Below are 85,787 nucleotides of genomic sequence, written 5' to 3'. Positions count from 1 at the left end.
GCGAAACCGTTATTCCCGATTGGGAGTGCAAAAGTGCAGGCTTTATTTTTAACATGCAAGCACCTTCCTCAAATATTTTTGCAACTTCTTTCACACCTTCACCTAACATCCTGAAAACCACGCAGCGTAACACCGCAAAATAATTTAAGAATTTTTGAAATACTCTATCACATGCATTTTTAGAAGGGCTTCTTGCTTCAAAACATCGCCTGGCGGCAGCGCCCGATTCAATTTGTAATGCGGCCACCCTTCCTTGTCCTTGTATTCAAATAGGTAATAGGACGACAGGCTTAATACCTTACATATTCCTATATGCATTAAATCCTGCTTTTGCTCTTTAGTAAACCTTTTGGCCCCTTGTCCCAATTCCTGGACACCTATAAGGAACAGGACTCCATTGAGATCGCCCGGCTTTTTACCAATAAGGGTTTCCAGATTGTTTAATAAATGTTCCCACTGAATTTCCAGTGGCTGATCTTCTATATTCATGGTAAGTAGTATTGATATTGTAGTTAAACCTATAAGCCCGTAGCGACGTTCTGATTTGCAATATTATTTTAATAAATGGTGTGAACTTTAAATAGCCCTACATTATATATTGAAAGGAGGCTTTTAATGGTTTTTCCTAACTTTGGCTTTTGCTATATAAGAATGAGTAAATTGGATAAACATACAATTTTGAATCGTAACGATTATTTGTCAACCCTGAATGAGCCTCAGCGCGCAGCAGTACTGCATGGCGAAGGCCCGTTGATGATCATTGCAGGTGCGGGTTCGGGGAAAACAAGGGTTTTGACATTCCGCATTGCTAACCTGATTGAGAATGGTGTGGACCCGTTCCGGATTTTGTCCCTAACTTTTACTAATAAAGCGTCGGGTGAAATGCGTCAACGGATCGAGGGTGCGGTAGGAACAGAGGCGCGGAATATCTGGATGGGGACTTTTCACTCGGTATTTGCAAAAATATTACGGATTGAAGCGAGGTACCTGGGCTACACCAGTGATTTTTCTATTTATGATACCGACGATTCTAAGTCTTTATTGAGAAGCATCATTAAGGAATATAACCTCGATGATAAGGTATATAAAGCCAATGTAGTTTTTAACCGCATATCCGGGGCTAAAAACAGGCTTATTTCGGCGGAAGACTATGCGAACAATGCAGTAATCCAGGCTGATGATGAAGCGGCGAAAATGAAAGAGATCGGAAGGCTATATAAAACGTATGCCGCCAGGTGCTTTCAAGCCAATGCCATGGACTTTGATGACCTGCTGTTTAATACCAATATCCTTTTCCGCGATTTTCCGGATGTACTATATAAGTACCAGCACAAGTTTCAACATGTGATGGTCGATGAGTTTCAGGATACCAACGTTTCGCAATACCTGATTACCCGCAAACTTTCAGCGGTTCACCGTAATATAGTTGTGGTAGGTGATGATGCCCAAAGTATTTATGCTTTCCGTGGTGCTAACATTGAGAATATCCTGAATTTCGAAAAGGACTTCCCGGATGTGGTCACGATCAAACTGGAACAAAACTACCGTTCGACCAGCAACATTGTTAATGCTGCCAACTCTGTCATTGCCCGCAACAAATCTCAGCTTAAAAAGGAAACCTTTACAGTTAATGAAGAAGGTTCCTTAATAGATGTCATCAAAGCAGGGTCTGACAACGAAGAAGGACGGCTGGTAGCGACGGCAATTTTTGAGGAAAAAATGCAGAAAGCACTGCGGAATGAGAATTTTGCCATTCTGTACCGTACCAATGCGCAGTCTAGGTCTTTCGAAGAAGCCTTGCGCAAGCTGGGGATTAAGTACCGGATCATCGGTGGCCAGTCATTTTACCAAAGAAAAGAAATCAAGGACCTGCTTGCTTATTTACGTTTTACGGTCAACCAACGCGACGAAGAAGCATTCAAACGGATCATTAACCTGCCCAAAAGAGGGATTGGTGATGCCACCGTAGCCAAAATAGCAGTTACCGCTTCCGAAAATAATATTGCGATCTGGGATGTGGTGGCCAACATTGGTAACTACGCAAGCGGCAGGACGATCTCTCCTATCGAACAATTTGGGACGCTGATCAAAAGCTTCAAGATTTTGGTAAGTGAAGGAAAAGACGCTTATGAGATCTCTGCACACATTGCAAAGGCCTCCGGTATCCTGCGAGAATTGTATGAGGACAAAACTGTGGAAGGATTATCGCGCTACGAAAACGTACAGGAGTTGCTGAACGGGATTAAGGAATTTGTCGACAATGAAGAAACCGAAGACAAAACCCTGAGCGCTTTTCTCCAGTCGGTGTCATTGTTGACCAATGCAGACGAGCCGGATGATAATAATGACAATGACCGCGTGACCATGATGACCATTCACTCTGCAAAAGGTCTTGAATTCAGAAACGTGTTTATTGTAGGGCTTGAAGAAGACCTTTTTCCAAGCCAGATGATGCTGGAAAGCCGGCAGGATCTGGAAGAAGAGAGACGCTTGTTTTATGTAGCGATCACTCGTGCTGAAAAGAAGCTGTCCTTTTCGTATGCTGAAAGCCGATATCAATGGGGCCGGTTGAAAATGTGTGAGCCAAGTCGGTTCCTGCTGGAAGTAGATCAGCGTTACCTTAATGTCTCTAAAATGATTTCGGTTGCGGCGGAACGTGAAAACGCTCCTTCGGCAAGCCCTTTTTCTGCAAGAAACCTGATCCAACGTAAACCAACGGAGCCAAAACCCAGCCCGGCCGCAGCTTCGTATGTACCTTCTGCCGACTTCGTGCCGAGCGATACTTCTGATTTGATAGAAGGAAATAAGGTGGAGCACCTGAAATTTGGGCTTGGGGTAGTGACCAAAATGGATATAAACGGAACCGACCGCAAGGCAACAGTCAAATTTGACCTGGTTGGGGAAAAAACATTATTGCTGAGTTTTGCGAAACTGAGGATACTTTAAATAAATCTTTTCAAATAGTTATAGTAACTTCTTTACCAGCTTTACTATACTTGAATAATGCCTAAAACTTCACTGATTAAACAATAGATTTATGTTCATTGAAAAAGATATCGTGCAAATAAATGACCGCGGCAGCGACATTCAAGTTGTTGAAGAGCAAGTCCGTTATTTTGAAAACGGGTTTCCGTTTCTGCAGCTTTCCAAAGCCGCGACGGTAGGGGACGGAATTATCCGCCTCACGGACGAGCAAATTGCACAGGTTATTACTGATTTCGACAAAAGCGCATCGGACGGAGAGATCGCATTATTAAAATTTGTACCCGCGTCAGGAGCTGCTACGCGTATGTTCAAGTCTCTTTTTGGCTTTCTAGAGCAAGGTAAAAAAGATAAATCGGTCGAAGAGTTTTTTGCAAAATTGTCAGAATTTGCCTTTTACGAAGACCTGAAAACTTCTTTGGCCGCCGATGGAAGCAACATTGAAACTGCGGACGAAAAAACCATCGTATCCTATTTCCTTACTAACAAAGGCCTGGGATATGGTGAGCTGCCAAAAGGATTGTTGAAATTCCACAACTATGATAGCCGTTCCCGTACACCTCTGGAAGAACATTTGGTGGAAGGTGCGAAGTATGCCAATGCAGGAGGCAATGTTCAGATCCATTTTACGGTATCACCCGAGCACCGTGACAAGTTCGAAAAACTGGTGGTAGAAGTTTTGCCTAGTTATCAGAGTGAATTTGGAGTGAGATACATTGTCTCTTTTTCTGAGCAGAAAAGTTCAACGGATACCATTGCGGTTAATTTGGACAACACGCCTTTCCGTGAAAAGGACGATTCTTTATTATTTCGTCCTGCGGGCCACGGAGCGCTGCTTGAAAACCTGGGACAGTTGGATGCCGACATTATTTTTATCAAAAACATTGATAATGTAGTTCCTGACAGAATTAAAGAAGAAACTATAACCTATAAAAAGGCTCTTGCAGGAATCGTTTTGCAGTATCAAAAACGAATTTTTGCCTATCTGGAAAAACTGGGTGGACAAGTTGACGCTTCTCTTTTGGCAGAACTGGACAATTTTTTCCAAAAAGAATTGTGTGTTATTCCTCCGGCAGAATTTGGTACCTGGTCTGATGATCAGAAGAAAGCATATTTTGTTCAAAAGCTGGACAGACCTTTGAGAGCTTGCGGAATGGTTAAAAATCAGGGAGAACCAGGTGGTGGGCCATTCTGGGCTGAAAATGCAGACGGTTCTTCGTCTCTTCAAATCGTTGAATCTGCTCAGGTTGACGTCGATAATGACGACCAAAATAATATTTTCAAGAACTCTACCCACTTTAATCCGGTGGATTTGGTGTGTGGTGTGAAAAACGGAAAAGGAGAACTATATGATCTTAAAAAGTTCAGAGATCCATTGACCGGTTTCATCACAGCGAAGTCAAAAGATGGTAAAGATCTGAAAGCTCAGGAGTTACCGGGCTTGTGGAATGGTGCTATGGCGGATTGGAATACGTTGTTTGTAGAAGTTCCGTTGATCACTTTTAACCCTGTAAAAACGGTTAATGATTTATTGAGAGAGCAACATCAATAATATTTCAAGTAATTCAGACACAAAATAAAAAAACCGCCGGAGTCAATTCCGGCGGTTTTTTTATTGCAATTTCTACAAGATTATCATGGTATCGGTAAAACCTTACTTTCTTTAAAAGTAGACAGGATAACCATTGTCTGGGTACTTGCTACTTCTTCGATTTCATTGATTTTTTCAAGCATCAGCTTCTGATATGTACTGATGTCCTTTGAGATAACTCTTAAAAGAAAGTCACCTGTACCTGTAATGTGATGACATTCAATCACTTCGGGGATGGCGTGAATCTTCTCCACAAATGATTCAGTTACCGCTTTCCGGTGCCCAACCAATGAAATCTGAACAAAAGTGCTAACACCTAGTCCAACCTTTTCAGGTTCAAGCTGAGCGTGGTAGCTTTTAATGATTCCGGATTGTTCCAGTTTTTTAACGCGTTCCAATGTTGGCGCAGGAGACAGCCCTATTTCTTTGGATAGTTGTGCGTTAGTTATTTTTGCGTTCGTTTGTAAGATCTCCAGTACTTTACGGTCTATCTGGTCTAACTTAATAATGGCCGACATTTCTCTATGACTATGGTTTATATAACGTCCTTTTTTCAGGACGCTGCAAAACTAATTAGTTTCCCGAAGAATCTTATAATTATATACTGGAAATTTGTCAAAAAAAAGAATTATCGTAGGCGAAACGTGATTTTAGTATGGAAATATTAGGTTGCAAGCAATGTAACCCATTAATCTAAATATGGTTACACTGCGTAAGTTTCAATTTTTTGCAGAAAATCCTGGTAAGTCAGCTTAATACCGTCCGCCAGCTCAATACGGTGTTTCCAGCCCAGTTCATGTAGTTTACCTACGTCCATTAATTTGCGGGGAGTACCGTCTGGTTTGTCCGTATTCCAATGGATCTGCCCTTCATATCCTGTTACGTCCCGGATCATTTCAGCCAAATATTTGATGGTAACATCGGCACCTACCCCAATATTCAGGAACCCAGGCTCATTATAATTTTGCATTAAAAAGTAACAGGCATCCGCCAGGTCGTCCGCATGCAAGAACTCCCTGAGAGGCGACCCAGTGCCCCATAACTCAACAAAAGGCTTGTTTTCCTCCTTTGCTTCATGAAATTTTCTGATCATGGCCGGAAGTACATGCGAATTATTCAGGTCGTAATTGTCATTGGGACCGTACAAATTGGTAGGCATCACCGAAATGAAATTACAGCCGTATTGCGCCCGATACGCTTCACACATTTTGATCCCCGCTATCTTGGCAATGGCATATGGCTCATTGGTAGGTTCCAAGAGCCCGGTCAGCAGCGAGCTTTCCTGTAAAGGTTGAGGCGCTAGTTTTGGATATATGCAGCTCGAACCGAGGAACATGAGCTTTTTAGCCTCAGTCCGGTATGCGCTGTCAATGATATTATTTTGGATCAACAGGTTATCGTTCAGAAATTCGGCCCGATAAATGTTGTTAGCCATAATACCGCCTACCTTGGCTGCGGCAAGGAATATATATTCAGGACGTTCTGTTTCAAAAAAAGCCCCGACATCGGCTTGGTTACGCAGATCGAGCTCTGAGGATGTTTTAAGTATAAAGTTATTGAAACCTTCCTTTACTAATTTTCTGTGAATGGCGGAACCGACCATGCCGCGATGTCCGGCAATATAAATTTTAGCACTTTTTTCCACTGTGTTTTTTTAAATTTGTCCGTTGAAAATCAATATAGAAAAAATCAATTCGTTACAAAAGTAACAATCTTGCTCTGAAGAAAAATCCAATACACATGCAAAGAGTAATTCTGGTCTGCGGCTTTTTATCATTAGGTCTTACTGCTGCCACTTTGGCTCAGTCAGTACAGAAGGATAGCACACCCCCTGCCTGGTTGCCGAAAGAAACTGTAAAAAAGGATACAGCTAGCGGATCCAAAGACCTGAAATCATTTATTTCGGGACTTGATCCTGTTGTCGGCGCGTCCGTACCTGGTGCAAAAGGTAAGTCCACGAGCCTTTCCACCCTCTTTGGAGAAACAATTCCAGACCTTGGACTAAGGGTAAAAGAATATAAAAGCCAGAAGAAAGACCGGAAACGCAAGAAGGAAAAAGCCAAACTCGCGAGGGTTCAATATGAAGGTATTCCCATGCAAAGTATGTCCGTAAAATACGGTAGTGGCGACCGGGCAACGGTTGAATCTTTTCATGTTTTGAAAGAATACAAACCAATGGATCCCTATGTAAGGGCCACAGAAACAAGGTGGTATGATAAAAAAGGCAAGAAACTCAGCTCGGCATTGGTAAAGGAAAAAGAGCAAGCACTTCCACTGCACGGTTCCTACAAGAAGTACAATGGTGAAAACCTGATCGAGGAAGGGTACTATTATATGGGTGTAAAAGATGGCCGCTGGGTCAAGTATGACACCAAGTACAACCTCATCGACAAGGCGATATGGAACCGCGGTTTCCCGGCAGAGTCCCGCATTAGCTACTATGACTCAGCCCACACGCAGGTGAAAGAAGTAATACCGGTTGCATTTGGAGAGGTTGAAGGCGAGTACATGCAGTTTTATAAGGAGGGGCAGCTGATGACAAGCGGGAAATTCGATGGCGGCAGGAAAATAGGCCGCTGGGTTGAGTATTACCAGTTTCGCCGTCAACGCAAAAAAGAAATCCAGTATCCAAAGTCCGGCTGGGACGAAGAGTTTGAGCCTTTTGTGCTGCGAGAATGGGATGACAAAGGCAAGCTTCTGTACGATTACACCAAGGATCCCCGCGCTTCCGCTGAAGAAGAAACCGAAAATTAACGGTTTGAATGGTTGAAAATCATCATTCACCTGCTTAATTAGCATGCCCGGATTAGGGCATGAATTCATTACATATGTATTTATCTTTCCTCGGTTTCGTCAGAAATAAAAGCTGGCTGGCTTTATTATTTTGTGTCATTCCTGTGCTGATCTACGTTTGGTTTTTTAGTGCAATTGCATTGAATGTCAACTATGTAGCTTTTGACGATATCATGATCCTGGGCATAATCCCGGGCTTTGAAAATGCCACCCTGGCAGAAAAATGGAAGCAGCTCACTACGCTTTTTCCTGAGCACAGGCTGGTTTTTTCGCGTTCCATCATCCTTCTTTTACACAGTTTTTTTGGGAAAGTGAACCTGGTCTGGCCTATGATCATTGCCAATATTTGTTGGGGATTATGTGCGTTTGTATTCTACCGGGCATTCACGAGAGTGAAAGTAAATATCTGGTATTTCGTGCCGGTAATGTGGCTTTGGTTCAATATTCAATCTTTTGAAAATATTTTCTGGGGCGTAAGCTCACTTTGCAATTTTGGCGTGCTGCTATTTGTGCTCAGCGCACTCTATTTCGCGGTTTATTGTCCCGATCGTATCATTTACAGTCTTTTCTTTGCAGTGGCGGCTACATTTACCTACGGCAATGGCCTGATGGTTTTTCCAGTCATAGGTCTTCTTTTTTTGCTTACCGGTCGGCGCAAAGAGTTTGTAATCACATTGTTAACAACGATTGTAATCGCGGTAATTTACTTTATTGATTTTACGCCTATCACGCAAAACCTCGACTTTTCGAATGCCAAACAAGTAAAGGAAGGTTTCTTCGGTTTCTTCGGCTTTTTAGGATCCATTGCGACACTTACTGCCTATGGCGTGTCGCCGATTATGCTCTCTCTCGCTGTTGGTACCGGCATGTTAATGATCGCAATGCTACTTTTTTTGTATCGGAAACAGTACCTGATACTTTGGAATTCGGGGTGGCTAAAATCCCGTTACACCAATCAGACAGCACTTTTTGCATTGTCGATTGCCATTTTTGTCGGTATCACAGCGTTGGCATTGACCTATAAACGTATCCCAACTGATACTTTCGAAGGTATGTTCAAAGGGCGCTACCGCATGTATTCGACGTTGTGGTGCATTTCACTTTACTTCGCTTTTTTGGCTGTTTCAAAAGATAGGTTAAAAACATTGCTTTCTCCCGTGATTATGCTTTTGGCGGTAGGCTTAAACCTGGTTATTCTGCAAAGTAATTTTGCAGAGGCGGTGAATAACCGCCGGGCTGCCATAGTCCAGGAATTCAATGCGAGATATAATGCTGACTGGCTGGGAATCAGGATGTTTTCAATGGATCAGCAGCATTTTGAAAAGATAAGGGGCTATTACCAATCAGCCGACCCACTTGCAGAAGGTTGGAATCCTAAAATCGGTACGGATAGTGTTGTTTGTGACAGTATGTATAAAGCAGACGCGATCGCGAAAACAGCCGACCACATTGTAGTCAGTTTTCAGAATGACTTTTTCAAACCCGTTAAGGACTATTCAGACGGTGCCTACGTGTTATTGAAGTCTTCCGGACACGTTTATGCCTCGCCGCCCAATCAGTTTGCCGTACCTTTAAAAACTACAATCAGGAGACAAATGTATTTCTCAAAAGGCGCATATGGCAGTTTCCATGTAGCTACCGTTGAGCCAGGGGTTTACAGCATTTATTTGCTGGTTCGCCAAAATGGTAAGAACAGGATATACTGTACCGGCCAGACCTGGGAGGAAAAAGAATAGCTTAAAATTTGTCGTGTACACCGGTCAAAATCCTTTCAACCTCCTTGCGAATTTCACTGGTTGGGCGTGTATAGTTGTTATTCATAAAGCTGAATACCAATGTTTTGCCCTTCTTTGTTACTAAAAATCCACTCAGGTTATAGTTATTACTCAGGCTTCCTGTTTTGGCAAAAATAAAAGGGGTGTCTTGCTTGAACAGGTTGCTGAGCGTTCCGGTTTTCCCTCCGTTAGGCAGTATTTTGAATAGCCTTTCGCGCGGGACTTTCTTGTAAATCTTCTGTAACAAAGCTACAATGGTTCTGGGGGTGAAGAGATTATAGCGGCTCAATCCTGATCCGTCTTTCCAAACTGGCCGGTCGGGCAGATCACTCATATGATGCTCAATGGCGTGTGCAATGGCTTTTTCAGTATTCAAAGGTAATTTGTTGGCAGTAGCGTAAAGGAGCATGAGCTGCTCGGCCAGCATATTATCACTAACCTGCATCATTCTGGTGTACAGCGAGTCGGTAGGAATGCTGTAAACGGTCTGTAAGTCAATTTCCAGTGGAATATGGATGAGTTTGATCTCTTTTTTCAATGTATCACTCAAAAGCTGCACCGTTAAAAGATCGCTCATATGTACAGGTACATCCTGAGTGAGTCCCTGCGGGACAGCCAGGCGGGAGTGATGAAATAGGTTCTGAGATTCTTCCCTTTCAATGCCCGAAGCTGTTGTATCAAAAACCATTGATTTTTTCCAGAAGTGCGGACTTACCTGATAAGCCTGGGACGCCTCGCCTTTAAACCTTGCAATGTTGCCGTAAACAGGCAATGCAGAGATTTCAGCCTGGTAGTAATCATTATAATCGCTCCAAGCCCAGCCAGATCCAAACCGCTTGTTTTCAAAATGAAAGGGTGTGTAAAAGATCTGGTCTTTCCGGTTTTTTAGAAAATCAAAAACTTTGCTGTGTGGGAGATCAGGGTGTAATAATGATGGATCGCCGGTGCCACGGATAATGAGCAGCTCGCCCCATTCCAAGTATTCGAGACCTGGAATGGAGTCGCCCAAGGCACATAACCCGGCGTAAAAACTAAATAATTTGGTATTTGAAGCAGGTGTAAAATATTTATCGTCCTGGTAAGAAGCCAGTGTTTTAGGGTCGTTCAGGTTTGAAATTGAAACACCTGTATGTTGCTGACTAAAAACAGAGGATTTTTTTATTTCCCGGTTCAGATAATGCGAAACGGAGCAGCCGGACAATGTAAGGACACTAATAAAGAAAAGTAGCGTGCGCATGTAAATCAGTTAGAATGAGCGAAAACAAAGATAATATTTTCACTGATTCAATAACGAGCCGTTTGTGCATTCCTGATTACCAGATAAAAATTTCCGTGTAGTGTAATGATCGAATCTTTTTTGGCATCAAACTGAGGCAGACAGTCAGCATTCGCCAATATGTACCTGGATGTGTCAGGCCCGATGGCAATGTCGGTGAGCGAGAGCAGGTGATACCGTTGGAAATACGAATGGATGTCTGCATTCTGGTATAAATCATGGCATACGCCAATGGTTGAGGCGCGTGCCGCATATTTTTTTACATCTTTTGCATTCTCTGCCATCACATCAGGCTGAATAGAAGTCACTTTTTTCAATGTAATTCCCCAGCAACCGACGATTGCCACAGCAAAAAACAAGACTGAAAGTTTTGGGGCGAGCTTCGCTAATGCATCCGTTTTTTCAACAAACAATGTGGCAAAAAACAACGCGACAAATGGTAATGCGGGTAAAAGATAATGTGGGTACTGTTTGACGCTGACCAACATGGGCGCTATTCCTGAAAAAGCTACCAGGAAGGCAAACTGACTGACATTCAACACAATCGGGCTGATCGATCGCTTTAATTTTAGTAAAAATGCAAGAATATTTAATCCAATGAGCGCCAATAAATGGGGATATATGTTGCTCAGTAAGTCGGGAATGAGGAGGAAATGTGCCTGCCATCCAACCCCTGTTTTTTCTCTTTTTTGTAGTAATGCCTGAACCACCTGTCCTTGAAAATAAGTGTTCAGAAACTCAAATGCGGGCTGGTAAGTCAGTATCAAACCACCAGCCACTATTGCAGTTCCTAACATTACGCCAGTACTTTTCAGGGCTTTTTGAAAAGAAATGTCTTCATCTAGAAATGAATAAAGCATTGTAAAGGCCAATGGATAAAGTCCAACCGGGCCTTTGGTAAGAAAAGCAAGAAATATGCCGAAACCAGCCAGTAAAGGCCATATATAGTGCTTTTTTGAAATGATACTCTTCTTCAAAAAGATAAGCTGGAAGTAACAGGACAGCAGGCAAAAAACACCCATTGTGCTGTCCAGAAAGTTATTGGGAATGCTGTACCAGACTGTAACCATACCATACCAGCACAAAACAGGCAGCCAGGCATACCGTTGCAAAACGTGCTGACCGTCGAAAAGCTTTTGCCAGATTTTCGCGATCAGAACGATGTGGCATACTAGAATGAGCAGATCGTAAATGTTCTCGACGGCAATGGTATCGCCCATAATCCGGAAAAGTATCGACTGTATTCCGAATTGCAGTGGCGGATGACCCGAGAAAAAGGTACCATTGTCGTATGGAAGCCAAAAAGAGTCCGCAAAATAGGGCTTCCAGAATGATCCGATGCCTACGGACATATTTCTGGCGATCGCAGCATACGTCACTCCATCCATAAACATGGTTTCGTCCAGAGACCGGGGAAGAAATGTGATGAGGATAAAGCTTATGGTAAATATCCAGGGAAGAAATCGTAGATATTTATCATTTCCGGCAACATCAAATAACATATCGTGGAGTGAAGTTTGTCCAAATTAAGACATTTTTAGGCGGACTAATATACTTACCATAGCACCTTTTTTATTAAGCGTAACCGTCGATCCTTTTCATAACAAACATTATCACATTACTTTGCACGGGTTTTCCCAGGCATTGCAAACACAACTCTGATGATTGATCTTCACGCCGTCCTGAGGCGATATTGGGGTTATGATACTTTTCGGCCTTTTCAGGAAGATGCCATCAAAACGGTACTTAATGGAATAGATACGCTGGTTTTACTTCCAACAGGTGGCGGAAAATCCGTGTGTTTTCAGGTGCCCGTTATGGCGATGGAAGGAGTTTGCATTGTGGTAACCCCCCTGATCGCCTTGATGAAAGACCAGGTGGAGCAGCTCAAAAAAAGAGAAATTCCGGCTGCCGCCATTCACTCGGGAATGAGCCGGACCGAGATAGATATTACTCTTGATAATTGTATTCACGGAACCACCAAATTCCTGTATGTGTCACCTGAACGGCTGCGGACGGACATTATGATTGCGCGCGCGAAGCAAATGAATGTGTGTTTGCTGGCGGTGGATGAGGCGCATTGTATTTCTGCCTGGGGTTACGATTTCAGACCCTCCTACCTGCTCATTGCCGAATTCAGAAAGCTGATACCGGGCGTTGCCGTGATGGCGCTCACGGCCACGGCTACCGAGGAAGTGCGGGCTGATATTTTGGATAAGCTGGAAATGAAGAACGCCAGGGTATTTAAGCAATCATTCGCCAGGGCTAACCTCTCCTACTCTGCTTTTGCCGAGGAAAGTAAGGAACGAAAGCTGCTGCAAGTCCTCAAAAATGTTGCAGGATCTGCCATTATCTACGTCAGGACGAGGAAAAGAACCAAGGAGTTGGCCGACTGGCTGAGCCGTCAGGGAATATCGGCGCAGAGCTATCACGCCGGGTTACCTTTTCGCGAACGGTCTGACAGGCAGTCGGCTTGGATCAAAAATCACATCCGAGTGGTAGTAGCCACCAATGCTTTCGGTATGGGGATTGATAAGCCTGATGTGCGTGCGGTGATCCATTTCGACCTGCCGGACAACCTGGAAGCATACTACCAGGAGGCGGGCCGTGCGGGAAGGGATGAAAAGAAGGCTTATGCCGTGGCGCTTTTCAATAAAATTGATCTGGAAGAGCTTTCTGACAGCATTGAAAGAAAATATCCTTCCGTCGAAGTCCTGAAAAGGGTGTATCAGGCTTTGGCAAATTATTACAAAATAGCGATCGGAGGCGGCGAGTTTGCGGCTTTCGATTTTGATATACAAGAATTTACAGGAATCTTCGGACTACCCGTCAATGAAACACATTACGCACTCAAATTGCTTGAAGAAGAGGGATTTATACAGCTGAGTGAAAACTTTGCCGATCCTGCTAAAATCCATTTCCTGGTGGACAACCGCCAATTGTACGACTTTCAGATACGCTACCAGGAATTCGATTCGTTTATCAAAGTGATTCTGAGGATGTATGGCGGGGAGGTTTTTACCGAGTATGTCCGCATATCAGAAAGTGAGCTGGCCCAGGTCTATTTCGCCCCGGAACCGGAAGTGATCAGAAAGCTTAGATTTCTCATGGAACGCGATATTCTGATATATGAGCCGAGAAAGGACAAGCCACAGCTCAGTTTCCTGACCCCGCGATACGATGCCACATTGTTACCGTTGAATGTATTTGAAATAGGCAAGAAAAAAGACCGGGACCTGAGTAAGGCGCGCGCTGTGGCACGATACGCATCTCACGAGCATCTGTGCAGGACGCTACTTTTATTGGAATATTTCAATGAGTTTGACGCTAAGGAGTGCGGTGTTTGTGACAACTGTATCAAGAACAGAAGAATTGACAATCAACGGAATGAGACGCTGGAAGAAGCATTGGTCCATTATATCGGGCAAAAAGGACCGGTTACCCCGCAGGATTTAAGTCAGGCATTCGAGAGCATTTCTGAAACAGATTTTTTAAAGGCATTACAGGAATTAATTGTAGAGGAAGTGATTCGCTATGATCCGGTCGGAAAGCTGTTCTTAACTAACAAAACTCAACATTGAAAAATTTAACACTCACGTTCGCGCTATTATTTCTTTCATTTCAAATCAGCGAGGCGCAGCAGATTCCGGGTCTGGAATTCAGCAATTACGGAGGTCTGTACCGGGCGACTTATAATCCTTCGGTGATCGGAGGGCCCAAACATAAGTTTCAGATCAATATCATTTCACTCGGAGGGAGCATTAAGTATCGTTATTTCAGGTTTTTGGGTGAAAATTCCTTCCTGACGCCAATACTTGCCTCACATTCGACCAAAGAATTGTATGGCCGCTCCCGTACGATGGGGTCGCTTACCTACAAAGACCCGATTTATGTGGTGAGCGAAATTCGCTGGCCGTCAGCCATGATTTCGCTGGGCAAGTATCAGGGACTTGCATTGCAGCTGCGCACCAGAGGTTATGTACAGGGAAATAATATTCCGGACCCTATTCAGCATATTTATTTCAAAAGAATGGATACGGGTAGTACCGGTGCCTATGAGGATCAGGCCTGGGGTAATTTCGATTTGGTACAACAAACTTTTTCGGATCTCAGCCTCACTTACGGGGTACAGCTACTGGATCTGGAATCTCATAAATTGCGCATTGGAGCGACTGTAAAGCGTGTTTTTGGTGCGCGAGTGGGTTATTTGACGGGCTCGGCGGATAGTTACAGCATTCGTCCGCTACCAGGAAATGCAGAAACTACTGAACTTGTTATTTCTGATCTGTCCTACGAAACCGGGTATAGTGCCCCCACCCGGAAAGCAAGCATTGGCAAACTGATGAACTCCGATCAATATGGCGCAGGCTGGGGATATGACCTGGGTGTTTCATACGAATTGGGCTCCTATTGGCATAAATCCAAAGAAGTTTTCGACGAAAGTCCCGAGTACCTGATCCGGTTTGGTGCATCGCTCACCGACGTCGGGTCCATTCGCTACCGGACTTCCAACACGCGTGTGGAAAGAGGCAGCCAAAGCGAGACGATCATTGGGCAAAAGGAATTGGAAACCATTAGTGACCGTGGTCCGGAAGGTTTTATGAGTCTGTTTCCGGCTGATACCACCACTTTTTTCAGAAAAGACGTGCGTCTGCCGCAGGCTGTACACCTGGAAGCAGATATTCAGCTCGTCAAAGGATTTTTTCTGAACCTTTCGCAAACAAAACGTTTCAAAAGTCGATCGGGACAACCATTAGATATCTATCAGCCTAATTCTTTTACCATTACTCCGCGTTTTGAAGACGAAGATTCGGATTTTGCTTTTCCAATTACATTCATTCGTGGAAATAACCGTCCTTCTATCGGAGCAGTGGGGCATTTTGGCCCAATATTCCTGGGATTCAGCAGCGTAAATGGGATACTCAAAAGTGGCGGGGCAAGGGGGTGCATGATGTACATCGGGTTTACCGCCTGGAAATTGAACCGAAACAAAGACAAGGACTAATATGAGAAAAACATGTACACGCATTCTCGCCATTGTATTTACTCCCCTACTCCTGCTGGCCCAGCAACACGATCATCACCCGACACCTTCCGTAACAACAGGCGTTGAGGCGCAGCCGCTCCTGGCACAGGCAATGCGTTTGCAGGAAGCACTCTCGTTTTCGGGAAATTCTCTTTCCACAGCCGACGCGCAGCGACTGAAAGCATTAAGTAACAATCCTTTAACCAGTGAGACAGTAACCGGCATTCAGAAAATTCTGGATCCTTATTGCCTCAATATTGTCACTATTAACCCTGAGGGACGCGTAAAAGTGGATCGTGGCGCTGCCAGAGCTGTTTTGACTCAGGGCGGCTGGACGAGTTTCCTGGTCAAGATCCATAACGAAGCAGGCATTACTGCTAAGCTGGAAGCCGAGAGCCCCAATGGAGCGAAACCATACCATTCTCCGTCATTTGAATCGAAAGTAAAAAAAGAACACGAGCTGACTGCTGGCCAGGTTGCTAACCGGTTTCTGGAAGTACAGATTTACGCAAACAGACCTTTGCAGCCTAATTTGTCTGGTTTGAAACTGGAATACGCTGTGGTTCAGATCTATTCCAAAGAGGCTGGCAAGCGGGAAGCAGAGATTGGCTATCACGTAGGCCAGGGTTCGCAGGACATTGGTTTCAGAAATGCGACACACATTCTTTTTGATGTAAAACCAGCGGTGAAAGTCAAATTTCAAGTAAAAGATCATGACGGAACCCCTACTATGGCATCATTTCTGATCACTGACTCGCAAGAACATGCCTCCGGGAAGTTCAAAGGCATTTATCCGCTTCCTTCCCGCCGTGTTGCAGCCTACGACGAATACCCCGATTTCTTTTTTCAACCGCAGATTTACCGCAAAGACGGCGAGCATGTTCAGTTGCCAGCCGGCAAATATAAGGTAACTTTTACCCGTGGTCCGGAGTACATTAGTCAGACGAAGGAAATAACGGTACCAACCAACGTTGACTCCATAAATGTGTCATTTGAGTTAAAAAGATGGATACAGATGTCCAAATTGGGTTGGTATAGTGCTGATCATCACATTCACGCAGCCGGTTGCAGCCATTACGACAGCCCTACCGAGGGGGTGGATCCGAAAGATATGTTTCGGCAAACCATGGGTGAAGACCTGAATATGGCTGCGAATCTGGCCTGGGGGCCAAGCTGGTACCATCAGAAAACATTCTTTACAGCCAAGGATCATCCGTTGTCCAATAAGAAAAATATCATGCGCAATGATGTTGAGGTTTCGGGTTTTCCATCGTCACATTCTGGCCATATCGTGCTTTTGAGGATAAAAGAGGACGACTATCCAGGCACTACTACCATTGAGCAATGGCCCAGCTGGACAGCTCCCGTGCTTTCCTGGGCCAAATCGCAGGGCGGAATTGTGGGTTACGCGCATTCAGGCTGGGGATTGGAGCCAATGCAGCGAACCGGTAAGATATTCAATGATATAGTACCGAAAATGGATGGGATCGGTGCGAACGAATACATTGTTACCGTGACGCAAAATCTGGTTGACTTTTTCAGTGCCGGTGACACGCCAGCGCCCTGGGAGCTTAATATGTACTATCACACGCTGAACTGCGGATTTAAGCCCAGGCTCAGTGGAGAAACGGATTTCCCATGCATTACGGACGCGCGCGTAGGACAAGCAAGAAGTTATTTTAAAACGAATGAGCCGCTGAATTACGACAATTACGTGGCGGCTATCCAAAGTGGTCGGAGCTATGTTTCGGACGGAAAATCGCATATCATGGATTTTGCAGTAAACGGAAGCGAGGCGGGTGTAGGTAATAGTGAGGTTTCGTTAAAAAATACGCAATCAGTCTTTGTTACGGCGAAGGTGGCGGCATATTTGCCGGTAACGCAGGACAGTATCGGGGCGAAAATCGCTAATAGCTCCATCCTTATAACCCCTTATTGGGAGATTGAAAGAGCGAGAATCGCTAAATCCAGGAAGGTAAGAGTAGAATTGATCGTGAACGGGGAGGCTGTGGATACTACGGAAGTAATGGCGAATGGCGAAATGACGGAGGTAAAATTTAATTACAAGATCAATAAATCATGCTGGGTAGCGCTTCGGGTTTTCCCGAGTTCACATTCCAATCCGATTTTTGTAACAGTGGACGGTAAACCAATTGTAGAGAAAAAGAGCGCGGAATGGTGCCTTGCTACATTGAATCAATGCTGGAAAATGAAGGAGCCGAACATTCGGGTAGAGGAGAAGAAAGCAGCGGAAGATGCGTATGAAAAAGCGAGAATTGTATACCGCAAAATCATCGACAGCCAGTGACGTTGTGTAGATTGTTACATGCCTACCGCATTTAAATGGGTTATGCAATGTTATTTTTCTACCAATATTGCATGTCTACCAAGATTACATGCCTGACGGCATTTTAAAGTTGTGCTGAAAGGATGAACGGGTCATAGGGACAGTAGGCCAAGTCGCATAGCGACGAAACCTCGGTAGCAACATGATTGGGTTGAAAAATAAAATCCCGTCAGGGATGTAACAATCACATTTCCGCGCTTTTCTTGCGAAACAACCCTCCTATTCTGCTGAACATTCGTTTTTCAAATTCCCAGAAGAAAGTAAACTTGCCCCAGATCCAGCCCCAGGCTAACAAAATCACCTGGTACAATGGTAAAATAATCAGAATATTAACCGCCCAACGAAGCCAGGAAGGCGACTCATCGGTCAAACCGACCAGCTCGAAAAGCCAGCGTTTTACGTACAAGACAGAAAAACCGGTACAGGCGAAGACGACGAGAATGATGAGGACATCCCACCCATTCCTGACGTTCCAGCGCTGTTTTAGTTTTTCGATCATGCTATTTATTCATAGAAGTTGTCCAGATTTTCAGGTTTGATGACTTCTGTATCCAAAGATAAAAATTCTTCCCAGAAGGGATCATTTGGGAGACCAGCTTTGCATATAATCGGCTCTTTTTTAACGGGATGCTCGAAATACAGCCTGCGTGCATGCAGATTGATGTTATTATCCCGGTTTCCAACCGGGTAGCCATATTTCACGTCACCTCGGATCGGGCAGTTCATCGATGCCAGCTGCACGCGGATTTGATGTGGCCTGCCAGTTACAGGCATTACTTCGAGCAAATGGAACTTGTTGATCTCTCCCATCCAACGATAAGATAACTCAGCACGTTGTGTGCCGGGTGCTTCATAGTCGTAAGCGGTGGTAACATTGCGCTTCTCGTCTTTGGAAAGCCAATGTACGAGTTTCCCTTTTTTCTCTGCTGGACGGTGTTTTACCACTGCCCAGTACGTCTTCTGCACGTCGCGCTTACGAAAAATCTCATTCATACGTTCCAAAGCCTTAGAGGTACGGGCAAATACGACCAGCCCGCTCACAGGACGGTCCAGTCGATGGACTGTTCCCAAAAAAACAGCTCCTGGTTTGTCATAGACTTCCTTGATATAGTCTTTGACCATATCCAAGAGGCATTTATCCCCCGTAGCATCCCCCTGAACCAGAATACCCGGCTCTTTATTGACGATGATCAGGTGATTATCCTCGTATATAACTTGAAATGGTCTTTTAGCCATATTAATAGTTCTTTACTTTTTAAAAGGTCAATATGATTCCTTGTCATTCGGAAACGATTTGCCTTTTACATCTTTGATATAATTGGAAATTGCGTCGGTCATTACACCATTCAAATCCGCATAGCGACGCAAGAATCGTGGTTTGAATGCCTTATTGATGCCCAGTAAGTCGTGTAGTACCAATATCTGGCCGTCGGCATGTGGTCCGGCACCTATACCCACGGTTGGAATGGACACACTTTCAGAAACTTGTTTGGTCAGTGTGGAAGGTATTTTTTCCAAAACCATTGAAAAACAGCCTACTTCTTCCAGCATTTTCGCGTCTTCCAGCAGCTTTTGTGCTTCTTCTTCCTGTTTAGCTCGGACAGTGTAAGTCCCGAACTTGTAAATGGATTGCGGCGTAAGGCCCAAATGACCCATTACAGGCACTCCGGCGCTTAATATGCGGGTAATGGAATCCTTGATTTCCAGTCCCCCTTCCAGCTTCACCGCATGCGCACCCGATTCTTTCATTATCCGAATGGCGGAGTTCAATGCTTCCCGCGAATTGCCCTGATAGGATCCAAAAGGTAGGTCGACTACTACTAACGCCCTTTTTACAGCCCGTACCACCGACGTAGCATGGTAAATCATCTGATCGATCGTAATAGGAAGCGTCGTTTCGTGTCCCGCCATTACATTCGAAGCGGAGTCCCCTACCAGGATAAGCTCTATTCCTGCGGCATCTACAATGCCGGCCATAGAATAATCGTAGGCAGTAAGGCAGGATATTTTTTCGCCCCGCGTTTTCATTTCCTGAATGATGTGGGTCGTAACGCGTTTAATATCAGGGGTATGGATTGACATTTCTCTGTTTCGGATTAAAATTTAATAGGTCATTGGTCGTCACTTGTAGCCATATATTGTCATTTCTAGTTCCATGCGCTCTATGACCATAAATGACTTCCATGACTATTCATGTCCGGATACTAAAACACCTGACTACCTGTGTATCAACCAGTTTTCAGGGTTGAGGCGGGATGTGTTTTTCCAGATCTGGAATTGCAGTTCAGATGTTCCGTCGCTGTCGGTAGCTACCCGGCCGATGTTTTCCCTTGCTTTCACTTTCTGGCCGGCCCGAACAGTAACTCCATTCATTTTGGCATAGATCGTCATATAATTACCATGTTGAATGGCCACTACATTGCCCATTCCCGGCATTTCCGTCACATCCAGCACGACACCGTCGTATACCGACCGCACCGGCTCACCCGCGGTAGTTTGAATGTCAACACCCAGGTTATCAACCATTACGCCTTTCAAAACAGCATGTGGGCGTTGGCCGAAGTGTCCCGAAACAAAGCCTTTTACAGGCCATGGTAGTCGCGATTGGGAAGCTGTAAATGACGAAGCGAGCGTTGTTTCTTCCTCACTCATACCACTCGAAACGACCGGCTCTTCTTCTTCTTTGGGTTCTTCTACCACTGCCGCCTCACCCTTTTTCTCTCTTTCAGCGTTTTCGCGGGCTATTCTCTCCCGTTCTGCTTTTCTGCGCGCTTCCCGCTCCTCGCGTTCTTTGCGTTCCCGCTCCAAACGTTCACGTCTCTCCCGCTCAGCGATCCTGCGGATATTGGCTTCCAGTAAATCGGTTGCCCTTTTGTTTTCCGCAATTTGTTTTCTTAATTCTACCTCTTTTTGGGAGAGCTCCTGAATCACTTCATTCTGCTTCACTTTGAGCCCTTCCAGCTTGGTGTTTTCGGTTACCCGGGTATCCAGAACTGTTTTTTGCTGATTCTTTTTGCTTGTAATGCGCTGACGCTCAGCTCGCACTTGTGCCTGCAAAATTTCAATTTCTTTAACCTGTCCTTGTCTCGCCTCGGTATATTGTTTCAAATATTTATACCTCAATACAAACTGATTGAATGTACCGGAGGAAAAAAGAAAAACCAATTGATTGAAATAAACATTTCTTTTGGAAGCCTCATAAATCATATGCCCATACTCCTCTTTCAGCTTGTTAAGGCGGCTATCCAGCTCCTGACGCTTTTTTTCGAGGACTTTTAATTCTTTGTCAAGCAGTTCAAGATCGTCAGAAAGAAGGTCAATCTGCCTTTTATAGGTATTGATTTGCTGATTCAGGGCTTTTAATTGACCTAAATTGACATTTTTTTGAGAAGACGTTTGTTTCAGGATGCTTTGAATTTCCCTGATCTTGTTCTGGTTTTCGGTCTTTTCGCGTTCAAGCTGCTCACGGGTTTTCTGTGCGTAGGCGCTTATCCCCGCGCAAAAAATGAACGTCAATAGTAGAAATAAACGGCGTAAATAAGGGTTATGAAGGGGCATACTGTTAATTCTTGCGACCAGATTCCTTAAAAGGCAGGCAAAGTTAAGCAGACTTGGGGTTTTTGCCCCATGATCGTCATGACATTCTGTATTTTACCTTTTTCGTTTATACGACGAAGGTATATTAAAGGGAAAACCAGGATTTTCATTTATAAAGTCCACTTTGTTATGTTTGATCCGCATATTGGTTTCGTTGATCTGTTGATCTTTTTGCGACCTGACGTTTAGATTGATCAGACTGGTAAATGGAAAAAGGAAAGTTTTGACTACCTTATAATCCTGGTAGTCAAGGGTAAAAGTATTTTGCGTGGGGATCTCCGTGGCTTTTATTCGTGACAGTTTAAAGTTTTCTTCGGAAAGATAATTGTCTATTTGGAGACTGTCTTTCACCTGTTTGAGCACATAAGAATCATTTTCCTTCACAAACCGTCCGCCATCCCCTTTGGGAAAAGGAAGGTTCCCAATGATAACGGACTGCAAAAGCGGGAAATTAAGGTCAAAATTGTACTGTTTGCTCAGTTGCTGGTATGAAAACACAAAATAATCTTTGTGAATTTTGTCCATAAAAACGATAGAATCCGGCGTGATAATGCCACGCGCCACCTCAAATCCTACACCCGTGACCGATAGCCAGATAATGCTGTCCTTTTTCATGCGGATGTTGACGTTGGTATTATCGAAGTCCTGCGTTTTGCTTTTGAATGAAACCTTGGATTTGGCCACGAGATAATCAAAATCAATTTCTTTGATCTCAATGGAGCCAATTGGTTCAGGTTCAGTTGCTTTCACCGTGTCAGCGGCAGGAGGGATCGTATTGATCAGTGTTGTGTCTGCCGCGGGATTTTTGTTGATACTCTTGGAGGTACGTTGTTTATGACAAGCCGAAAACCATAATAAACTCATGGCTACCAACCCGATCGTAATGCTATTGCTCATGTAGTGCGCCTGTTGCTATTTTTTTATCAAGAAGTTCAGTGGTTTCGCCCATTCTTTTGGCTTTTTTCCATTGTGCCACTGCATTGTCGCGTTCACCTAGTTTGAACAGGACATCACCATAATGCTCAACAATCGTGCCACTGACACCGCTGCTGTCCATCATCGCTTTTTCGAGAAACTCCTTGGCTTTTTTGTAGTCTTTGCGGATGTATAATACCCAGGCGTAGGTATCGAGGTAAGTAGGGTTGTTCTGATGCTGCAAAACCAGTTTTTCCGACATTTTCAGCGCCAGATCGAGCTTTTCTTTACGTAGTGAAAGGAAGTAACTGTAATTATTGAGCACATGATCATTGTCCGGATTTCCTTTTAATGCCAGCTCATAGGCCGCATCTGATTTTTGATGCTCGCCCAAACCATTGTAAGCGTCCCCAAGCTGCGCATTGATATAAGGTACCAGGTCAGGCTTGTCACTGATCAATTTCAGGCTTTCTTCCAGAGAGGAAATGGCTTCTTTGTAATTCTTTTTCATCAAATGCGCTGTCCCATTCGAATACCAGAACATGCCCTGATTAGGGAATACTTCCAGCGCTTTTTCGGAATGTACCAGCATGCTATCCACCTGATTAAGGTCGCCGTCCAGCTGCAAAATGGCGCCCCACACCTGGAATACAGAACCGTCGATCCGGGCAGCTTTGGAATACATATCCCTGGCTTCCGCCTTTTTGTCCAGACGCATCAGTAAATCAGCGTAAATGACATTGGTACGCGACTCATTGGGATGTGTTTCAGATAGTTGCTTCGCCAGACTAATCGCTTCACTGAATTCCGCTTCCGTTTTGAGCATCGTCAGATAGCCGGTAAGTACCCTTATTTTGGGATCAGCGTCAAGATTGGGATTAGCAAATACAAGCCTTAATTCCTGATTGCATTTCTGAACGTCACCATTGCGGCGGTAAATGTCGGCCAGCAATACGTGCGCCTGTGCTTCGTCGGGGTTAATTTTCAGGGCTTCTTCCAATGGGACAACCGCTTCCACGATCCGGTCGTTTGCGATCAGCATTTCCGCCAGTTCTACGCGATAACTTACCTCGCCAGGTTCAGCAGCGATCAGCTTTTTACCCTCATTAAGCGCCTTGTCAAGGTTATTCTGTCTTAAATAAAGCTGTTGCTTCTGATGCGTGATTTCTTCGGTTACACCAAGGGATTTTTCAAGAATGTTGTAGGTATCAATGGCCTTATCGAACTGATCATTAAACACATACACGGCTGCCAGCTCGATTCCGTACTGGATATTTTCGGGACTTTTGGCAAGAAGCGATTCGTAGATCTGCGCAGCTTCTGAATATTTTCTGCGTTTCGCATAAAGCTCTGCAAGCTGCTGCGCGTAGAATATGTTCTCTTTATTGAGGTCGTAGGCTTTTTTGGAAGAGGCAATGGCATCGTCGTACCGCTCCATTTTGATGAGTGCAGAAGCGAGCATAAAGTGGCTTGCACCTTCCTGCGCATTAAGCTGAACCAGTTTTTCAAAGACGGGGATCGCACGTTCGGGCTCGTCCTTCATCATAAATTTCATCCCTTCCGCAGCCAGCGACTCTTCGCCCAGCTGAAAACCGGCATTTTCAGACTTAACTGACTCTTTCTCACGGTCTTTGTTACGACGCTGCGCATTTGCTGTCGGGGCCGTTACCGCGCCAGCCAGCAGACAAATAAGAAGGGTCAGTTTTAAATATTCGGTCCTCATATTTTAATCTTATGCCATGAGATCGCGGGACATAACCGGCCATTTCAGTGTAAACAACAAAGTTACCAAATTTTGTCTGGATGATTTGTCCAATTGGCTATGCAAATAAGAATACTAACGTGGAAAATGCAGTATTCTTATTTGAAAATCATTAACAATCATCAATTTACAGAATAGCTTGATTTGCCATAACCCGGAACACCGGAAGGACTAAAAACTTCTACCTGAATGTCCACAGTGGTGGTTGCGTCAGAATTGAAATATTGAATTTTTGCTTTTCCGTTTTTATCTGTTTTTAACATCGGAGCCCAGAAAATAGTTGACCTGTAATCGGGAATTGTGCCTTGTGATCCGTCGGCTACGTATGCCGGTGCATAAAAGTCCCGGGGCACATTAAAACCGGCAATCTTCGAAACCAGCACACCGGGCACGATTTCCTGAGAATAGTCGTAGTTTTCATTACCTCTTTTCGTCAAAACTGAAATGACCCCATTGCCACCCCGACTGCCATAAATAGCCGCAGAAGCGCCTTTTAGAACGTCGATGGATTCTACATCAAACACATTCAACGACGTGATCATAGCCTTATCCACGGGCATGCCGTCCAATACGAAGAGCGGCTCGCCCCGGTTACCGCGAATGTAAACGGACGCATTCATACCTGATCCGCTGACCTGAACGCCGGCTACCCGGCCTGCCAGCATATCCAGGACACTCATATTTCCTGATGCCATTTGCGGCGTTATTTTTAAAGAAGCGTCTGCCGAATTATAGAGTTTCCGGGAATCCCTTGGTACCTCTTTTTTCGCTTTAATGGTTACTTCCTGCAACAACCGCTCGCGGCTTTCCCTGATCTTACGCGCTATTTCCTGGTCTTGTTCAGCTCTTTTCAGATAATCGGCCAGTTTTTGTGAATCAACGGTGACGGGATTGTACGGTACCCTCACCAATGTGGCTTTGGGCGCATCAAATGGAGGTATTATAAATGATAAATTTTGATTACCCTTCTTGTTCATGCCTTGCAGCCGTATTTTTAGTGAGTCGGGGAATACCAGATTGTAAATGGCAAACTGCCCAGCATCATTGGTTTCGGAAGTCATGAATGTGCTGAGGCTGTCGTTGCTCAGGTACACCGAAAGCATAACTTTCTCAGTAACCTTCCGGTTATTGCGCTTCACTTCCCCCGCCAGCGTGACGCCCTGTTCAATGTAGCGTTTGGGAGCCGGAATAGAGTCTTGCATAACGTCCTGCCAGCGAAAACGGGACCATCCCTGTGTCATCATAAGATAGTCCAGATGAATTTTTCGTTCCGATTTGCTTTCATCGAAATAATAGGCTGGTTTTTCTACAAAGCCTTTTAAATCAGAAGATAATAACAAATATGAAACAATGTTCTGGTCATAAGTCTGCTGCACGATCTGGCCGGCATCCGTCACCGACATGGAAAGGCTGGCTTCCACAGGCCTGCCGGACGAGTCGGTCACGGTAACTTCCACTTCGGATTTCTCGCGGGGCTTGAATGCGGTTTTAGAGGCACTCACTTTGACGCGCAGCTTGTGTGAATGGTCAATGAAAACCAACCTTTCGCAAACGGGTTTATTCTCACTGTCGAAAAGTGTAAGATGGGTGATCCCGTCGGGGAGATCGGTGGTCGGGAGGTTCATCATGAGTCCTCTCGTGGAAATCTTACCTTTTGCTACAAATGCCACAATCCCTCTGGACTGGCCCACAATATGTACCGGAATTTCCGTTTTACCGGGAATACGAGCGTAAGCGATCACCCGCATTTTGGATTTGTTGGAAAGATTATCGACGATCATCGTGAAACCCGCGTCCTGCAAAGCCGGAAATTTAACAGGAGTGACCTTACCATCCTTTTCTTTGATAAAAGCGGAATAACTCTGTCCGGTTTTAGGTTCAAACTGAAACCTGCCCATTCCCAGGTGCTCACTTTTGAAAGAAGCAACAGTATCCTTATCCTGATTGAGGACAAAACCGCCCACATCATGCCCCATACCGGCCGGGTTCAGAGCTTTGAATGCGACCCGGGTGTTGATACCGGCGACGAGCTGGCCGCCTTCTGGGAAGAACTGAACATCAATACCTTCGGGAACGGTAACTGCCTTGTTTTCTTCGTGGTCAAAAATGTAGATGTCTTTCTGAAAAAAGAAATCTTCCGAAAAATTGCGCATCCAGTTGGTATAACCTCTGATGGTGTAGGAACCAGCAGGAATGGAATCAGCAAGGACAATGTCGCCGTGGCCGGTGCCGCCATCCATCCTGACACGCCGTAAAGCAACATTCCGCCCGGTACGTTGCTCAATGAGATCGACGTACATCAGATTGCTGGCGCTGTCGGCCAGATGCAGCGAGCCTTCTGCCAGGTATCCTTTAAACCAGATGGTGTCTCCCTTCACATAATATGGCTTGTCGAGATGGAGATAGGCTTTTTCATTAGGTAGTACATGCCTGTAAAGTTGTAATTTGTTTGAAATAAATTGGGTGAAGTCTTCCTCTGTCCATTTAAAACCGGCAATGCAAAGCAAAATGACGGGGATGCATAAGGATTTCAAAGTGAGCTTATTCCATGGCATAGATGTATAATTTAAGTTAATTATATATGCAGTTTATTTTAAAGCCATTGCAGATATTTTTTTACTTGTTTAAACGACTCATCAGCAAATACGCGGGATAACTAATGATCAGAAAAAGCAATGCATATTGGCTGCTCGGCAAATCCTGAACAATTGCGCTCACCAGAAATGCAATGGATAAGAGCAGCATAACGATTGGCAAAACCGGGTATGCCGGAACTTTCCAGGGACGGGGCAGGAGGGGTTCGTTCCGGCGCAGCGCTAGTAATGAAGCAAAACCGGAGGCATAGCCCAAAACGAAAAAGAATGTGGCAATATCGGAGAGCTTTTCGGTCGCATCTTTTCCGATGAGGATCAATGTAACGGCCACTCCGGAGGTAATGAGCATGGCTACCGCCGGAGTACCACCCTTATTAACGGTAGTGCCTGCTTTCAGAAACAGCCCGTCACGGCTCATGGAATACAACACCCGTGGATTGAAAAGCAACTGCGCATTCACAATACCTAAAATTGAAATCATCAGAAACAATGTCACGATCTTGCCTGAGCCTTCGCCAAAGATCAATGTGATCGCGTCGGCCGCAGCCAGTTTCGACTGTGACAAGTCATTCATTGGCAATATGTACAAGATAGCCAGGTTACAAAGCAGGTAAATCGCAATGATGAGTACGACGCCTCCAATCATGGATTTTGGAAGATTTTTGGAAGGGTCGCGATCTTCCTCCGAGAAGTAAGCCGCTGTGTGCCAGCCATCATAGGTGTAAAATATGGCCTGTAAAGAAAAAATAACCGGTGCGATCCAGCTGCCGGTTTCGATGATCCGGCTGGTGGTTAGCTGCGCGTCTGCTGTTGATACTTCGTCACCATATATGTAGCATACCGCCACAAAAATAAACAAACCGACTCCTTTCAAAACGCTCATGATGTTCTGAAAGCTACTGGCGAGGGCGAGCCCAATCCAGTGAATACCAGTGAGTATCACAAGAATTGCAGCAGCCACGTAAGGTTCGTAACCGGTGAATGCAGGAATAAGCAATGCGATGTACTCGCTCATCGTGTAAACACCAAACCCGAGCGCAGAGCATGTACCAAGCCAGCTGTTGATCCCCACCACAAACCCCGCATAGTTACCAAATGCCCGTTGTGCGTAAACGTACCAGGCACCGGCCTTGGGTACCGAAGTGCCCAGCTCGATGGTACACAATGTTCCCAGAAAAGCGTACAGGCTTACCGCTACCCAAAGTGTCATAATAAGCCATGGTTCACCCAGTTGCGCCGCTATGGGACCTGGTTTGCGGAGAATTCCCGTTCCAATGGTACCGCCAACTGTGACGGCGACACCAAAGCCTACGCCCAGGATTTTGAACAGTTCGTTTCGCGTAGCGGGTTGCTGCATAAAAAGGAGTGACAATGTGCTTTTCGAAAATAGGAAAATTTTTCTTTTAGTAACTCCTATATTCGTAATCATTTACATATGTGGGCCTAAACAATGCAAATGGTCATGATCAGGACAAAAAACCTCTGGATAATTCCCCTGCTGGGATGGATTCTGTTCATTTCCCTGCCATTGACTATTATGTCCAGAGAGCCCCGGCCGGACATTCAGCTCGTACTGCTCACATCGGTTTCATTCTGGCTGTTTTTCCTGCTGTACTTCCTGTTATTTTATTTCAATGTGTTGGTACTGATCCCGAAACTGTTTTTGAAGCAGAAGTATGTTTGGTTTGCGGGAATTTTTATGGGAGGGTGTTTAGCTATTTATTATTTGCAACCATTTGAAAATCTGATTTTTAAAAAATTTCATACGCAGGAAGAGCCGCGGGGACACGAGGAAAGATTTCCAGGCCCACCGCCACGTCCATTCGGAGAGAATCCACCACCGCCTCCGCGGCCAGCATCCAACAATGGCACCACTGTTGACTTTGTCAGCCTGGTTTTGTTTGTAGTAATTTGGGTGGTCGCAATGGCGGTTAAAATTTCGGAACAATGGCGGCTTTCGGAAAAAAGGGTCATTCTGTCGGAGGCGGACAAAGCGCAGGCGGAACTATCGTTTTTCAAAGCTCAGATCAATCCGCATTTTTTGTTCAATACCCTCAATAATATTTATGCATTGGCAGTGAGTAACAGTGAAAATACGGCGGAGAGTATTTTGAAATTGTCCCAAATGATGCGGTACATTACCGAAGAGGCAATGGAAGATTTTGTTCCGCTGGATGACGAAATTGCCTGCCTGAGGAATTACATTGATCTACAGAAACTCAGGCTGAATGCAAAAACCTCGGTTTCGTTTGAAATTACAGGGTCGGCGAGGGGAGTTCGTATCGCACCATTGATACTGATGACATTTGTAGAAAACGCATTTAAGTATGGGGTCAGTAATCGCAATGAGTCGGGGATTGTTATTCGGGTTGATATTTTAAGTGAAGAAGTTAGTTTCTTTTGCCAAAACCGGGTATTTGAAACGAACATTGACCTGGATCGAAAAGGTGTAGGCATTGCAAATACCAAAAAACGTCTGGACTTTTTGTACTCGGGCCAGCATACATTGGCCATTGAAAAGAGCGACGAAATGTTCACTGTCCATTTAAAGTTGAGCGCCGTATGAAATGCATTGCCATTGATGATGAGCCACTAGCATTGCAGGTTTTGCAAAAATATGTATCGGCATTTCCAGCCATTGAACTTGTGGGGATTTTTGATGATGCCATTGAAGGCGCCGCTTTCTTGAAGGATAACAGTGTCGATCTGCTGTTTATCGACATTAATATGCCAGACTTGTCGGGCCTGGACCTGGTATCGCAGCTGGAAGTGCGGCCAATGGTCATTTTCACGACAGCGCATAAAAAATTCGCACACGAGGGTTTTGAACTGGAAGCATTGGATTATTTACTGAAACCAATTACGACGGAACGTTTTGAAAGGGCGGTTAACAAAGCATTGGAACAATATCAGTTTCGAAAATCACAGCTGAATGAGTCCGCAGAGTCGGTTATTGTCCGTTCGGAATACAAAATGATTAAAATTCTGCTCAGCGACATTGAATTTATAGAAGGAATGGAGGATTACATTAAAATCCATTTATTGAGTTCAAAACATCCGGTTTTAACATTGATGTCATTGAAGGGAATACTGGAAAATTTGCCTGGAAACAGGTTTAGCCGCATCCACAGAAGCTACATTGTCCCTGATTCACTCGTCAAATCTATTCAAAACAAAAAAGTGAAATTATTGACCGACAGAGAATTGCCGGTAAGTGATAGTCATCTGGATTTTATAGAGCGCTGGAGAACGCGGTAGGATGTCCCCGTAGCATGCGATTCACCGAGAAAATGGGGGTGTTGACCGATACATGGGATAAACTCTGCAACAAATGATGGCACAAATACGATAATGTATTTAAAATCACAGAACTGTTGCACCTTATGGAACGTAAAGAATTTTTAAAAAGAGGGTTTTCTGCACTTGGTTTCGCCACTATTGTGCCGTTGATCAGCTGCTCAAATAGCAGCGTAGACCCGGAAACTACGGATACTACGACGGGCTCCACCAGTGGGTCCTGTACGTCAACGGCCTCGGAAACAGCGGGTCCGTTTCCAACCAAGTCGCCGGCGAGCTATGTGTTAACCGATATCACGTCGGACAGGCCAGGGACGAAGCTTACCGTCAAGATTACGATCCAGAATAAGAGTAATAGCTGTGAAGGCTTGTCTGGTGCGCTAGTCGACATCTGGCATTGCGACGCTGCCGGGAATTATTCGGAATATGGCGGGAGCGGAATGCAATCGATCAACTATACCAATGTTCACTTTCTGCGCGGGAGACAAACGACCGATAGCAATGGTGTTGTAAATTTTGCGAGCATTTACCCGGGCTGGTACTCAGGCCGTGCGCCGCACATTCACGTACACGTGTACGATTCGAGCGGGAAATCACTTTTGGTTACCCAGATCGCATTTCCGGAAGACATTAGTAAAGTGGTGTACGCCCAAGGTGTGTATGCAAGCCACGGCCAGGCGGATACTACCAATGCGCGGGATAATGTTTTTGGCGACGGTGTTTCTACGGAAATGGCAACTGTAACCGGAAGTGTGTCAGCTGGATATGAATTGACGCATGCCATTGTGGTAACTGCATAAGATATGATGATGACTCAATCAGCAGCGCAAATCTACCTCGAAAGTGTACGAGGGCATTTTCAAACGGAGCATTTCCGCAGTTTCCGGACATTCAATTTTGAAGACTATCGGGCGGAAGGTCGCGAGGCTTTTGGAAGATTGCTTGTGGTGAATGACGAGACGTTGCTTGCTGAACGGAGTCATCAAATCGTGGTAGTGAGGGAATGCAGGGTAATATTACTTCCGCTGGTGGGAGGGTTCGAATTTTCGGACAGTATAGAAAACCTGCGTTTTATTGATTCCGGTGAAGCGGTGATCTTCACGGCGCAACCGGGGCAAACTTATACATTGACAAATCCATACGAGCAAGAAGCGATCAATTATCTTCAGATCAGGATGGAGTGCGACCCGGATGCGGTTGGCGACCCGTTTATCACACGATTTGATCTGGCCCACAGAAACACACTTCTTCCAATATACCGCAGCGCCAGGAACGACGGGAACATTTACATTGGTAAATATCAGGGTAGGGAGGAAGGTGTCTTTTTGAAAGACACATTGAATCGAGGCATTTTTGCATTCATCATCGAAGGAGCTTTTGAAGTTCAAAACCGCTTATTGGAAAAGCGCGACGGTCTATCGGTCTCATTCGTAGACGAAATCGAGTTCGAGGCGCTTTCCAATGATGCGGTGATTTTGATTTTGGAGGTTTGAGAATCACAAGACTTACCAAGTCTGGGCGACCCCGTCTCGAAGACTTGGCAAGTCTCGCCAAACACAAAAAAGCAGATACCGTTTACACAGCATCTGCTTTTTTGGCAATAAATATTAATTCTACAAAACAGCCTCGGCCAAAACCAATACCTTGTTATTGAGCACTTCCACAACGCCACCGTCAATGACGAAGTTTTGTTTGGCTGCTCCGGTATCTACTACCACATCTCCTTTGCCCAGCGTGCTGACCAATGGTGCGTGGCGGTTCAAAACCTGAAATTGTCCTTCGGTACCCGGTAATGTAACAGCAGTCGCCTCGCCGGCAAATACCTTTTTATCTGGGGTAATGATTTCTAAATGCATTGAATCAAAAGTTTATGAGCGGTCCGCCGCTGCGGTCTATGAGTTAAAGAGTTTATGAGCTAAGAGTAAGAGTTTACATACTAATAAAACTCATGGACTCCTGAACTGTTTTTTAACTCATTAACTTACCTTGTTGCTTCTGCAAGCATCTTCTCTCCTTTGGCCTGAGCGTCTTCGATGGTTCCAACCAGGTTGAATGCCATTTCAGGAAGATGGTCATAACTACCATCCATGATCAGGTTGAAGCCTTTAATGGTATCATTGATATCAACCAATGTTCCTTTCAAACCTGTGAACTGCTCTGCAACGAAGAAAGGCTGAGACAAGAAACGTTCTACACGACGTGCGCGGGATACAACCAGCTTGTCTTCGTCAGAAAGTTCTTCCATACCAAGGATCGCGATGATATCCTGCAATTCTTTGTAGCGTTGCAAAATATTTTTCACACGCTGTGCGCAATCGTAATGCTCAGCACCCAATGTTTCAGCATTCAAAATCCGTGAAGCTGAATCCAATGGATCCACAGCCGGGTAAATTCCTTTTTCAGAAACTTTACGGCTCAATACCGTAGTCGCATCCAAGTGGGCAAATGTTGTCGCAGGAGCAGGGTCAGTCAAGTCATCCGCAGGTACGTATACCGCCTGTACGGAAGTGATAGAACCACGTTTTGTTGATGTAATACGTTCCTGCATCTGTCCCATTTCAGTTGCCAGCGTAGGCTGGTAACCCACAGCAGAAGGCATACGTCCCAAAAGGGCCGATACTTCTGAACCTGCTTGTGTAAAACGGAAGATATTGTCGATAAAGAATAGAATGTCGCGACCTTGTCCTTCGCCGTCACCATCACGGAAATATTCCGCCATAGTCAGACCTGAAAGCGCCACACGGGCACGTGCGCCAGGAGGCTCATTCATTTGTCCGAAGACGAAAGTTGCTTGTGAATCTTTCAAAGTATTATAATCCACTTTGGAGATATCCCAGCCGCCTTCTTCCATGCTGTGCTTGAACTCGTCGCCGTATTTAATGATACCGGCTTCGATCATTTCACGCATCAGGTCGTTTCCTTCACGGGTACGTTCTCCAACTCCCGCGAATACTGAAAGACCAGCATAAGCTTTTGCGATATTGTTGATCAGCTCCTGGATCAATACGGTTTTACCAACACCGGCACCACCAAACAATCCGATTTTACCTCCTTTTACGTAAGGCGCAAGCAAGTCGATCACCTTGATACCTGTGAAAAGTACTTCGGTAGCCGTTGCAAGATCTTCAAATTTAGGAGCAGAACGGTGGATAGAAATACCATTGGTATTGTCAATAGGGGTAAGTCCGTCGATCGCTTCACCGATCACATTGAACAAACGACCTTTGATGCCTTCACCGATCGGCATTTTGATAGGCGCTCCTAGTGGAGTGACTGCCATACCGCGCTGCATACCTTCGGTACTGTCCATCGCGATGGTACGGATACGGTCTTCGCCCAAATGCTGCTGACATTCAAGAACTACTCTCTGACCGTTTGATTTGATGACTTCTAACGCATCCAGGATCGACGGGATGTTACCGCTGTCCTCAAATGATACGTCTACAACCGGACCAATTACCTGCGTAATTTTTCCTATGTTTGTCGCGTTTGCCATTATATAATTTTGATTATCTCCGATGAGGTTTTTTTCAGACCGCAAAAGTAGGAGATAATTTGGTCAGTACCAATAGTAGAATGGGTGATTTATTGGATATTTTTTAGAAAATCTGCCTGTTTTTGTGAAATATGTAGTTTCTATTTTTAAAAATTCTCATAATTCAGGCAGTTCCGGAACTTTTCGACAGGGTTGCAACAACAGCAAGTTTGATGAAATTTTAAAAAGAAGTAAATTTGATCTTTGTCCTTTATATTCAGATTAATGAACACGCAACTTTTAGAACGCATCACATTTAATCCCAATCAATGCGGAGGTAAGCCCTGCATACGGAATATGCGTATCCGGGTGACGGACGTGATCGAATTATTGGCAAATGGATTGTCTCCTGAGCAAATTATAACAGATGAGTTGCCAGATCTTGAGCGGGAGGATATTACAGCGTGCCTGTTATATGCGGCTGTAAAACTCAATCACCCGGTTTTACAAGCCGCCTAATGATCATACTGGATGCGCATTTACCTCCTGGTCTCGCTGCCTGGATCAATACCAACTTTCAGATTGAATGTTACTCCGCCCATTTTCTAAATCTTCGTAATGCCGAGGATGCAGAGATTTTTTCTATTGCAAGAGCCCACAATGCTATTGTTATTACAAAAGATGATGATTTTGTTTCTCTTTTGAACAGAAATGGGAGTCCCCCGAAAGTAATTTGGCTGACTTGCGGCAACACCTCTAAAAGCAGGCTGAAAGAAATTTTAAGTGTCAATCTTGTTCCAGCCCTGGAACTACTTCAAAATACAGATTTGGTGGAAATCACCGGTTATTAATAATTTTTCGTTACTATTTGTAACGGCTTAAACGAAATTTATGAAGGAGTTTTTTTTCTGGAAAGTGTGGTCGGCTTCCGAACGACGGATGACGATCGCGGCTTTGACAGTAATAGTATTGGCAATTGTTTTTTTTGTTGTCAAAAGCTTTGACCCTCTTGGTAATGTCATTCGCTGGAATGTGGTCAGCGAGCTTTCCGAAATCACTGCCGTCGTAGATATTTTGCAGCTGGGGCAATGGCAGTACGGCATTTCGACACCCTCTCATTTGGTTACTGAAAGCTTCATGGCCTCCGTGATGGAGGTCGACGCATGGGCAGTAAACCTGTTTTGGGTTTTTGCATTAATCGGTCTTTCGTTGATCCTGGCCGCATTGACTACGATGTCGAGATTCTGGTACCTGGGCGGAATGATCGCTTTCATTCTGTTCCTAGCCTTTTCAAGACTGGAAACACTCGGCGTTTTTGGAGAAGGAAATCGTACTTTTTTTCTGATCGCGGTAGTGCTATATGGGGGAGTAACCTACTATTTCCAGGCATTCAGACCTGATTCAGGAATTAGTATGCGAATTTTGGGCATATCAGCTGCGTCGGGTCTGCTGGTTTTATTGATCGCATTGGCATCAACTACTCCATTTCCGGCTTTGGCGTCTGCGGTATATTCATTTCCGTTGTGGCTATTCATTACCGTCATGTTTTTGCTCGTCAGCTCCACCGAGATCATGGCAGGGCTCGTTTGGCTGAGTACCAGCGGCTCCCTGGTGAAAGGGCGATCGGGCCTGACGAATTTTATAGTCATCAGTGTATTATACCTGGTGGTGCTATTATTAATGTACCTGAGAAACACCAAACAGATCGATTGGGACATTACTTTGATAAGCCCTGTTTACCTGGCCATGGCCGCCGGCGTACTCGGGTTATGGGGTTTCAGAAGGCGTGCTGATTCTACTGAGGGGCTGATTCCATTTAGAAGTACTGGCTTTTGGCTGTATCTGGGCTTGTTTATCATCGCGATAGCATTCGCAGGTTTGATGGCGGGTACGGCTAATGATCCCGTGCTCGAAACATTGGAAGATGTGGTGGTTCAGGGGCAGCTGGCCATGAATGTCTTGTTTCTATTTTACGTACTGATCAATTTTTACCAGTTGTTTCAGCAAAAGCTCGCCGTTTATAAGGTACTATATAAACCTTTGACTTTTGGACTTACGCAAACGAGGTTATTTGGTTTCGCAGGACTCGTTATATTATTTTCAATTCAAAAACTCTTGCCGGTTAATCAGGCGATTGCAGGATATTTTAATGGATTGGGAGATTTGCACGCTAAGACGGAGGAGTTTCCATTGGCTGAGCAATACTACAAACTCGCATTACAACAGGAATTTCAAAATCATAAATCAAACTACGCACTGGCATCATTGGCGCTCAGGCAAGGGGACCGTAATGCAGCAGCGTATTATTTCAGACAATCGCTGCTCAAAAACCCTTCTCCCCAGGCTTATGTGGGATTGAGCGGGATACTGGTGGAAGAAAATCTCTTTTTTGATGCCGTTTATAGTTTGCAGGAAGGAATACGTCATTTTCCTAAAAGCGGAGAGTTACTGAACAACCTCGGAATGCTTTATTCAAAAACCAATGTTGCGGACTCGGCATACTACTATATCGATAAGGCAAAAAATAGCACGCATCGCCCCGAAATTCCTGCAACCAACTTGCTGGCGATCATGGCGAAAAGTACAGACTCAGGTTTGCTGGACTCGCTTGCAGCGGGAAGTGAGCAGCAAGATTATCTTTCCTGGCAGGCCAACTGGCTTGCAGTACAGAATTTACGGCAAAAATTTTCCAAAGAAAATTTTAATAAAGAGTCCGTACCAGCAGACTCGCTCCTCAGCGTTTCTGGATTCGCATACCTATTGAACTATGCGACCAATCAGGCGAGACAGGATAGTACATTATCGACATTGTTACCAAAATTGGCTGTCAAAAATCCATTGCTTTCGCAGGACCTGAGCTTTGCGGCGCTTTATCCCGGATTTTATAGCGGGGACAAAATCAAAGCATTGGAAACGCTTTCCTCTTGGTCGGGTGAAGATGGGGAAAAAGGGAACATGTATAATAAGGTACTGGGACATTGGTTATTGCAATTGGGACTATATGACAAGGCAATCGAATCATTATCGGTCGTGGAGGGGGTTGAGGGGACAATAGGCATGGCAGTGGCCAATGCCTTGTCTGACAAGAAAGAGATCGCAGTTATCTTATTGGATAAAATTCAGGGAAAGGAAAAGAACACAGCGGTAGAACAATTGAAACAGACATTATTTTCGGGAGCGAAGCCCATATCCATCGGCGATTCGCTGATCCAGGTAGTCCGCACCTCACCGTCGGATCAAAACTTTGCGAATGCAGTGAGGTCGAATCCTTTTGACGAGGACATTGTATCTGCCGCATCGGAATATTTCAGAAGGAAAAAGCAGACGGCAAAAGCATATAAATTGGTGCTGGACGCATTGCGATTTAATGAATATGCGCCACAACTTTGGGAGCAATATGCGTATTTGAGTCTGGAACAGGGATTAGTAAGTCAGGGAAATGAGGGGGAAGCGAAAGTACAGCAATACGCGGCACCTGCCGATTATCAGCGATTTTTGAATCGCTATCAACCCATGCGGGCTCTTATCGAAAAACAAAGGGCGGAATTTCAGTGATTTAATATTTTAGCTATTATTTCTTGATTACACTTCATCAACTATGAATTTATCCTGGAAATCAAATTTCAGCGGAACTGAATGCCGAATTTTCCGGGATAAATTAATAGTCGGGCTATTGAAAACAACCCTTTGGAAGGAAGAAGGATACGGAGAACTGCACGGTAATCTGCTCCGGTTTAAAACCAAAGGATTCTGGAAACGTACGACCGAGATCAGGGACATTGAAGGAAGCACGGTACTGGGAAGCATTCATTACAATCACTTGAAAAGTACAGCCACGATTACCTACCAGGATCTTAACTATCATTGGCAGTTTAATTCCTGGACCAGAAAGAAATGGGTAGTGAGCAGTGAAACTGATACCGCCAGTTTCGAACTGAAAAGCTTCTGGAAAAATGAAGGAGCAATAGAAAACGAGGACATTCCGGCTGCTATTATCCTGACCGCCTTATATGTCCACGGCCATTATCGCAGGATTTCATCTTCGTCCTGAATAAATTTAAGACACAATCCGTTAAAAGTTTTCCCCCATTCTGAAAATTTCTTTACATGAAAATCATAGATACCAGTGAAATTTCGAAGCGTTATGTGATGGGCAGCGAAGTAATCGACGCGCTCAAATCCGTGACTATTTCTGTGAATAGGGGAGAATACGTGGCTTTTATGGGCCCGTCCGGTTCTGGGAAATCTACATTGATGAATATTATCGGGTGTCTGGATACGCCTTCTACGGGTAGATATGTGCTGAATAATAAGGATGTGAGTGACATGACCGAGAGCGAGCTGGCGGAGATACGGAATAAAGAAATTGGCTTTGTTTTTCAGACATTTAATCTTTTGCCCAGAATGTCTTCGCTGGATAATGTGGCCTTGCCGCTCATATATGCGGGTTTGAGCAAGTCGGACAGGACTGAAAAGGCTATGTTGTCATTGAAAAACGTTGGTTTGGAAAATCGTGCGGGTCATAAGCCCAATGAGCTTTCAGGAGGGCAGCGCCAGCGTGTGGCCATTGCGAGGGCGCTTGTGAATGATCCCAGTATTCTGTTAGCCGATGAGCCGACTGGTAACCTTGATAGCAAAACCTCTCATGAAATTATGGACCTGTTTGATCAGCTGCACAGCAAAGGAAATACAATCGTAATGGTTACGCACGAAGAGGACATTGCCCACTACGCCCACCGGATTGTACGTTTACGTGACGGCCTCGTCGAATCCGACACGATCAATCCTAATCCGACGAAAGTGAGTGCGTTGGTCTAGGGAGGACGGAATATTTGCAAACATTACTATTGACATTCAGATTAATTACCTTTGTAAAAGAAAACGCTCAGAGACAGATATAACAGCAGAGTGGATCCGGATGAATTACTAAAAGGTAGTTCATTCGGATTATTTTTATTAGAACATTTTATGAAAATTAATTTCAAAGACCTCATATTATTTGAAAACGAGGATTTTTTATTGGTAAATAAGCCGCCACATCTTGCAACATTGGATGAAAGGACGGCGGATAGGGGAGGCAGTGTGTTGCGGCTCGCGAAAGAATACAATCCCGAACTCCAGGCAGCACACCGGCTCGACAAAGAGACTTCCGGCGTACTGGCTTTTGCTAAGAATGCAGCAGCATACCGGCACCTGGCCATGCAGTTTGAGCACAGAGAGGTGACAAAGCGGTACCACGCGGTAGCGAACGGTATTCATAATCTGGAAGGAATTTCAGTATATCTGCCTATTCTTGCTTTGAAAAACGGTACTGCCGTAAAAATTGACAGAGTAGAAGGTAAGGTGGCCGAAACCATATTCAACACTTTGCAGGTGTACCGGGGATATACTTTAGTGGAATGTATACCCATTACCGGTCGTATGCACCAAATCAGGATACACCTTTCCTGCCTCAAAGCACCGATTGTTTGTGACCCCCAATATGGTGGAGAACCGATATTTCTTTCGACGTTGAAACGCAAGTTTAACTTGAAGAAAGAGACAGAGGAACAGCCTCTTATTCAGCGCGTTGCGCTTCATGCTCATTCGCTGTCATTTGCTTTGATGAATGGTGATCCGGTGCGCATTGAGGCACCGTATCCCAAAGATTTTGAGGTACTTGTGAAACAATTAAACAAGTTTGGAATGTAGTAGCATAATTTTTTAGGACATCTTAGGAAAGTTTATGTACGTTTAACCAATCCTATCGATCATCCTAACTTTATGATTATGCTTTTACACACATTTAAAAGACTGCTGCCCATAGCATGCGTCGTGGTATCCCTATCAGCCAGCTTCTCACAAGCGCAGACAGGCCGAAAAAATGACGTGATCGTCAAGCGCGACAGTTCAAGAATTCAGGCCATTATAACCCAAATGAGCTATGAGAAGATCAACTACCGCGACCTGGGTACGGCCGACAGTGCAAAGGCATACATCTATTTAGACAAAGTGGCCAAAGTATTGCTCAAAAATGGTAAAACCATTCATGTAAGGGATTCAGTATTGATCGGTCATGTACCTCCTGACAGCGTCGGGCAATGGGCTGACAAGAATAACCTGCCTACTGACGCATTTGAACGGAGTGTAGTAATGGCGAATTCGGATCAGCTGAGGGATAAATACCAGTACCACAAAGACCGGTCCATTGATGGAAAAACGGGTGCTATTGTATTTACTTCGGTTGCCGTGGCTACATTGATTTCCGGTATTATCATTTCAAGTACAGGTGACAGTCCCGATAATAAGACCATCGGTACGTCGCTTGCAATTACAGGGCCTGTTGTGGGCGGCGTTTTAGGTTTGGTGGGTTTCCGCAATTACAAACGTCACCGCGCCAAAGCAGAAAAAGTCAAAACAGAACTGGAAAGAAGAGACCAGCCGCTCAGCCAGTTGCACATCAGCCCGGGTTTTGATCCGTTTAATAAATCCGGACGCCTTACCTTACGATTGTCGTTTTGATAAAAGTAAATTTATTACTTCATTCAGGAACAAAACAATCATATTACTCCCGCCATGAAGTTAATTTTACTATTGAAGAGCTGGTTTCTTATCGTATTGATGCTGGCCGGTTTCGTGCATTTTTCCATTGCACAAACGACGAGGAAGCCGGACATTATTACACTAAGAAATGATAGTAAGCTGGAAGTCATCATTCAGGAAGTGGATGAGAATAATGTCAAATACAAAAAGTTGACGGATCAGGAAGGACCGGTTTTTACATTAAAAAAGAGTGAGATCGTTTCGATCCAATACGGGAACGGAGAGGTAGAAACGTTTGAAGCAGTGCTGGAAGTACCAAGCTATTATTCTCCGTCACAGTCTACCAGACCAGCCTCCGCAAACCCGCCTACACCCCAGAGACCGCCTGTTCCCAGGAATAAATTTGCAGAAAGTGTACAAAACTCTACTCCGGATCACCTGCGGTCGATTTACAAATATTACAAAACCAGGTCGAAAACCGGGATGATCATGGGAATTGCAGGAACCTCCTTAGGCGTTATCGTAGCGGGAATAGGTACTGGAATAGTAGCCAGCGCGACAGATGCGAATGGCAATTTTGCAACTTACCAGGATGAGCAACGAGCGATCAAAGGCGCCTGGATGATGATCGGAGGTTTTGCCGGAGCGGCTACTTTTGGTACCGTAGGGTTTATAAAAGCCGGAAAAAATGGGTCAAAAGCCAGCAGGATCCGAAGAGAACTAATCCATAGAGGCGAGCCACTGACCATTCGCGTTGCACCGGGTTACAATCCGCTAAGCCAGGCCGGTTACCTGACGCTGAGTATGAAGTTCTGATTTGTAAATACACAAAAAAGGCCCTGAAAATCATTTCAGGGCCTTTTTTGTGTCAATGTCTGATTTGTCAGAATTTGAAAGCGATACCAGCTTTTACAGGAGCAGCGTTGTAACCAACCTCTGCAAATACACCCATGTTAGGCTTGAAGTAATAACGCGCTCCGGCAAATACACCGAAGAAAACGCCGCTTCCGTATCCGTCATCATAAACGCCTGAATAACCATCAGGATCGCTGAAAGATGAAACGCGATATCCGATCGCAGGACCTGCGTATAGATCGAGGTTATCCATTTTAAGGAAATGCTTGCCGTAGTGGTAAGAACCTCTCGCAGCAATAGTGAAGAAGTTGTATCTCCATTTATAGCCAAAATAGCCATAATTCCAGGTTGTAAAGTCAGCCTGACCACCAACGGAAACGAAATCGTGTACGCCGCCTTCAAATGAAGCGCCGACTCCAATGCCACCACCACCGTAAGTGCCGCCTAAGTTGATACCTGCATTCAATAATTTATCTCCTTTTTCAAATTGGGCAAATGCCTTTTCTGAGGATACACTCAATACCGAGGCAACGAAAAACATGAATAGAATCTTTTTCATCGTAATAGATTAGTTATTGTTAAAATAATTATGGCACAAATTAAAGCCTTTATTTCAATGCTTCAAAACTTGTGCCATTTATACTTATTATACGGGTACTCTGACTTTATATGTGGTTTTTAGTGGCGCTTTGCCCTTCTAAATCAAATGTGTTTCCGCAATTTTTCCTTGAAAACCTTCTTGAACTTATCCAGTTTCGGAGCGATCACAAAGGCGCAATATCCTTGATCCGGGTTGTTTGCGAAGTAGTTTTGGTGGTAGTCCTCAGCAGGATAAAACTTCTGCGCACCAGTGATCTCGGTTACAATCGGATTGGAGTACGCGCCGGATTTGTCCAGCTCTGCTTTGGCCTGTTCTGCCAGGTTTTTTTGCTCTGCATTGTGATAAAAAATTACCGAACGGTATTGCGTACCCACATCATTACCCTGACGGTTCAGCGTAGTAGGGTCGTGACTGCGGAAAAATGCTTCAAGTAAGTCCGCATAACTAATCACTTTGGGGTCATAAGTAACTTCCACGCATTCGGCGTGACCAGTGGTGCCGGTACATACATCCTTATAGTTGGGGTTGGGATCATGGCCGCCTGAGTAACCCGAGACCACTTTTTTAACACCATCGAGAGATTCGAGCACCGCTTCGGTACACCAGAAACATCCGGTCCCGAAAGTAGCGATCTCAGTATTCGCGGTGTCCACGTTATTTTCGTCCAATGCAGTTGCAGCCGTTTCCTTGTCCATTTTTTTCTTATGTTTTTTGTCCGATTGTGCGCAGGAGATAACAACCATGCAACACATGAAGAAGAATGTGAAAATCGGGATCGTGGTTCTTGTCATTTTGTTTTCGCTAATTTTATTAATCAGTAAACGAATAGCCGGCAAAGAAAGTTTTATCTCAGTTATTCATGCAATATTTACGAAATTTGAAGTCAAAAAGATCGGTATTCTACATGAAATATCGGATCGCCAAAGTGACTAATTTCCCGTTATGACGTATCTCCATTTTAAAGCCCTTCATATCATTTTTGTCGTCAGCTGGTTTGCAGGACTTTTCTATATGCCCCGCCTGTTTGTGTACCATACCGAAGCCAAAGACAAGCCAAGTCCGGAACGGGAAATCCTTTTTGCACAGTTTACCAAAATGGAAAAACTGCTCTGGAATGCGATCATGACACCGGCTTCCTGGCTCGCCTTACTATGCGGCGGAGCAATGCTTTACATTACACCTGCCTGGCTTGATCAGGACTGGATGCGTTTAAAGTTACTTTTTGTTTTGGGATTAATAGCATACCATTCTTTCACACACAAAATCCTGCTCGAACTACGGGACGAAAAATTCAGGTTTACATCCTTCCAGCTGAGGCTTTTTAACGAAGTCGCCACGATATTTCTGTTCTCCATTGTATTTCTGGTGGTCTTGAAGAACACTGTAGACTGGCTTTACGGCGTGCTCGGGCTGATTGCGTTTGCGGTAGTGATCATGACAGCCGTGAGGATCGTGAAACGTGTGCGAGAGAAAAAACGTACGGAATAGCTACTTTCCGGTAATATCGATAGGCCCCCATTCTTTGCTTTCGGTCCAGCCTTTTACAAATGGTATCCCTGCCTCGGAAATTTCGGTGATACGGTATCGTAGCGGTGCATCAACGCGCACCGCGTAGTCAAATCGTACATTTTTGACATAAATGTCCGGCGAGCGTCGGTAAAATGTTGCATGAACCACAATGGGCTTATTTTCAATGGACAACGCTTCTATTTCGATCTTTTTGGCATACAGATCAGTCCGCAAGTCATTATTAAAATCATAACACCGGACGTCAATCATGGCATATTCCGGCGGGAGCTGCTCATTCACATCTATTTTGCTGAGGAATTTCTGATAATCTGTCGGTAGGGTAATGCCCTGCGAACCGGCGCCTGCCAGCACTACTTTTTTTACGGGTTTCAGATTCAAACTATCGCGGAAATCTTGCAGAAAATCGGCAAATTCCGGATTTATAGTTTTACCGGAATGAACAATAACAGACTCATTTTCAGAGGAAACTCCTTCTGCAAAAAACGCGTAACCGACACTGATCAGCGCCTGCTGCTTTTGGAATGCTTTTTCAAGGATCTGCGCATCTTCATTGGAAACCTGAACGGTGAATGTACGTTCGTCACCGGAGTTATTGGAAGCTTCTTCCGTGTTTCCGCTGACGATAAAGCCTTTTTCACTAGGTACCGCCGGTGTGTAGATCAGGAAGGATTCGATGCTGTTTAAAGGCATGCGTTTCAATGTGACGTTTCCCAGTTCCGCCCGGATCGCGGCTAGCCTCTCTTTGGCAGGCATTTGAATGGCGACTTTGAATTGGCATATATTCCTGAAAACCTTCTTTTGCCTGTCCTGGCTTAGTTTTCTCCCTGTGTAACGCATCATAACCATTCGAAAATCAGGATCGCCGTCCCGGTTCTTCACCAATGTCATGCCCGCTGGCGGGTAGTAGTAAACGTGTTTGTCTTGCACATCAGGATACACTCGCAACCCGTTGCTTAGCAACGCCTGATCCCAGCTGATCTGCGCCTGGCAATATGTACAGGTCAGTTCAAGAATGACTAGTAGTATGAAAAATCTTGTGCGCATGCCTTCATTATTTGATTGGTCTGCCCATTATTCTTTCAAGATTCGCTTTGTTGAGATAAACCTGCGGGCTTGTTTCGCTGATCCAGCTGGTTTCAATTTGCGCCTGGCTATTCACAACAATGATTTTATATTGGTACGAAAGGCGTTTATCCTGACCCGGATAAAGTGGCCCGATCCTCATATCCTCCCCGTCTTTGGTAATGTTGGCCGAAATCTCCGCTTCACGATTATGGGCCGGATCGGCCTGTGTTGACTTCACCCTGACCTGTACCAGTTTAGCGTCCAGACTGCTTACCAAATCCATGGATTGAAATACAATATTGCTTTCCGAACTGCCTGACAGGCCTGTGGTTAGCGATTGCAACAGCGTTTGTGTACATGCCGGACAAGGCATAATATCGTATTCCAGCCAAATCTGAATGACCTTGTTACTATTATCAAACCATTGCGGGATCTTGGCACCATTGAAATTGACACGTGACGAAGGCGGTGCCACTGGGCCATTGCAATTCCACGAATAAATATAGTTGCTGCCGTCGTTCCGAACGCCATTGTCCAGCAAAGCATGCATGTACCGGATCTTAACAGGGTAGGGGAAAGGGTTCTGCCATCCGCTTTGCCGCCAGGTTCCTTTTTCCAGAATGATTTTTCCGTAATTTCGTTTGTCATTGAAAGCAATGGAAACGGGGATTTTTCGGATAATGGAATCGGTCCCAAAAGTGAGGGTACCATTCAATCCCACACCGTTTTGCAAAGCCAGTACGATCATATCCCGGGTCTTGTTGTCGGTAGACCACGATACCTGCAGTGGGCTGGTAAAATCCGTCGGAGCCGTCACATCCAATTTGGAAGGATCGATCTGGAAAACACCCTGAAAATCACTTTTCAACGACATCGCAGGTGCGGTATTCGCGCCGAATAACTGAATTTTGGGCGATAACATTTCTACATTCTGGGCCTTCATCAGCTTGCGGATCAGGTACCTCGTCGTTTCCAGCTGCTTACTTGTGATCCCCGCGTCCAGGCCCGCATGAAACATCACCTCATTGTTGGTCCCATACAACACTTTGAAATTCTGATAGCCCTCCTCCTTGTTCCAGCGCAAATTATAGGCAACCGGCGAAATATAGAAGGTTTCAGAAGCAGGATTGATGTCCGGATATATTTCAGTACGGATATTATTGATGTCGCTTAGTTCAAAATCAATGTCTGTTTTTATGTTGTCCCAAAGCGAAAAAGGCTGCCTGGATGGGCCGCGAGGGGTTTTATCGCCCGTCGACCCAGGCGCAGGTATGCCTGTGCGGGTGGCGAGCGAGGGTGTTGTACCAGCCGCAGCCTTCGACGGATTAGGCAGCGGATCGGCGGCTGCGAGCTGCCACAGTGATGCGGCCGATCCGATTGGTTCAAGATTAATGACCTGTACTAGGTTTTCGCCTTTGATCTGACTCGTCCAGCGTTTTCCCAGTGAGAAAATGTAGTCTTTCTGCTGGGCAATGCGTTCCGGATCTTTCATTTCTACGGACAAAAATTTGGACTGGACTTCCATATTTTCGGGCATAATGGCCTTTAATGTAATTTCAGCAGGGCTTTGTCCTTCCATCACGGTTACCATTTGAGAAGCAATATAAGACTTGGCCTGCGCCTTATCCGTCGCTACTGAAACCTGGATATTAGCCTTTGAAACACCGGAGAAGTAAATCATTACCGTCAGCTGCAAAGGCGCATCGTCCAGTACAATAGCCGAATCAATGCCCGACTTCGATCGTGTACTTTTACCTCCGGAAGGCCAGTCAGGGAGCTTTTCCTCGGAGGGCAGCCCGCCCTGTACCTGGTCAAATGTCTGGTGATTGTCAACGTTTGCCAGTCGTAATTTTTTGTTTTTCAGCCCACTGTGGTTCTGATATTGACCCATTACCGAGAAACTGACCACCAACAGGCTCAGCAGTATAGCAGGATTCGGTTTCATGTCAGTTGGTTTTTGGTAAAACGTCCACGAACAGCAGATCCGAAGTGGAAGTGGTTTTGCCGGATTTAATGTTGGTATTATCATTCAATACCCATTCCGTTTCAAAAGAATAAGTGAGGTCTTCTTTCGGATGGATGATCTCAACCTGCTGCTGCAAAATGTCGCTTGCCGGGCTGATCGTGGCTCTTTTCACATATTCAGTATCACCGAGTTTGTAATAAATCTTGACAAAAACTGCCCGTACCGAAGCCGCTTTCAGCATTTCCTTGTCTGCCATGAGCCGTATTTCCGACCGGTTGAAAGGAGGAGAAACGCCGATCACATTCTCATTCGAAGGTTTCCAATCCTGGTAAATGGTGTACCCGCCGAAAAAATTCCAGGTAGTCTGGTAATCATAATCCAGCCAGTTACGGCGGTCATTATCGCCATTTCCCCAGCCGTACATCATTTTGAATGCATTCCCTTTCGTATTGAAATTCTTTCTGTCAATCCGCACCTCATCATAAGTCAGTTCGCCAGCCTGATGTTTTTTGCGCATTTTGACAGTCACGTAATTAATGTATTTGTCAAAATCCGCCAGCGCGCCGCCGTCCAGGTAGGTAACCAGCTCGCGCTGTGTGTACAAGCTGCTGGCCGTATTGACTTCCAGCAGGCACCCACGGCAATTAATCCTGCCGATATTTCCTCCAAATGGTTCGTCAATTGTAACAGGGTCGTAATGGTTAAGGTCCAGTACAAACTGCCCTGAACGCTTCACTTTGGCGCGGTGATATACTGCTTCCACCGAAAAATCAGCCAGCGAGATGCCGTTCAGGTCTTTCTTGTCCTCTTCCAGTCCTGCTATTTTCTTAGCTGCCTTGTCAACCTCCTTGCCGGTTGCATCAGCGTCCTTTTTTGTTTTAGTCAAAGACTCAGCCTGCGTTTTGTCTTCAAAATTGCTACTGGCTTTTTCAGCATTATCTTTGGTTTTCTGTGCTTTTTCAAGTCCTGCATTGGCTTCTGCAAGCTCCTTTTTCGCAGCCGCTTTTTCGGTACTATCCTTTGCGGCGGCCTGTTTCGTGACTGCGGCGGCGTGTTTTTCTTTGGCTGTAGCCAATGCTTTTGTTGCAGTTTCAACCTCTTTGTTCAGCTTTTCCTTTTGCAGTTTAATGTTAGCTGTTTGCGTGGCATCGGCCTTTTCACTTGCGGTTTTGTCAGCGGCTTTGGCTGCTGTTTGTTCAGTTTTCGCAGTGGTCAGGTCCTCTCCCAGCCGCGTTCTTTCCTTGCCGTCCTCTATGCTTTCCCTGGCCAGTTCGCGGTCCCTTCTCGACTGGCCGTCCTTACCCGGACTGATCAGATAGTTGCTCGAAGACCTTCCTAACCTGCTTGAATCCAATGATTTGGAAAAACAAAGGTCGACGACCATATTTTCAATTTTTGTGATCAGTGCAGCATCCAGCGGCTTATTGCCGACAGTAGTGACCTTGATCGTGCCATTTTGCCGCAAATCCGTGACCATATCACTGATCTCGGCCTTCACAACTGGCATGTCGAGGGCCAGGTTCATGATCCGGTGTTGGTTGACAATGTCCCAGTTTACCTCCATTTTAGCACCTATCGGTGAATTCAAGCCCGCAATGGTCATGTTAAAATTCAATGACACATCCGGGTTAGGACCTTTCATAGTTTCCCACAAAATGGTCGCATCCGTCGCATTCAATGGAAAACCTACCGCAATGAAGTCTCCGTCCAGTACCGGTGCTTTTTCAGTACCTAATATCCTGATCTTGTCGTTGGTAGCAGCGCTTTTTGTAATAAGACTGACCGTTCCCGACCTGTAAATCACAGGCCCTACCAACTTTGCGCCCGGTACTTTTCCTGCTAATTCAGACGCCGCGGCCGAAATGTCTTCATCACTGACCGACAGCCCCATCAGCACATGTACCCAGCCTCCGCCCTCGCCCTCCTTAATCTCGGCGCTTTCGGCGTCGGATCGTTTATTGGTAACATATTTGATAAAAGAAAATTTAGGCTGACCGGTCGTTTCGTCCGTGGCAATGCGAAGCTTGTTGGGCAGGTAATAGTATTGTAGAGGATTGTCTTTGGCGGGACACGCTTTGAGGGTGCCAATGGTGATGATCTTGTCCAGCAGTATGCCCATAAAAAACTGGGCGTCGGCTTTGGCAGGAGCGGTTTGCTGCGCGGCCAGCGGGCCGCACAGCAGTATAGAAGCAATGTAAATGAAAGTTTTCATGGCTGGCTACTTATTAAGATTTGGCAAAAAACTAACCGAGAAAAATGTCCTGTCCTTATTCACTTTCAGGTTGGCGGGTTGTATCAGATTGGAATATGCATATCCTGCGCTGATGAATATTTCATTGGATATGAACAAATTAGCCTCAAAATTTCCGGTAATGATCTGATTCGGAGGCACATTGCCTCTCGGTGTTTTGAATGCTACTTCAAACTGTTTTCTGTTCAGGATCTGTTGAAAAGTCCCGAAAATCCGGAAAGACAAATTCCCGGCAATGTTGTCGCGGAGTGCAGTACCCGTCGCTGCGGCCTTCGATTTGACTAGCGGAATCAAGTACCGGAAATCCAGGCTGCCCTGCAAAGACGGGATTAGGTAAGACGAAATGGCCTGCTTATCATTCTTGTATTGCTTGTCCATTACCTTCGAGCCAAACCTGAAATCGAGCTGCGCGCCTTTGATATCCTTGTTCATGACATCCCCGCCATTGGCAAAATAGGCCACTTTCGCCAACGATACATTCAGCAGCCCACCCAGCTGGTTCAGCAGGTCGTTGGCAAATGCACGCGTGGAATCCTCCCGGTTGGAAACATAAAGCGGTACCGTGTTGTAGAAATAGAAATTCCACGGACTCTCGCCTATATACGCAGTCAGTTTATAAGTTTTAATGCTTGCTGATGGCGCAGTTCCGGCAAATGCAAACGACGCAGTGCTGAGGAAACTGGACCCTGGTTGCACCTCTGAGGTCTTGGTATTGACCTTATTGGTTTCCACGAGCTGCCCGAAAGCTGAAAAAGACATAAATTTCAGCATAAGAAGTATGTACAGCAGACCTTTCCAGATCGCCGGTACGCAGAGAAATTTTCTCATGATATGACCAGTTTATTTTTTGAAATGAATGTTAATCGGGTGTGATCACACGGATCGCGCCATTGCCGGAGTCGTATACATATATGCGTCCTCCCTTACCGATACCCAAAAATGTAGGTTTATTGAACCGTGCTTTTTTGCCAATGCCATCCACTTTCCCGGACAGATTCAGATCGCCGGCAATAGTCGAAACGAGCGGCTGAGCCGAAGAAAGCTTACTGATTTTTCTAATGATACTATTCTCCGAATCGCAGATAAACATATTACCAGCCATGTCAAAAGCGAGGTCGGTGGGAGCGCGATACCCCGCGCTGGCTATGGGCGTATCATCTGCAGTGGATGTGCCTCCGCCTGAGATGGTTGAAAACATCCAAAGTTTGCCTTTGCCTTGCTGATAAGCATAAATTTTATAGTTCTTGGCATCACATAAATACAGTTGTCCATTGTAATACTCAATGTCATCAAAGGAATAGATGGTACTGTTGTAGATGGACGAATAGGCAAACCGGGCGCCGGCGGTATTACTTCTGGTGAGCGAATAAATGCTGGAACCATTGTCCGGCCCGTTCGATGATATATATCGGGTTGCATAGAGTTGATTCGCGTTGGCTGCGGTGGCATTGCTAAATTCAATTCCACTGTTCGACCGCTCTACGAACCTGGGCGATGGGGTCGACGGACTTTTCGTTATTTCCGTAATCCTGAATTCTTCTGAGCCAAAGGAAGTGAAATAGTGACAGAGAATCTTGTCGCCGAGCGGCACGAGCCAGCGGAAAGTCGGGATAATGTATTTCCCCTGCGCGTTTTTCGTTAGGAGCAATTGCGGAAGATTAAATGGAACTGCTACCGGCACTGCCGGGCTTTGGGGATTGTTTTCAATTCTGACGATGTAAGTATTTTCCAGCAGTTGCTGGTAACCCAGATAAATAACATCGCTTCCAGAGGCAGTATCGATTTTGAAATCCTTTACTGAGCCGTAATCTGTGCCAGCTATGCCTGTCGTGTAAGTAAAGGTGCCGACCGTATAAGTTGTGACATACTGAAAATCGGGCTTTTCAAGTGCCTCAAAATCAGAAATATTCAATGTTATTTTGCCAGATCCGGTCCTTCTAGGGATCTTGAATTTGATCTCGGTGTCGGACGAAGACTCAATGTTGGCCGGAGCGATTTCTACTGAGCCAATGAATAGTTTTATTTCTGTTTTTACCGGGGTAAAATTGGTGCCCTGAATGGTAATAATTTCATCCTTAGCACCTTTTAAAAGAGTACTGGTTATTTTGGGAACGTCGTAGGTGAATTCCAGCACACCGCCGACAGCGAAATTGCTGACCAGTACTATCACAGTGTCCTTGGCCGGAACACCTTTCGGGATTTTGAATTTGATTTCAGTATCGCTGACAGCCAGAATGTTCTCCTGCGGAATGTTCACCGTCCCGATTTTGATCACAATGTCCTCCTTCCTTGTCCCGAAATTGATCCCTTTAATGACTACTTCGTCGCCAGCCTGCCCGGAAAGCGTTGCAATGGTGAACTGCCCTTTCCCACTGAAAGCAAATAGGACGTCGGCAGGCTTATCGGTGATACCAGCATCGTCTGAGGCCAGAACTTCGGTTCCTACGTCTACTTTCACTACAATTTTGCCCATTCCCTGCCGCCCGGCGGGAACTTTGAATTTGATCTCCGTGTCGGTAACACTCAGAATATCGGCGGGTGCAATGACCGTTTTTTGTGGCTCTGTGATGATTTCCAGGCTCACTTTGCTCTTGTCGTTGCCAAATCGCTGGCCGGTAACCGTTACTTCGCTTCCTTCCTGCGCCACAGCCGGATCAACTTTGGACACCACGGGACAGCTGGGGCAGGCGCTATCTCCGACAATCTGCTTTTCCTCGCATGCCCAAAGTGTGAGCAGCGGAATAATGTATAGAAATCTGACAAACGTTTTCATGATTTTGTGAGAAATTATTTAGTAATGACTTTGTAGATGTCCTTGAATTTTTCGAGCACTTCCGTGCCTTTCTGGACCACTTTTTCAGATCCTGTACCTGCCGCGATGATCTTTCCAGCCTCGGCCGCTTTTTGAAAAATAGCCGAAGTCTTGTCATTGAACTGTTCAGGAATGCTCGCATAGACGTAGCCATCGTTGATTTTTGCACTCCAGTCCAGCGCCAGCTTGCCTTCTGTTTTGTGGGTAAAAACCATCCGGTAGGCGTATCCCTGCGTGTCCCGGTCCACGAGGATCATTTTTTGGACAATGGGCTGTCCACCTGCCGCGCTGAGCGGTATCTCCGATTCGGTTTCCATTCCGAATTTCTTGTAGCGAACCTGCAACACCGCCCGGCTGATCTGCATCAGTTTGAGTTGTTCCAGATCACCTTCGAATTCAATGGTACGCGGCGTCACCGGTGCGCCCAATGTCACGCCCTGCCATTCTCCGCGCAGCCAGGGCGGATTTTCGGGGTACCTGATATTTCCCTTCAAGCTCCATTGCATTCTGTATTCGTAAGTATCATTGCTGTTGTCACCATTGCGGGCATACGTGACGCTCGCCTGCGTGCCGGTTTTTTTCAGATAATCCCTGTCAATGGTGATATCTTCTGTGAATGGGTCGCCGCTGCTTCGCGTTTTACGGACATACACCGTTACATAATTCACTTCCTGCTGAAAAATCTGTTCAGCTTCCAGATCCAGTATAAAACGGATGTCACGATGCTGAAAAAACGGATCAGCCAGGTTGACGGACGCCACACAAGCCTGGTTATGTCTCACGCCATTGTACCAGTCCGATAAGTTGCCAACAATGGTGACCGGGTAGGAAATGGTAGTCCTGAGCGCGAGGTCAAATGTTTCGATCTTCTTGGAGATCTTGCTTTCCAGCTTGGACTTATTAATGCTCCAGCTATGTCGTATATCAGCATCTTTGACTGGCTCATCGGCACTTTCGGTAGGGGTAGTTGCGGGTAATCCCTCTGAGCTTCGATCGGCAATGGAGTTGATGAACATTTCTGTAAAATGCTCGATCAGCTTGTCCGCAATGGCGCTGTTTTCCTGATATTTCTCAATTTCAACCTTCACGACCTTGGTTTCTAGTAATAGCTTTTTGAGGCTATCAACCTGGGTTCTGGTGATTTTCTGGATCTGATTGGAAGACCATAACCCTAAAAATCCACTACTTACCCGTTTCTTTTCCACATCGATCTCATCTTTCACCGACCGCGTCATTTGTTCCAGTTTCGACCAGTCGAATGTGATTCTTCCCTGTACCGACGGGGTCAGGAGTTTGTATTTCAAATCCAGTTTGAGGCTCAGGTCGGAGATCGAACGTGTTTTTTCCAAAGTCGTCGACATGAGCTGTGCCGCATACTTATCCATTTTGACACTCGCCGCAAGTGTAGCGCCAGGGAATGCAGGTGCGCGTCCTGTGTGCATGATCTTGGCAGATTTTTCGTCGGACAGCGAGGCAGAAATAATGCTGAATGAATTCTCGCCCGATTCCAGTTCCACCGGGCCTTTTACTACCGGCCTCACACCACCCGCCGAGCTTTGTAGTTTCTGTTCCAGTTTGGATTGGAGCTCTTGTTCTTGCTGTGCAGTCAGCCCCCATTCCATCATAAAATGCATTAATGCACCCTGTACGCCGCCATTGGTTTCCTTCGCGTCGGTCGTGTATTTGATGAATAGAAACTTAGGTACACCGTCTTCCCGTTTGGACAACCGGATGTTCGTAGGCAGGTAATAATATTCACCCGACATGGCGGTACTGCCCATCGCCGGCGCCTTTCCGAACAAAACAATATTCAATCCGTCATTCAGGGCGATCTCAACTTTGTTGTTGTAATCCAAAGTCTGAGCCCGGGATATTTGAGGGGCTATCGCTGCTGCAATCAGCAGGTACAGACCAATAGTATGTATTTTCATAGGTCAAAAATTTAGTTAACAGGCACATTATCAATGAATACCAATCCATGTTTGTCTTTCCCTTCGCGGGTAAGCCGACTACCGTCCTTCCTGATCCAGGTAATGCTGTAATCGATCTCCTGCTGGTCGTTCGGTACCGTGATTTCCAGGTTTCTGCTTTCCAGGTTTTCGGGAGGCTTGATCGTGATGCGTTCAGGTTTTTGCAGCCCCGCAAACGGATAGCTTGCTTGCACTGAAATGGCCACTATGCCCATTTCTTCGAGCTTTTTCATGTCCCCGCTGAAATCCATCTTCCATCTTTTGTAAGGCAGATAAATATTGACGACCGGAGAATTTGCCTTTGTCCATTCCGAAGCCAGCCGACCGCCGCCGGGGAATTGCCACGTTACCTGGTATTCGTAGTTGAGCCACCGCATCCGGTCGTGGTCGCCCTGGTTGAGGTAGGACAGGGAGGGGCTCGTGCTTTTTTTGAAAAATTCTTTATTGATCAAAATTTCTTTGACGGTCACCGAACTGTCCTGGTGGATTTTCCGAAGCGTGACCACGACATTGTTGACCATATTGTTAAAATCCCTTTCAACGGCGCCATCAATGTTAATGCTGACTTCACGTTGCTGGAATGTTTCGTCGGACAATGGAACATCCCGAAAAACAGCCGGATCGGCCCCATACCTGCTGTAAATGTCACCGATATTGAATGTGAGGAAATGGTGCCGTTCTATCGTAGACCTCCCTTTGAAGTCGTAAACCGTGCTACCCTCGGTTCGGGTCGATCGCCTTTTGTAAGAAGCATTGAGAGCAAAAGGAATGGCTTTCTGCACTTCTTTAAGCGAATTGGCAATGGTTTTCGGGATCAGATCTGTGATGTCGTCGGTCGGTTTGGTTTCTGTTTCGGGCCGTACCGGTTCGTACAGAAGCTCTATCATTTTGTTATAAACCCTGTCCACCAATGCTTCCATGGTACGGTTCTCACCGCTGGTAGTGAGCCGGATCGCCTCCTTCCGCATCAGCTTATCGATCTCGATCTGAACGTCCGTGCCGAAGTAGTAGATTTTGGCGGTGACCCCGCCTGAGTTTTCGAGATGCGTTTTGGCCCAATCCACTTCCAGCTTGGCGTCGTATGAATCGGTCAGGCCTTCGAATGTGAAATCAAAGATCACTGAAACATCAGAAGTACCGGTTTTGAAGCTTTCCAGCAGGATTTTGGAATCTACGGGAGTTAACTCAAATGAAAACGCCAGGCTGCTGTTTTCAAGGACGGGCGCCTCGCCAGTCCGCAACACGTGACTCTGATCGCGATCCAATGTGGAGGAAATCAGCGAGTACCGGGCCTTTTTAAAAACAACAGGGCCTTTGATCGTAGCCTTTGGAGCGCCTTTTTTCTGTAAGATACTTTCTGCTTTGCGGACCTGCTCGTCAGTAGTATTGTAGGTCACCAGAAAATGTAGTACCGCCCCACCACCAGCGTCAGAAATGGATTTTCCGGACGTATTTTCCTGCAAAGTCACATACCTCAGAAACGAAAACCCAGGCAGCCCTTTTTCCGTTGTCGCTAGGCTGGCCGACGCAGGCAGGTAGTAGTAAGTCAGCGAATCCGAGGCCAGCGGAAAGCACCACAGACCACCCGCTTTGATCCCGCGATCAATGGAAATTTGTTGCGCGGCTGCGTAATGTATGCCCGTAAGTACGAGAATGAATGATAGGATGAGCGTTTTCATCATTTCTGTAATTGACTGGTGGCCGGTGTCTGCAGGTAGAGGTAGTTTTCTCCTCTTGCTAATTCTTTCAAGTCTTCCTCCACCTTTCCCGTATTGCCATACCATGTGATTTGATAGGCAACCGCCTCATTATCATCGTGAAAAAGGGAGAATTTCAATGAGGCGCTTGCGTCGCTTTGTTTCAGGGAAAAACTTTTCTGCGTCTGTGGCTGCCTGTTGAGCACGACGAAAAAGCGGATATTGGCTGAAATGTAGCCCCTTTCTTTCATCATATTTTTATCAAATTCCAGTTCTACAACCCGCTTTTTGAAAGGCGGCACCAGAATAACCGACGACCCGTTTGCCTTGATCCAGCCGTTGCTATCAGCCGGTTCCCTGATCGAAATGTTGTTTCCTTTCAGGCTCCAATCGATCTTGTACTGGTAGTCCAGCCAGTTTTCACCTTTCAAACCTAGACGGGGATACTTCACAATTTTGAGGTCAGAACCTTTTTCAACGTCGGTCTTGCGGATCACAATGTCCTCGGAAACATCGTTTTCACCAGTAGCATAGGCCTTTCTGAATGTGACCGATACAAAGTTGAGCAGATCCGAGAATGTCTCCGCGAAAGAACCGTCGAGCTGAAATGCTACCTCCCGTTTCTGAAAATCCGGATCGTCCAGAAACACAGTGCGGAAGTATTTATCTGGGCTTTGAGTAGTAAGCTCATTGTACAGCCCACTCAGGTTCCCGGAAGCGAATACGGGTACTTTTATGGACGTGGCTTTGCTCAGGTTCAGATAAAACTGACGCGTCCTGATGTCTTTGATGTCCTTTAAAACAAACTGATGGTCAGTGTAATACGCATTGTTTTCAACACCCCGAAAAAGTCGGTTCAGCCAACCTGCCTGCTGCCTTCCGGCCAGTTGTCCTTTTTCAACGGCCTTCTCTTTTTCGGGTAATACTGCCCACCCATTTTGGCTGTCGAAGAGTAGGGTAGTTAGCTTTTCCGTGACCAGATCAAGGATTTTCTGCATGTTATCGGCCTTAATACCCAGCCCTTCCGAGCGGTCAAAAACCTCGACTTTCATCACCTGGCTTTGCTGCAGATCATCTACGACCTTCCGGATCTGCGACTTATCAAACCCTTCCTGATTGGACATGATCTTGCTGAAATGCGCATACAATGTCGATACTTCCACAGAAACGGAAGCATTGTAACCCTGTACATAAGCCTCGTAATATCCTTGTAATGAAACCGATACGTCGGAAGTGTTCCCTTTAAACGACTCCCATAACAATGTAGCGCCTTCCTGATTCAGGTTTACAGCAATGGCTGCACGGGACTTAGGCAGGAAAGGAGCAAATGCAGAGGTCAGTACCTTTCCTTTCAGAAATTTATTGTTCTCGCCCTCATTCATGATCGCCGAAACGACCTTGATGTTCGCCATACCGTCCTCCCCGTCCACCATCGCCTGCTGCATGGGTACCGGGCCCGCAATTTTGGCTCCCGGTACCTGCTTTTTAAGCTCAGTTTCAATGGCGCCGATCATGTCGTCGGGCAAACTGAATTCAATGAGCGCATGAAAAATCCCTCCATTATTCTCATTACTAGCCTTGCTCACGTATTTAATGCACAGAAATTCGAAGCTGTTGTCGTCTTTTCTGGCGATTCGGGGAAATTGCGGAAGGTAGTAATAAGCGGTAGGGTCTTTCAGGTCCTGAAGAAGCTGTACCCCGTTGATCATCAGCCGGCCTTCGTCGTATTTTACAATGCAATAGCCATCCAGGCTGAGGAGCATCAGCAAGATTAATTTTTTCATGACTTTGAATTTAGAATGTCCGGGAAAGATGGAACTGATTCTTTTTCAGCTATTTGTGGACTTTGACATCTTCATAGAATATCTCGTCAAATGCGAGATTCTTGGCGGGGCGTATACGGTCGATGATAGCATTCGTTAATGGTTTGAGCTTACTGTATTGATCCAAAGCCATCAGGAATATGCCGTAGCTACTGCAGTCCCTCCAGCCCACCTTGCTACCGATGTACATTTTTCCACCTTTTCGGGTGACGGGTATCATGATCGAGCAGTCCCTGTCACAGTCGGGAGGGTGAATTTTCATGTGAAAATCCACGTCAAGATCGGGCAGGTAGAGCCTGGATTGCATGTCAGGCATTATTCTGAATGGAATGAGTACTGCGTTGGCAGCGGCTGTAAATTGCGACGCCAGGTCGCCTGTAAATGTGAATTTGGCTTTCTCGATAATGGGGCAGGCGGATGTAGGAGTAGTGTAGGATGATTCCCATCCGCCCCGGTCGCAGCCTGTCACCCATACCTCGCACATCATGAATTCCTTGTTTTTGTAGGATTTGGCGACACCATTGATAAGCTCTTCAAGGATTTTGAACTCGAAAAGTAGCGTCTGAATTTTAACGCCGCCCTGTGTTTTTTGTAATGCAGCTTCCATCTGATCCAGTCCGCTGGCCGCATTATTGAGATAAGTACGTCCGTCTGCTTTGAATTTGGCCAGTAGAATAGCTTCAATACCTGTACGGTCAAGGCTAAACGTTGTCGTTCTGCGCTCGGCTATCTGGGCCAGAATTTCTTTCATTCGGTTAGTTGCCAATGCATTTTCGATCCGTATTTCCTTCTCTTGCCGGGCCTGATCCAGCGCGTAAACGTCTTTCAACAGATCCACACCGAACGAAGCCCCAGGAATGTGATCGATGACGGTATTTTGCAAAACTTTCTCCAAAACCTTTGTAAAACTGAATGTCCAGACACTTTCAAAATCCGAGGATTCAACCTTGACGCCGTCCAGTCTGCTGAAAACTGCATCAAATGCGGAGGCAGAATTGTTGAGCATATCCTGATTAATTTGGAGTACACGGGTCGAAATCTCACGTATTTTAAGTGCATCGTCCTTTTCGAGTTCAAACTCGATGGCCGGGTCCGTCGCCTGCGCCAATGTGCGAAAGGAAACAAAGCAGGTGATGATCGATAGAAATAACACTGTTTTCATGTTTCGATTTGTTTAAATTATAATGACCGGTTTTTGACTTGATGCATCAAAGTTGGCGACTATTGAAGCGTCTGTAAATCGCATAAATTGATGATATTAGAAAGCGGTAAATCAAGGTGTTACATTGATGGACCGGGCATAGGAAAGTACGTCGTCCGCGTTTTTGATTCCCCTTTCCAGCGGCCATTTTCCTTTTCTGTTAATACCAGCCTGGATCTCGTCTTTGTTCTCTTCACAAAAAGCTTTGAAAGCATCCCAGCTGTCCGGGGCAAACTCTTTCTTTTTCATGACTTCAACGATATTTTCAACTCCGTAAGGAAGCCAGTGCATGAGTTTGGTAAGACCCAGATAAACCTCTCCTGAGGCGTCTATACCCAGTATTTTTGCATATCTGGCTGCCGAAGCGCCCCGAAGGTCCACCAGTTTTACACCTGCATAAATAGAATAATCCCGGTCGGTACTTAGTTTTTCATGATCTACTTTTAATGCTTTGGATTCGTCGGGATGCAGCTGAAAATAACCGCGCTCGTCGAGCGAGGTATGGCTCGCAATGCTTCCGTCAGACTCTTTTTTGATCCAGGCGATAAGGAATTCCAGCGGCCACTCGCCTCTGTATTTTTCAAGAGCGGGAATGAGTACGCGGAATCGCTGCGGAATGGCGGAGGTGTCGGCCGTAATGAGCGAGGGATTTACAGGCACATTGGCAGAGGCCATGTGTGAGGCGCAGGCAAAAAAGCAGAGAGACAGAAATGATGTCAACGTTTTCATGGTAGGATCGTTTAAAATGATTTGATTGATTTTTGAATCTACATTTCAAAGTTCCCCACTATATAGCCGCCTGTAAATCACATAAATTCATGATTTTACTTTGGTGAAAAGACTGTAAAAAGAAAACGACCTCATTGATAATGAGTTCGTTGGCATTGCGGCAGCTACTGCCAGTGTATAATTTTTAGAATTGTGAAGGATAGTTTTCAGTTGCTCTGTCATCGCATTGTTGTTTAGTGATGAGCAAAACTATCCCGAAGCAATTTTATTCATTTGAGGAAAATTGCTGTTTTAACGAACGACCGGTTCTGGGCGCCTGGCCGAACTGATTTTTGTAAGCCGTCGAGAAGTTTTCCAGACTATTGAAGCCGCACGAAAAAGCAATGGGCGTGATCGGAAGATCAGTATTGGCTATTTGAAGATTGGCCTGTTGCAGCCTGACACGCAGAAGATAATTGTACGGACTGGCATTGGTGATTTGTTTAAATACCCTGTTGAAATGATAGGGGCTCATATTTCCAATGTCAGCCAGCTGCGACAAGGAGAGATTTTCAGCAAACGATTCATTAATGAAGGCCATCACCGGTTCTATTACCGGCAGGTAGTTTCGTTTTTGCTTGTAGCTCAGCTGAAACCTGGAAGTATCATTTTGAGAAGACGAAAGTATCTTCAGGAAAAGGCCTGTGATTAATTTTTCGGCAAGCAAGCGATGAAACCGTGGCTGGCCCATCATCCGGAATATGTGATGGTGAAGATATTCCGTCTCAGGAGTAGCTTTGATCAGAATGGATTGCAGGTCAGGATTTTTGAAGAACCACGAAAACCCGTGATTTTGACTTCCCAAATGTTCCAAACTATCCGCGCTGAGTGAAAATATAGTACATTGATCAGGCATGTCATGCACATGTCCGACCCGGTACTCGTATCCTGAAACGTATGGCAAAATAAAGGATTGTCTGTAACAACTGTATGTCAGTAGGGGATTAAAAAACATGGCTGTCAGTCGGCCACTTTACAAACCGGTTCATGATGTACCTTAAAATTGACTGAATTGGCGATGAAGCACATTTGGTCCATGGTAACCAGTGAATCGGGGTTGTTTTTCAGTCTTATTTCTAAATCTTTCATTCGGGTCGCGTTTGTCGTTAATGGGAAAAGCAGTAAGCAACGAAAGACGGTTTAACCGTGTCGATACTGAAAACTAGATGCAAATGAAAGCAGACTGTATCCGACCCATTATATTGCACTTCTTTGCAGCATTTAGCCTAGCTTTTCTAGCTTGTGATAATTGCTCAGACACGGTCGATGCTCCGGTGTCTACACCTATCAGGTTCTCAATTGTTGACGCTGCGGGAAAGAACCTCGTGGATTCGACCCGGTCGTACTATTCGGTTGATTCCGTAAAGCTTTTCGATCTTGAAGAGAAGCAGTGGTTATATATGACCTCCCAATATATTCCCGCTGAGAGGGGATACGTTTTTTTGGCGGATTGTCGAAAAAATAACAAAGGGAAATCATCATTAATACTTCAATTGAACAGCCTGGATTCCGACACATTGGATGTTTGGTATCAGCAAAGGAATACCAAATGCTTTACGCTATATGAGTTCACCCATTTTCAGCATAACGGGAAAGACTTACAAAAATCACCTCTGACATCGGCCTTGCTAATCACCAAAGCAAACTAGCTTGTAAATGTAACTCCCAGCATAATTACTAATTCCTTTCGACCGTTAAAGGACAAAGCCTGTTGCGTGTTCCTACGATATTTTTTATTCGTTTTCTTCTGTTCCCAGTATGCATCCGCACAGCCGAATTATACGCGTATGCGAGGTGCAATTGGCGCTGACTTATATGGTATCACACCGAGAGGTGCTGTTACTGCCGAAGCGGCATTTGGTTATTTAAGAAGGTCATTCTGGAATGTTCAGGCAGGACTTGGGGCTGTCAATAGGGGGGATTTTCGTAGTCCAACCCTTTCTGCTGCATTAACGCATTGCTTCATTTTAAACCCCTACAAACGCAAATCCTGTGTTCCCCGGCCAGGGAATTATCTGATTGAAAGTTACTTTGAAATGGGATTAGGCGGTTTTGCGGTGGATCGTTACGACAACGGCATTTATCCCGGAACCAATAAACAACGACTGCTGACGCCATCAGGCCTAGCCGGTTTTCGCTTCAACGTCTTAACGAAGAGATGGATTTATATTCTAAAACTGCGCTACACTCCCCCGTTACTGCCTAATATTCTCGCTTCGCATGCGGGAGTGGGAGTTGCTTTGGGCTGGCGATGATTTCGAGATTGAGGATACGCATCAAACAAATAAGCATTGGGAAATATCCCTTTTTCGATTCCAAATATATAATTAATTTATATATTTGGAACTCAACGAAAGCAATGTCAACGATGGGAGATTTGAAAGCGAGATTTGCAATTTTACTGGTAATAATCTGCACTGGCGTGCAGGTTTTGGCCCAAACACCTAATCGCTTAGGTCCCGGATCCGATGAGGAAATTAAAAAAGCCCTAATTGTTGTAGAAGCTAATTTAGACGACTTGAAAGCCCACCGAAAATACATGTATGAGATGGGCTATAGTAATCCGGCTCTTTTGGCGCAATACGAAGTCTGGATGAAAAAATTTCCGAGAAATGTAAATATTCCGCTAGCAATTGGCACAAATTATCATAATGCTGAGATGCCACAAGCAAAAGATTTTTTGCTAAAAGCTGCTGCAATGGATCCTAATAATGCCAAAGTATGGGCTATGCTTTCGGCAGATGCTGCTAGGTGGGGACAAGATGATTTGTCAATTGATTATATCAGAAAGGCAGGGTTAGTGGATCCTTCAAATGCCAAATATGAGTACGGCTACGTTAGGTCTTTTATGAATGGCGATCCGGACACTTACAAGAAGAAAGTCTTTGATTTTGTACAGCGTTTTCCGGCAGATGAACTTGGCGCAACCGCTATATATTGGTTGGGAGAGCGCAGTACCAATCTGAATGACAAGATTCACTATCTTGAACTGCTCCGTGAATTGTATCCCCCACAAAAATTTAAGTGGTCAGCATCCGGAATGGTAGGATTAGCTGATGCCTATCTGCAAACAGATCCTGAAAAAGCCTTAGTATTGATTAATGAGCTGGATTGGGAGGGTGATTGGAAGATCAGAAAACAAGTGGCTGAATCATTAATTAATATTGATCAGTTGGAACAGAATCAAAACTATAAAGATGCCATTGGTAAACTTAATCAGATTCAACTGCCCAGGTTTAATTACATAAATGACTTTATAGCATTGAAAAAAGCGTCCTTGCAAGAAAAAACAGGTGATGTGAAAGGTGCTTATGACAGCCTTTCTGTAAAATTCGCAAAGTTACCGACTGATGCGCTTTATGGCGCACTTGAAACCTTCGGGAAGAAAATAGGTAAGAATAAAGAGCAGGTTGTAAGGGACATTGAAGTTATCAGGAATACCAAAGCTGTTGCTGCATATCCATTTGAGCTGGGCCTTTATACCAGTGATGGCAAGTTAAAGTTGGATGCGCTAAAGGGCAAAGTAATTCTGCTCACGTTCTGGTTTCCGGGCTGCGCTCCTTGTAAAGAGGAATTTCCGCATTTTCAGACGGTAGTTGATTCATTCAAAGGTGACAGTTTGGTATATCTTGGAATTAATGTATTTCCATCGCAAGATGGTTATGTACTTCCTTTTATAAAAAATAACAAATATTCGTTTATTCCATTACGCGGCAACTCATCGTTTGCTGAAAAAAACTATGGTGTATATGGTGAACCTGAAAATTTTCTGATCGACAAGGATGGAAAGATTATTTTCAAAGATTTTCGGATTGATAACTCCAATCACCGCACATTGGAATTGATGATATCGTCGCTATTGGAAAAAGGCCCACCAAAACAATGAGCCTTTACATGAGACGATTCAATGGGTAACTATTTGTGTTTCAAAATAAAACGATTGCAGGTCGCTGCAAAAAGTTCCGGATCGCTCATCCAAGGGTCGTGACAGGCTCCCTTAATGGTATACAATTCAGCCTTGGAAAAAACATTCATGTATTCATCAGCACAATCTATCTGACAGGTCCTGCTGCCATTGAAAAGCAAAATGGGAAGATTGACCCTCCGAAGACTATCTATTGTCGGCGCCGATACAAAACTATCTCGGGTCTCAAAGGCAGGAGCATCCGTGTACATTTCAATTTCCTTGAATATCGAAAGTGGCTCCTCGCTAATTGATTGGTCAACGTTTTGCCGAAGTAAGATCCCGGATTCTCGCACGATTTGCTTGTGAGATCGGACAGGTTGGCGGTAAGTTTTTTTGTGATAGACCTGATTCATTCCTTCCCAGTGGTATGTACCGGAGAGGATAATACCTTTCACATCTTCCGGATGTTTGTAAGCATAAATCATAGCCAATGTACTTCCCCATGATGAGCCAGCCAGGAACACCTTGTTTTTTGCAGAGAGAGTTTTTATTACCCGTTTCAAATCCTTCACATGTTCCTCCCAAATGTAGGTTGTGTCTTGTTGGCTACGGCCACAGCCACGCTGGTCGTAATATATAACAGAACAATGTTTATTTAGTAGGTCAAACTCAGGACGCAGATATTCGTGCTGCACGGCTGGGCCACCATGTAAGACAATAATTACTTGTGGTTTGTCACCCAGCTTCCAATATGCTAGCCGAGGAAAACCCTTCACAAAGCCATCCTGGCAACGCACCTGGGGAATAAAGCCTAAAAACATCAGTGCAATTAATATGACACGCATAGTAATAGGGTATGTTCTGGGAGAAAGCTATCAAATTGGCAATGAAAGGGAATGTCAGGCGTTAGGCCGTCCAAAAAAGAGACGGTAACCGCTGGGATCCGTGACTGCAAATCCGCGGAGGTTATCTGTATTGTCTTCGAGGGGCTGGTTAAAATTTACACCTTTGGAGCTAAACTCTGCAAATAACGCCTCTGGGTCGGCAGCACTGATATGCGCATCCCAGACCGCCCATTCATATCGGGTATGATTAGGTATGGGTTGCCCGCTCGCTTTGAGCATGATGGAGACTTGGCCACGGCCCAGCATCGCGAAATAAGGATCCTCGTCATCGGTAATATACAGCACCTCGAAGCCCAATTTATCGACATAAAAATCCACCGATTCCCGAAGGTCGGCCACAATAAAAAAAGGCGCGATAAATCCCAGATCGGACATGATGATGATTTTTAGGAGAAATTTAAATAGATGACCGCTGAAAATCAAGCTATTTTGCGCCATGAAATCAGCCTTACTTTTACTCATCGTCGTACTGTTATCGGTCTCTTGTTCCAAAAAAGATAATACGGAGCCGGAATTAACGATCGACCCAACGAATGAACTCGTGGGCACAACCTGGCAAAGGACCATTAATCCGGATCTGTTCAATTATTTGAAATTCAAAAACGGAAAGGAAGTAGAATTTTCTTCAAAATTTAAGAGCGAGGTGTCAATCCCCGCGGCACTTCCCTACACTTTTAAAGAAAAAACCGTCGTATATGCCGGCAATGGCTTCAATTACACGGGTACTATCTCTGCCGATACTATGTCCGTAATGGGGACTGCGGGAATGATGACTTATGTAAAATTGAATAAATAATTTCAATAAAGATATGAGCTATCCCTAGCTCATTAAGGTCTTAGAGTATCCTTTTGCAAATGCTGTTGGGCTCTGATCAGTCCGCGGATCAAATCCTCGATCACCTCACTGTTTTCTAACACTTCGGCAATTCTGTAAGGACTTAGGTTCCAGTCGTTGTTGGGATGCACATAGTGCTTTACCATATCGGTAAAGAGTCTTTCAATTTCGAGCAGGTCGTATTCTGTGCCGAGGAAGTTTTCGACAACTTGTTCTTTGGTGCGAATGTACTTTTGGGGATCCTGAAAGAATGCCATCGTGCATGTAGAGGTTAGCATGATGCGCAACTATAAACGGTGCCGCGCTTGCCGTTGCTCAACCCAGTCAAACGGGCAATGGTACTATGTCCATTACGGTAGCCACGACACCGTTAATCGGTAGACGTAGAAAGTAATAGTACCTCCTGACCTCCAAAGAGAAGATCCAGGCCATTCGTTCGACTGTATTTGAGCGTGGTAAACCTAGGATATTTGGTTGAGGATGCCAAAAAGAATTTTCCTTCGGTAGGGATTTTTGCGAGACAGTCGGTAGAAAGTAGTTGGACATCTGTAGCTACTAGGAAATATTTTTATAGGCATAATTGGCTATAAACCAACTAATAATAAATATTTTCGTGTTTTGATAAAAAATATAAGGTAGAGTAATTGTTTTTATCGTTATTAGAATATTGAATCGTAATCCCGTACCTTTGCGGTCAGTTTTAAAAACGTTGCAAGTATTTTCGCTGGCATGCATTTTACAACATTTGGTAACTAGTGCAAAGTTGTCGATAGCTTAATGACACGATTACCTTATTTCCTCATAAACATGAAACAATCCGCTGAAATATTCGACATCGTAGACCACGACGAATGGGAGGCCACACCAGAAAACGAAAAATTCTTTTCAAGTGATCATGTTATTGATGCTTACATGAAAGGAAGAAAAGATGGCGTAAAGGACGAGAGAGCGCTAATTATAGATAAAATAAAATCTAATGTTACTTCTTCATCTGCTGTCACTCATGCTGCATTTAATGAAATAAGACGACTTGGATTTTCCCCTATTTCAGCTTACCTTAAAATTTCCGATTGGGCTATCTATAATATTCTTATCACAATACCTGAATCTGAATTCCTTGATGATCGCATTTTAGAGGTTTATTCAGTTCTTTCAAAAATTGAAGATAATTTCAAGAATGATTATTATTCAGTACATATATCACTATGTGACATAGGGGACGACTTCAGTGAGAAGTGCGTGACGATAGATGGTTATGGTTTGAGATTAAAACACGCGCAAGAGAAGTAATGACAAAAGAACATGCTGAACACAATGAAAGTGCGTGTGACTTTTTACTAGAATCAGAAAAATACAATGATTGGGTAGTTACTACTGCTTTTTATTCTGCTCTTCATTTCGTCCAGCATGAGATATTCCCCTTAACTATTGGTGATGATACATGGGAAAACTTTGATGATTATTTTGCTTACAGATTAAAAAACGAATCTAGGACAATAAATAAGCACTCAGTTACCGATGAATTAGTTAAAGTTCATTTTAACGTTGCACTCACGAATTACAGATTTCTATCCGATAGCTGCTGGAATGCAAGATACAAGAGATACAAAGTGTCTATTGACCTAGCTAAAGCTGCTCGTCGGAGGTTGGCTCAACTTAAAGAGTTTTTAACAAACTAATAGTTTTTATTCCCAAATCCTAGTACCGACTGTGCTTAGGATTCCTGTGCAAGCCCTAAAACTGTTAGGACGTCTTGATTTAAAGATTCCAGTTCCTGACATGAGAAGTTCTAAGCATATTGACACCGAGGGACTTTTACCTTAATCCAAAAACTTACCTTAGGGCACTCGCCATTGTTGCCATCTTGTTTCAACTTCTAGACGCAGAAAGTGCTAACGAGACTCATTATACAGGCTAACCAAAAATCCTATCCCTCCACAAGTTTTTTGAATTGATCCACAACTCCCCCGTTTTCTTCCCCACTAATGCACAAAAAAAACCTCAACTTGCTGCTTCCAGCTTATTGAGGTCTTAGAGTAGTGCGGAAGATGGGACTCGAACCCACACAGGGCAACCCCCACACGCCTCTGAAACGTGCGTGTCTACCAATTTCACCACTTCCGCCTAAAAATCGGTGCGCAAAAATAGTGATAATGTTCTGGACTTTCCAAGCCTTTCCAGGTTTCAAAATGCGGAAAAGCTAATTTTCTCAGATTTCTACACTTTCGTACAATGCCGGAATGTGCACGTTTTGAAATCCTGCTTTTTCCAGTTTGAGTTTGAACGCAACCTGCGTTTCGTATTCTCCGTGAACTAAAAACACCTTTTTGACTCTCGAAGCGGTCTGGCAGGAGAGGAATGCCAGCATTTCATTATAGTCGCCGTGCCCTGAAAATGAGTCCATTGTGGCTACCTGGCACCTTACTTCAAACTGCTCCCCGAAAATATTCACATGCTGATCGCCTCGTTTCAATGCGCCGGCCAGTGTGTTAGCGGATGCGTAGCCTACCAGTAAAATTGTGGATTTTTCATCACCAATGTTGTTTTTGATATGGTGCTTAATCCGTCCTGCTTCGGCCATTCCTGACGCGGAAATAATAATGCAGGGTTCCGTTTTTGCATTCAGTGCAATGGATTGTTCTACGTCTGATACATAATGTAGGTACGGAAATGCAAACGCATCCCCGTCTTTTTCAATGTATTCCAATATTTCAGGATTGAAACATTCGTCGTGCTCCTTCATAATACTCGTAGCGCGGATTGCAAGAGGACTATCGATGTAAACCGGTATCTGCGGCAGTTTTCCTGAGCTTGATAATTGATCCAAAGCATAAATTAGCTCCTGCGTACGGTCAATGGCGAATGCGGGAATAATGAGTTTGCCACGGCGCTCCACACAGGTTTCCTGCACGATTTTCAGCAAATGAGCGTGCATATCTATTTCCTTTTCGTGCAGCCTGTCGCCATATGTGGACTCGCAAATGATGATGTCCGCTTGCGGAAAAACGTCAGGTTTGCGCAAAATGCGATCCTCCGGCCGACCGATATCACCGGTAAATGTGAGCTGCGTGAATGTACCTTTATCGGGAATACTCAAATGTACCGCGGCGCTCCCCAGCAAATGTGCGGCGTCAGTCAAGACAACGGCTACCTCATTCTCGGCACCCAGGTAAAAAGTCTGACCGTACTTTACTGTTTTGAGCAAACTCAATGCATGTACCGCATCTTCGGAACTGTATAGCTCTTCCAACAACGGTCGCCCCTGTTTCTGACGACGTTTATTGATTCTTTCAAGGTCTTTTTCCTGAATGTGCGCACTGTCGAGCAACATGACCCGGCACAGATCTGCCGTCGCTGAGGTACAATAAATGGGGCCATTAAATCCTTTTTTGACCAACCTTGGAATGAGGCCTGAATGGTCAATATGGGCGTGAGAAAGAACCAGATAATCAACTTCGGAGGGTTTGAAACCAAAAGTCTGATTAAATTCATCTGTCTGAATGCCCTGAAATAACCCGCAATCCAAAAGTATTTTAGTACCCTTTTCGGTCGTAATCAAATGCTTGCTTCCGGTAACAGTTCTTGCGGCACCAAAAAATTGTATGTACATATCAATGTTGAGTTATTGTAATGTTGTCAGGCGAGGACATATAATGAATCGAGGTTACGTCCGATACCATCATAATCGAGCCCGTACCCGACCACAAATTTATTTTCAATCTCAAAACCCACGTACCGCATCTCTAATGGTGTTTTGAGAGCTTCCGGTTTGTGAAGTAATGTGGCTATTTCAATGGATTTGGGAGCTAATACTTCAATTTGTTTGAGCAGCTGCGTCATCGTCAGGCCGGTATCGACAATGTCTTCAATAATGATCACGTCGCGGCCCGTCATGGTTTCTTCCATGCCAATAATTTGCCTTACCGTGCCGGTGGATTCAGTTTGTACGTAGGATGAAAGGCGGATAAATGTAATTTCGCACGAAAGAGGGATTTTTTTAACCAGCTCACTGGCGAAAAGAAAAGCTCCGTTCAAAACCACAACAAAAAGCGGGCAGCTGTTTTCATAGTCTTTGCTGATCAGAGCGGCCATTTCTGCGATCCGGTTTTCTATCGTATCCCGTGAAATAAAAGGGACGAACGTTTTATCCAGAATGTTGATCATATTTGAGGTGTCATGTCTTTATCAATGATCGTGTGGAACACAAGATTTGATAAAATATTAATAGCTATCAGAATTAACGAATACTCTGAGGATCAATATTAACTCTTTTTTCAAAAACCCGGCTGATGACAAACGTAAAATATAAATCCGGCGTTAAATAGGACAGATTTTACCCCTAATATGAAAAGTCTAGTAATTAACACCATAACATTCTGCTGCTTAACTGTATTAACCATTCATTCTGCCTCGGCTCAATTGTATTCTTCTTCCGATCTGGACAAGAATTACGATATGATCCTCAAAAATCCGAGCGTACAAATCGAGTCGACAGAGGCGATTAATATGCTTTACAATTACAAGTTTGCAGAAGCTGATGCCGAATTCCGGTGGCTCAAATACCGGTATCCCAAGCATCCCATGCCTCATTTTCTGATGGGACTGGCCGAATGGTGGAAGATCGTGCCGAATACGGAAAACGAATCCCATGACAGGGCTTTCCTGGCGCAAATGGATTCTACGATCAATCTGGCTGAGGAATTGTACGACAATGAAAAGAATAAAGTAGAACCTGCCTTTTTCCTGGCTGCTGCGTATGCATTCAAAGGGCGACTGTACGCAGAGCGTGAGAGCTGGGCGAAAGCGGCATTTGCAGGGAAAAAGTCTCTGAAATATTTCGAGCAATGCAAAGGGAATGGCGACCTAACACCGGAGCTGCTTTTCGGCGACGGGCTTTATAATTACTATGCTGAATGGGTTCCCAAAGAGTATCCGATCCTGAAACCGGTACTCGCGCTTTTTCCGAAGGGAAATAAAAAACTCGGTGAGCAGCAGTTGGAAAAAGTTGGGAACAATGCTTTTTACACGCGGGTAGAGGCGAGGTACTTTCTGTTGCAGATTTACAGTATGGAAAATGAATACAGCAAAGCCTACGAAATGGCCAAGTACATGTGGCAGACATACCCTAATAATCCTTATTTCGAAAGATACTTTTGCAGGACCGCTTTTGTGACCGGCAAAATGGGCGAAGCTGAAAAAGCTGCGCAGAACATTATCGATAAAATCAGCCAGGGGTTACCGGGCTACGAAGGGGTCAGCGGACGTAATGCAGCTTATGTGCTCGCTTACTATAATATGAACTATCACCGCAATTACGAGCTGGCGAGCCAGTACTATCAAAAAGCGATAGACTTTTCAACACAGACCAACTCGATGAATGCGGGATATTACATTTCGTCGCTCATTGGATTGGGCAAGATCGCGGAAGTCAGGAAGGACTTTGATGAAGCGTTGCGTTACTATAAGTTGGCAGATGATAAGGCTGATAAGAAGTCTAGTCAGGATAAGGAGGCGAAAGCTGCTATTGCTAATTTGAAGAAAATGAAAAGGGAGCAGCGGAGGAAGAGGTAGAAAAGACTTACCAAGTCTGGGCGACCCCGTCTACAAGACTTGGCAAGTCTCTTTACAATCCCTATTTCTTCAATTCCGCATAATGCTTGAAAAACAACGGAATGGTTTCAATGCCTTTGTAATAATTAAAAAGACCGTAGCTTTCGTTCGGAGAATGCAAAGCGTCAATGTCTAAGCCGAAGCCCATCAAAATACTTTTGCAACCCAATTCCTGTTCAAAAAGTGCAACAATGGGAATACTTCCTCCACCACGTGTCGGGATGGGTTTTTTGCCAAACGATTCTTCCATCGCCATTTCAGCAGCTTTGTATTCCAATGAATCGGTAGGCGTCACGTAAGGCAGCCCGCCATGATGCGGAACCACTTTTACTTTCACCGAAGCGGGGGCGATAGATTCGAAATGCTTCGTGAACAATTCACAAATTTCATCGTCCGTCTGGTTAGGTACCAGCCGCATTGAAATTTTGGCATTGGCTTTGGATGGTAGTACCGTTTTCGCGCCTTCGCCGATATAGCCACCCCAAATTCCATTTACATCGAGCGTCGGCCTTACCGAAGTCCGTTCAATGGTCGTGTAGCCATCCTCGCCGAGAATGTCGTCTATACCCAAATCTTTTTTATATTCTTCCAGATCGAAAGGAGCGGCGTTCAGTGCGTCGCGTTGTTCGGTCGTCAGCTCCTCTACTTTGTCATAAAATCCGGGAATGGTAATGTGGCCTTTATCATCTTTCAATGAAGCGATCATTTCACACAATACATTGATCGGGTTGGCTACTCCGCCGCCATACACACCGGAATGCAGGTCACGGTTGGCGCCTACGACCTCTACTTCCACGTAAGTCAATCCACGCAAACCTGTTTCAATGGAGGGGACATCGTTGGCAATGATGCTGGTATCGGAAATCAGGATGGTATCACATTTCAGCATTTCGCGGTGTGCCTGCACGAATGTTCCCAAATGTGATGAGCCGATTTCTTCCTCACCCTCAATCATGATTTTCACATTGCAGGTAAGCGAATCGGTAGCGAGCATTGTTTCCAATGCTTTGATATGCATATAAAACTGGCCTTTGTCGTCGCAGGAGCCTCTTGCATAAATGCGCTCGTTTTTAATGACCGGCTCAAATGGGGGCGAATTCCAAAGCTCATAGGGATCGGCCGGCTGCACATCATAATGTCCGTAAATGAGTACGGTAGGAAGCGCGGCGTCAATGATCTTTTCACCATAAACGACGGGATGCCCCGCTGTTTCGTAAATTTCAGCCCGATCTGCACCAGCTTCTGAAATCCGGTCGCGGACATATTCAGCTGCTTTAAGCATATCATTTTTGAACTTGGAGTCGGCGCTCACGGACGGTATCCTGAGCAGGTCCAGCAATTCATTGAGAAACCTGTCGCGGTTTTTTTCTATATAATTAAGCATCTGTTGATCGGAATTACTTGTTTAAATGGCGGCCAATATAAAAAAATAACCCCTAAGGTCTTGCCTCAGGGGTTGGTATTTCGTGAATATTCTTTTCAGGAATGACGGTTGCGGGCTTTTTGTTTTGCAAAAATATTGACCCGGTTTTCGTTTCCATTCCAGAGGCGGACAATGTTCTTCTGATGCGTAAAAACAACCAGAACAAACATCGTAAATCCAAAAACGATCAATAGTGGCTCGGGATGCCCGAAAACACCCACCCATGAAAGTACCGGAAATGCCAATGTGGAAAGAATAGAACTCAATGAAACGTATTGAGAAGCAATTAGTGTCAGAATAAAAATGGTAATGCAAACCGACGCAAGCTCGGGGTGAATTGCTAGCACCATACCCAGTAAAGTTGCAATTCCTTTTCCGCCTTTGAAATTAACAAACACCGGAAAAATGTGACCGACGATAGCGATAATCCCGAAGATGATCTTGTACATCAACAGTTCGGTTTCGCCGATTGTATTCATATAAAATAACATGGAAGCAAGGCAAGTCGCTGTCCATCCTTTAAGCACATCAATCAGCATTACGACCGTACCGGCGCGTTTTCCTAAAACCCTGAACGTGTTGGTAGCACCTGCATTTCCGCTACCATGCTGTCTCACATCAATTCCAAAATAACCGATACCATACCAAACAGAACTTGGTATAGATCCTAGCAAATAGGCAGCAACAATCGTAACTATTAATAAGGCAACACTCATTTTGTACTATTCAAAGATAAAATAAAATTACAATAAGCTTTTCTCAAAAATACGATAGTTGAAGGATTTTACAAGCAAATGCGATGCAAAAGTACGATTTTGCATGCGATTTTTCAAAAAATGGTATAAAGTATTGCCAATAGAGCGTTCGGCTTTAGAATCCCTCGGTAGGTTCCGCTTTTTTCTTTTTTTCTTCTGTAGGAGTAGCAACAGTTTTTTTCTTGGCAGCTTTAACCAGTTTCGCTTTTTTAAGAGCGGGCTGATAAAAATCATCAAAACGGTTAACAAATAAATCCTTCTCTTCTGTTCCAATGCCCACCAAAGTCATGTCTTTCGATTTCACATTTTTGGACTTGGCGGTAATCTGATCATTGAAATCAACCTGCGAAGAAACCACTCCCAGCTCGCCGGCTTTGTAGTCTATATAATACCAGATGTCGGGAGACGCCTGCAAATAGAGACTGAACTCGTCGCCTTCCACGCCCCGGCGAATTTCGAGTACACCATCCATTTGCGCATTCACATTATTACGGCCGAAATGGGCAACTCCAATCGGTCCCTGTGAGTAATAAGCGTTATGCGCGGCCGACCAGCGGAGATTTACATTGGATAAAACCATCGGAACGTCCAAAATTGGTGAAGCTTCAAAAAGTGGTTTGTAACCGGCAGCCGTCAGTTTAATGTAAGCATCCGTCGCTTTTGATCCGATCAATGCTGACAATTTCTGATTCAGCTGATCCGCATCGTCGTCGGCAGCAGTACTATTCTGTTCTTCCAGATTTGTTTCCACGATTTTGGCAACCATGGGTTGTGCGATCGGTTCAAGCGCGGGCATTTTCATCAATAACATTGTATTGAACCCGAATTTGGCACTATCTACCTGCACTTCCGCAGTACCCACGGTTTGTAGCCAGTCGGCAGCCGTCAGTTTAAATGGTCCTGAGAAAGTCGCAAGTCCCGTTTTATCATCGAATTGCAGGGCATTAGCCTCATCTATCAAGCCGTCGGCGCCTGGCGGCGGGTTAACTTTGAATGCTTTGGCATCTTCATCGTAGTTCAATGCGCCTTGTGCCTGGTAAATATCTTCATCCCCATCCGATTCCTTTGGCGACAAGAAACTCATGTACATGCCACGCGTTTCATTATAATGCAAGCCCACAGAAAGCGGTATTTCATGCTCGTTTTTGAGATCTTTATTGATCTTGATAGCGATTGTCTCGCCGGGAGATTCTTTATAAACGATCCATGAACTTTGGAAATTCTTCCTGAACTTGATGATGGGTTTTACAAAACCATCGAGTTGCAAGGACGGTTCGTAGGCGATGAGGTTAATGCCGCCTTTGTATTGAATACGTGGGGAAAGGATCAGGTTTTCTGTTTCCTTGATGTCAGCCCGGGCGGTTGTATAATACTTTGCGGTAGCAGGTGCTTTGTTATCATTGCGAGACCGTTTTCCTTCTCCGGTCGCACCCATTTCAACCAGTTCAAAATTCTGCATTTTGATATTGAAAGTGTCTTTTCTTGCTGTAATGTATTGATATGTAGCTGAGCCTTCAAAATGGTTACGCGAGGTAATGCGAATGTCGGCATCACGCATCCGGTGCGATGTTTTTAATGTATCAATTTCAATGCGCGCCTTTTTCAAAGGGCTGATCTTGCCTTTGCTATCGACACTGACCATACCACTGTCGGGAATGATTTTAACGTCGGCGGTTTGAATAAAAGGCACACCTTTGATGTTCAACGTCACTTTTTCAATGTCATAAATGGCCTCGGAGCCATTGAAAGTCAGTCCTTCCTGATCCGGGTCCATCGACGTATACGAGGAAGTTTCACCAAAACCTTTCATCAGGATTGTCTTTTTGGTCATGTCCCATTTCGCGCTTCCTATCAATGTCTGGTACGAAGCCGTCGGAATCTGCATACCGGATGAATCACTACCAAAACCAGTTTCGTCAGTCAAAAAGTTGGCGATTCCAGTTTTGAAATTGAAATCAATGTTGACATTATTACCGGTGAGCAGCTTCTTGGTAGCTTTCAGGTCGCCGCTATTGATCGCAAACGAGGAGCGATTGGCCAGAAAACCATCCTTATTGAATTTGATATCAGGAGAGGAAAGCTCAGAATCAGCCCTTTTTAGTTTTCCATTTCCATATAAGCCCGTCGAGCGCAGCAAAAGACTTCCTTCGAGACTGGTAGTGCCTTTATAAAATGAAAATGACTTACCCTGCGTGTTGATAAACATACTATCAGCATTAGGGTACCATTTCAATGCATAATCTTTCAGTTCCACACCCGGAAAATAGCCTTTGCCGATCGTGGCTTCCTTAATGCTTGCTACATCACCCGACGCCATGAGTGAATCGGAGGTAAGCAGTACATTCTTGGCGGTCATGGAGGCCGACATGTACTTCAGAATCGCTTTTGAATGTAAGCCGCTATTGTCCATGGTCAATGTATCCGTAAACTTAGCGAGCGCCTTGCCGCCGTAGAGCTTGATATCGGTAACAGGAGGCTTGTATTCGAACCCGAGCGAGTTGTCGGGCATACTTTTCAAGATGGTGTTAATAGGAGGGATGATGCCATTCGAATTGAAATTTCCTTCAAAAATCACATCGCGCTCATCCAGCCCGCCCATATCGATCTTGGGAATTTTGAAGAACACTTCCCGCGGATAAAGCACAGTACCGCGCTCAGGTTGGTCGAAATACACCGTCATACCATCTTCTACCACCAACCGTGGCGACTTTTTGACCCCTTTTTGCAGACCAGATTTGTTCTTGGGATCACTCAAATAGAATGTACCACCTTTGTCATACTTCACGTGCCCACCCACTTCGCCTTTCTGTCCTTTTGCGAATTTTTCGCGCGGGGTAAAGGTGATGGAGTCAGACGGAGCGACATTGACAAAGAACTGATTGTAGTCAAATTTGATGTTCTGGCCCCGGAACTGATAGTTGGACGCTACCATTTGTCCATTCAATGTGAAATTTCTGTTTTTCCCGATAACCAGTTTTTTATCGGATGGAACAGCAAATATTTTCAGGGAATCACTCACTACGAACCTGCCAACGCCCAGAACCGTAAGCAAAGTATCAGGCAAATAAATGGTCGCATTGGCTACTTCTTCATTGGCTGTGTACTGTGAGGCGACCTGAAAATTGTCGTAATCGGCCCTGTCCAGGTTAGCGAGTACATATAATACACCCTTTTTGCTCAGCGCATATTCGTCCGTTTCTTTGTTATAAACAAAGTATTCTGCCAATGTCAGTCGCTGTAAAGCATTCCTGATGATAACAGGATTCAGTTTGAATTGCTTTGCCAGCTCGTCGGGAAGGAATGCAGATTTTTTCTGGGTCTGGGTATAGTTAGCAGCCATAATGAGCGGCTGGAAGCCATACTCTTTGCTGATATCCTTGAAGCGCTCCTTTTTGAAATAATCGTAAGACTCCAAACTCACCGGAACCACCTGCTTGCCATCAATGCGCAGAAATTCGACTTTGAGGGTAGGAAACCGCCATCGCATTGCCTGCGACCAGATGTTCATTTTATGATACGAATCCTTATAGGGAAGCGGCGCGTAGTCTGTTTTGTCAGCACGACCGAGTTTTACGAGACCCTCATCGTCATTATATTTAAATGTAACACCGGGGTGGTAGAGCGAATCGGCACCCAAAGGCATTGAAAAAGTGGTAAATGAGGACGAAATCACGGAATCTTCCAGCACAAACTTTTTGGAAAGTACCTTGAAAGCCAGCTGATCCTTATATTTCACCTTAATGGTAGAAGGCAGGTCGCTGAGCGAGGAACTGTACATTTTAGTCCCGATCAATGAAAATCCGCCTTTGTAGTCAATGTTTTTACGATTTTCCTTCAATTTTGCATCAATGGTATTTGATACAAAACGAGGGTAAGGTACCGGCTGACCCTTTATTTTCTTGACGCCCCGATATTCTAATGTACCTTTTATTGGCGCCGCAAGTTGCCGCTCGTGATGAAGCGTGACATTTTCAGCGACGAGTTTCGGCTGAGAGATATTGAATGAATAACTATCCAGATCAGCGTAAATGGTCGAATCACCTGCTGCCTGCCAATTAAACTTCCCGTTTTTACCAACAAAAATTCCGTCTTTCAAAGACACGCTTCCATTCGCAGGGCCGAAAACAACGGAGTCTCCGCCGGCAACCATTGCAAAAGTGGCATTTTGCAAATCCATCAGTGCGCCTGCAACAATAGGTAAGGGATTGGACTTGGGCGCTATCACAAAATTGGTGTCCACAGGCGTATTCCAGCTGTCATTAGCTGCCGCAATGTTAGCTTCTACGTTAGCAGCAGCTGCATTTGTTGTATCAAAGCGGTATTGATAAGTACCACTGAGCAAGTACAGTGAATTGTAATTAGCAGCGTAAAGTTTATTGCTTTCATGAACGGAACGTATCGTTTCCAGCACTTTTTGTAAAGATTTCCCGTCGTATTTCTCCCCGGAAATGGTCGCCAGGTTCAAGAATCCGTCCAGGTTTTCAGGAGATTGTTTGGCAAAAGAATGCGTATTTCTCGTCAGAAGGAAGAGTACGGGGCCTGCTTTTTGCCCCTTTGCGACCTGTGTTTTGATGATACCAATGAATTTCGCTTGCTGCGGAGCACTTATCGCCGACATCCAGATGCTATCCATCTGTGCCGCCGCCCGGATATATTGCGGGTTGCGGCTGCCGTCCATGAGTTTACGGAACTGCACCATAAATTGCCCGGGTTCATCCGAAAGTTTCAGATTCTGGGCGGATGCAGTTTCTCCAATAAGCGTCAGCAGGTAAAGTATTAGCGCAAAACGAATGATTTTCATGGGTTATTGGCTTTTAATAATACAGCCAGTATTAAAGCTTTTCAAATACAACGGTCGCCCATTGATTTCGAGTATTTGATCTTAATTTTTTCAAACCGCTTTCCTCGGCACATTGCTCAATATCAGCCTGATCTGTTTCGTAAAAGCCGCTTGTAACCAGCCATCCGCCCGGGCTGAGATGTGCTACATATTTGGGGATCTCACTCAATAATATGTTACGGTTAATGTTCGCCAGTATTCCACCGAAAATTCGCCCTGCTGGTACCCCCGTAATTGTTCCCTGAAATACGTCCGCAGTTGCCGAAAGATTGTTCATTGCGAAATTTTCACGGGTATTTTCCACGGCCCACTCATCAATGTCGAAACCGAGCAAATTTGCCGCACCGAGTTTAGAAGCCAAAATCGCCAGTATACCTGTTCCGCACCCCACATCCATCACTGACAAGCCTTCGTGCGGAAGGCTAAGTTGCTCATTCATAACCAGCCAGGTAGTTTCATGGTGCCCGGTGCCGAATGACATTTTGGGCTGGATCAGCAGGTCATATTGGAATGCAGGATCCGGCTCGTGAAATGTGGCCCTTACCCGGATTTGGTCACCTACTTCAATGGGTTCGTAACTTTTTTCCCACTCTTCGTTCCAATTTCTTCTTTCTAACGATTTCCAGGTTGCGGCTATTGTCGTTAAATCCTGGTATTTGGCAGTGATTTCATTCAGGTTATTTTCGTCAAAATCGCCTTCCGGAATGTATGCGAGTAACCCTTCATCTGTTTCTACAAATGACTCAAAACCAGCCTCACCCAGCTCCGCCATCAATATTTCCGAAAATTCCGAATCTACTTTTAAATCTACTTCTACGTAATTCATTGATTGATAGTAATTTGATATTAAAGTTTGGCTTGATATAAACAGTTATTTAGCAATTTGTACAGACTATTTACTGTCTCATCAAAATCAGTATAACAGTATGTGTATCCGGAATTGAAAGCTTCGTCTTTTGATCCTTTCAACTCATCGACTCCATAACCCAAAGAGGATGAATAATCAATGATGAAAAAACGATTTTCAAAACGAATCTCTAAAGAAACGGCCTGAGAGGGAAAAAATGTAGCACTAACTGTCGAACCAGGGAATTCTTTTTCGATACGGTTGGCAAGTACTTTAAATCTCTGATCCTGTGTTATTGTCATTTAACGAATTTATAAGGGAGATATACAAAGATACCAGCTCTTGATTTCTATTTTGGAAGTTAACGAATTTCTTATATGCTATAAAAAGATGTTCAGAATTGGGAGTTGCATTTTTTTGGTTATGAGCATCGCGAAAACTTGGAAATTAATACCGGTAATTTAAAATTTGATTTTAAATTACCGGTATTAATTCTTGGACTGAGTACGATAGAATTGCTGATAATGAGCCATTTAATGCAAAAGCCATTGATATGTGTAGATATCAATGGCTTTTTTAGCAATACTATTTTGTAAGCAACTTACGGCTTCCGCCTCTTAGCCGCCAGATCATGTGCAGTATCGTAATAAGACCGCAAATTCATCCAGTCGAAGACGTCAGAAATGTTTTCGACGCGGTTACGCTGCATGATGCGGTCGCGGCGTTGCATTCTTACAAATTTGAAAAGAATATCAGCGAGCTGGTCAGCTGCCTGCGAGAATGTCTGCGATTTCCTGTTGATCACGTAGATACCGCGGTTTTCATAATCCCGCATAATCTGCATGATGTAATCCCCGAAGCCTGACAAGTCACTGGTTACTGTTGGTACACCCCTTACCACGCATTCCAAAGGTGTGTAACCCCATGGTTCATAATAACTTGGGAAAACGCCCAAATGGCAACCGCGCACAAACTGGCCATAATCCAAGCCAAAAAGTGGATTGGTGGAAGATATAAAGTCAGGGTGGTAAACGATCTTCACCCGGTCACGCTCGTTGTTGACCAGATTTGCTCTTTTACAGAAATCAGTAATACCGTCCTCTTCTTTCAAATCGTGCGTTACGAATGCGGGGAGTTTATCGGTTTTCCAGCTCTGAATAGTTCTTCTCAATCTTAGTCGCCAGTATTCATCAACGAAATTATTGAGATCGGGCATTTTGTGATCGGCTCCGGAAGCGGTAGCAAGGAAAAGTTTTTCACCCACTTCCTTTTCAATCGCCGTACAGGTTTCCTGCAATTCATTCAAAACGGCCCTGGACTGTAAAACGTCGGGGTTGACGGAATAATAAGGCTGTTTAGTTACAATGAACATCACCACCGTCATGTCCATTCCTGCCTGCACCATTTTCCAGTTCAGCCTCGCCAGTGCTTCCAATGTAAGGTCGTAACCTTTGTTGCTGTACTCGTACCTGCCCGACGTGAAGAAGTAAAGCGTTTTGTCAAGATCGAAAGAGTAGCTTGGGAAAAAGTGGCCCAATACAAACTCGTGAATTCGCTCCTTGTGTTTTAAATGCAGATTCTGGAATTCGTGTACGGCTTGAAAACGAACAACATTCAGACCATTAGGTGTAACAAGATCCGGCATTCTACCCAGGAAAACTTCACATTCCCTGGCGGTGACGTCACTCACTGTGGTCAGCACATGGGCACTGAGCGCCGCCTGCCTTTCGACAGAGCATTGTGCGAGAATACCGTAGTTTTTGGCCTCTTGTTCCCAGTCAAAAAATGGTAGCTTGCCGTAAAAACCAGCCACATTTTGTGCCAGGTACCTGCCCAGCATGGTAGCGTGGGTAGTGAAAGTAGTGGCGATTTTTACATTGTCACGTTTGAGATCCGGCAGACCGCTGCTGGCCATCCATTCGTGAAATTGTGCGTAAATTTCTTCCCGCTTGGCATTTTCTTCCGCATACTCTTTCAGGAAAATGCGCACTAATTCCCCAAAGCAAAGTGTCTGGTTTACCAGCGGCTCAACATTGATCGTCGGAATGCGGCTGCGCTCCCAGAGGTTAAACTTGATCGTGTCCAGTTCAGGAGCAATGCTGTCCAGCTCAAATAATACGACGCGCGGCTTTCCTGTTACCAGCCAGTAGCCGTAGAAAAGGGTATAACCCATCTCGCGCATTCTTTTCACGACACGACCGGCCGGGGAATCGTCCAGGTCAGTGATTATTTCAAATTCGGATGATGCTTTTTTTTCGAAATAAGGGCCAAGTAAAAAGTAGTTATCATCCCACTTTTCAACCATTGCCGGCACCTTTGTCCTTATAACAGTATAAATTCCTCCAACTTGATTACAAACCTCCCATGCAATTTCAAACAGGACGTTTTTCTTAGTGGTTTTGACAAATGGTTCCAATACGGGATACAGGTTTAAACGTTACTAGCTGCATTTGCAAAGAGTGGTGTTTCCTTTAAGTCACAAAAATCCTTGTAATTACACAATAAATATGCAGAAAAATTATTCACAATTACAACAATCTGTCGTTTGTTTCTTTGCCGTTTCTGAAAGCGCAGACGACTTTTAAGAGGTCAAAATATGACAAAGACAAGAATGCTGTCGGAATCCGTAAAATCATTGAGGAGGGCAATTCAAACCCTCATTACATGAATTTAAGTGTGTTCTCGGCTAACTTTGTTCCAAATTACGTTACTTTGGTTGGATTAACATTTTGCATTGGTTAGATAGTGAAAAAAATTAAAATAGTTGCGCTTTCCCTTACACTCATGATGTTTTTAATGGAAAGTTGCATTGCCCAATCTGCGGAAACTGAAAATATTTTACCTCCCAAAAGAGAATTCAGAGCGGTTTGGATAGCTACTGTTGATAATATCGATTGGCCTAGCAGTAAAAATCTTGAACCAGAAGAGCAGCAGGAAGAGTTTTCCGCACTTCTGGATTTTCATAAAAGAGTCGGAATGAATGCGGTATTCGTGCAGGTTCGTGCGGCGGGAGATGCGTTTTATGCCAAAAGTCCTGAGCCCTGGTCAGAGTGGTTGACCGGCAGACAAGGCAGGCAGCCGGACCCCATGTGGGACCCGCTGGATTTTATGATCGGAGAGGCACATAAGCGCGGATTGGAATTTCACGCCTGGCTGAATCTGAACAGGCTGGTTCACAAATCTTCCACTAGTATCTCTTCCGAGAACATCAGTAAGCTGCATCCCGAATGGATCCTGACTTATGACGGATATAAATTGTTTGATTTTGGAATCCCCGAAGTCCGCAAATTCATTACTGAGATGACCGTTAATGTTGCCAAGAACTATGATGTGGACGGCATTCATTTTGACGATTATTTTTATCCATATGCAGCTCCGGGACAGGTAATACAGGATGAAGCGACGTTCAGAAAGTACAGCGACGGCTACACCAATAAAGCAGATTGGAGAAGACACAATGTGGATTTATTGGTAAAACAAATTCATGACGCACTTGAAGCCACCAAACCTAAACTAAAATTCGGTATCAGCCCATTTGGTGTCTGGCGAAATAAAGACCGGGATGCAGAAGGATCGAAAACTTTCGGCGCGCTGGCCTCTTATGATGACCTTTTTGCTGACAGCCGGAAATGGGTGAAGGAAGGCTGGGTTGATTATATAGCGCCGCAGGTTTATTTTTCTTCCGGTTTTGGAAGAGTACCATATAAGAACCTGGTGGATTGGTGGACTGAAAACAATCACGAGCGACACTTGTATATAGGTATGGGGGCTTACCGTGTCGGATATAAGGATAAAGATACGCATTGGTCCAACCCGGTGGAAATTCCTAACCAGATCCGTTATTTCAGGGAAAATGAGACGGATGGGGCTATCTTTTTCAGCTCTCGCTCTTTGCGGGGCAACAGCCTGGGTTTTGTGGATTCGTTGCGCAGGGATTTTTTCAAGTATCCGGCCCTGGTTCCGACAATGCCTTGGAAAGATCGCGTTCCGCCACTTTCTCCCAAAAGCCTGAAAGCGACGTTGTTGTCGAAAGGCATTGAACTTACCTGGGAAAAGCCAGACGCTGCGGCGGACGGGGACCGGGCCTGGTACTATGTGATCTATCGGTTTCCACCCGAAGAAAAAGCAACAGCCCACGACCCAAGGCGCATCATTGGAATGTGCTATGAAGGGGAGCAATTTGTGGATATGAGTGCCGAATCTGGCAAACGTTATGTCTACTATGTGACGGCTGTCGATCGTCTTCACAACGAAGGAAGACCGATCGGGCCATTGAAAGTAGAGGTTCATGATCAAAAGTTAGTCAGATTTTAGAGCGATGAGCAATTCTATACAATACGAATACAAGCCCGAATATTTAAAGGTTTCTGCCCCCACAAAATACAACTCCGAAAGTCTTCGTACTGAGGAAATGATTTTGAATATGGGGCCGCAACACCCTTCTACTCATGGGGTTCTGCGACTGGAAGTGGTGACGGATGGGGAAGTGGTGGTGGATGTGGTACCACACCTCGGTTACCTGCACAGGTGCTTCGAAAAGCATGCGGAAGCATTGCCATTTAACCAGATCATACCCTATGTGGACCGTATGGATTATGTGGCGGCCATGAACTCTGAGCATGCTTATGTAATGGGCGTGGAACGAATGCTGGGTATCGAGAATGACATTCCAAAACGCATTGAATATATCAGGGTAGTGGTGGCAGAGCTGAACCGGCTGGCCTCTCACTTTGTCGCGCTCGGTACTTATGCTATGGATATTGGCGCTTATACGCCGTTTTTATGGATGATGCGGGATCGTGAGCAGATCTTGCGACTGCTGGAATGGACATGCGGGGCGAGAATGCTTTATAATTATGTCTGGATAGGAGGGTTATTTTACGATCTTCCTGTGGGTTTTGAAGAACGATGCCTGGAATTTGTTCAATATTTGAAGCCAAAACTGGTTGAATTGCAACAACTTGTAGTCGAAAACAAAATATTCATCCAGCGTACTGCCAATGTGGGCGTATTGCCGCTACCTGTTGCGATCAACTATGGCTGCACAGGGCCAATGCTCCGAGGCTCGGGTTTGCGTTATGATCTCCGAAAAGTTGACGGATATTCGGTCTATCCAGAGTTGGATTTTGAGGTACCGATTGGTGAAGGCAAAATGGGCACAGTTGGCGATTGCTGGGACCGTACCTGGGTCCGCGTGGTAGAATGCTGGGAATCAGTGAAAATGATCGAGCAAAGTTTGGTACAGCTTACCGGAGCTTTCAAGCGTACCCGTGATTTTGACCCACAAGCCATTGTTCCAAAGAAAATTCGTCCGAAGGCCATGGACTTTTATGTAAGAGCGGAAAATCCGAAAGGAGAACTTGGCTTTTACTTCCGCACCGATGGCCGGTCTGATATCCCGGTCCGCTGTAAAGCCCGCGCTTGCTCTTTTAATAACCTGTCCGTGATCGGAGAAATGTCAAAAGGATCGTTACTGGCGGATTTGGTAGCCATTATAGGCTCCATTGATGTGGTAATGGGCGAGGTAGACCGTTAAACAGAAAAGCCGCTTCAAAGCGGCTTTTCTGTTATATATCAAAAACATTGTCAGGCTTATGCCTCTTCGGCAACGCCTACCAGGTCATGTTTCGCAAGAAATTCAGCGATCTGAACGGTGTTGGTAGCAGCACCTTTACGCAGGTTATCAGCTACGATCCACAAATTCAATGTCTTAGGCTGAGATTCGTCGCGACGGATACGGCCTACAAATGTTTCATCCTTTCCATGTGCAGTCAATGGCATTGGATAAAGAGCATTCTTGGGGTCGTCCTGCAAGATCACACCTTCTGCTTCGCTCAAAATCTGACGAACTTCGTTCAGGTCAAATTCATTCTCGAACTCAATGTTAACTGCTTCTGAATGACCTCCGATGGTTGGGATACGAACCGTAGTAGCGGTAACAGCAATGCTGTCGTCGCCCATGATTTTCTTCGTTTCGTTGGTCATCTTCATTTCCTCTTTGGTGTAGCCGTTATCCAGGAACACATCAATGTGGGGCAGTACATTCAGGTCAATCTGGTGTGGATAAACTTTTCCTTTGCTATGGTCGCCAGCACGTTCTGAGAAAAGCTGATCAACCGCCGCCTTACCTGTTCCGGTTACAGATTGGTAAGTGGAAACAACCACACGTTTGATTTTATATTTTTTGTGCAAAGGATTCAAAACGACCACCATTTGAATGGTAGAGCAGTTTGGATTTGCAATGATTTTGTCTTCTCTGGTCAGTTCACCAGCATTGATTTCAGGTACAACCAGTTTTTTGGTAGGGTCCATTCTCCATGCCGACGAGTTATCGATCACCGTAATGCCAGCTTCTGCGAACCGTGGAGCAAGTTCCAATGAGGTACCGCCGCCTGCCGAGAATATGGCTATGTCAGGCTTAGCTGCAATCGCTTCCTCAAATCCGATCACCTTTATCTGTTTACCCTTGAATGTAATTTCCTTGCCAACAGATCTTTCAGATGCAACGGCTAATAATTCCGTCACCGGGAAATTACGCTCTTCGAGCACTTTGAGGATTTCGCCGCCCACCAAACCGGTAGCGCCTACTACTGCGATTTTCATTCTTGCATTGAGATTAAAAATGGATAAAATATAATTTACTCTGTGCCATATAGGATCTTACCTAAGGCGAAAAGTGCCGCAAAAATACGACGAAATTTAGAATGAATCATGATTTTCGTTTTTTAATGCATTTAAATTCAGCATCCAACAAGCAATTCCGACCGTTGGATCATGCCAATAAGGTGATCATAAAGCTTAGAACTGATACGTTTGACCCGGCGTAATGCAGTAATGCAGCGGCACATCATACGGATCGATATCTCCAATTTCATCCACCGGACCAAAATAGGAAAGACCGATTCTGATTGTATCAGGGCGACATTGAGCTAAAAAACGATCATAATAACCGCCCCCATAACCTACCCGATACCCTTTCAGATCGAATGCCAGCAATGGTACCAGCACGACGTCGATATTTTCAGGATAGATGATCTTAGAAGACTGGGGATCAGGCTCCGGGATTTTCCATTGGTTAGGAATCAGGATAGTTTGGGAATCAAGTAGGCAATGCTCCATTTCCCTCGTGCCGGGAATCACGTAGGGAACAGCGATGCTTACGTCCGGGAATGAAATGCGAAGTTGCGGGATGATTTTCCAGGTGTCAATTTCATTTTTACCGAGTTGCGGCAGGAAAATGTGAACCGTTTCAAAGGCCAGTAATTCGAGACTTTGCAGCAGGTTTTTTATGATGAGATCAGTTTTAATGGAAGCTTCTTCCTGCGTCAGACGGATTCTTTTCATCAGAAAATCCTTTCGCAATAAAGCTTTGTCCATCACTTATCTGTTTTGTGCCGGCTGGCAATATCGAAAATTAGACCAATGGTTCCAATTCCCGATGGTACGCTAACAAATGCGCAAGTATCTGAACCATCCTGCAAATGGATCAACAATGTTCTCCTTTTTTCGCCTTTTTACGCTATTGTTTGTACTTTCACGCTCGCATTTTAAATCTTTAACTATAGTTTAGAAATAAGACATGAGCAAAATTAAAGTTGCCAATCCCGTAGTGGAACTTGACGGGGACGAAATGACCAGGATTATCTGGAAGTTTATCAAAGAAAAACTGATTTTACCATATCTGGATGTAGATATCAAGTATTACGATTTAGGTGTGGAGTATCGCGACGAAACCAATGACCAGGTTACAATCGACGCTGCTAATGCGATCAAAGAATACGGTGTTGGTATCAAATGTGCTACCATCACTCCTGATGAAGACCGCGTAACAGAATTCAACCTGAAACAAATGTGGAAATCTCCAAACGGAACGATCCGTAACATTTTGGATGGTACAGTGTTCCGTGAGCCAATCGTAATGAGTAACGTTCCTCGTTTGGTAACCAACTGGACAGCTCCTATCATTGTTGGCCGTCACGCTTTTGGAGATCAGTATAAGGCAACAGATTTTGTTGTTCCTGGAAAAGGAAAGTTGACCATTAAGTTCGAAGGAGAAGACGGACAAGTGATCGAGCACGAAGTTTATCAGTTCAAAGGAGCTGGTGTTGCAATGGGAATGTACAACATTGACGAGTCGATCCGTGGTTTTGCACATGCTTGTTTCAATGTGGCTT

71 protein-coding genes and 1 tRNA gene (1 of these 72 cut by a window edge) are annotated in these 85,787 nt (G+C 44.9%); 29 read left to right on the top strand and 43 right to left on the bottom strand.

Annotation, left to right across the window (positions count from 1 at the left end):
• Positions 1-144: 144 nt before the first annotated feature.
• Positions 145-489, bottom strand: a complete 345-nt coding sequence (locus tag ON006_RS24995; RefSeq protein WP_244822748.1) for a hypothetical protein — start codon at positions 487-489, stop codon at positions 145-147.
• Between the two features lie 162 nt (positions 490-651).
• Here ON006_RS24995 and ON006_RS24990 point away from each other — a divergent pair, with 162 nt between their 5' ends.
• On the top strand, positions 652-2,946 hold the full coding sequence (locus tag ON006_RS24990; RefSeq protein ID WP_244822747.1) for an ATP-dependent helicase: 2,295 nt from the start codon (positions 652-654) through the stop codon (positions 2,944-2,946).
• A gap of 91 nt (positions 2,947-3,037) precedes the next feature.
• Entirely contained in the window at positions 3,038-4,534 is a 1,497-nt protein-coding gene (locus ON006_RS24985) for a DUF4301 family protein (RefSeq protein ID WP_244822746.1), read from the top strand.
• An 83-nt stretch (positions 4,535-4,617) separates the two neighbouring features.
• On the opposite strand, the gene ON006_RS24980 is transcribed toward ON006_RS24985, so the two are convergent.
• Both ON006_RS24980 and ON006_RS24975 read right to left on the bottom strand, forming a co-directional pair.
• Positions 4,618-5,091, bottom strand: coding sequence for an Lrp/AsnC family transcriptional regulator (locus ON006_RS24980; protein WP_015813234.1), 474 nt, complete (start codon positions 5,089-5,091; stop codon positions 4,618-4,620).
• A gap of 185 nt (positions 5,092-5,276) precedes the next feature.
• Positions 5,277-6,218: a GDP-L-fucose synthase family protein gene (locus tag ON006_RS24975; protein WP_267609914.1), complete on the bottom strand. Its 942-nt coding sequence runs from the start codon at positions 6,216-6,218 to the stop codon at positions 5,277-5,279.
• A 95-nt stretch (positions 6,219-6,313) separates the two neighbouring features.
• On the opposite strand from ON006_RS24975, the gene ON006_RS24970 reads away from it, so the two are divergent.
• Both ON006_RS24970 and ON006_RS24965 read left to right on the top strand, forming a co-directional pair.
• Entirely contained in the window at positions 6,314-7,327 is a 1,014-nt protein-coding gene (locus tag ON006_RS24970) for a toxin-antitoxin system YwqK family antitoxin (protein WP_244822745.1), read from the top strand.
• Positions 7,328-7,401: 74 nt separating this feature from the next.
• On the top strand, positions 7,402-9,102 hold the full coding sequence (locus ON006_RS24965) for a hypothetical protein (protein WP_244822744.1): 1,701 nt from the start codon (positions 7,402-7,404) through the stop codon (positions 9,100-9,102).
• 1 nt (position 9,103) lies between these two features.
• Here ON006_RS24965 and dacB read toward each other — a convergent pair whose 3' ends face one another.
• Positions 9,104-10,378, bottom strand: a complete 1,275-nt coding sequence (gene dacB, locus ON006_RS24960; protein ID WP_244822743.1) for a D-alanyl-D-alanine carboxypeptidase/D-alanyl-D-alanine endopeptidase — start codon at positions 10,376-10,378, stop codon at positions 9,104-9,106.
• 47 nt (positions 10,379-10,425) lie between these two features.
• Complete coding sequence (locus tag ON006_RS24955; RefSeq protein WP_244822742.1) at positions 10,426-11,919, bottom strand: ArnT family glycosyltransferase; 1,494 nt, start codon at positions 11,917-11,919, stop codon at positions 10,426-10,428.
• A gap of 159 nt (positions 11,920-12,078) precedes the next feature.
• Between ON006_RS24955 and ON006_RS24950 the strand changes: the two genes are divergently transcribed.
• From ON006_RS24950 to ON006_RS24940, 3 genes are read left to right on the top strand one after another with little or no spacing between them, the layout of a single operon-like run.
• A complete protein-coding gene (locus tag ON006_RS24950) occupies positions 12,079-13,998 on the top strand; it encodes a RecQ family ATP-dependent DNA helicase (protein WP_244822741.1) in 1,920 nt (639 codons plus the stop codon).
• Positions 13,995-15,422, top strand: coding sequence for a DUF5723 family protein (locus ON006_RS24945; protein ID WP_244822740.1), 1,428 nt, complete (start codon positions 13,995-13,997; stop codon positions 15,420-15,422). Before ON006_RS24950 ends, ON006_RS24945 begins: the two co-directional genes overlap by 4 nt.
• 1 nt (position 15,423) lies before the next feature.
• The gene (locus ON006_RS24940) at positions 15,424-17,751 is read left to right on the top strand and encodes a CehA/McbA family metallohydrolase (protein WP_244822739.1); all 2,328 of its coding nucleotides are present in this window, start codon (positions 15,424-15,426) and stop codon (positions 17,749-17,751) included.
• Between the two features lie 223 nt (positions 17,752-17,974).
• On the opposite strand, the gene ON006_RS24935 is transcribed toward ON006_RS24940, so the two are convergent.
• The 8 genes from ON006_RS24935 to ON006_RS24900 all read right to left on the bottom strand — a co-directional run bounded on the left by ON006_RS24935 (position 17,975) and on the right by ON006_RS24900 (position 28,015).
• Complete coding sequence (locus ON006_RS24935) at positions 17,975-18,289, bottom strand: DUF6787 family protein (protein ID WP_244822738.1); 315 nt, start codon at positions 18,287-18,289, stop codon at positions 17,975-17,977.
• Between the two features lie 5 nt (positions 18,290-18,294).
• Positions 18,295-19,026: an RluA family pseudouridine synthase gene (locus ON006_RS24930; RefSeq protein WP_244822737.1), complete on the bottom strand. Its 732-nt coding sequence runs from the start codon at positions 19,024-19,026 to the stop codon at positions 18,295-18,297.
• A 27-nt stretch (positions 19,027-19,053) separates the two neighbouring features.
• Entirely contained in the window at positions 19,054-19,872 is an 819-nt protein-coding gene (gene panB, locus ON006_RS24925; RefSeq protein WP_244822736.1) for a 3-methyl-2-oxobutanoate hydroxymethyltransferase, read from the bottom strand.
• Between the two features lie 135 nt (positions 19,873-20,007).
• The gene (locus ON006_RS24920; protein ID WP_267609913.1) at positions 20,008-21,306 is read right to left on the bottom strand and encodes a murein hydrolase activator EnvC family protein; all 1,299 of its coding nucleotides are present in this window, start codon (positions 21,304-21,306) and stop codon (positions 20,008-20,010) included.
• Between the two features lie 135 nt (positions 21,307-21,441).
• Positions 21,442-22,284, bottom strand: a complete 843-nt coding sequence (gene lolB1 / locus ON006_RS24915; RefSeq protein ID WP_244822734.1) for a lipoprotein insertase outer membrane protein LolB1 — start codon at positions 22,282-22,284, stop codon at positions 21,442-21,444.
• Positions 22,274-24,025, bottom strand: a complete 1,752-nt coding sequence (locus tag ON006_RS24910; protein WP_244822733.1) for a tetratricopeptide repeat protein — start codon at positions 24,023-24,025, stop codon at positions 22,274-22,276. The genes lolB1 and ON006_RS24910 overlap by 11 nt, the downstream gene beginning before the upstream one ends.
• A gap of 161 nt (positions 24,026-24,186) precedes the next feature.
• Entirely contained in the window at positions 24,187-26,619 is a 2,433-nt protein-coding gene (locus ON006_RS24905) for a TonB-dependent receptor plug domain-containing protein (RefSeq protein ID WP_244822732.1), read from the bottom strand.
• A 61-nt stretch (positions 26,620-26,680) separates the two neighbouring features.
• Entirely contained in the window at positions 26,681-28,015 is a 1,335-nt protein-coding gene (locus ON006_RS24900; RefSeq protein ID WP_244822755.1) for an APC family permease, read from the bottom strand.
• Between the two features lie 105 nt (positions 28,016-28,120).
• On the opposite strand from ON006_RS24900, the gene ON006_RS24895 reads away from it, so the two are divergent.
• The 4 genes from ON006_RS24895 (at position 28,121) to ON006_RS24880 (ending at position 31,448) form a co-directional block, all read left to right on the top strand.
• Positions 28,121-29,224, top strand: a complete 1,104-nt coding sequence (locus ON006_RS24895) for a sensor histidine kinase (RefSeq protein WP_244822731.1) — start codon at positions 28,121-28,123, stop codon at positions 29,222-29,224.
• Positions 29,221-29,916, top strand: coding sequence for a LytR/AlgR family response regulator transcription factor (locus tag ON006_RS24890; protein WP_244822730.1), 696 nt, complete (start codon positions 29,221-29,223; stop codon positions 29,914-29,916). Before ON006_RS24895 ends, ON006_RS24890 begins: the two co-directional genes overlap by 4 nt.
• A 125-nt stretch (positions 29,917-30,041) precedes the next feature.
• A complete protein-coding gene (locus tag ON006_RS24885) occupies positions 30,042-30,755 on the top strand; it encodes an intradiol ring-cleavage dioxygenase (RefSeq protein ID WP_244822729.1) in 714 nt (237 codons plus the stop codon).
• A gap of 3 nt (positions 30,756-30,758) precedes the next feature.
• Complete coding sequence (locus ON006_RS24880; protein WP_244822728.1) at positions 30,759-31,448, top strand: pirin family protein; 690 nt, start codon at positions 30,759-30,761, stop codon at positions 31,446-31,448.
• Positions 31,449-31,568: 120 nt separating this feature from the next.
• On the opposite strand, the gene atpC is transcribed toward ON006_RS24880, so the two are convergent.
• Positions 31,569-31,811, bottom strand: a complete 243-nt coding sequence (gene atpC, locus ON006_RS24875; RefSeq protein WP_090387034.1) for an ATP synthase F1 subunit epsilon — start codon at positions 31,809-31,811, stop codon at positions 31,569-31,571.
• A gap of 125 nt (positions 31,812-31,936) precedes the next feature.
• Positions 31,937-33,451, bottom strand: coding sequence for a F0F1 ATP synthase subunit beta (gene atpD, locus ON006_RS24870; RefSeq protein ID WP_244822727.1), 1,515 nt, complete (start codon positions 33,449-33,451; stop codon positions 31,937-31,939).
• A 264-nt stretch (positions 33,452-33,715) separates the two neighbouring features.
• Here atpD and ON006_RS24865 point away from each other — a divergent pair, with 264 nt between their 5' ends.
• The 8 genes from ON006_RS24865 to ON006_RS24830 all read left to right on the top strand — a co-directional run bounded on the left by ON006_RS24865 (position 33,716) and on the right by ON006_RS24830 (position 40,768).
• The gene (locus ON006_RS24865) at positions 33,716-33,949 is read left to right on the top strand and encodes a DUF433 domain-containing protein (RefSeq protein WP_244822726.1); all 234 of its coding nucleotides are present in this window, start codon (positions 33,716-33,718) and stop codon (positions 33,947-33,949) included.
• The gene (locus ON006_RS24860; protein ID WP_244822725.1) at positions 33,949-34,281 is read left to right on the top strand and encodes a DUF5615 family PIN-like protein; all 333 of its coding nucleotides are present in this window, start codon (positions 33,949-33,951) and stop codon (positions 34,279-34,281) included. Before ON006_RS24865 ends, ON006_RS24860 begins: the two co-directional genes overlap by 1 nt.
• 40 nt (positions 34,282-34,321) lie before the next feature.
• On the top strand, positions 34,322-36,985 hold the full coding sequence (locus ON006_RS24855; protein ID WP_244822724.1) for a tetratricopeptide repeat protein: 2,664 nt from the start codon (positions 34,322-34,324) through the stop codon (positions 36,983-36,985).
• A gap of 118 nt (positions 36,986-37,103) precedes the next feature.
• A complete protein-coding gene (locus ON006_RS24850) occupies positions 37,104-37,481 on the top strand; it encodes a hypothetical protein (protein WP_244822723.1) in 378 nt (125 codons plus the stop codon).
• 56 nt (positions 37,482-37,537) lie between these two features.
• On the top strand, positions 37,538-38,248 hold the full coding sequence (locus ON006_RS24845; RefSeq protein ID WP_244822722.1) for an ABC transporter ATP-binding protein: 711 nt from the start codon (positions 37,538-37,540) through the stop codon (positions 38,246-38,248).
• A 150-nt stretch (positions 38,249-38,398) separates the two neighbouring features.
• A complete protein-coding gene (locus ON006_RS24840) occupies positions 38,399-39,121 on the top strand; it encodes an RluA family pseudouridine synthase (protein ID WP_244822721.1) in 723 nt (240 codons plus the stop codon).
• A gap of 78 nt (positions 39,122-39,199) precedes the next feature.
• Entirely contained in the window at positions 39,200-39,931 is a 732-nt protein-coding gene (locus ON006_RS24835; RefSeq protein WP_244822720.1) for a hypothetical protein, read from the top strand.
• A 54-nt stretch (positions 39,932-39,985) separates the two neighbouring features.
• A complete protein-coding gene (locus tag ON006_RS24830) occupies positions 39,986-40,768 on the top strand; it encodes a hypothetical protein (protein WP_244822719.1) in 783 nt (260 codons plus the stop codon).
• Between the two features lie 67 nt (positions 40,769-40,835).
• Here the strand turns inward: ON006_RS24830 and ON006_RS24825 are convergent, their stop codons facing one another.
• Positions 40,836-41,366 carry a hypothetical protein gene (locus tag ON006_RS24825; protein WP_244822718.1) on the bottom strand — a complete coding sequence of 177 codons (531 nt, stop codon included), beginning with the start codon at positions 41,364-41,366 and terminating at the stop codon, positions 40,836-40,838.
• A 143-nt stretch (positions 41,367-41,509) separates the two neighbouring features.
• Entirely contained in the window at positions 41,510-42,199 is a 690-nt protein-coding gene (gene msrA / locus ON006_RS24820) for a peptide-methionine (S)-S-oxide reductase MsrA (RefSeq protein ID WP_244822717.1), read from the bottom strand.
• 151 nt (positions 42,200-42,350) lie between these two features.
• Here msrA and ON006_RS24815 point away from each other — a divergent pair, with 151 nt between their 5' ends.
• Positions 42,351-42,896 carry a CopD family protein gene (locus ON006_RS24815; RefSeq protein ID WP_244822716.1) on the top strand — a complete coding sequence of 182 codons (546 nt, stop codon included), beginning with the start codon at positions 42,351-42,353 and terminating at the stop codon, positions 42,894-42,896.
• Here the strand turns inward: ON006_RS24815 and ON006_RS24810 are convergent, their stop codons facing one another.
• From ON006_RS24810 to ON006_RS24755, 12 genes are all read right to left on the bottom strand, one after another.
• The gene (locus ON006_RS24810; RefSeq protein WP_244822715.1) at positions 42,897-43,982 is read right to left on the bottom strand and encodes a hypothetical protein; all 1,086 of its coding nucleotides are present in this window, start codon (positions 43,980-43,982) and stop codon (positions 42,897-42,899) included.
• A gap of 7 nt (positions 43,983-43,989) precedes the next feature.
• Positions 43,990-45,948, bottom strand: a complete 1,959-nt coding sequence (locus ON006_RS24805; RefSeq protein WP_244822714.1) for a hypothetical protein — start codon at positions 45,946-45,948, stop codon at positions 43,990-43,992.
• 1 nt (position 45,949) lies between these two features.
• A complete protein-coding gene (locus tag ON006_RS24800) occupies positions 45,950-48,181 on the bottom strand; it encodes a hypothetical protein (RefSeq protein ID WP_244822713.1) in 2,232 nt (743 codons plus the stop codon).
• A 6-nt stretch (positions 48,182-48,187) separates the two neighbouring features.
• Positions 48,188-49,048: a hypothetical protein gene (locus ON006_RS24795; protein WP_244822712.1), complete on the bottom strand. Its 861-nt coding sequence runs from the start codon at positions 49,046-49,048 to the stop codon at positions 48,188-48,190.
• A gap of 31 nt (positions 49,049-49,079) precedes the next feature.
• A complete protein-coding gene (locus tag ON006_RS24790) occupies positions 49,080-50,993 on the bottom strand; it encodes an IPT/TIG domain-containing protein (protein ID WP_244822711.1) in 1,914 nt (637 codons plus the stop codon).
• A 14-nt stretch (positions 50,994-51,007) separates the two neighbouring features.
• Positions 51,008-52,963 (bottom strand): hypothetical protein, encoded by a 1,956-nt coding sequence (locus ON006_RS24785; RefSeq protein ID WP_244822710.1) that lies wholly within the window; start codon positions 52,961-52,963, stop codon positions 51,008-51,010.
• An 11-nt stretch (positions 52,964-52,974) separates the two neighbouring features.
• Positions 52,975-54,684 carry a hypothetical protein gene (locus ON006_RS24780; protein WP_244822709.1) on the bottom strand — a complete coding sequence of 570 codons (1,710 nt, stop codon included), beginning with the start codon at positions 54,682-54,684 and terminating at the stop codon, positions 52,975-52,977.
• A complete protein-coding gene (locus ON006_RS24775; protein ID WP_244822708.1) occupies positions 54,681-56,483 on the bottom strand; it encodes a hypothetical protein in 1,803 nt (600 codons plus the stop codon). Before ON006_RS24775 ends, ON006_RS24780 begins: the two co-directional genes overlap by 4 nt.
• A gap of 49 nt (positions 56,484-56,532) precedes the next feature.
• Positions 56,533-57,684: a hypothetical protein gene (locus tag ON006_RS24770; RefSeq protein ID WP_244822707.1), complete on the bottom strand. Its 1,152-nt coding sequence runs from the start codon at positions 57,682-57,684 to the stop codon at positions 56,533-56,535.
• 111 nt (positions 57,685-57,795) lie between these two features.
• Entirely contained in the window at positions 57,796-58,452 is a 657-nt protein-coding gene (locus ON006_RS24765; RefSeq protein WP_244822706.1) for a hypothetical protein, read from the bottom strand.
• A 265-nt stretch (positions 58,453-58,717) separates the two neighbouring features.
• A complete protein-coding gene (locus ON006_RS24760; protein WP_244822705.1) occupies positions 58,718-59,395 on the bottom strand; it encodes an AraC family transcriptional regulator in 678 nt (225 codons plus the stop codon).
• A 56-nt stretch (positions 59,396-59,451) separates the two neighbouring features.
• The gene (locus ON006_RS24755; RefSeq protein ID WP_255772968.1) at positions 59,452-59,580 is read right to left on the bottom strand and encodes a hypothetical protein; all 129 of its coding nucleotides are present in this window, start codon (positions 59,578-59,580) and stop codon (positions 59,452-59,454) included.
• A 698-nt stretch (positions 59,581-60,278) separates the two neighbouring features.
• Between ON006_RS24755 and ON006_RS24750 the strand changes: the two genes are divergently transcribed.
• A complete protein-coding gene (locus tag ON006_RS24750; protein ID WP_244822704.1) occupies positions 60,279-60,746 on the top strand; it encodes a hypothetical protein in 468 nt (155 codons plus the stop codon).
• A gap of 104 nt (positions 60,747-60,850) precedes the next feature.
• Positions 60,851-62,377: a redoxin domain-containing protein gene (locus ON006_RS24745; RefSeq protein WP_244822703.1), complete on the top strand. Its 1,527-nt coding sequence runs from the start codon at positions 60,851-60,853 to the stop codon at positions 62,375-62,377.
• Between the two features lie 29 nt (positions 62,378-62,406).
• On the opposite strand, the gene ON006_RS24740 is transcribed toward ON006_RS24745, so the two are convergent.
• Both ON006_RS24740 and ON006_RS24735 read right to left on the bottom strand, forming a co-directional pair.
• A complete protein-coding gene (locus ON006_RS24740) occupies positions 62,407-63,243 on the bottom strand; it encodes an alpha/beta fold hydrolase (protein WP_244822702.1) in 837 nt (278 codons plus the stop codon).
• 54 nt (positions 63,244-63,297) lie between these two features.
• Entirely contained in the window at positions 63,298-63,678 is a 381-nt protein-coding gene (locus ON006_RS24735; RefSeq protein WP_244822701.1) for a VOC family protein, read from the bottom strand.
• A 61-nt stretch (positions 63,679-63,739) separates the two neighbouring features.
• On the opposite strand from ON006_RS24735, the gene ON006_RS24730 reads away from it, so the two are divergent.
• Complete coding sequence (locus tag ON006_RS24730) at positions 63,740-64,099, top strand: hypothetical protein (RefSeq protein ID WP_244822700.1); 360 nt, start codon at positions 63,740-63,742, stop codon at positions 64,097-64,099.
• Between the two features lie 32 nt (positions 64,100-64,131).
• Here the strand turns inward: ON006_RS24730 and ON006_RS24725 are convergent, their stop codons facing one another.
• Positions 64,132-64,416 carry a hypothetical protein gene (locus ON006_RS24725; RefSeq protein WP_244822699.1) on the bottom strand — a complete coding sequence of 95 codons (285 nt, stop codon included), beginning with the start codon at positions 64,414-64,416 and terminating at the stop codon, positions 64,132-64,134.
• A gap of 529 nt (positions 64,417-64,945) precedes the next feature.
• Between ON006_RS24725 and ON006_RS24720 the strand changes: the two genes are divergently transcribed.
• Complete coding sequence (locus tag ON006_RS24720; protein ID WP_244822698.1) at positions 64,946-65,428, top strand: hypothetical protein; 483 nt, start codon at positions 64,946-64,948, stop codon at positions 65,426-65,428.
• Positions 65,428-65,817, top strand: coding sequence for a hypothetical protein (locus ON006_RS24715; protein WP_244822697.1), 390 nt, complete (start codon positions 65,428-65,430; stop codon positions 65,815-65,817). The genes ON006_RS24720 and ON006_RS24715 overlap by 1 nt, the downstream gene beginning before the upstream one ends.
• Before the next feature lie 361 nt (positions 65,818-66,178).
• Here the strand turns inward: ON006_RS24715 and ON006_RS24710 are convergent.
• The 3 genes from ON006_RS24710 to hpt all read right to left on the bottom strand — a co-directional run bounded on the left by ON006_RS24710 (position 66,179) and on the right by hpt (position 68,302).
• Positions 66,179-66,262, bottom strand: a tRNA-Leu gene (locus ON006_RS24710).
• A gap of 85 nt (positions 66,263-66,347) precedes the next feature.
• Positions 66,348-67,748: an MBL fold metallo-hydrolase RNA specificity domain-containing protein gene (locus tag ON006_RS24705; protein ID WP_244822696.1), complete on the bottom strand. Its 1,401-nt coding sequence runs from the start codon at positions 67,746-67,748 to the stop codon at positions 66,348-66,350.
• 26 nt (positions 67,749-67,774) lie between these two features.
• Complete coding sequence (hpt, locus tag ON006_RS24700; protein WP_244822695.1) at positions 67,775-68,302, bottom strand: hypoxanthine phosphoribosyltransferase; 528 nt, start codon at positions 68,300-68,302, stop codon at positions 67,775-67,777.
• Between the two features lie 180 nt (positions 68,303-68,482).
• Here hpt and ON006_RS24695 point away from each other — a divergent pair, with 180 nt between their 5' ends.
• Positions 68,483-69,709 carry a tetratricopeptide repeat protein gene (locus ON006_RS24695; RefSeq protein WP_244822694.1) on the top strand — a complete coding sequence of 409 codons (1,227 nt, stop codon included), beginning with the start codon at positions 68,483-68,485 and terminating at the stop codon, positions 69,707-69,709.
• 61 nt (positions 69,710-69,770) lie between these two features.
• On the opposite strand, the gene ON006_RS24690 is transcribed toward ON006_RS24695, so the two are convergent.
• The 6 genes from ON006_RS24690 to ON006_RS24665 form a co-directional block, all read right to left on the bottom strand.
• Positions 69,771-71,132, bottom strand: coding sequence for a dipeptidase (locus ON006_RS24690; RefSeq protein WP_244822693.1), 1,362 nt, complete (start codon positions 71,130-71,132; stop codon positions 69,771-69,773).
• Positions 71,133-71,227: 95 nt separating this feature from the next.
• Complete coding sequence (gene plsY, locus ON006_RS24685; RefSeq protein WP_244822692.1) at positions 71,228-71,887, bottom strand: glycerol-3-phosphate 1-O-acyltransferase PlsY; 660 nt, start codon at positions 71,885-71,887, stop codon at positions 71,228-71,230.
• Positions 71,888-72,041: 154 nt separating this feature from the next.
• The gene (locus tag ON006_RS24680) at positions 72,042-76,727 is read right to left on the bottom strand and encodes a hypothetical protein (RefSeq protein WP_244822691.1); all 4,686 of its coding nucleotides are present in this window, start codon (positions 76,725-76,727) and stop codon (positions 72,042-72,044) included.
• Positions 76,728-76,758: 31 nt separating this feature from the next.
• Positions 76,759-77,592: a 50S ribosomal protein L11 methyltransferase gene (gene prmA / locus ON006_RS24675; protein WP_244822690.1), complete on the bottom strand. Its 834-nt coding sequence runs from the start codon at positions 77,590-77,592 to the stop codon at positions 76,759-76,761.
• Between the two features lie 20 nt (positions 77,593-77,612).
• Entirely contained in the window at positions 77,613-77,915 is a 303-nt protein-coding gene (locus ON006_RS24670) for a hypothetical protein (protein WP_244822689.1), read from the bottom strand.
• 299 nt (positions 77,916-78,214) lie between these two features.
• Entirely contained in the window at positions 78,215-80,029 is a 1,815-nt protein-coding gene (locus ON006_RS24665) for a glycosyltransferase (protein WP_244822688.1), read from the bottom strand.
• A 329-nt stretch (positions 80,030-80,358) separates the two neighbouring features.
• Between ON006_RS24665 and ON006_RS24660 the strand changes: the two genes are divergently transcribed.
• Positions 80,359-81,927: a glycoside hydrolase family 10-like protein gene (locus tag ON006_RS24660; protein WP_244822687.1), complete on the top strand. Its 1,569-nt coding sequence runs from the start codon at positions 80,359-80,361 to the stop codon at positions 81,925-81,927.
• A 4-nt stretch (positions 81,928-81,931) separates the two neighbouring features.
• A complete protein-coding gene (locus ON006_RS24655; protein WP_244822686.1) occupies positions 81,932-83,149 on the top strand; it encodes an NADH-quinone oxidoreductase subunit D in 1,218 nt (405 codons plus the stop codon).
• A gap of 56 nt (positions 83,150-83,205) precedes the next feature.
• Here the strand turns inward: ON006_RS24655 and ON006_RS24650 are convergent, their stop codons facing one another.
• Positions 83,206-84,216: an aspartate-semialdehyde dehydrogenase gene (locus ON006_RS24650; protein ID WP_244822685.1), complete on the bottom strand. Its 1,011-nt coding sequence runs from the start codon at positions 84,214-84,216 to the stop codon at positions 83,206-83,208.
• A gap of 195 nt (positions 84,217-84,411) precedes the next feature.
• Complete coding sequence (locus ON006_RS24645) at positions 84,412-84,990, bottom strand: 5-formyltetrahydrofolate cyclo-ligase (RefSeq protein ID WP_244822684.1); 579 nt, start codon at positions 84,988-84,990, stop codon at positions 84,412-84,414.
• Positions 84,991-85,192: 202 nt separating this feature from the next.
• On the opposite strand from ON006_RS24645, the gene ON006_RS24640 reads away from it, so the two are divergent.
• Positions 85,193-85,787: the beginning of an NADP-dependent isocitrate dehydrogenase gene (locus ON006_RS24640; RefSeq protein WP_244822683.1), read on the top strand. Its footprint extends 617 nt past the window's final position; only the first 595 of its 1,212 coding nucleotides appear in the window; the start codon lies at positions 85,193-85,195; its stop codon lies off the right edge, out of view.

The sequence above is a fragment of the Dyadobacter pollutisoli genome (assembly GCF_026625565.1).
GTDB classification, from domain to species: Bacteria; Bacteroidota; Bacteroidia; order Cytophagales; family Spirosomataceae; genus Dyadobacter; species Dyadobacter pollutisoli.
This window is presented reverse-complemented; position numbering and strand designations above follow the sequence as displayed.

What these genes read in the sequence shown, in the direction of transcription:
- ON006_RS24995 (WP_244822748.1), bottom strand. Translation starts at nt 489, where the DNA reads ATGAATATAGAAGATCAGCCACTGGAAATTCAGTGGGAACATTTATTA.
- ON006_RS24990 (WP_244822747.1), top strand. Translation starts at nt 652, where the DNA reads ATGAGTAAATTGGATAAACATACAATTTTGAATCGTAACGATTATTTG.
- ON006_RS24985 (WP_244822746.1), top strand. Translation starts at nt 3,038, where the DNA reads ATGTTCATTGAAAAAGATATCGTGCAAATAAATGACCGCGGCAGCGAC.
- ON006_RS24980 (WP_015813234.1), bottom strand. Translation starts at nt 5,091, where the DNA reads ATGTCGGCCATTATTAAGTTAGACCAGATAGACCGTAAAGTACTGGAG.
- ON006_RS24970 (WP_244822745.1), top strand. Translation starts at nt 6,314, where the DNA reads ATGCAAAGAGTAATTCTGGTCTGCGGCTTTTTATCATTAGGTCTTACT.
- ON006_RS24965 (WP_244822744.1), top strand. Translation starts at nt 7,402, where the DNA reads ATGTATTTATCTTTCCTCGGTTTCGTCAGAAATAAAAGCTGGCTGGCT.
- dacB (WP_244822743.1), bottom strand. Translation starts at nt 10,378, where the DNA reads ATGCGCACGCTACTTTTCTTTATTAGTGTCCTTACATTGTCCGGCTGC.
- ON006_RS24955 (WP_244822742.1), bottom strand. Translation starts at nt 11,919, where the DNA reads ATGTTATTTGATGTTGCCGGAAATGATAAATATCTACGATTTCTTCCC.
- ON006_RS24950 (WP_244822741.1), top strand. Translation starts at nt 12,079, where the DNA reads ATGATTGATCTTCACGCCGTCCTGAGGCGATATTGGGGTTATGATACT.
- ON006_RS24940 (WP_244822739.1), top strand. Translation starts at nt 15,424, where the DNA reads ATGAGAAAAACATGTACACGCATTCTCGCCATTGTATTTACTCCCCTA.
- ON006_RS24935 (WP_244822738.1), bottom strand. Translation starts at nt 18,289, where the DNA reads ATGATCGAAAAACTAAAACAGCGCTGGAACGTCAGGAATGGGTGGGAT.
- ON006_RS24930 (WP_244822737.1), bottom strand. Translation starts at nt 19,026, where the DNA reads ATGGCTAAAAGACCATTTCAAGTTATATACGAGGATAATCACCTGATC.
- panB (WP_244822736.1), bottom strand. Translation starts at nt 19,872, where the DNA reads ATGTCAATCCATACCCCTGATATTAAACGCGTTACGACCCACATCATT.
- lolB1 (WP_244822734.1), bottom strand. Translation starts at nt 22,284, where the DNA reads ATGAGCAATAGCATTACGATCGGGTTGGTAGCCATGAGTTTATTATGG.
- ON006_RS24910 (WP_244822733.1), bottom strand. Translation starts at nt 24,025, where the DNA reads ATGAGGACCGAATATTTAAAACTGACCCTTCTTATTTGTCTGCTGGCT.
- ON006_RS24905 (WP_244822732.1), bottom strand. Translation starts at nt 26,619, where the DNA reads ATGCCATGGAATAAGCTCACTTTGAAATCCTTATGCATCCCCGTCATT.
- ON006_RS24900 (WP_244822755.1), bottom strand. Translation starts at nt 28,015, where the DNA reads ATGCAGCAACCCGCTACGCGAAACGAACTGTTCAAAATCCTGGGCGTA.
- ON006_RS24895 (WP_244822731.1), top strand. Translation starts at nt 28,121, where the DNA reads ATGATCAGGACAAAAAACCTCTGGATAATTCCCCTGCTGGGATGGATT.
- ON006_RS24890 (WP_244822730.1), top strand. Translation starts at nt 29,221, where the DNA reads ATGAAATGCATTGCCATTGATGATGAGCCACTAGCATTGCAGGTTTTG.
- ON006_RS24885 (WP_244822729.1), top strand. Translation starts at nt 30,042, where the DNA reads ATGGAACGTAAAGAATTTTTAAAAAGAGGGTTTTCTGCACTTGGTTTC.
- ON006_RS24880 (WP_244822728.1), top strand. Translation starts at nt 30,759, where the DNA reads ATGATGATGACTCAATCAGCAGCGCAAATCTACCTCGAAAGTGTACGA.
- atpC (WP_090387034.1), bottom strand. Translation starts at nt 31,811, where the DNA reads ATGCATTTAGAAATCATTACCCCAGATAAAAAGGTATTTGCCGGCGAG.
- atpD (WP_244822727.1), bottom strand. Translation starts at nt 33,451, where the DNA reads ATGGCAAACGCGACAAACATAGGAAAAATTACGCAGGTAATTGGTCCG.
- ON006_RS24865 (WP_244822726.1), top strand. Translation starts at nt 33,716, where the DNA reads ATGAACACGCAACTTTTAGAACGCATCACATTTAATCCCAATCAATGC.
- ON006_RS24860 (WP_244822725.1), top strand. Translation starts at nt 33,949, where the DNA reads ATGATCATACTGGATGCGCATTTACCTCCTGGTCTCGCTGCCTGGATC.
- ON006_RS24855 (WP_244822724.1), top strand. Translation starts at nt 34,322, where the DNA reads ATGAAGGAGTTTTTTTTCTGGAAAGTGTGGTCGGCTTCCGAACGACGG.
- ON006_RS24845 (WP_244822722.1), top strand. Translation starts at nt 37,538, where the DNA reads ATGAAAATCATAGATACCAGTGAAATTTCGAAGCGTTATGTGATGGGC.
- ON006_RS24840 (WP_244822721.1), top strand. Translation starts at nt 38,399, where the DNA reads ATGAAAATTAATTTCAAAGACCTCATATTATTTGAAAACGAGGATTTT.
- ON006_RS24835 (WP_244822720.1), top strand. Translation starts at nt 39,200, where the DNA reads ATGCTTTTACACACATTTAAAAGACTGCTGCCCATAGCATGCGTCGTG.
- ON006_RS24830 (WP_244822719.1), top strand. Translation starts at nt 39,986, where the DNA reads ATGAAGTTAATTTTACTATTGAAGAGCTGGTTTCTTATCGTATTGATG.
- ON006_RS24825 (WP_244822718.1), bottom strand. Translation starts at nt 41,366, where the DNA reads ATGAAAAAGATTCTATTCATGTTTTTCGTTGCCTCGGTATTGAGTGTA.
- msrA (WP_244822717.1), bottom strand. Translation starts at nt 42,199, where the DNA reads ATGACAAGAACCACGATCCCGATTTTCACATTCTTCTTCATGTGTTGC.
- ON006_RS24815 (WP_244822716.1), top strand. Translation starts at nt 42,351, where the DNA reads ATGACGTATCTCCATTTTAAAGCCCTTCATATCATTTTTGTCGTCAGC.
- ON006_RS24810 (WP_244822715.1), bottom strand. Translation starts at nt 43,982, where the DNA reads ATGCGCACAAGATTTTTCATACTACTAGTCATTCTTGAACTGACCTGT.
- ON006_RS24805 (WP_244822714.1), bottom strand. Translation starts at nt 45,948, where the DNA reads ATGAAACCGAATCCTGCTATACTGCTGAGCCTGTTGGTGGTCAGTTTC.
- ON006_RS24800 (WP_244822713.1), bottom strand. Translation starts at nt 48,181, where the DNA reads ATGAAAACTTTCATTTACATTGCTTCTATACTGCTGTGCGGCCCGCTG.
- ON006_RS24795 (WP_244822712.1), bottom strand. Translation starts at nt 49,048, where the DNA reads ATGAGAAAATTTCTCTGCGTACCGGCGATCTGGAAAGGTCTGCTGTAC.
- ON006_RS24790 (WP_244822711.1), bottom strand. Translation starts at nt 50,993, where the DNA reads ATGAAAACGTTTGTCAGATTTCTATACATTATTCCGCTGCTCACACTT.
- ON006_RS24785 (WP_244822710.1), bottom strand. Translation starts at nt 52,963, where the DNA reads ATGAAAATACATACTATTGGTCTGTACCTGCTGATTGCAGCAGCGATA.
- ON006_RS24780 (WP_244822709.1), bottom strand. Translation starts at nt 54,684, where the DNA reads ATGATGAAAACGCTCATCCTATCATTCATTCTCGTACTTACGGGCATA.
- ON006_RS24775 (WP_244822708.1), bottom strand. Translation starts at nt 56,483, where the DNA reads ATGAAAAAATTAATCTTGCTGATGCTCCTCAGCCTGGATGGCTATTGC.
- ON006_RS24770 (WP_244822707.1), bottom strand. Translation starts at nt 57,684, where the DNA reads ATGAAAACAGTGTTATTTCTATCGATCATCACCTGCTTTGTTTCCTTT.
- ON006_RS24765 (WP_244822706.1), bottom strand. Translation starts at nt 58,452, where the DNA reads ATGAAAACGTTGACATCATTTCTGTCTCTCTGCTTTTTTGCCTGCGCC.
- ON006_RS24755 (WP_255772968.1), bottom strand. Translation starts at nt 59,580, where the DNA reads ATGAAAGATTTAGAAATAAGACTGAAAAACAACCCCGATTCACTGGTT.
- ON006_RS24750 (WP_244822704.1), top strand. Translation starts at nt 60,279, where the DNA reads ATGCGAGGTGCAATTGGCGCTGACTTATATGGTATCACACCGAGAGGT.
- ON006_RS24745 (WP_244822703.1), top strand. Translation starts at nt 60,851, where the DNA reads ATGTCAACGATGGGAGATTTGAAAGCGAGATTTGCAATTTTACTGGTA.
- ON006_RS24740 (WP_244822702.1), bottom strand. Translation starts at nt 63,243, where the DNA reads ATGCGTGTCATATTAATTGCACTGATGTTTTTAGGCTTTATTCCCCAG.
- ON006_RS24735 (WP_244822701.1), bottom strand. Translation starts at nt 63,678, where the DNA reads ATGTCCGATCTGGGATTTATCGCGCCTTTTTTTATTGTGGCCGACCTT.
- ON006_RS24730 (WP_244822700.1), top strand. Translation starts at nt 63,740, where the DNA reads ATGAAATCAGCCTTACTTTTACTCATCGTCGTACTGTTATCGGTCTCT.
- ON006_RS24725 (WP_244822699.1), bottom strand. Translation starts at nt 64,416, where the DNA reads ATGCTAACCTCTACATGCACGATGGCATTCTTTCAGGATCCCCAAAAG.
- ON006_RS24720 (WP_244822698.1), top strand. Translation starts at nt 64,946, where the DNA reads ATGAAACAATCCGCTGAAATATTCGACATCGTAGACCACGACGAATGG.
- ON006_RS24715 (WP_244822697.1), top strand. Translation starts at nt 65,428, where the DNA reads ATGACAAAAGAACATGCTGAACACAATGAAAGTGCGTGTGACTTTTTA.
- ON006_RS24705 (WP_244822696.1), bottom strand. Translation starts at nt 67,748, where the DNA reads ATGTACATACAATTTTTTGGTGCCGCAAGAACTGTTACCGGAAGCAAG.
- hpt (WP_244822695.1), bottom strand. Translation starts at nt 68,302, where the DNA reads ATGATCAACATTCTGGATAAAACGTTCGTCCCTTTTATTTCACGGGAT.
- ON006_RS24695 (WP_244822694.1), top strand. Translation starts at nt 68,483, where the DNA reads ATGAAAAGTCTAGTAATTAACACCATAACATTCTGCTGCTTAACTGTA.
- ON006_RS24690 (WP_244822693.1), bottom strand. Translation starts at nt 71,132, where the DNA reads ATGCTTAATTATATAGAAAAAAACCGCGACAGGTTTCTCAATGAATTG.
- plsY (WP_244822692.1), bottom strand. Translation starts at nt 71,887, where the DNA reads ATGAGTGTTGCCTTATTAATAGTTACGATTGTTGCTGCCTATTTGCTA.
- ON006_RS24680 (WP_244822691.1), bottom strand. Translation starts at nt 76,727, where the DNA reads ATGAAAATCATTCGTTTTGCGCTAATACTTTACCTGCTGACGCTTATT.
- prmA (WP_244822690.1), bottom strand. Translation starts at nt 77,592, where the DNA reads ATGAATTACGTAGAAGTAGATTTAAAAGTAGATTCGGAATTTTCGGAA.
- ON006_RS24670 (WP_244822689.1), bottom strand. Translation starts at nt 77,915, where the DNA reads ATGACAATAACACAGGATCAGAGATTTAAAGTACTTGCCAACCGTATC.
- ON006_RS24655 (WP_244822686.1), top strand. Translation starts at nt 81,932, where the DNA reads ATGAGCAATTCTATACAATACGAATACAAGCCCGAATATTTAAAGGTT.
- ON006_RS24650 (WP_244822685.1), bottom strand. Translation starts at nt 84,216, where the DNA reads ATGAAAATCGCAGTAGTAGGCGCTACCGGTTTGGTGGGCGGCGAAATC.
- ON006_RS24645 (WP_244822684.1), bottom strand. Translation starts at nt 84,990, where the DNA reads ATGGACAAAGCTTTATTGCGAAAGGATTTTCTGATGAAAAGAATCCGT.